The sequence below is a fragment of the Photorhabdus australis DSM 17609 genome (assembly GCF_000711895.1).
Classification (GTDB): Bacteria; Pseudomonadota; Gammaproteobacteria; order Enterobacterales; family Enterobacteriaceae; genus Photorhabdus; species Photorhabdus australis.
On sequence record NZ_KL543985.1, the window covers coordinates 26341 to 141683 of the forward strand.

The following is a 115343-nucleotide window of genomic DNA, read 5'->3' on the forward strand; positions in this document are numbered from 1 at the left end:
TCTTGACGTCCTTCTTGACGTGCTTTATGTTCCAATCTTTGTGCTATTGTCATCAGTACCTCCTCATACCTCGGGGACTGTTCTGCCAGTCGCCGAATAAAACCCTCTGGATCGGCGGTATCTCCCACCTGTAATAAGTAGTTTAGCACGCTTTTTAGCTGTTCATCCGTATAGTAATCATACGTCAGCAGTATAACCAACTCTTGCAGCAGCTCTGCCATATCTCGCTGCCGGATATGCTTTTGCACCATTTCCAGTAGCGCGACCCGTTTGTGCGTCAAGATTTCATCATCCGGGATTACCGTCACATCTACCAGCGGGAATTTATTGGAATAGATTTCCTCCGCCAGAGCCGGATCATCGAAACAGTCGAGCCAATTGGTACTCCAGGGATACGGCTGTATTTTACCGTGATAGAACAACACCGGAATGACCAGCGGCAATTTTTCATGTCCCTGCTCTAGATGCCGTTGCATGGCTGAAATACCGTAGCGCATTAATCGAAATGCCATCATTTTGTCCGGGGAACTTTGGTGCTCGATCACACAATACACATAACCGTCACCCTGAGCCGTTTTCAATGAATACAAAATGTCGGAATAATGCGCCCGCAGATTGTCTTCAATAAACGACCCTGATTCCAACCGCAGTGTATCCAGATCACAAACTGCCCGTAATGTCGCAGGCAAATGTATCTCCAAAAAGTCTCTGGCAGTATCAATATGACTTAAAAACTGTTTAAAAACAGCGTCATGTGGCGTTGGTGTATTTTTTCTCTTCATCGGTGAATGGTAGCATACTTTCTTTTATATTGAAGGAATATTAAGCAAGAAACCAAGCGGACTGAGATGTCTTGAATTTTCTTTGACAAAAACTTTGATCGTATCTCAGATACTTTAATTTCCTTCTTAAGCGAAGTTCAGGTTAGTTACCTTTCCTGCAAATTTCCGCTATTTACCTGCTCCAATGATTTAAGTAAATGTTTTGCATTAGCGGATGAACGTAGTAAATAAGCAGTTTCTTCAAGGCTTGCATATTCTGCACTTGAAATAATAACGCAATCGCCACCGTTTTGTCTGGTGATCAATATTGGTGCACAATCCTGAATATATTGCGCCCTCCGTGGCGCAATCTCTTTATTTTCCCTACTTACAATTACCGTAAACCATCCGTCTGATTAAGCAGTAGCATCTGAAATCAATTGAGTCGCCGGAGTATCCTGACCAAATCCTCGCAGTCCTACCACATGCACATGTTCGTGGTTTTTAAATACTTTACGAACCAGTTTATAAGTGGTCCCTTTTTCAGGGCTGATATTTTCCGGGGCGGCAATAATCAACTGCATTTGCAGGCGTTCACATAATTCAAACAAAGTAGCGATAGATTTAGCATCCAAACGCGCCGCTTCATCAAGGAATAGCAATCGGCAAGGGGAAATATCTTTACCACGCAAACGGCGGGATTCTTCTTCCCAACTCTGTACTACCATCACCAAAATCGACATGCCGGTACCAATCGCTTCACCGGTAGACAACGCCCCACTCTCCGCTTTCAGCCAGCCATCAGACCCACGGTTAACCTCAACATCCAGCTCCAGATAATTGCGATAATCCAGCAGCTCTTCACCCACGGTTTGCGGCAATCGTTGACCGATATCCACTTGAGGATTCAAACGCTGATAAAGTTTTGCCATTGCTTCCGAGAAGGTTAATCGCTGACTGTTAAATAGATCCTGATGCTGTTCTTGCTGTTCAGAAAGCACATCCAGCAATAGCGCATGGCTTTCACGCACGTTCACATTCAACCGCACACCACGAACTTGTCCGAAGGAGACGGCTTGTAATCCTTGGTTCAGCATGCGGATTCGGTTCTGCTCACGCTGAATGGTTTTGCGAATAATATTTGCCACGCTCTTCGAACTAATAGCTAATTTTTGCTCTCTGGCTGTCAGCTCTTCCGTCAAACGAGCCAGCTCAATTTCCATCTGTTCAATGGCATCAACTGGATCGTCCGTGCGGATAATATCCTGGCGAATACGTTCACGCAGATGCTGATAAACCGCAATGAAGAATTGAATCTTACGTTCAGGACGTTTTGGATCTTCGGATAAACGCAGCGCATCACGTAGATGCTCGTTATCAGCCACCGCCAGACGCAATGCCCCCAACGCCTTATCCGACATGGAACGTAACGCCCCCCCCTCCATATACGCCAGTTCACGACGATGTAGGCGACGTTCAACGCCATTGTCTTTCACCATGCGCATCACTGCGCACCAACCCGCTTTAGCCGTAACCACATGCTCGCGAATTTGATGGTAATCGCGTTCCAGTTTCCGCAGCTTTTTCTGCAAGCTTTCCATCTCTGCTTCACAAAAAGCAATCTGCTTCTCAAGCTGATTGACTCTGGAACGGTTAGTGCTGAGCGCTTCATGAAGTCGATCACGGCGCTCACGGGCACGAATTTCAGCATTGGCATCCGCCTGAACACCAATATCTTTCATCTCCTGCTCCAGCTCTTTCAACATATCTTGTTTGGTTTCATAAGAGCTTTTCAGGGATGCCAGCACCTGGTTAAATTGGGAATACTGCGCTTGCTGTTGACGCAGTTGTTCGCGGGCGCGACTGCGATCCGATTCTGCATGTTCCAGACGCTGACGCAGTTTGTCATTCAGATCCGCATTTTCATTAAGCATACCGGCAGAATCACTGTAGCTAAAATGCGCACGACGCTGCACCACTTCCACCAGCAAAAATGCCTGTTGTTTAGCCTGATGCTGGCTCTGTTTGGCGGTTTCATAGTCCCGTTGCAATTGCTCATGCTGCTGTGGATCACTTTGCAAAACCGCAACCATCGGTTCCAGTTTTGCCAGCGCCGAACCATGTTGTTGCAGGAAACGAGCCGCTTCCTGCGCTTCGTCCAGCTCTTCGCGTATTTCTTCTACGCGATCGATCAAGGTTTCATCCAACAATAATGTGACTTGGGGGATCAGGCGATTTAATGTCGTCAGGCTTTCTTTAGCCTGAGTATATTGCTGGCGCTGCTGTTGGGTCTGTTCTTCAAACCGGGAGAGTTCACGTTCCAGTTCCGTGTGACGCTGCCGCAATTCACGGATTTCGGCTTCCGGATCGATATCAAATGCCACAGACAGATGTTTGCCCACAAACTGGCTAAACGTCTGATGAGCACGCTGAATTTTCTGTACATCAAAAGAGAGCGTGGCATAACGCTCCGCCAAGGTATCGCGCTCCAGATTCAAAACTTCTAAACGATTTTCTCTGGCAGCACGGCCAAACAGCGGCAATTCAGGGTAACGAGAATAACGCCATTGGCGGTCAGAAGATTTAACCAATACCGCATTTGTCTGCTCTTCGGCATTAAATACACTGTCATCAAAGGATTGTGGATCACCTTCAATGAGATAGAGATCTTCTGGGCAATCTTCCAGCGTTTCAAGCTGTGGGCGTACCAAAGAGAGATCGGGCACCACAATGCCGTGGCGCGCCGGCCCATACAGGGCCGAGAAATACGGCGCGTCATCAATGGTGATATCGTCATAAATTTCTGACAGCAAAACCCCGCCGAAACGTTCCGCTAAGGCAATCATCCGGCTGTCTTCTGCACCACTCGGCTGGCTGAGGCGCTCGATCTGCTTTTCCAATTCACGTTTCTGGGCAGCAATTTCATCACGCTCTACCGTTGCCTCACGTTCGCGTTCAAGCAATTGCTGCATGTATTCCGTCACGTCATTACTGCTCGCCAGCGTTTCACCACTCTGTTCACACAGTTGGTTCAGGGTATCTTGCGCTGCCAGCCAGACCGGCGCACGAGCAGTCAGTGACTGAATTTTCTGTTTCAGTTGTTCAAGCGCCTGTCGCATCTCCATACGACGCTCACCGCTTTCATTAACGCTTAAACTTAATGCTTCCTGCCGGGCTTCAAGCTCATTTTGTAATCCTTCCAGATCTTCAGCCTGATATTGCTGTCCCTGACGTTTACAAAATTCGCTTAATAAACCTTCTGCATTTTGTTGGCTGTTCAGACGCTGCTCTAGTTCAGCCAACCGCATCCGCAATGGCTGAACGCGATCCGCCAAATGCTGCTGGGATGGCCAATCACGCAACAATTCACGAGCACTCTGCCAGGCTTCACTGCGACCGATTTCGCCAACCATACTTTTAACCAGTTGATATGCCTGTTCAAACCGGTTATGAGCCGCATCGGCAACACTTAATTTCTGTTCCAACATCAACAGAGCTTCTGTCGCCTGCTGCTCTTTAGCCTGAAAAGTTTCCAGCCATGTTTCTGCATTATCGGCGACAAGATCCGGTAGCTGGCAAAGTTCACGGGCACGTTCCAGCGCTTGTAACGCCTGTTGATACTGAATGGAGCGAGTTTGCTGAACATCCAGTGCCTGCTGATAATCCGCCAACTGGCTTTTCAGCTCATCAACTTCCTGCTCTGCCGCTTCCGTTCTGGCTTCATATTCAGCCTGAAGCTCCCCGGCTTCTTCAACAACTTCTGTTTGTTCTTCCAAACGATAGGAAAGTTCTTCCAGATCCACCTGATAACGATCAATCTTTTCCTGTTGGCGCATGGCTGTCTGCACCAGATTCAGATGATCACTGGCAGCCTGATAATCCGTTTCTAAATCAGAGGAGGCACTATTTTGCTCAGCCAACTCCCGCGCCATTTCGACATGACGATACCGCTCAGTTGCCAGTTGTCTGTGGCTGCCAAACAGTTCACCACGTAATGCCAGTGCTTGATCCAGATGAGTGCGGCGCTCATTAGCATGGCGCATATAGTCAGCTGACACGTAAGCAGTGGCTTCTGTGATCAAGTGCTTGAACAGATCGCGATCAGATTGCGTGACTCGAATAGCTTCCAGCGTTATACGGTTTTCACGTAATGCCGCTTCCATATCCTGAAATGCCTTCCGAACACCGCCGTTTTCCGGCAACAGGTAATCACGCAGTGAGCGGGTAATAGCACTGGAAATCCCCCCGTACAGAGAAGCTTCGATCAGGCGATAAAACTTACTGCGATCACCCGCTGAACGCAGGCGTTTGGGGATTACGCCCAAATCAAACATCAATGCGTGATAATCGGTGATGGAGTTGAATTGCTTGAACTGCACGCCTTCCATCTCATCAAGGCGATCTTTTAGTTCGTTCAGTGGCAACACGCGCGCCTGTCTTTCACCCACATTTTCAGTCAGTAACTGCGTAGGTTGAATAGCGGTTGGCAATCCCTGGATCATAAAAGGTTTGATATCAACTTTACGGTCACGACCTGCAACCTGTTGTAGTCTCACACCGACCACTACCCGCTGATGACGGGAGTTAATCACATCCAGCGTTGAATAACAGACCCCCGCGCGCAACTTGCCATGCAATCCCTTATCACGGGAACCAGAAGTCGCACCAGCTTCGGTCGTGTTACGGAAATGCAATAAGGTTAAATCAGGGATCAGAGCGGTGACAAAAGCCGCCATCGTGGTGGATTTACCCGCACCATTACCGCCTGATAAGGTTGTCACTAATTCATCAAGATCAAAAGTTCTGGCAAAAAAACCATTCCAGTTAACCAGCGTCAGTGAACGAAATTTACCGCGTTCAATCATGGTTGTTCATCTCCCGCGCCCTCTGCTGAGCTATCCGGTGTTTCATCATTTTCACTGTCATCAAGCGATAAGCTGCCTTCAACCGGCATTGCCTCACCATCACGAATCATCCTCAGTTGTACTTCACGAGGATCGTCGCCACTGCGTACATCTGCACCAAAACGGAATACCGCCTCAGTGATGGTAAATTTGCTATTGTCATTTGGCAGGAAATAGACCATTCCCAAACGACGCAGGCGATTAAGCGCAGTACGCACTTTTTCCTGTAATTTCTGTTTATCCAGGTCGGAACCAGAGGATCGCTGGTTGACAAACTTCATCAGTTTGCCTTCATCCGCCAGCGAGATCAGCTCTTCATACAGCTCCTGAGAAGTAAAAATCCCCTGATTAGCCAGACGTTCCGGGCTGAGGTAGAGATAACAGAGGATTTTTCCCACCATCATATCTAGCTCTGATAATACCGAGCGGGGGATCAGTGTCGTCGAACGAGGCCGCAGATAGAAGAAACCTTCTGGTGCACGTATCAACTCCACATTATAGCGGGCGTAAAACTCTTCCAATTGCTCCTGAAAATCCATCAGAAAAGCATGATTATCAAGATCATCCAGCCCAATATGACGACCCGCGCGAAGCTGGCTGTCTAATTCGGGGAAAAGTGAATTGGCTAACGCCTGTGCCAGTTTAACTGGCATAAATTGTTCAATATGTGTCGATGACATGTGCCTGTACCTTGGCTCCGTAATCATTAATCGCTAACCATTCCGCTGGCAACCCAGAGAAATCCGCCTCTGCCACACCCAACCGTACAGCCTGATCCACCAGAATACGTGCCACATCAAAGTGACGAGGAAGCGGATGCTGAGCAAGGTAATCCCTTAACACCGCACCTAAATCCAGTGGACGTTGCTCCTGCTGATATACCAACAGGACTTTTTCAATCATTTCTGCCAGTTGTTCGTTTATTTCACTGAATTCTTCATATTCCAGTTCTAACGGCAATTCGCCCGTCACTTCTTCATTACGTAACGTCAACTCTTCGTCCCGCATATCCAACAAACGCTCTGCATTAGCAACAGTGAGGGTCCATGGGTTATCAAAATAGTGCTGGACGGATTGACGTAAGCGCTGAGAGAAAATACGGTTTTTATCCATATCAATCGCAGTACGGATAAATTTATGTACGTGGCGATCATAGCCGATCCATAAATCAATCGCCTGCTGACCCCAATTGATAATACGATCCAGTTTACTTTGCAGATCAAATACCAGTTTATCAACCAGTTCTGATCCACCACTGCCCATATTCGCATCCTGAACACGCAACAAATTGGCCTGAAGTTTATCTCCAGCTGCTTCTAATGTGTCCTGAAGCTCTCGCAACGTACCTGATGTTTCCGAGAGCAGTTGTTCACAATTGGCAATCGCCGCTTGCCAATCTTGATTCAATAACGCCGCGATATCTTCTTTAACCGAGTTTTGCTGTTCGTCCATCACGCGCTGCGACATATCGATGCTATCGAAGATTTCTGCAACAGAATATTTCAGCGGTGCAAAAACATTCCGGTGCCAGTGGAATTCATCTCCCCCTTCCTCTGCCGCCTCTGCTGCCCGATGCAACTCACTTGCCACTACCGAAAGTTGCATCGAAAGACGTAAGGTGGAAAATTCCCGCTGACGGATGTAGTAGTCACTGATACCGATACCAAGCGGCGTTAAGCGATAGATTGCATTGCCATCGGCCAATTCACTGGTAAAACGATTGAGAAGTTTTTGGCGTACCATATCATTGATGGCATTGTTAGCCCGTACCGTAACCGATTCGGTGGTCTGTTCAAATCCTTTACAAACTTCACGAAAGGCATCAACCAATTCCCCTTCGCTCATCTCTCCGTCAAGGCGTTCGCTGTTTAGCACCGCAATTGCCATCAGAAAAGCTAATCTTTCCGCCGGCAATGAAATGGAAAAATCATTTTTTCTGGCCCAGGACACCAATTCCGGGACAGTCTGGGAATATTCACTCATAATTCTTCCTTTAAAGCTGGCTTGCATGCCATAACATGAATGTAGCGCCCCAAACTGATATAAGGTTCCTGTCGGCAATAACGTTGTTCTAATTCCAACAATGCCGGAAAATTCTCATTCTGTAATTGGCGACTTTGCAAATAATCGTGAAAAACCCGTACACCCGTTTTACCGATAATTGCCAAATTTAATTCAGCAAGCCATTGATATACCTGTTCAGGTGCTAATGGATTTTGCGGAGACAGTGAACGTTTTCTGCGACGTTGCATATTGGGTGTCGCCAAATGAAAATTACCTAAAATAGCATTTCGCATTACCAGACCATTAGCATTGTAAAACATTAAAGACAAAGCACCGCCAGGATTAATGATATTCGTTAACACTTCTATTACATATTTCTGTTCAGTAATCCATTCCAACACCGCATGAAATAATACCAAATCTACTGGCTGTTCTATATATTGGCTAATTTCCTGTACCGGGCTTTGTATAAATCGCATATTTTGGCTGACCCCTTTTTCTTCCGCGGCCAACCTTGCGCGCTGGATCATCTCTTCTGATAAATCACACAGTATCACTTGATGACCTAATTCAGCTAATTGGCATGCCATATTACCCTCGCCGCCACCCGCATCTAAAATACGCAGTGGACGTTGAGGTAATTGAACCAGTAATTCGCTGATATCCTGCCAGACAACGGCTTGCCTGATTTTACCTTTGGTTGTGCCGTAAATATTACGAGAGAATTTGTCTGCAATATCATCGAAATTGCGATCCCGCATGAAAAACTGCCTCACTAATAGAATAAATCTGATTTATCTGTTGAGATTTCATTATGCTAGCTGCTATTTTGGCACAGCATTCATTGACATAACCACTTTTGACTACAAACCGTGGGCCACATGGTTATAATTCAACCAAATTAAGGCAAATAAATGCTATTTTTATTCAAAAAGTACTTGGGGGCAATGTTGATGCCTCTGCCGTTAATATTACTGATTTCACTTGTTGCCTTATTACTATTGTGGTTTACCCGTTGGCAAAAAACAGGAAAAACAGTTCTCACATTTAGTTGGCTTGCGCTGTTTCTGCTAAGCCTACAACCCATTGCCGATAAGCTGCTGTTACCACTAGAATCAATTTATGCTAAAGGTTATCAATCTGATCCCAGTGACATCAATCCACCGGTTGATTATATCGTGGTTCTTGGTGGTGGCTTCACTTATAACCCAAATTGGGCACCCAGTTCAAACTTACTCAACAACAGTTTGCCTCGGGTAACAGAAGGTATCCGTTTATATCACCTCAATCCCGGTTCTAAAATGGTTTTTACCGGAGGTAAAGGAACGAATTCTAAAAGCAGCGCTGAAATCGCCACTATGGTAGCACAATCACTCGGCGTCCCCGCAGAGGATACTATCGCACTAACAGAACCCATGGATACTGAACAGGAAGCTAATGAAGTTGAAAAATTAATTGGTAAGCACTCTTTTATTCTAGTTACCTCCGCCAATCATATGAAGCGGGCAATAACATTCTTTCAACAACGAGGGCTGAATCCCATTCCTGGCCCAGCAAATCAGTTGGCGATCACTTCACCGTTACATTCCTGGGAGAAATACTTACCCTCTTCTTATTATCTGTCTCATTCAGAGCGGGCATGGTACGAAATTTTAGGCACCATTTGGCAACGTATTAAACCATCGAAAGATTTAGAATCCGTAAAAAAATCAGATAATTCTCAGCCGGTAAACCCACAGCCTGAACCGTAAATCACTTGCTGAAAAACCAAGAGAAACGAAAGCGCAATTCATGCTGCGCTTTCGTTAATCAAAGAATAAGTTCAGACAAGTAATTAAATTTCAGTAAATACCTTTCTAACTGCGGCTAAATCTTCTGGAGTATCAACCCCCGCTCCCGGCGCTTTCAGTGCAATTCCCACATGAATTTTTTCGCCGTACCAAAGCACTCGTAATTGCTCCAGCATTTCAATCTGCTCTAATGGACTCGGCTCCCATTGTACATAACGACGAATAAAACCTGCACGATAGGCATAAATACCAATATGACGCAGGAAATTATCACCAATCGTTTCCCGCGATTGAATAAAACCATCACGTTCCCAGGGGATCGTCGCCCTGGAGAAATAGAGTGCATAACCCTGTTTATCCATAACAACTTTTACAGCATTAGGATTAAAAGCTTCTTCTGCATGATGAATCTGGACGGCCAAAGTTGCCATTCCTGCTTTGCAGCCTGCTAAATTCTCTGCAACCTGTTTAATAATCTCTTCTGGAATTAATGGTTCATCCCCCTGAACGTTAACGATAATCTCATCATCGGCAAATTGATATTTGTCGATAACCTCAGCTAACCGTTCAGTACCAGAATGGTGATTTTCATTGGTCAGACAAGCCTCTCCCCCCGCAGCAACAACTGCAGCAACAACGTCGTGATTATCCGTTGCCACAATAACGCGTTTAGCCCCGGAGCGCATAGCTCGCTCCATCACACGAACAATCATTGGCTTACCGTGAATATCAGCTAATGGTTTACCGGGTAAACGGGTAGAAGCAAAGCGGGCAGGAATAATAACTGTGAACATTCCTTATTTTCCCTTATCCAATGGTAATTCGCGAGCTTCGTGATCTAACAAGACAGGAATGCCATCACGCACAGGAAATGCGAGTCGATCTAACTTACAGATAAGTTCGAAATTCTCTTTATCGTAGCTGAGCTTCCCATTACACACAGGACAAGCAATAATTTCGAGTAAACGGTGATCCATATATCCTCCAATTACGGAGCCTCAATTTGATACGGCTCAGAATAACATAAGCCCGGTATCACCGTTAACTCTTGTTATTTGATCTTTCGATCCTTTTCCCAATATCATCCACAGGAATTCAAATAAGGTAAGTTGCGGAAGGTTTGAAACTATCTTCAATAGATGCAAAGCATTGCGAGTTAATAAATCGTGAACACAGACAGCGAGAAACCGGAGAGTAAACGTAATACGTGAATAGGAATCTACTTCGCTCTCCCTCCGGATTCACCGAAAGTACCTTCAAAAAGAGCTATTGCCTTTGCCCGCAACATGGCTCAAGCTCCCTCTTTATTAACGAATAACAATAAAATAACTCCATAGGATAGAGAACTAAAATGCAATTACATCTGCTGCGGCTAAACTATAACCGTTGCGAATAATTGAAAACTCTACATTCTGTCCTTCTGTGAGTGACTTATTTTTTGTATTAGCAATCGCTTTTCTACTGACAAATATGTCTTGTCCCCCATCCTGTGGAGAAATAAAGCCATACCCTTTATTTTCATCAAACCATTTTACTTTACCCATTTGTAATTGTAATGTCATGATAATTTTCCCTTCTGTTCATCTCACAATAATTCAATCTATTGTTTTTGATGTTTGCTACTCTTTATTAAGCTTTCGAATAAAGCTCCATCTCCATTTCAATACTTAAAATATACCCCTCATCCTTCAAGTTGCCTCTTTGTTGGCTGCACTCACCCCGGTCACAGAGTTATCTATACCCTTCATCTTTCAAGCTGCTGCTTTGTTGGCTACGTTCACTTACCCCAGTCACATCGTTATCTATGCTCCTGGGGGTGCGTTCCCTTGCCGCCGCACTGCAACTTGAAATCTATTGGGTATATGCTCCCGGGGATTCGCTCCCTTACCGTCGCGATGCATCTTGAAATCTATTGGGTATATACTTAACTCGAGTAGTGCATTTGCTTGAGTAATTGGGTACAAACAAGTATCCCGCCAACATTGCGGATGCCTGAATCAATGACACAACCTAAATCAATCACACAAAACGGTTGTCCAGCTGTTCAGCCACAATGGATAATTTTAATATCATTCAACAATAGCAAAAAATCAAATAAATCTGGGAACGACGATTAAAATTGTATATATCGACAGAGAATAACTTAACAAGAAACGTTAGAAATCCTTATCAAAATGAAGTTAGCGCAAAAACCCAAGCCCCCACCAGCAATCACTGTATGTTTTTGAAATTTAATCAGGTTTTTTATTGCTGGGTAATAGCGAACAAATTTCATCCAACATGGCTCGCTCCTTTTCTTGCGGTAATTGAGCATCTACCGGTAAATACCACCAATTCGGCTGAGCAAAATGAAAACATTTCACTGCGTCTTTTTCCGTCATCAGTAAATTTTGGTTTGTATCAGCCAGATGGCTTAATTGCTCTTCGGTGTACGTTTGATGATCGGCAAATGCACACTGTTTTTGTAAGTTAGCACCTAACTGTTGCAGAGTAGCAAAAAACCGTGGTGGATGCCCAATGCCAGCCATAGCAACAACATCAGATATAAGGTTCACCATTCGCTTTTCACCACTCACCATATTCACCGCTAATCCACCAGCTAATGTCATGGACAATTCGCCTGACTGAGGCGTACCACCATTTGTAATAATGGTATTGACCGTATTCAACCGCCCTGATAACTCACGCATCGGACCAGCCGGCAGCCACCAACCATTACCAAAGCGGCGCACACCATCAATAACAACGATTTCAAAATCCCGTTGCAGAGCATAGTGCTGTAAACCATCGTCAGTCACGATGATATCCAATGGCGTACTTGCCAATAATGCTTTTACTGCGTCAACCCGTCCTGGAGCAACCGCTACCGGTGAACCGGTACGACGATGAATCAATACGGGTTCATCTCCTGCCTGAATCGTTGTGATATTTTCAGTCACCAACAAAGGATAACTTTCTGCTTTACCACCATAACCGCGAGAAACGACACCAACTCGATAGCCTTTTCTCTGTAGCTGCTCCACCAGCCAGATAACCACTGGGGTTTTACCATTGCCCCCAGCAGTCAAATTACCTACGACCACAACAGGTACAGGCGCTTTCCAGGACTTACTTAGCCCAATTTTATAACTCAATCGCCGTAAGCCACTTATCAGCCCATAAAGGACTGAAAAAGGTAATAACAGCAAATAGAGCCATGATCGGCCTGACCATATGCGTTCGATCATTGTCCAAATTGCATCCGATGTAGTTGCGAATAAACGCCATTTTGCTCCAGCAGAGAGAGATGATTACCTCGTTCAACAATATGCCCATCTTCAATAACCAGAATCTCATCCGCTTTCTCAATGGTTGACAGACGATGTGCAATCACCAGTGAAGTTCTATTCTTCTGCAATTCATCCAGCGCCGCCTGTATTGCCCGTTCGGATTCAGTATCCAGCGCTGAAGTTGCCTCATCAAGGATAAGAACCGGAGAATCACACAACAAGGCACGTGCAATAGCAATACGCTGACGCTGACCACCAGAAAGCAATACACCATTTTCACCGATCATGGTATCCAGGCCGTTATCTAACTTCCTGATAAAATCCATGGCATAAGCCATCTCAGCCGCTTTCTCAATCTCTTCACGGCTGTATTGGTTTTCACTGGCATAAGCGATATTGTTCGCTACTGTGTCATTAAATAAATGCACATTCTGCGATACCAAAGCAACCTGCCCACGTAAAGAAGCAAGTGTATATTCCCTTAAATCATGACCATCAAGCAGAATACTGCCTTCGTTGACATCATAAAAACGGGTCAGCAAATTCGCTATTGTGGATTTACCTGAGCCAGAACGCCCAACTAAAGCAACAATTTTTCCAGCAGGAATATGCATAGAAATATTCTGTAGCGCTGGTTGTTCCTTGGTTGGGTAGCTGAAAGTCACATTACGGAATTCAATATTACCGTCCGCTTTTTTAAGCTCCAATTTGCCATCATCTTTTTCCTGTTCCATATCCAGAATAGCAAACAGAGTCTGACAGGCCGCCATGCCTCGCTGGAATTGCGCGTTAACATTAGTCAAAGATTTCAGCGGACGCATCAACGCAATCATTGATGAGAATACAACGGTAATTTTACCCGCCGTCAGTGTATCCATAATCTCCGGGAAACTTGCCGCATACAAGACGAAAGCCAAAGCAAATGAAGCAATCAGTTGAATAATGGGATCAGAAATCGATGAAGCAGAAACCATCTTCATGCCTTGCTGACGCATATGGTTACTGACTTTATTAAAACGTTCGGTTTCTACTTTTTGCCCACCGAAAATCAGCACTTCCTTGTGACCTTTCAGCATCTGTTCAGCGCTGGCCGTCACTTGCCCCATGCTGTTTTGCATATTTTTACTGATATCGCGAAATCGCTTCGATACGACGCGAATAACCCATGACACTATCGGCGCAATTACAATCAAAATCAGAGATAACTGCCAGCTATAGTAGAACATCAAAATAAACAGACCGATAATTGATGCCCCTTCCCTGACCACGGTAATCAACGCACTAGAAGAGGAAGAAGCCACCTGCTCAGAATCGTAAGTAATACGAGAGAGCAAAGTACCAGTGGATTGCTGATCAAAAAATGATACCGGCATCCCCATCATATGGCTGAACAAACGACGACGCATCTGCATCACCACTTTACCGGAAACCCAGGAGATACAATAACTTGATACAAACCCGGATAACCCGCGCATAACCATCAAAGCAATCACAATCAGCGGCATCCATTTCAGTACATCATTGCTTGCTTTGCCGAACCCCTCATCAAGTAAAGGTTGAAGCAATGAAAGCATCAATGTATCACCGGCAGCATTAATGATCAGTGCAACCGCAGCAACTATCAGCCCAATCCTAAACGGAGAAATAATTGGCCATAGTCGGCGAAATGTCTGCCAGGTAGAAAGGTCTTTATCATTCATTATTGCGTTACCAACACCAAAAGAAATAGCGGGTTATTCTACTCATGATCGCCTCGAATACCAAACCACTGATGATACCAACGTGACATAATTTGTTGCCTGTATCCTGTAATCTCAACATAATCGCTATAAAAACAACCTGTTATCTGCCCGGATACTGCGGTACTACGCCATTCCACCCCAGCCTTGCGATAACGTTGCTGTACCTTAGTCGACGGAAGTCGCCACGGGCTATAACGTGCAACAGAGACAAATGCATACTGTGGAGCAACCATGTGAATAAAGGCGGTAGTAGATGAGGTATTACTACCATGATGTGGAACCTGCAATATTGTCGATCTTAAATTATCTTTTTCTATTCCCAGCAGCTTATATTCCCCCTGTTTTTCCAGATCCCCGGTCAGCAACAAACTATGTTTGCCATCTTCTACACGAATAACACAAGATTCATTATTACCGGCATGTACCACCCTCTCCGGCGGCCATAATACCCGGAAGCTCAATCCTTGCCATTGCCACTGTTCACCGCGTATGCAGGGAAGATGTTTATTATCAGTTAAAGGACTTCTGACAGAAATATCAGGATATTTCCGTTGTAAGAATTCCAATCCACCGGTATGGTCCAGATGATTATGACTAATAATAATTTGTTCCGGCATTAATCTGTGCCAGCGTAAATAAGGAATAATTACTCTCTCAGCGACACTGCCAGTTTCCCAGCGATTACCGGTATCAAAAATCAACGCCTTGCCGTCTTTCTCAATGATAACAGCAAGCCCATGCCCAACATCCAGCATAGAAAATCGCCACAGATATTCTTCATTGCGCCTCAAATAACAGAGCATGACACCTAAAAAAATGCCAATCAGCAACTTATATGATTGCCACCACGCGAATCGCCAAATAATAACGACAAACCAGCCAATAAACGTTATCAAGATGGGAAAACTGCCCGTTTCATTCCATGACTGTTGCAAAACTGGCAAAGGAATCAAAGAAAAGGTTACAGAATAATCGACTAATTGCCATAGTAAGGCGTGAATAAAAGGACAAAAAGTGCTAATTAATGCCAGCATGATCAACGGCACAGTAATAAAAGAAATGATTGGCACTGCCCAGAAATTAGCAAATAGAGCAGAAAAATTAACACCATGAAACAATAATAGTTGGAGAGGAATAAGCATCAACATCATGCCCATTTGCATATATAGCCCACGCAGCCATAACCATTTCCAACCATAACGAAATGGTTCAACCAACGGCGCCCAGAAAAACCAAAACATCAGTGCCATCACTGCAAAGAAGGAGAGCCAAAAGCTGTCAGAAAGCACAGTCAGAGGATCAAATAACAGAATAATTGCAGCGGTCCACAATGCCCACTGCCAGGGGAAACACAGAATATTTCTGTAGCGTAAATAAAGCCAAAGTGTCAAACCCAATAAGGCGCGAATAGCCGGAATCCCCCACCCCGATAACCAAACGTAAATTATTGCAACTATCCAGCCAGAGGTTAGTGGAAATCTATGCCCTATCCAATTGATAGGAAAAAAAAGCTGTAATAATCTTGCCATCCACCAACCAAACATACTGGCAACAGTAATATGCAACCCTGAAATCGCCATAAGATGAGCCGTACCCGTTTGCTGTAATAATAAATTATCCTCTTTGTTTAGCCATCGGCGTTCACCAAATGCTAATGCCATTGCAATGCCACTATGTTTTAACTCACGAATAGCAGGAGCAATATTACTGACCAATCGCTGGCGTAAATTACATTTTTCATCAATTAATTCAGCATGGATCACTTTCCCTGTCAGAGGTTGACGAATAGCTAATGCTCTACGCTGGCTATCATAGCCCCCCTGATTTAGCTGACTATGAACGGGTCGTAATTTCATATTTAACTGCCATTTTTGGCCAGCACACAAAGAATCAGGGATAAAATCCCAATAAGCAGAAACATACAGCGGCGGAAAAATAATTTTATCTTCCGTCTTAATTAAGCGAAGCAGAACTTTGTTTTTCCCCTCATCACCCAATGACAAGCTTTCAACAATAGCCTGCGATATATGCCCTTTCTCACTAAGAAAGATTATTTGTTCAAGTAGGTGATTCCCCTGCCAACATCCTACCAGAAATGCCAGCAATGAAATTGAAATCATCCGGCAAATACAAAATGGCAGAAATAAACAGAATAAAGCTAATAACAAAAATGCAATAATCTGCCATTTCTTAGGTAATTCAGGCAGAAAAAGCAGTGGTATAATACCGATAATAATCGCTATCGCAGCCTGATTAACACTAATTACCGGAATCGGCTGCTTCCAGTTTGTCTTTATCCTATTTATCAAAACTGAAAGCCACATCCTTATTTACCTCTGCTCGTTTACTTTTCCCGGCAAAGTATTTCCTATTACTTTAAAGGTCACCAGAAGCACCTAAAGAATTATCAAACACCTTCGCAGATTAATTTTAATCTGAAAATAATTTCACAAACTAATGCGAACAGCTTCGCAAATACAGAAGCTATTGTTTACTCATTACCTATCAAGCATTACCCTGGAGCTAAATGCAACATTTCGATAATAAATTTGAATAATTTATTAAGATCTTATCTATGTCCACATTATAAATGTACGTTATAATCCATCATGAACTCACAAGAGGTTATATTATCTGTCTGTTATTATCATTGAACATTAAATTAATTTTAAAAAACCATCACCTAAACATTTATATCAATAAAATAACCAATTGAATGTAAAACAATAAAAACAATTATTTAAATTGCTGAATACTAAATTAGTGAAACTACTGAAATAAATATCTACTCCTTATTTTGTGATTAAGATCGCATTGATTAAACATGAATAAGATTAAATTAATATTTACATTCTATTTTTAAATAGAAAATCATCAAAAAAATGATGTTAAATATAACAAGGTGGTTTTTATGAAAAATGAAGTCATCGTATCCAACTCATTGAAAGAAAATGAACTCGCTAAGTTATTTAATGATGAGATATTAGCAATCCATATAAAAGAATATGTAGATAGTCACATTGCAAACAAGCTCTCTGATTTCTTCCTCTCCCATAAAGATCTAGAGTGCCACCCTCATGACTTGAAAAAAGGAGATGACATTGTTTTAGTCGATTATGGTGTTGATAGAATTGGTGTCTCTTACAACACAACTTTTGGCAAATCCAAAGATAGCGATAGTTATAAAAAATACTTTGATAATGCATTACCCGCAATAAGAGACGTCAGAAATTTCTGTGCGCCAATGTTAGCCCCTTTCGACAAATTCCGTTTAGAGTTGGATGAAATATGGTCTGCGGGTGCCAGTATTGCCAATTTTGAAGGTAAAAAGATGCATGCAGGGATTGCCAGGGTTATGAGAAGGCCCGAACGTTCTTTCATGGTCGAAAAACAACCTCATTTTGATGGCCTTCAACAACAATCCATCAATTTACTGGGTCAATTCTCTGTGAATATATACATAAAAACACCGACAAATGGAGGAGAGCTAGAACTGTGGGATGTCCCTGCTATTCCTATCACCGAGTTAATTGAAGATAATCCAGAATATGATTGGCGAGGCACTCTGCCCCAATCCATTCTTATTAAACCAGAACAAGGAGATTTAATAATAATCAATACGCGGAAACCTCATGCAATTCGTAGTTTTCCTGACGGGTGCAGAATATCATTGCAAAGCTTTATCGGATTATCACTCAATAAACATCTTATGTTATGGAATTAACGATATGATCGCAGTAGTGAATACATTAGGGACATTTTTCCTTTTAGGTCTGGGAGCTGCGGCTCCCGTTGGTCCTATAAATATAGAAATTATGCGCCGGCACTTGAATATCAGTTGTCTTCACGCCGTAGTTTTTGGTTTAGGTGCTTGTTTTGCTGATATCATTTATTTATTACTTTTAGGCTTTGGTATATTACAATTATTTTCCAATACTATTTTTATGCCTATTTTGGGTTTTTTAGGTGCATTAATGGTAATTTGGTTTGGTATTATCAGCTTTATAAATAAGAAAAATAATGAAGAAAATATCAATATTATCTCTAAGCCCTATTATAGACATTTTTTTGATGGTGTATTGTTAACACTGTTAAATCCATACAATATTATCTTTTGGTTATCTGTCAGTGCACAACTCAACAACATTACATCGGACAAATACGGTTTAGCTATTGGTGCATCGGGGACAATTATTGGTGTTGTTTTTTGGGTTGTATTTATTAACACCGTTATATTTTTCTCAAAAAAAATGCTCAGTCATCGCATTATCAAGTTTATTAATTATGCCAGCGGTGTCACTTTAATTATACTTGGACTCTATTTCTTTTCATATTCACTGACATTATTTAATCTGAAATTTTCTTAGACCCAATAGATTTCGAGTTGCAGCGCGGCGGCAAGTGAACGAATCCCCGGGAGCATAGATGACTATGTGACTGGGGTGAGTGAAAGCAGCCAACAAAGCAGCAACTTAAAGGATGAAGGGTATAGATCAGGAAATGCTATGCCTGAGGGTCAAATAACATTTTTAACCAAACGAAATTCCGTGGAGATCCTTAGGCATAATTAAAGATCATCTGGATTTTCAGGTTGAAACAGGATCATAGATACCCCGCTTCTATCTCTGGCGCCAAAGTAGTCGGCAAGACGCTGCTGATCACGGCTTATACAGGCACTGCCTCGAGTCCGTGTTTTTTATAATGATTATGACACAGAAAAATCGCATGATTTTAAGCTTTCCTATAAACATTTCTTCTGTTGAAAAAAGGAAGTACGGCTATAGTACTAGAACCTGATCGATACCATAGAATACCAGAATATAATCGCGAAAATCCTTCTCCTCCGACATCGGGAACGATTCAATATCGCTACCGACTTTATCCGGGATCGGCAATACGGTTATTTGCGACGGAATAAACGGCGGTTCTTCATTCCCGGTATGGGCCGGAACTTTAAGTTCCTGTTCGTTCGGTGTCCATAAAATCGTCGGCCTGTTTTCTCCCAGCTCCCAGAACTCATAATTACCGGTGGTCCGGTTCAACCTCATCATATGAACCGACACTCTATCCAGACCACTTTCCGGGCTGACGTGATACCCCTGAACCGTTATCCTGCCGCTTTTTTCATCTCTGATCCAGCGGAAACGCACTCGAGTCGGGGCTTTACCAAATCGCTCGGCAATCTCACTAAGATGATACCGGTTTAAGTAATCATCCTCGCCTTCATTCAATCCTGGCGAATAAAATATTCCCATTAATCCAACCGTTACCGGATTCGGTGCCGCCAGCCAGCGCCCGGTACTGACCGCACTGCCACCAATGTAACGCATTACCAATGCTTCACTCGCCGCTACCGTGCTGCGGGTGGTTGCAGCCACTGCGGTAGCGGCGGCTTCCGCCTTATCTTTGCTGCTGCTAAACCACCGCTGATACCACGATACCTTTTTGTCCTGCGGTTTATCCGGTTTAGGTGGATGTTTGTTACTCTGTAGCAGCTGTTCAGGCTTTACTACCGTGACGGGCGTGGAAGATGACGAAACCTGATATATCGCCATCCTGCCAAAGTTATTTGCCGGCTCAGTCTCAGTTCCAGCATCGGTACAGCCTTTACCCCGCAAGCAGGATTTTGTAAATACCGGTATCGGCGGTGGCGCTTTCGCCACAGGAGGAACCGGAACAGACTGTACGCCCGCCGTTTTCTCCACCGGTGACGAGAAATTCTGCGCCGCCATGTTAGCAGGCGTTACGCTGTGATTAACCAGCTGAGATTGTTTCTCGTAGCTATCCATAATTGAGTTAATAAACCTAGCCTTACAGGGACAAGTACTGACACTATCCAGTGTGCCAGCCAGCTTGCGCCCCATGTCAAACATATCTGAGATACCACCAACAATCAGGTAAGTACCGGGATGTTTACCACAGGTAACCTTATCCCCTTCACGAGCAGTTGCTCGCCCATCGAACGTCATGGTGTGATCACCGGAAATAATCTGACCACCGCAGGTCGTTTTATCACCAACCAGCAGATAATATCCTATTGCCATCTATTCACTTCTCCATTGATTTACAACATGACGAGTGTATCTAACTGAAATCATCATCATGTTTTTACCATTTATGGACTAATAAGTGATCAATTATGCAATGAATTTAACTTAAGAATATATAGGAATATTCCGAAATTTATAGAAACTAGGTTGATTAATGCTTGTAATACACCACCATTTATAACAATTTGGATGCAATTTTTAACAAATGAAATCATCACAAATAAATTTGAAATTAATGATGATATTGGTTTTACATATCAAATGATTTTTTGGAAAAAACGTCAAATTGACAATATTTTAGGTAGGGTTTTTCAATATAAAAACAGCACCCAAAGGTGCCGTTTGAAATTAAAAATAAGTAATAACTCGTTATCTTCAAACTTAATCGTAGATATTTACGCGATCACGCAACTCCTTACCGGGTTTAAAATGAGGAACGTATTTACCTTCTAATTCCACTTTATCACCCGTTTTAGGGTTACGACCTACACGCGGAGCACGGTAGTGAAGAGAAAAACTGCCGAATCCGCGCACTTCTATCCGCTCACCATCTGCCAAAGTTTCAGCCATATGATCGAGCATTTCTTTCACTGCATCTTCAACGGTTTTGGCCGAAATATGAGATTGCTGGCCAGCAAGCCTTTCAATTAATTCAGACTTGGTCATTAGTACCTCCCTAAACTACCGTTTGGATAACACACTAATGTGTTATCCATCGTTATAACTTAAATTATTCGCCTTTAGCTGCTTTGAAAGCTTCAGCCATTGCATTGTTAGCAAAGTTTGCGTCTTCTTGTTTGTTCACAGAAGCGATAGCGTCTTTTTCATCAGCTTCGTCTTTAGCGCGAACAGACAGGTTGATTACGCGGTTTTTGCGATCAACACCAGTATATTTAGCTTCAACTGCATCGCCAACGTTCAAAACCAGAGTTGCATCTTCAACACGGTCACGAGAAGCTTCTGATGCACGCAGGTAACCCTCAACGCCATCAGCCAATTCTACTGTAGCACCTTTAGCATCAACTGCAGTGACTTTACCAGCAACAATAGTACCTTTCTTGTTCACAGACAGGTAGTTATTGAATGGATCTTCCGCCAGTTGTTTGATGCCCAGAGAGATACGCTCACGCTCTGCATCAACTTGCAGAACAACAGCGGCAATTTCGTCGCCTTTTTTGTATTCACGAACTGCTTCTTCACCGGTAACGTTCCAGGAGATATCAGACAAGTGAACCAAGCCGTCGATGCCGCCATCCAGACCGATAAAGATACCGAAGTCAGTGATTGACTTGATTTTGCCTTCAACACGGTCATTTTTGTTGTGAGTTTCAGCAAACAGCTGCCATGGGTTAGCTTTACACTGTTTCAGACCGAGGGAAATACGGCGACGTTCTTCGTCGATATCCAGAACCATAACTTCCACAACGTCACCAACGTTAACTACTTTGGATGGGTGGATGTTTTTGTTGGTCCAATCCATTTCTGAAACGTGTACCAGACCTTCAACGCCTTCTTCGATTTCCACGAAACAGCCGTAATCAGTCAGGTTAGTTACGCGACCAGTCAGTTTAGTACCTTCTGGATAACGCTTAGCGATAGCTACCCAAGGATCTTCGCCCAGTTGTTTCAGGCCCAGAGATACACGGGTACGCTCACGGTCGAATTTCAGTACTTTAACTGTGATTTCATCGCCCACATTGACGATTTCACTTGGGTGTTTAACACGTTTCCAAGCCATATCAGTAATGTGCAGCAAGCCATCAACGCCGCCCAGATCAACGAATGCACCGTAGTCAGTCAGGTTCTTAACGATACCTTTAACTTCCATACCTTCTTGCAGGTTTTCCAACAGTTGATCACGTTCTGCACTGTTTTCAGATTCGATAACAGCACGACGAGAAACAACTACGTTGTTGCGTTTCTGATCCAGCTTGATGACTTTAAACTCAAGCTCTTTGCCTTCCAGGTGAGTAGTATCACGAACTGGACGAACATCAACCAGAGAACCGGGCAGGAATGCACGGATACCGTTCAGTTCGACAGTAAAACCGCCTTTCACTTTGCCATTGATGATGCCCATAACTGTTTCTGCATCTTCGTAAGCTTTTTCCAGCATCAGCCATGCTTCATGGCGTTTTGCTTTCTCACGGGACAGTACAGTTTCACCAAAGCCATCTTCCACAGCATCCAGTGCAACATCAATTTCATCACCAACCTGGATTTCCAGCTCACCCTGAACATTTTTAAACTGTTCTACAGGAATAGCAGATTCTGATTTCAGACCTGCGTCAACCAGTACAACGTCTTTATCGATAGCAACAACTACGCCACGAACAATAGCGCCCGGACGAGTTTCGATAGATTGCAGGGATTCTTCAAAGAGTTGAGCAAAAGATTCTGTCATGTTAATGGTCTTCAAGAGTTTTAATTTAACGTCCATTTAGCCTCCAGCCGAATGGGGTTGTTTTACATGCCTTGCCACAATTCCCTGTTACAAGGTTGCCCGGTATGTAGAAAAATTTTATTCACCCACATACCTAATTTTTAGTACATCACCATCAATTATAAGCTAAAAACTTAAAATCGCTCAGGTAATAAAAGAATTTTTTTCGCATAATTTAGCGCTTTATCGATAACTTCTTCGATAGACATACTGGTTGAATCCAGTATTAAAGCATCTCCAGCGGGCGCTAATGGCGCAACTGCCCGATTACGGTCACGATAATCACGCTCCTGTATCTCGGACAAAAGACATTCAAAGTTAACACTAAAGCCTTTTTCCTGCAACTGTAGCATACGTCTGCGCGCGCGCTCTTCTGCACTGGCATCAAGAAATATTTTTACTGGCGCATCAGAAAACACAACCGTTCCCATATCACGACCATCAGCAATTAAACCCGGAGCGACCCGAAAAGCACGCTGACGCCGTAATAATGCTTCACGAACCCGTGGGAAAGCGGCCGCCTGCGAGGCAGTATTTCCTACTGTTTCAGTACGGATTTCATTACTGACATCTTCGCCTTCGAGTATCACACTGAGTTTCCCTTTTTCCGGGACAAAGCGTACATCAAGATTAGCAGCCAGAGGAACTAATGCATCTTCGGACCGAATATCCACCTGATGATGAATCGCTGCCAGTGCCAATACCCGATAAATCGCACCAGAATCAAGTAATTGCCAACCTAAAGCTTCTGCCAATGCTTGACATAGAGTTCCTTTACCGGCACCACTTGGCCCATCAACAGTTATTACTGGGGCTATCGCCACCATTATTATTCTCCTTTAGCATGGCAAATTCACTCTTCACCAAATGCTGAATCTTACTCAATAAAACAATCAATATCTGTAGCTCATTATACGCACTCAGAGGGTGATCGGAATAAGCACGTTCTTCATGAAATAGGCTTCGATCAAAGAAATGCACTTTAATTGAGCGATAATCCTCGCCAATTATGGTTTCTGCTGGCTCAATTTTTCCAGTTGATTGAAATAATCTGGGAAAGTTTTTGCTGTACAACCCGGATCGAGAATAGTAACCAGCGTATCAGACAGCGCTACCAGTGAAAAACACATTGCCATCCTGTGATCGTTATAAGTGCCAATTTCAGCCGGTAATATTCTTTGTGGCGGTGTGATTCGGATGTAATCTTGCCCTTCTTCTACCCCAGCTCCGACTTTACGCAATTCAGTTGCCATTGCATAAAGTCGGTCGGTCTCTTTTACCCGCCAATTGTATATATTACGAATAACGGTCTCTCCCTGCGCAAATAATGCCGTCGTTGCAATTGTCATCGCCGCATCGGGGATCTCATTCATATCCATATCAATGCCAGTCAATGTGCCACGTTCACATTCAACGAAATCATCACCCCAACGAATTTTCGCGCCCATTTTTTCCAGTACATTGGCAAATTTGGTATCCCCCTGAAGGCTATTTTTACCAATCCCGGTCACGCGCACAGTACCGCCTTTAATTGCCGCTGCTGCCAGAAAATAAGAAGCAGAAGAGGCATCACCTTCAACCAGATAATGACCCGGAGAAAGGTATTTTTGCTGACCTTTAATATGGAAAACCCGGTATTGATCATTCTCAACAGCAATACCGAAACTTTTCATCAATGCCAGAGTGATATCAATATAAGGCTTAGAAACCAATTCACCCTGAATATGAATCTCGCAATCATTTTCCGCCAATGGTGCAGTCATCAGTAATGCGGTAAGAAACTGGCTGGAAACACAACCATCTACAGTGACTTTACCGCCGATAAAACCGCCTTTAATGTGTAACGGTGGATAATTTTCTTGTTCCAGATAATCAATTTCCGCTCCGCCCTGGCGCAAAGCATCTACAAGATGCCCAATCGGACGCTCTTTCATCCGAGGTTCACCAGTAAGAATGATGTTATTTTTACCAAGGCATAATGCGGCAGCCAGTGGACGCATTGCCGTCCCAGCGTTACCAAGAAACAGCTCTACCGGCCCTTTACCGGTAATCAATCCACCCATACCGTCAACTTCACAGCGAGTACGATCATCAGACAAACGATAACTAACACCAAGTTCAGTCAATGCATTAAGCATATGGCGGATATCATCACTATCCAGCAAGTTAGTCAGACAGGTTGTACCTTCGGCAAAAGCCGCCAGTAATAATGCGCGGTTGGAAACACTTTTTGACCCTGGCAGGTTAATGGTTCCATTAATGTAGGAAATAGGTTGTAGCGTCAGGGATTGCATAAACAACAAGATCTCCGGTTGTTAATTAAATTTGTTCTAATTATAAGTGAGTCAATTTTGCGTTTGAGGAAATATTCGCTGGCACTGAATATCCGGGAACACATGTTCCCGGTTAAAGCTTAAAAATCAACCATTACGGCGTTCAAAATCAGTCATAAAATCGACCAAAGCCCGAACACCTTCTATCGGCATTGCATTATAAATAGAAGCACGCATACCACCGGAAATACGGTGTCCTTTCAGTGCCTGCAATCCTTGTGCTTCCGCTTCTGTCAGGAACTTGCTATCTAATGAAGCATCTGCCATTTGGAACGGTACATTCATCAGAGAACGATTCTCAGGGGCAATCTGGTTACGATAGAAATCACTGTTATCAATGGCATTATAAAGCAGTTCAGCTTTAGCCTGATTACGTTTTGCCATCTCTTGTAATCCACCCTGCTCTTTCAGCCACTTAAAAACCAGACCAGAGAGATACCAGGCAAAAGTTGGCGGCGTGTTGAACATAGAGTCATTCTCTGCCAGAACAGCATAATCAAGAATAGACGGAGTTTCTTGACGGGCTTTACCTAATAGATCTTCACGAATAATAACCAGAGTAAGACCCGCAGGACCAATATTTTTCTGCGCTCCCGCATAAATCATACCGTAACGGCTGACATCCAGTGGTTTAGAAAGTATTGAGGAAGAGTAATCAGCAATAACAACTTTGTTGTCATCAAAATCCGGTTCTTGATGAATTTCTATCCCATCGATGGTCTCATTTGGGCAATAATGAACATAGGCTGCATCATTACTCAATACCCATTCGTTCATTGGCTTAATACTTTTCAAGCCATTAATTTCAGTTTTAATATTAATCACATTCGGCGTGCAGTATTTTTTTGCTTCTTTGACGGCACATGCAGCCCAATAGCCACCATCAATATAATCAGCTTTAACCTTGTCCCCCAACAAATTCATTGGGATAGCGGCAAATTGCCCACGAGCGCCACCATGGCAGAATAATACTTTATAGTTTTCAGGCACTGACAATAAATTTCGCAGATCATTTTCTGCTTCTTTTGCCACCGCAATAAATTCCTTCCCGCGGTGACTAATCTCCATAATCGAAGTCCCAATACCATGCCAGTTGCACAGTTCCTGTTCTGCTCTACGCAACACTTCAACCGGCAACATAGCAGGACCCGAACTGAAATTATATACCTGATTCATTTACCTCACCTTATCTGACGAAATAACAATGATTGATAACAATTAAGAATCTGATATATCGGTTGTATCATTCCCATTTCATTGCTGCAATGGTTAATCAAGCGTTGAACAAAACTATCACGAAAATAACCAATAAACTTGGTTCATACAGCAACAAGTGGACTTCTTATTTTTTTCTCTTTTTATTTACAGTCATCAGCGGCAAGAATAATGTGAATGGCAAATCAGATAAGGCAAGAAAACCGTGATACTGGTAAAATTGCGCTGCATTATCGTCTTTTGCATCAACAAGCAGCGCATAAGACGCAATTTCCGAACGAATAGTCCTCTCAAGCACATCAGCTAACAATGCACCGCCAGGTCCCTGATTATTGCTCAGGGCGCACTGAATACGCCCTTTTGCTATCTTTAAATCAGGAATTAATATTTAACAAACATCTCGTGAATTTTTGCTGGATCATGAGTTTCAGTCAGCGCTAATTGTAAAAGCACTCTGGCTTTCTGCGGATTCAAACGTTCAGATGCCACAAAACCATATTTGCTATCATCCACTTCCGCATTCTGAGTCACATAACCTACTGGTACACGACTTGCTCTCACAACTACAACACCATCTTTAGCTGCCTGAGCCAAAGTATCGAAAATCGTTTTGTACATATTACCGTTGCCAACCCCTGCGCTGATGATCCCTTGATAACCCTCTTTCAATAGCGCTTTCGCTGGCAGATCAGAGGCGTTAGCATAGTTATAAACGATGCCGACTTTTGGCAGTTTATCCAGTTTACTGACATCAAAAATAGCCTTGTCCGCTCTCGGCTTAGCATCAGCGTAATAATTGACTTTACCGTTATGAATAAAACCTTCAGCACCAGCATTAATTGGCTGGAATGCCTGAACTTCAGTAGTGCTCATTTTCACCACGGTACGCCCACTGATAACCGCATCATTCATTGCCATCAACACACCACGTTTGGCCGATGCTTTGTCCCCTGCTACCACTACCGCGTTATACAGATTTAATGGGCCATCAGCACCCATCGCTGTCGATGGGCGCATAGCCCCAACCATGACTATCGGTTTCTGACACTGAGTCGTCAGATCGAGGAAGTAAGCGGTTTCTTCCATCGTGTCTGTGCCGTGTGTGATAACAAAACCATCGGTCTTGTCACAATCAGCATTGATTTTTTTCGCCAGAGTCAGCCACACCTGATCATTCATATCTTGTGAACCGATGCTTACCACCTGCTCACCTTTCAGGTTAGCGATTTCTTTGATCTCAGGAACAGCGTTGACTAATACATCAATACCTACTTTTCCCGCAACATAGTTGGATTCAGTTGCAGATTCCCCCCCACCTGCAATCGTTCCTCCGGTTGCCAAAAGCGTAATATTTGGCAAAGCAATAGCAGAACTACTAATTAATGCCAATAAACTGGCTAATGCTGTGTGTTTCATCTTTTTCATGCTTCTTCCTTAATAAAAAATATCCTGCCAAATTATGGATCATGATAACAATAAATCTGTGATACATACCAGACTTTAGCTACCGAAAAAAAACTCGTATGATGGGCGCCCCGTAACGAGCATTCATAAGTGAATACCATGACGCAAACCTTTATTCCCGGCAAAGATGCCGCACTGGAAGACTCAATCAATAGCTTTCAGCAAAAACTGCAACATCTTGGTTTTAATATCGAAGAAGCCTCTTGGCTGAATCCGGTTCCTAATGTCTGGTCAGTGCATATCCGCGACCGCGATTGCCCTTTATGTTTTACCAACGGTAAAGGGGCAAGTAAAAAGGCCGCTTTAGCTTCTGCTTTAGGGGAATATTTTGAACGTTTGTCAACCAACTATTTTTTCGCTGATTTCTATTTAGGACACGCCATCGCTAACAGTGATTTTGTCCACTATCCCAATGAAAAATGGTTTGCTTTACCCGAAGATGATTCGCTGCCAGCAGAGATTCTGGATGCCCGGTTACGTAAATTTTACGATCCCGAAAATGATTTATGCGCAAGTCAATTGGTCGATTTGCAATCAGGTAATGAAGAACGTGGTATCTGTTCACTGCCATTTACCCGTCAGTCTGATCATCATACCGTCTACATTCCCATGAATATTATTGGCAATCTTTATGTTTCTAATGGTATGTCAGCAGGTAACACAGTTAATGAAGCCAGAGTTCAAGGGTTATCCGAAGTTTTTGAGCGCTATGTCAAAAACCGGATTATTGCAGAAGGCATCAGCCTGCCAGAAATACCACAAGAAGTCATGAATCGTTATCCGGGTGTTGTTGCAGCGGTCAACACATTACAGGATGAAGGTTTTCCGCTCTATTGTTATGACGCCTCTCTGGGTGGGCAATTCCCGGTGATTTGCGTAGTTCTGTTTAATCCCAATAACGGAACTTGCTTCGCCTCATTTGGTGCTCACCCTGATTTTGGCGTAGCACTGGAACGTACTGTTACCGAGCTGTTGCAAGGTCGCAGTCTGAAAGATTTGGATGTATTCAATGCGCCGACTTTTGATGATGAAGAAGTTGCAGAGCATACCAATCTGGAAACGCATTTTATTGATTCGAGTGGTTTGATCAGTTGGGATTTATTCAAACAAGACGCTGATTATGAGTTTGCTGACTGGAGTTTCAGCGGCACGACAGAAGAAGAGTTTGCTACCTTAATGGCTATCTTCAACCAATTGGATGCTGAAGTTTATATTGCTGATTACGAACACCTCGGTGTTTATGCCTGCCGTATTCTGGTTCCGGGTATGTCCGATATTTATCCAGTGGAAGATTTACATATCGCCAATAACACGATGGGGACCCATCTGCGGGAAGCTTTATTAGCGCTACCAGATAGTCAATGGCAGCCTGAAGAATATCTGGCACTGCTTGAGCGATTAGATGAAGAAGGTCTGGATGATTTCACCCGTGTTCGTGAACTGCTTGGCATTGCGGTTGGTAAAGATAATGGCTGGAGCAATTTACGTATTGGTGAACTGAAATCCATGTTGGCATTAGCGGGCGGTGATCTGGAACAAGCGCTGATTTGGGTAGAATGGACTCAGGATTTTAACGCCTCCGTCTTCACAACCGAACGAGCTAATTATTATCGCTGTATGCAAACACTGCTTTTACTGACTCAAGAAGCAGACAAAGAGCCTGCACAATATTACCCGGCATTCGTAAAAATGTACGGACAGGAAACTATTGAAGCAGCTTCAGCAGCTATTTCTGGTGAAAATTGTTTTTACGGCTTGTGGTCAGTCGATGCAGATTTAAAATCACTCTCCGCTCATCAGGCTTTATTAGCCGCTTATGAGAAATTGCAAAAAGCAAAACGTAATTTCTGGAACGCAAAATAAAATTGTAGAAAAGACAATTTATCATTAAAGGTAAAATTCAGGTTAAATTCCCATTTATTTATAACAACAAATAAATAACAATTTAACCTGTAATTTTACTTATCAAACTTGCTATCCGTGGTCAAATAAAAAAATACAATAATTTTTAAAATTTTTTTATTTTATAAAAATCAATAAATTAACGATAATTTTAACCATTTCACTCCCTAAAACCACGTTTACTTTCTGAGAATCATGATCTATATCAAATTTACACCACTAAGCCTTTGTTACTATCGTTACGTACCATGACTAATTAATCATAAAGAGAAGTTAGTATGAAAGCTGACACCCCTTTTAATTTATTATCGCCTGCAGTGATAGCAAAATTTGCTGATGATGCTGGTGTTTATAAAACCACTAAACATCCTGCAACCACCTATATATCAGCAATAACCGCCGGCTTTTTTATTTCTATTGCCTTTGTTTTTTACATCACCGCGACCACAGGCACTGAATCTGTCCCTTATGGCTTAGCTAAATTAGTCGGCGGAATCTGTTTCTCACTTGGATTAATGTTAGTTGTGGTTTGTGGCGCAGATCTATTTACTTCCACTGTGCTGACGATTATTTCTAAAGCTACCGGGCGTATAACCTGGCGTCAGATGTTTAAAAACTGGCTTAACGTTTATTTCGGTAATTTAATTGGCGCATTATTTTTCGTCACTATTATTTGGTTTGCTGGTCAATATCGTGTCGCTAATGGATTATGGGGTCTGAACGTACTGCAAACCGCTGACCATAAAGTGCACCACACTTTTATTGAAGCCGTATTCTTAGGCATGCTTGCCAACTTGATGGTTTGTCTCGCCGTTTGGATGAGTTATGCCGGACGCAGTTTAATAGACAAAATATTTGCCATGATTTTACCCGTAGGCATGTTCGTTGCCAGCGGTTTTGAGCACAGTATTGCTAACATGTTTTTAATTCCGCTTGGCATTGTTATTAAGAATTTCGCGCCCACTGAATTCTGGATCAATGTGGGAGCAACACCTGACCAATTCTCTCAGCTCACTGTTTCACACTTCATTATTGACAATTTAATTCCCGTCACCATTGGTAACATTATCGGTGGCGCAGTTTTAGTGGGTTTGACTTACTGGTTAATTTATCTGCGTAGCGAGCAAAAACATTAATTAGCTCCCTCGCCTGATTTTTCAAAAGTTCGATTATTAAATTAAGGTAGACGTATCATGACTGAGTTAAATGAAAAATTCTCTGTAGCATGGCAAGGTTTTAATCAGGGTGACTGGCAAAACGAAGTCAATATCCGTGATTTCATCCAGCAAAATTATACGCCATATGAGGGTGATGAATCTTTCCTCGCAAGCTCTACCAAAGCAACCGATGCTTTGTGGGAAAAAGTCATGGAAGGTATCAAAATCGAAAACCGTACTCATGCACCGGTTGATTTTGACACTGATGTCGCTGCTACCATTACTTCCCATGATGCGGGTTACATTGAAAAAGATCTGGAAACCATCGTTGGCCTGCAAACGGAAGCGCCACTAAAACGTGCCCTGATCCCCTTTGGCGGTATAAAAATGGTAGAAGGATCATGTAAAGTTTATGGCCGTGAACTCGATCCTAACTTAAAACAAATTTTCACTGAATACCGCAAAACGCATAACCAAGGTGTTTTTGATGTTTACACACCCGATATTCTGAAATGCCGCAAATCTGGCGTTTTAACAGGTCTGCCTGATGCCTATGGCCGCGGTCGCATTATTGGTGATTACCGCCGTGTTGCAGTCTACGGTATCGATTTCTTACGTAACGATAAATTAGCCCAATTCAATTCATTGCAGGAAAAACTGGAAAATGGTGAAGATCTGGCGATGACCATTCAGTTGCGTGAAGAGATTGCTGAGCAGCATCGTGCCCTGGGCCAAATTAAAGAGATGGCAGCTAAATACGGCTATGATATTTCTGGCCCTGCCACGAATGCCCAGGAAGCAATACAGTGGACTTATTTCGCTTATCTGGCGGCGGTTAAATCTCAAAATGGCGCTGCGATGTCTTTCGGTCGCGTTTCCAGTTTCCTGGATATCTACATCGAACGTGATCTGCAAGCAGGTAAATTGACCGAAGTTGAAGCGCAGGAATTGATCGACCATCTGGTCATGAAGTTACGTATGGTGCGTTTCCTGCGTACACCTGAATATGACGAACTGTTCTCCGGTGATCCAATCTGGGCAACAGAATCCCTGGCGGGTATGGGACTGGATGGCCGCACGCTGGTCACTAAAAACAGCTTCCGCTTCCTGAACACCCTGTACACCATGGGTCCGTCACCAGAACCCAATATGACTATCTTGTGGTCTGAAAAACTGCCGGTAAATTTCAAAAAATTCGCGGCAAAAGTTTCCATCGACACCTCATCTTTGCAATATGAGAACGATGATTTGATGCGCCCTGACTTCAACAACGATGATTACGCTATTGCTTGCTGTGTCAGCCCGATGATTGTGGGTAAACAAATGCAATTCTTCGGCGCTCGCGCAAACCTGGCTAAGACCATGCTGTACGCAATCAACGGCGGCGTGGACGAAAAACTGAAAATGCAGGTTGGCCCGAAAGAAGAACCAATGAAAGATGAAGTACTGGACTATGACAAAGTTATGGCCCGTATGGACCATTTCATGGACTGGTTGGCAAAACAGTATGTCACAGCATTAAATATCATCCACTATATGCATGACAAATACAGCTACGAAGCCGCACTGATGGCCCTGCATGACCGTGACGTTCATCGTACTATGGCATGTGGCATTGCCGGTCTGTCTGTCGCCGCTGACTCTCTGTCTGCTATTAAATATGCCAAAGTCACACCGATCCGTGACGAAGATGGTTTAGCTATTGATTTCAACATTGAAGGTGAATACCCACAATTTGGTAACAACGATTCACGCGTCGATGATATCGCCTGTGATCTGGTTGAGCGCTTCATGAAGAAAATCCAGCAACTGAATACTTATCGTAACTCAGTTCCTACTCAGTCCGTCCTGACTATCACCTCTAACGTGGTCTATGGTAAGAAAACCGGTAACACGCCTGATGGACGTCGCGCTGGTGCGCCATTTGGACCTGGCGCAAACCCAATGCACGGTCGTGATCAAAAAGGCGCCGTCGCTTCTCTGACCTCTGTGGCTAAACTGCCATTCGCCTATGCGAAAGACGGTATTTCTTATACTTTCTCTATCGTACCGAACGCATTAGGCAAAGATGATGAAACACGTAAAACTAACCTGGCTGGTTTATTGGATGGCTATTTCCACCACGAAACCGATATTGAAGGTGGTCAGCATCTCAACGTTAACGTAATGAACCGTGACATGTTGCTCGAAGCCATGGAAGATCCTGAGAAATATCCTCAGCTTACCATCCGGGTATCTGGTTATGCAGTGCGTTTCAATTCATTAACTAAAGAACAACAACAAGATGTGATCACCCGCACTTTTACTCAATCTATGTAATAATCTGTCATCAAAATAAAAGGTCCTAATCCCTAATTAGGGCCTTTCAATCAGTTTTGGAGCCATCCTGTTATGTCCGTACCTGGCCGTATCCACTCTTTTGAATCCTGTGGCACCGTTGATGGTCCAGGTATCCGGTTTATCGTCTTCTTTCAAGGCTGCCTGATGCGCTGTCTTTATTGCCATAACCGCGATACATGGGATACCCACGGCGGCAAAGACGTTACTGTCGAAGAGCTCATAAAAGAAGCGACAACCTATCGTCATTTTATGAATGCATCAGGGGGTGGCGTTACTGCATCGGGTGGTGAAGCCATTCTTCAAGCTGAATTTGTACGTGATTGGTTCAGAGCCTGTCGTGCCGAAGATATTCATACCTGTCTTGATACCAATGGATTTGTGCGTCGCTATGATCCAGTTATTGACGAGCTGATGGATGTGACTGATCTTGTCATGCTTGATTTAAAACAGATTAATGATGAAATTCACCAAAAATTAGTGGGTGTTTCAAATCATCGCACTTTGGAATTTGCCCGCTATCTGGCTAAACGTAATCAAAAAACCTGGATTCGTTATGTTGTAGTACCAGGCTGGTCTGATGATGATGAATCCGCTCATAGGCTAGGCGAATTTACCCGAAATATGAAAAATATTGAAAAAATCGAGCTTCTGCCTTACCACGAACTGGGTAAACATAAATGGATTACCATGGGTGAGGAATATAAGCTGGAAGGTGTGAAACCGCCAGCAAAAGAGACAATGGACAGAGTTAAAGGTATTTTGGAAAGTTATGGGCATAAGGTTGTGTATTGAATTTCTTAACCCCCACTCCTGAAATGAAATGTGAAGTACAGTAAAACTGAAAATCGGATTAGTCCGGTTTTCAAAATTAAAATAAAAAAGAGAACATCTATCAATTCAAGCCTAATTTCTCCGAAAGACAAAAATGCATTCAGGAAATAACCGAAGAACTGGTATTTATATTTCCAGGCTAACTGCTCCTGCGTCTAAAACACACTTAAGAAAATATCCTTATTAGGCAAAAATAAATATTGACTTATGATTTACATTGTATATTTTTAATACATTGCACTATATTAAGTTAAGCTTCAAAGAAACAGGTTGTCTGTTATGGATACTTTAGATGAATTCTACGAAAGAAACCCTTGGGCCAGAGGGTACTTTGATAATAGTACCAATGAAGCAAGGAAACTTCTGAAAATTCAGATGGATAAACAAAACGAGTTGATGGTGCTCATGGATAGAGTTGCCAACAAATATATGAAATGGAGCCTGGCTAAAGACTATTTTATCCATGAAGTTATTTCTTATTCTGAAGATATCACCGCAAAGATAAATACTGGGGAGCTTTCAATCTCTGAAGCAATAGCTTCATTGGATGAAGAAATGCGATCGTTAGAAAAACAGGATGCCATGCTTTCTCAAAAGAGAGTAAGGCAAGCCATCGTTGTAAAGAAAAAAACTATCGATGAAAATGTTAAAAACAGGAATGATAAAACAGTCAATCTGATCATCTCATGGATTGGATTTGTATCTGGAAGTATGCAATTCATTGGTGGTTTTTTGCTTACTGATACAGGCATTGGAGCCGCACCTGGAGCGCTATTAATGGCACATGGCTTTAATAACGTTGTTGAAAGTGAGCATTATATTCTTTATCGTGAAAGTTATACTGGGCCGGTTAAATTTATCTACGAAGGGGTTGGAGAAAAAGTTTTTGGGATGGATAAGAGCAATGCTGATGTGATATATACATCGGTTGATGTTGGTATGTCCCTGAATGGATTACTTGGCTATAAACTCGAGCCAGATAGTCAAAGATTATATCGGTATATAAATGCTGATCTGCTTTGGGGATTAAAACACCAAGGAATTAAGATGATGAGTACAGAAGATATAATTTTAGAAATTGCTGGTGATTTAAATACTATATATGGTCAAGCGAGGAACTACAGATGAATTCGGTTTATGTTTCACTGTCTTTAATTCTACTATTCCCTGTTTATTTTTGTATAAAAAGATTGTTAATGTCACCTGATTTTTATCCTCATCTTTACGCAATAATATTACCATTGATTTTCTCAGCATTTCATTTCTATGTTTTTAATTTTGATTCAATACCTTTTTTGAATATAAATACCATTGATAACGATTTTTTACATTATTACTCTTTAGCTTTAGGTTATTTAAGTTGTGTTCCTTATATAATAGCAAGAAAAGTTATTATTAAATAAATGTAATAGACAATATAGATCATATTGAGGACAGAATAGAATGGTTGACTATTTATATATTATTTTTTCTTTACTTTCACTTTATCCTCTATATATTGCTTTTAAAAAACTTTTAACCCCCTATGATGTTTATATTAACTACTCATCTGTACTACTTATGATGGCGTCTAACATTTTTCATTTACATGTTTTTCATACTGGCCAGATTCCATTTTTGGGTGTATCCGTATCAGATAATGACTTTATGCTATACACTTCTTTTGCTCTATCTTTTTCGTGCACTATTACATTTATGATTGCACACAGCAGACATTATAGAAAAAACAAATGGTAATTTTGCCGGTAAAACAAAACTATTTTACCGGCAAATAAATTAATAAATGCGCTCATCCCAAATACTATAAGCACTAGTCCCTGCTATATGATGAGTCCATGTGATGCTCTTATAACGTAAAGAGATCGTTTCTTGCGGCTGAGAACCAGCATGTGTTATCGAATGAGGATGATAAATAGCTAAATCAACGATCGTCGCCCCAATCACTTTTATGGTGTAATACAATTCCAGAATCCCGGCTTGATTCGTTCTATAACCATCAAAGATAGCATCCAATACTTCATTCTCTGAAATCGCTACCCCCAAAAGCGGTGACGACTTATCAATAGGCTTCTTAAATGTTATAGGATGATGATTGACATTCAGCTCTCTGGTTAGAGAGTGAGAAAGACTATATACCAGTATCTGGTCTATATGCTCCAACTGACCTTTGTTTCCAATTGAATCTATAGACGAACAACCTGCCGATATTAACCCCTGTTTATGGCCCTTTAAAGTTAAATAAATTAAGTCTGACATATACACTCCTTCTTAGTGTTAAAATACCAACGACTAATTATTGACGGGAATTTCCATTCTACATAAAAAAATATTCAATGGAATTAAAATCATTCCAACAATATGGATTTAGGTTAATTAAATTCATCCAAAGATAATATTGAAACACTTTGTTACAGTTATTTTCAATTTAATACAATTAAAAACATTTAGAAACACATTGCATAAAAACAATCAATTATTCTGGCTTATTTACCTTACTTAATGTTTGATGATTAATGAGATTAATATAATATACTTACCAGATCTCTCAAGCTGATTGCACCTGCTGAGATGCAATCAAAAAAGTGATTTAAGGTATTATGAATCAACCAATAAATTGGAAAAATATATGGATAATCAAAACCAAAATTTTAACTCCAACGTTATACCCGACAATCAAGAACTATTTATTCCTGATGGCCAGTCCCTCAGTAGCGTAGAAAGTGTGAAATGGATTAGTGAAGCATGGAAACTTGCCAAAAATAATTGGGGGATGTGGATATTATTCTGCATTATCTATCTCATATTTGTAGCTGGTTTCCAGTTTATTCCTTTTCTTGGCGTATTTGTTGGGATTTTTAACTCAGTATTTATCGGTGGTATTATTGCCGCGTGTGAACAACAGAGAACTACCGGAAAGTTCGAACTTGGACTATTATTCAGCGGATTTCAGAAGAATTTTGCGTCACTACTTGGCGTTGGTGCTTTATCGTTTGGAATTACACTCCTTGGAATTATTGCAATGTTCATTATCGACGGAGCAGAAATAACTGAGATTCTATTTGCCATACTGTCCAATAGGGATGTTCCATTCACAATAATTGAATACAGCTCACCTACACTATTTTCTAGTGTCTTTGTTTTAATAATTTCTTACATTATTGCTACCACTTTAACATGGTTTGCACCCGCACTGATCGTTATCCATAATTTAAAATCGGGAGCTGCCATATCGATGAGCCTGAAAGCAGTAAAAAAGAATTTATTGCCCGGCCTATTATTCTTTATCATCTCGACGGTCATGATCATAATCTCGGTACTAACTTTCGGTTTAGGTTTACTAATCTCTGTGCCAATACTTCTAATTAGCTATTATTCATCTTACCGTAGTATTTTCATCAGTAAGGAGAAATCATCCTCTTTAACTGCCTAAAAGATACACCTACTACTTGCTGAAAATAGCCACCTTATTTTCAGAAAACTAATAACAGTTCCTATGGTCATTAAATAAGGCAAGGAAGCCTCATATTAAAAATCGGCATTGAAATATAAATGTTAATTAATTTATATGAGATAAACTACAATATAATTATGCAAATAGCTTAGTTATTCATGTAATCATGCATCGCTTTGATAAGGTTAACAACACAAGTAACTCGCTGTTTGATAATTCATCAACAATTTCTCCTTCTTATGTCTATTTAATACTTGTCGATTAATAAAATTAATATAATATATTCGCCGGCGTTTTATGAGATGTAGCCAAAAGAAAGCTATCTAATAGATTAAAAATCAACAATTAAATTGGAACAATACATGGATAATCAAAACCTCAATTTTAATTCCAACTCTATATCTAACAATAACGAGGTATTTATTCCAGGTGGTCAGTCCCTCCGTGGCGGAGAAGGTACGAAATGGATTGGTCAATCATGGGAACTTGTTAAGAATAAATGGGGTATGTGGATACTCCTTACCATTATCTATTTTGCAGTTATATCTGGTTTACAGTTTATTCCTTTCCTTGGGCTATTTTCGGGGATCTTAGGTCCGGTATTTATTGGTGGAATTATGGCTCTATGTGAAAAACAGAGAACTACTGGAGAATTCGAATTAGGACTGTTATTTAGCGGATTTCAGAAAAATTTTGCGTCGCTAATTGGCGTTGGGGCTTTATCATTTGGTATCATGATCCTTGGATTTATCGCAACTTTTATCATCAGCGGTAGTATATTAACCAATATATTGCTATCCAGCCAATATGGTGAACCTTCTATTGATATTTACCAAAATGACCTGTCGCCATTACTTCTTGGCCTCTTTATTTTGTTTGTTTTCGGCCTCGTTGCCAGCGCTTTAGCCTGGTTTGCGCCAGCGCTCATCGTTATCCATAATTTTAAATTTGGTGCCGCCGTATCAATGAGCCTGGAAGCCGTGAAAAAGAACTTATTACCCGGTTTCTTATTCTTTATTACCATCGGGGTAATGTTCATAATCTCCATAATTCCTTTCGGCTTAGGGCTTTTAATTTCTATGCCTATAATTTTAGCTAGTTATTATTCATCTTACCGTAGCATTTTTATCGGTAAGGAGAAACCATCGGCTTTAGTTAGCTAAAAAATACATTTAGTATTTACTGAATCTAATCATTTTATTCTTCGTGAAGTTGTAATTAAATAAAATAGACAGCAAAAAGCGCCAATTCGGCGCTTTTCATTAATACAATAATCAACCAATATATTCCAAACCACCCATATACGGACGCAACACTTCTGGAATTTCAATACGACCATCGGCTTGCTGATAGTTTTCCATAATAGCAACTAAAGTACGGCCAACAGCCAAACCAGAACCATTGAGGGTATGAAGTAATTGCGTCTTTTTATCTTCTTTACCGCGGAAACGCGCTTGCATACGGCGAGCCTGGAAATCCCACATGTTAGAGCAGGAAGAGATTTCACGATAAGCATTTTGAGCCGGTAACCATACTTCGAGATCATAAGTTTTACATGCACCGAAACCCATATCGCCAGTACATAGTAAAACTTTACGATATGGCAGATTCAGTAATTGCAATACCTTCTCTGCATGACCAGTCAGTTCTTCAAGGGCATTCATTGATTCTTCAGGATGCACAATCTGAACCAACTCAACTTTATCAAACTGATGCATACGAATAAGACCACGAGTATCACGACCATAAGAACCCGCTTCTGACCGGAAACAAGGGGTATGAGCCGTCATTTTCAGTGGTAATTCGCTTTCATCCAGAATTTCACCACGGACCAAGTTTGTTACCGGAACTTCAGCAGTTGGAATTAGCGCGTAATGACTTTCTGTTTCTTCTTCCAGAGGCTTAGTATGGAAAAGATCTTCACCAAATTTTGGCAACTGACCCGTACCGTATAAGGTGTCATGGTTTACCAGATAAGGAACGTAAGTTTCCAAATAACCGTGCTGTTCTGTGTGAAGGTTCAGCATAAATTGAGCCAAGGCACGATGCAGACGAGCAATCTGCCCTTTCATCACCACAAAACGCGAGCCGGTCAGTTTAACCGCAGCAGCAAAATCCAACCCATGTGCCAATTCACCTAATGAAACATGATCTTTGATTTCAAAATCATATTTGCGCGGCTTACCCCAGCGGCTCACTTCCAGATTATCATTCTCATCTTTACCTACTGGTACAGAGTCATCTGGAATGTTAGGGATATTTAAAGCCAGATCGCGGATTTCAGTCTGAAGTTTTTCCAGTTCGGATTTCGCTGTATCCAACTTCTCACCTAACTGGTTCACTTCCTGACGTAATGGATCGATATCTTCACCACGGGCTTTCGCTGCACCAATAGCTTTCGATCGAGAATTACGTTCTGCTTGCAGGGTTTCAGTTTCAACTTGTAAAACTTTGCGGCGCTCTTCTTGTTTGCGCAGCGTATCCACGTCAAGGGTATAGCCCCTGCGAGCCAGTTTTTCGGCGACTGCGTCTAGCTCATTACGCAGTATGTTTGGATCGAGCATGCTAGTCCTGTGCTTGTCGTTATTAAGATAGATGATATGAACAGGCCCACAAGTTAATGGACCATAAGATATTTTTACCTGTCAACCTTACCGCAACAATAACGTTAGCGATAGCGTTTTATCGGGCTATTTTGATCCTGCTCTGCAAGCCAGGCCAGTTTTTCACCTATTTTTCCCTCTAAGCCCCTATTTGACGGATGATAATAGCGGGTTTCCTGCATTTCAGAGGGAAAATAAACTTCACCAGCCGCATAAGCATTAGGCTCGTTATGCGCATAGCGATATTCCGCGCCTAGCCCCATCTCTTGCATCAGTTTTGTCGGCGCATTACGCAGATGTGCAGGCACATCATAATCAGGTTTTTCCCGTGCATCGGCCATCGCTGCTTTAAATGCGGTATAGACCGCATTACTTTTCGGTGCACAGGCAAGATAAACAATCGCTTGAGCAATTGCCCTTTCACCTTCTGCTGACCCAACACGAGTAAAACAATCCCATGCAGCAATAGCAACTTGCATTGCTCTGGGATCAGCATTGCCAACGTCTTCAGAAGCAATCGCCAATAAACGACGTGCCACATACAACGGATCACCTCCGGCGGTAATAATCCGGGCATACCAGTAAAGCGCAGCATCAGGTGCAGAACCACGCACAGATTTATGCAGTGCTGAAATCAAATCGTAATAACGATCGCCTTTATTATCAAAACGGGCGCTGCGTTCTCCGCTGACTTCATTCAATAGTTCAGGTGTCAAAATCCTTTGCCCCTGAGTATTGGTTTCTGCCATATCCGCCATCATTTCCAGAAAGTTCAGTGAACGACGGGCATCACCAGTAACTAGTTCCGCAATCATGCGGCGGGTATTTTCAGGCAAAATGATATTCTGGCCATGATAACCGTTATTTTTATCATTCATGGCCTGATTAAGAACCTGTTCAACTTCTTCCACGGTCAATGATTTAAGCAAATAAACACGCGCCCGTGAGAGTAATGCAGAATTCAGCTCAAAAGAGGGATTTTCTGTCGTAGCACCGATAAAGGTAATCGTACCGTTTTCAATATGGGGTAAAAAAGCATCCTGTTGGCTTTTATTAAAACGATGTACTTCATCAACAAACAGAATAGTTCTCCGCCCTGCATTACGATTTTGACGTGCTTTTTCAATCGACTCACGTATTTCTTTAATACCAGAAGTAACCGCAGATATCCGTTCAATATCAGCCTGAGCATAATGTCCAATAATTTCAGCTAATGTGGTTTTCCCAGTTCCTGGTGGCCCCCATAAAATCATGGAGTGTAATTGTCCCGCCCGGATAGCTCTTGGCAGTGGCTTCCCCTCAGCCAGCAAATGCTGCTGACCGATATATTGCTCTAATGTGACTGGCCGCATACGCGCGGCCAATGGCTGGAATTCATTTTGTGAAAAATCGAGGGACAGATTGCTCACTTAAACCTCACTGGCGCTGATCATCCAACGTGACGCCTTTCGGTAGAGTAAAACGGAATTTTGCCTCATCCACATAAGTGTTTTGCTGCCCTTTTAATTGATAAGTGCTTTTTTGTCCGTCCTGCTCAACAGCCGAAAATTTCTGGATAGTGCCGTCAGTCATTACCGTAATAAAAAAGCGTTTCAGGTTGCCATTTGCATTATTCGGTGTCAGTTTAAAATCGTTCCCTTTCTGAATGATTTTATATTGAGACCACTCTTTAGCATCATTACGGGTAATCAGCATAAATGGGGTGTTTCCTGTTGCATCTTTTAACCAGGTGGCCGTTACCTGTTCAACAAATGGATTATAGAACCACAACGTTTTACCATCCGATACCAAAATGCTTTCATCAGGTGATGTCATATGCCAGTTAAACAAGTTTGGACGTTTAACCCATAATTGCCCATCACCTTCCTGAATGATTGCCCCATCATTACTGGTTACTGTCTGAGTAAAACTGGCATGAAAACTACTTACTTTGTCCAAACGTTCCTGTAAATTCCGACTCGCATTTGCCCATACAGAAGTGACACTCATGCTAGCCATCAAACAACCTATCAATATCAGCTTTTTCATGTAAGAGATACCTTTACTCAGCGTTATTACCCGGTGTATTTATTATCGGAGCTTTCTATACCTGTTATCTTTCAAGTTGCCTCTTTGTTGGCTGCACTCACTCACCCCGGTCACATAGTTATCTATGCTCCCGGGGATTCGCTCCTTTGCCGTCGCGAAGCATCTTGAAATCTATTAGGTATACATTCAAAATTAACAATCAACACTCATGCGGTGGCGGCGCCAATACTTCACGATTACCATTATGACCCGGAGAACTGACAATCTGCTGTGCCTCCATCTGTTCGACAATCCGCGCTGCACGGTTATAACCGATACGGAACTGACGCTGTACACCAGAAATCGAAACCCGCCGTTTTTCAATAACGAATTCAACTGCCTGATCAAACAGTGCATCTAATTCTTCACCATTATCCAAACCCAGACTACCTTCAGCATCGTCACCACCACTGAGAATACTGTCAACATACTCTGGACGACCACGAGCTTTCCAATCATTAACTACTTCATGAACTTCCTGATCCCGCACAAATGCGCCGTGAACACGCACCGGAATAGAAGAGTTTGGCGCCAAATAAAGCATGTCCCCCATGCCTAACAGCGATTCTGCTCCCCCTTGATCAAGGATAGTGCGAGAATCTATCTTGCTGGATACCGTAAAGGCAATACGGGTTGGAATATTCGCTTTAATCAGACCGGTAATAATATCGACAGATGGACGTTGCGTTGCCAGAACCAAGTGGATACCCGCAGCACGTGCTTTCTGCGCCAAACGTGCAATAAGTTCTTCCACTTTTTTGCCAACAGTCATCATCAAGTCAGCAAATTCATCTACCATGACAACGATGTACGGCTCTTTTTTTAGCACAGGATGAGTGACATCCATGCTGTCTCCTGGTTTCCAGAATGGATGAGGTATTGGGCGTGCCATCTCTTCAGCCTGTTTAACCTTTTCGTTATAACCCGCCAGATTACGTACACCTAATGCGGACATCAGTTTATAACGGCGTTCCATCTCGTTTACACACCAACGTAGTGCATTAGCTGCATCTTTCATGTCGGTAACAACTTCAGTCAGCAGATGTGGGATGCCTTCATAAACCGACAACTCCAGCATTTTCGGGTCAATCATGATAAAGCGAACATCTTCCGGTTTTGCTTTATAGAGGATGCTGAGGATCATGGCGTTAACACCAACAGATTTACCCGAACCGGTTGTACCCGCCACCAGCAAATGCGGCATTTTACCTAAATCAGCAACAACCGGCTGACCACTAATATCTTTACCTAACACAATTGTTAGTGGCGATGGATTATCACGGAATTTTTCGCAATCCAATACTTCACGCAAATAGACCGTCTGGCGTTTTTTATTCGGCAATTCCAAACCAACATAAGGTTTACCCGGAATCACTTCAACAATACGTACCGCTACTGCCGACAAAGAACGCGCAAGATCTCTCGATAAATTGGAAATGCGTGACGCTTTAACACCAGGAGCCAGATCCAATTCAAATCGAGTGATCACCGGGCCTGGCGAAAAACCAACCACATCGGCTTTAACCCGATAATCACTCAGACGCGCCTCAATCAAACGCGCGGTTTGCTCTAAAGCAAACATATCGACCGGTTCCTGTTCCTCCAGAGGGCTGGCTAACAGATCGAGCGAAGGCATTGGCGTCGTCGGTTTTGGTAATGGTTGATCATTACGAACCAAAAATGGATGGAACAAGCTATCTTGCTGCGGTTGCTGCGGTTGCTGCGGTTGCTGCGGTTGCTGCGGTTGCTGCGCAGCAGTGTGCGCTGGCATAAAAGCAATTTCTGTAGGCAATTCTGCGTTATTTTCTAGCCGTGATTGAACAGAAGGCATAAACAACAGCTCTGCCGGTTCTTCTTTCACTAAATCTTCAACGGGTGAGAAATGATCAAGGATAGATAAACTTTCCAGAGCAATATTCTCTTTTTCCCCTTGGTAGTTCTGTTCTTGATAATGCTCACGCTGCTGCGGTTCAACCGCCTGTTTAACAATTTCTGTCTGAACTTTCTCTTCCACTACAGGCTGATGTTTTAGTTCAAACAGGCTCGGTATTACTTGAAGCTCAATTGGAGCATCTTCTTCCCCTGTACCCGTAGTCAGGTAACGTTCGCGTTGCTGTTCAAGAAACTGTTGACGCAATAACTCTTCTTGCTGCTTATCAGACTCAGCATCATCCCATTCATCTGCTTGCTGTCTAAGTTCTTCTTCACGTTGCTTCTGTTCTGCAAGACGCTGTGAAGGCACTTTGATGCCATATAATTCACGACGGGTTGGAATACGAACAGGATTAGGCCGGGGTAATTCTGGCCCAACTCCTTGTTTAACTTGAGTGTTGCCTGTAATGACCGCTGCCGATGTTGCTGCTACTGCAACCTCTTTTGGCTCGGTTTCAGGCATAAAAGTGAAGGTGTCATGATTGTTTTGTCTGGTTTCAACCGGTTCAAATGTCGGAACCACGTCAATAGCCTGTTCAGATACAGGTTGAAAATTATGCTCTGCAGGAATTTCAAATGTGTAACGAATCGGTTCGTCATTATTTTCTTCATATTCTTCTGCTAATGACCGAGACTCTACGGCGACATCGGATGTATTGACCTGAATTTCAGGTTCTGCATCAGTCGTATTAATATTAATGGCCGGAATAGCAAATTGCTGCTCTTCTTCAATTTCTACTTTCTCCAATTCCGGTTCATTTAACTCAGCTTTTGCTAATTCCGTAACTGAAGGTGTTGTAAACAGCACATCATTATGGTCAATATCAACCTCTTTGAATTCTGGTTCTGTTTTACTATTACTGCGGGCAAAATCATCTTGTTCGATAGCCATTTCATCATATGGCTTATATTCATCTTCATTACGGCTACGATTAGTAATAAATCCTATCACTCCCAGAATAACTGCACCGGTTTTTTCAGCAATGGTCAACCAAGACCAACCAGTAAATAGCGTAAATCCAATTGCCCAAACACACAGTAATACCAACGTTGCGCCTAGTTCATTAAACCAAGGCAATATAGCGCTACTAAACAAGCTGCCAATAATGCCGCCAGAGGCAAAATAATGAAGATCATCTACATTCAATGCTGCTAATCCACATGAAGTTAGAATGATTGCCAATGCCCCAATTACACGTAACGCCAGCACAAAGAAATCGACATATTCTCGGTCATCATGTTGTATGAAAGCAGTCCAACAACCCAATATCATCAATGGAGGAATGGTGTAAGCCAGAATACCAAATGCAGAAAACAGCGTATCAGCCAACCATGCACCAATCCCCCCCCCCAAATTATAAACTGGTTCATGCCATGCAGTCTGAGACCAACTGGGATCAGAAGGGTTAAAACTGATAAGTGCGACCATCAGATAAGCCGCAAGGATAACAATGACAAGCAACACAGCTTCTAACAGCCTGCGCCCGCTACTCAGTCTCTTTAACTTAATATTTTTATCTTCTGTATATTCCTGGCTCAAGAAAGGCTCTCCAGGTTTCCTGTTGATTTAACGGAACAACGCCGAGATAGCTCAGCGTTGAAACTGTATGCATAAACAGTAGTGTACCTAAGTTCTTCCTGTTTTGCACCTGTACATTTAGCAAGATTTCAGCGAGTCTTAATGACCAGACGGTTACTCTGCTTCACTTCTTCCATCACAACGTATGTGCGGGTGTCATTAACACCTGGCAAACGTAGCAAAGTTTCGCCCAGTAACTTACGATACGCTGACATGTCCGGTACACGAGTTTTCAATAGATAGTCAAAATCACCAGAGACCAAATGACATTCTTGAATTTCTTCCAATTTCTGCACAGCAGCATTGAATTGTTCAAAAACATCTGGGGCACCACGGTTCAGGGTAATTTCAACAAATACCAATAATGATGCATCCAAATAATGAGGATTCAACAGTGCGGTATAACCCGTAATAAATCCCTGACGTTCCAAACGACGCACACGCTCCAAACAAGGCGTTGGTGACAATCCGACCCGTTTAGACAGCTCTACATTGGAAATTCGGCCATCTTTTTGCAACTCATTGAGGATATTACGATCTATACGATCAAGATCTTTTCCCGGACGCTTCTTATTATCTATCATCTTAATGATCTCTCTTTATTTTCCTACACCCATAACATTTTCCCCTATCTCTCTTGAGCTTGAGTTGGAAAAGATGTCCTAAATTAAAGCCCAGCCCTATCAGAGTGAAGTAGCTCACAGGCTATTTTCTTAAATACTATACAGAGAGGATTATCCGCATATCGATTTGTCGATTTTTATGGAAACGAATTTAGCGAGGTGGATAATTATCTCTTACAGTGATGTTTTCGCAAATGCACAGCCGATTGTCAAAGTAAATGAACAAAAATCAGGACAACCTGTGGAACAAATTTTCAGTTAATCGTTTCGATAGCCTACCATTGATTAAAAAGAAGCAAATGAAATTCAAACAACATTAAAAGAACACTTTTCTCAGGTTAAAGTCATTGTTAGGTAATATCTATCGGTAAAATCGTTAGTAACATGAGTATTTTAGCTTTTTTTACCCTCCTATTTCTCCTACAATCGCCCGATATATGATATGCGATAAATGGAAATGAGGTATTCATGAGCACCGCCCACCACAAACTCATTATTCTTGGCTCCGGTCCAGCAGGCTATACCGCCGCAGTTTATGCTGCCCGAGCAAACTTAAACCCAGCTCTTATTACCGGAGTTGAAAAAGGCGGTCAGTTGACTACAACCACTGAAGTCGAAAACTGGCCTGGTGATCCTGAAGGTCTGACCGGTCCAGGGTTAATGGATCGTATGCACCAGCATGCTGAAAAATTCCAGACCGAAATCATTTTTGACCACATTCAAAAAGTTGATCTGCAAAACCGCCCTTTCCGACTTTATGGTGATGAACAAGAATATACCTGTGACGCATTGATTATCGCAACCGGCGCTTCTGCACGTTATCTTGGTTTGCCTTCTGAAGACGCATTCAAAGGTCGCGGTATTTCAGCCTGTGCAACCTGCGATGGTTTCTTTTATCGTAACCAGAAAGTTGCCGTTGTCGGCGGCGGTAATACCGCTGTAGAAGAAGCTTTATACTTGGCTAATATCGCCTCAGAAGTTCATCTAATTCATCGCCGGGATACTTTCCGCTCAGAAAAGATCCTGATTAGTCGTCTGATGGATAAAGTAAAAAATGGCAATATCGTTCTGCACACTAATCGTACTTTGGATGAAGTTCTTGGTGATGATATGGGCGTTACCGGTGTTCGCCTGCGCGATACCAAAAGCGATACAACAGAAGAATTAACCGTTACCGGTACATTCATCGCTATCGGCCATACTCCCAACACCGCTATCTTTGCAGACCAATTAGAACTGGATAATGGTTATATTAAAGTCCAATCCGGTTTACAAGGTAATGCAACCCAAACTTCAATTCCTGGGGTATTTGCCGCAGGTGACGTAATGGACCACACCTACCGCCAGGCAATTACGTCCGCCGGTACAGGCTGTATGGCAGCCCTTGATGCAGAGCGTTTCCTGGATAAGCTGGCGGCTGAATCTAAATAAATTCTTTTTCTTTCAAGGCGCTATTTCGGTAGCGCCTTTTAACATGTAACATATCAGCAGGATGCTGACACCAGTACAGCCTCTTTAATACATCGTTATCATCACCCGCTAAATCAGAAGTTTTTCCTATGGACAAAACAAGACAGTATGAATTGATCCGCTGGCTAAAGCAGCAAAGTGCTCCAGCCCAGCGCTGGCTCCGCCTGTCCATGTTATTTGGCTTAATCAGTGGATTGTTGATTATCACCCAAGCTTGGTTAATGGCCTCAATCCTGCAAGCTTTAATCATGGATAATATTCCCCGCGAACACATCACAGATAAGTTCCTGATGCTAACAGCAACCTTTGCCTTACGGGCAATGACCAGTGCGATCCGGGAGCGAATCGGCTTTATTTGTGGCAAAGTCGTGCGCCAGAAAATCCGCGCTATGGTATTAGATAAGCTTGAACAACTTGGCCCGGTATGGGTTAAAGGCAAGCCAGCAGGTAGCTGGGCAACGATGATTCTTGAGCAGATTGAAGATATGCAAGATTATTACTCCCGCTATCTGCCACAGATGTATCTCGCCGTGATGATCCCTATTCTCATCCTGATTATCTTATTGCCGATTAATTGGGCTGCCGGGTTGATTCTGTTCGCGACCGCCCCACTTATTCCCCTGTTTATGGCATTAGTGGGTTTAGGCGCAGCGGATGCTAACCGACGTAATTTCGTCGCCTTAGGACGGTTAAGCGGTAATTTCCTTGATCGTCTGCGCGGATTGGAAACACTGCGCCTGTTTTATCGTGGTCAAGCAGAAATACAACAAATCAGTGAATCCACCGATAACTTCCGCCGCAGGACGATGGAAGTTCTGCGGATGGCATTTCTCTCTTCTGCTGTGCTGGAATTCTTTGCGGCTATTTCCATTGCCGTTGTCGCCGTCTATTTTGGTTTCTCCTATCTCGGTGAACTTAATTTTGGCAGTTACGGTATGGGAGTTACCCTATTTGCTGGTTTTTTAGTGCTGATCCTTGCGCCGGAATTTTTCCAACCATTACGTGATCTTGGTACTTATTATCACGCTAAGGCACAAGCCATTGGTGCAGCTGAGTCATTAGTGACGCTGTTAAGCAGTGATGGCGAGCAAGCTCCCTCCGATGGCGACAAAACACTAAATACCCAAGATTCAGTGACGATAATTGCTAATAATCTGGAGATTCTGGCTCATAATGGCAGTCTGCTCGCTGGCCCGTTGAATTTTACTGTAGAGAAAAATCAACGAGTTGCACTAGTTGGCCAAAGCGGTGCGGGCAAAAGCTCCCTTTTGAATTTACTATTAGGTTTTTTACCTTATCGTGGCTCAATTCAAATCAACGGCACCGAGTTGCGAGAGTTAGATCCACAGAAATGGCGAGATCAACTGAGTTGGGTTGGACAAAACCCCCATCTACCTGAACAGACTCTGCTTGATAATATTCGTCTTAACCAGCCTGATGCCAACCAACAGCAAATCGATCAGGTTATGAAACGGGCCTACGTCACCGAATTTGTTAATCATCTGCCTAATGGACTGAATACTATCATCGGTGATAATGCAGCACGGTTGTCCGTTGGTCAGGCCCAGCGTATCGCTGTTGCCCGTGCCTTACTGAAACCTTGCCAGTTATTATTACTGGATGAGCCTGCCGCAAGCCTGGATGCTCGTAGTGAACAACAAGTTATGGAAACACTAAATCAAGCATCTCATCATCAAACTACCCTATTAGTGACTCACCAGTTGGAAGAAACACTGGGATATGATCAGATCTGGGTCATGGAAAAGGGCTTAATTATTGAACGGGGAAATTATCAGACATTAAGTCAGTCTGAGGGAATATTCGCCCGTTTGTTATCCCATCGGAATAAGGAGCTTTAATATGCGGGTATTGCTTCCGTTTCTGGCGCTCTATCGCCGCCATTGGTTCCTTATCAGTCTGGGAATGGTATTAGCTATTATCACTATGCTCGCCAGCATAGGCTTGCTGACGCTCTCTGGTTGGTTTCTTGCAGGTACAGCATTGGCAGGTTTTACCGGAATCTACACGTTCAACTATATGCTACCGGCTGCGGGTGTCCGTGGTTCTGCTATTCTTCGTACTGCCGGACGTTATGCTGAACGGCTGGTTAGCCATGATGCGACTTTCCGGGTACTGGCACATTTGCGGGCATTCACATTTCAGAAAATTTTACCCCTTTCACCCGGAGGTATTGCCCGTTTTCGCCAGGGGGAATTACTAAACCGACTGGTTGCTGATGTTGAAACGCTGGATCATCTCTATTTACGGGTAATTTCACCGATATTTGTAGCTTTCGTCACTATCATCATATTGACTTTCGGCCTTGGTTTTCTAGATCTGACACTGGCCTACACTCTCGGCAGTATTATGCTAGCTCTGCTATTCCTGCTGCCATTCATATTCTATAACGCAGGTAAACCCATTGGCCGCAATTTAACTATTCTGCGTGGTCAATACCGTACTCAACTTACAACGGCATTACAGGGACAAGCTGAATTGATGGTATTCGGTGCTCTTGGCCATTTTCGCAAGTCGATGGCGGATATTGAATCCCGTTGGTTAACGTGTCAGCAACAGCAAGCTAATCTAACAGGCTTATCGCAGGCAATTATGATTTTTGCCGCAGGGATAACTGTTACCTTGATTCTATGGCTGGCTGCTAATGGTGTAGGTGATAACCACCCACCAGGTGCATTGATCGCACTGTTTGTTTTTTGCGCTCTTGCGGCTTTTGAAACTCTGGGTCCTGTCACAGTCGCATTCCAGCACCTGGGACAAGTTATCACCTCTGCAACCCGCGTTTCCCAATTGATGCAACAACAACCGGAAGTTGTTTTCCCTGCATCAGGACCAAAAATCGCAGAACAAGTCAGTATCGACATTGAGAATCTCAGTTTCACTTATCCCGATCAATCATTACCGGTCTTGAAAAATATTTCTCTCTCTTTGCAAGCAGGAGAACATATCGCTCTGTTAGGAAAGACCGGTTGTGGTAAATCTACTTTGCTACAGCTGCTGACACGCGCATGGGATAGTGATGCAGGCACTATCTGCCTGAATCAGCATCCTATTTCTATTTATGACGAACCCACTCTGCGCAGTATGATGTCTGTCGTTTCACAACGTGTTCATGTATTCAGCCATACTTTGCGTGAAAATTTATTACTGGCAAAACCCATTGCAACCGATAATGAACTGGAAACTGTGCTGAAGCAGGTTGGTTTAAGCAATTTGCTGGAAACGGATGAGAAACTAAATTGCTGGATGGGTGAAGGTGGTCGCCAGTTATCAGGCGGTGAACAACGCCGCCTGGGAATAGCCAGAGCATTACTGCACTCAGCGCCACTAATGATATTAGATGAACCCACTGAAGGGCTTGATGCAGACACTGAACAGCAAATTTTGTCCCTACTACACCAACATTGTCAGCATAAAACATTAATTGTCGTTACCCACCGTCTGTACAGGCTTAACCATATGAATCGTATTTATGTTATGGATGGAGGCGAAATTGTTGAACAAGGACAACACGATGAGTTACTGGCTCAACAAGGCTACTATTATCAACTTTACCAGCAGCAACATCGTATTGGTTCTAAGTCAGAGCTGTAATACACAATGCCAATAATTCAACTGGACGATTCATATGATTTTCCTCTACCGGAAGAGGCATTGACGGAACCCAATGGCCTGCTGGCAGTAGGTGGTGATTTATCTGCTGGGCGGTTGAGCGCGGCCTATAATGAAGGAATTTTTCCCTGGTTTTTGCCAAGTGAAGCACCACTTTGGTGGTCTCCTGATCCACGTGCGGTCATTATCCCCGGTGAATTACATATTGGCCGGACATTACGCCGGTTTCTGCGACATCACCCGTACCGTATTACGGTAAATCATGCTTTTGAGCAGGTAGTCTATTCCTGCGCTCAACGGCAGGAAGGAACCTGGATAGGGGGAGATGTTAAGCAGGGTTATCAAGAATTACATCAGACAGGACGGGCACACTCCGTAGAAGTCTGGCATGGTGAAAAGCTTGTTGGTGGTCTGTACGGCGTCAGCGTTGGTACGCTATTTTGTGGTGAGTCTATGTTTAGTAGAATGGAGAATGCATCCAAATGCGCGCTTATTGCTTTCTATCACCATTTTCTACGACATGATGGTAAATTGATTGATAGCCAAGTGCTAAATCACCACACAGCTTCTCTGGGAGCAAAAGAAATCCCCAGGGAAACATTCATTCAGTATCTTTATCAATTCAGAAACCAATCATTAAGAACTGATTGCTGGTTACAACAAGTGCTGGATTTATAATCAACATTTTAGCCACTCATGTTGATTATGGCGGGAATAACGTGATGAACCATTCGTAAAATAGCGGTTTAAAATACAACATTCCTTTACATAATGAGGGTTTTTCGGCATTATCTTGCCCGTTAAAAACGATGGTTGTTAAACTTAGAGGATTAGATGGCCAAAGAAGACAATATTGAAATGCAAGGTACCGTGCTAGACACGCTGCCAAATACTATGTTCCGCGTTGAATTAGAAAACGGGCACGTAGTCACTGCTCACATTTCAGGTAAAATGCGTAAAAATTACATTCGCATCCTGACAGGCGACAAGGTTACAGTTGAGCTGACCCCATATGACCTGAGCAAAGGCCGTATCGTCTTCCGTAGCCGCTGATTCATTACCATTTTAGGCATTACACCACAGGCAATAGCAACGTTATGCTCGCCTGTGGTGCGATCCTATCAGTGCACTACATCTTCTGGTTTCTGCTTATAAGCACTGCTGAAATCGTAAGTCAGCACCTGTTTTGTCTTATCTAAGCCAATGCTAACTGAACCGCCGTGAACTAATGAGCCAAACAGCAACTCATTTGCTAGCGGTTTCTTCAGGCTATCCTGAATAACCCTAGCCATTGGACGAGCGCCCATCGCTTTATCATATCCTTTATCACATAGCCATTGACGAGCATCTACACTGACCTCCAGTGAAACGCCTTTTTCATCCAATTGTGCTTGCAGTGCGACAATGAATTTATCTACAACCTGCTGAATCACCTCAATAGAAAGTGAATTAAACCAGATGATACCATCAAGGCGGTTACGGAATTCTGGCGTAAATACCTTCTTGATCTCTTCCATCGCATCAGAGCTATTATCCTGCTGCTTAAATCCAATGGATGTGCGCTGAGTTTCACGTACACCAGCGTTCGTTGTCATGACTAAAATAACATTGCGGAAATCCGCTTTACGCCCGTTGTTATCGGTTAGGGTACCGTTATCCATTACCTGTAATAACAGATTGAATACATCAGGATGCGCTTTTTCAATCTCATCAAGCAACAATACTGAATGAGGGTGTTTAATCACTGCATCTGTAAGTAATCCCCCCTGATCAAAACCAACATATCCCGGTGGTGCACCAATTAGACGGCTTACGGTATGACGTTCCATATATTCCGACATATCAAAACGCAATAATTTAATGTTCAGCACTCTGGCAAGTTGTACGGTGACTTCCGTTTTACCAACCCCTGTTGGGCCTGCAAGCAGGAAAGAACCTACTGGTTTATTATCCTGCCCTAATCCTGCACGACTCATTTTGATGGCTTCAGTCAATGCCGCAATCGCTGTATCCTGACCAAACACCAACATTTTCAACCGATCATCCAACGTTTTCAGGACATCCTTATCACTGGCAGAAACAGTTTTCTCAGGAATACGAGCAATACGCGCGACAACAGATTCAATATCCGACACATTGATCGTTTTCTTACGACGGCTGACCGGCACCAAACGAGTACGCGCGCCTGCTTCATCAATAACATCTATGGCTTTATCTGGTAAATGACGATCAGTAATGTATTTCACTGATAAATCAACCGCAGCGCGAATAGCTTTTGTGGTATAACGCACATCATGGTGCGACTCATATTTGGTCCGCAACCCTTTAATAATCTGCACTGTCTCTTCCGGTGAAGGCTCAACAATATCAATCTTCTGAAAACGACGAGCCAGCGCCCGATCTTTTTCAAAAATATTACTGAACTCATGATAGGTCGTGGAACCAATCACCCTGATTCGACCACTGGATAATAGTGGCTTAATCAGATTCGCTGCATCTACCTGTCCTCCTGATGCCGCACCCGCACCGATAATGGTATGGATTTCATCTATGAATAGAATACTTTTTCTATCCTGCTCAAGCGTTTTTAACAGGGATTTGAAGCGCTTCTCAAAATCACCACGATATTTAGTACCTGCCAACAATGAACCAATATCCAGTGAATAAATCGTACAACCTGCCATCACTTCCGGTACATCTTTTTGTACAATCCGCCATGCCAAACCTTCTGCAATAGCCGTCTTACCTACTCCAGATTCACCCACCAACAATGGGTTGTTTTTCCGGCGACGACACAATACCTGAATCGTTCTTTCTAGCTCGTCTTGACGACCAATCAGTGGATCAATCTGCCCTTTCTGAGCGAGTTGATTAAGATTAGTGGTAAAATTCTCCAAACGTTCTTCACCTGCCGGATGTTCTTCCGCAGATTGAGTGCTTCCCTGATGATCCGATTCAGTGTCTTCTTTCTGGGTCCCATGAGAAATGAAATTAACCACATCCAAACGACTGACATCATGTTTACGCAGCAAATAAGCTGCCTGAGACTCCTGTTCACTGAAGATAGCTACCAACACATTAGCCCCGGAAACTTCAGAACGCCCAGAAGATTGAACATGAAACACCGCACGCTGAAGAACACGCTGGAAACTCAATGTTGGCTGAGTCTCCCGTTCATCATTTTCAGACAACAACGGTGTAGTATGTGAAATAAAATTCTCCAGTTCCTGGCGCAATTGAGCCAGATCAACCTTGCAAGCCTCCAATGCTTCACGCGCTGATGAATTGCTTAACAACGCCAGCAACAGGTGCTCCACGGTCATAAACTCATGTCTGTTATCCCGCGCTTTAGCAAAAGCAATATTAAGACTAAGTTCAAGCTCTTGGTTGAGCATAAGCACCTCCCCCTAAAATCAGTATGACTGGTCAGATTTTTTCCAGCGTACAAAGTAATGGATGCTGGTGCTCCCTGGCATACATATTTACTTGAGCCGCTTTCGTTTCTGCCACCTCAGCAGTATAAACCCCACAAACAGCCTTCCCCTGATAATGGACATCCAACATTAATTGCGTTGCCCGTTCAACATCATAAGAAAAGAACTTTCGTAATACGTCAACTACAAACTCCATCGGAGTGTAATCATCATTGTTAAGAATGACCTGATACATTGACGGCGGCAGCAGCTTTTGCTGTCGTTCATCCTTAACTGATTCCTTATTTTTCAAATTGTTATGATACTCGCTCATTATCTTTCCAACAGAATTAATCTCAAACTACCAGCCACTGCCAGCAAATAAATTATATTCCAATTTATCTTATCATTATCTGGGTAACTCCGTTTACCACAGACTATTCCCCTGTAAAAACTTGGTATAAAAGTGGATGAACGAAACTCATATCGTTATCTATATCAAATTTTAGCTATTCAAAACAACCAGACATTTGTTCTGAGCTTGACGAGAAATTGGTTTTTACTACAGTATGTTTTGTGAACAAACACAGATGATGTAACTGCTTACATGTGATTGTTTACAACTGTTATTATTAATGACTCATCTCAACCGAAATTATTAAACGAGGGATGTAGAGGTATGGAGACAGGTACTGTTAAGTGGTTCAATAATGCTAAGGGCTTTGGGTTTATTTGCCCGGCAAGCGGCGGAGAAGATATCTTCGCCCATTACTCAACCATTCAGATGGACGGTTACCGGACGCTGAAAGCGGGCCAAAAGGTGCATTTCAGCGTTCACCAAGGCCCAAAGGGAAATCATGCCAGCATTATTGTTCCTCTTGAAAACGACCCCAAGGGCTAAATAATTTGGCCTATCAGTTATAACCAGGTATGACCTTACACGCCGCTGGCAATCGTCTGCGGCGTAACATTATTCTCTTGCCAGGGCTTCTATTGGATCAAGGCGAGCAGCATTACGAGCAGGTAGATAACCAAATATCACACCAATTGCAGTAGAACAGGCAAAAGCACTGAGTAAAGCAACAGGTTGGAAAACGAAATGCCAGCCAGGGAGCGCTAATTGAGCAATAAATGCAATCATATAAGACAGTGCAATTCCCAAAACACCGCCGACCAGACAAACCAAAATAGCTTCTATTAGAAATTGCTGCATAACATCACCGGTCCTGGCTCCTACTGCCATACGGATACCAATCTCTCTTGTTCGTTCTGTCACCGAAACCAACATAATATTCATAACACCAATACCACCAACGATCAGTGAAATTACCGCTACCATCGTCAAAAATAGTTGTAAGGTACGAGTGGTTTTCTCCACTGTTTTTATCAGCATATCCGTGTTATAGGTGAAAATGTCCTTTTTTCCATGGCGTAAGGTCAGCAATTTAACAATCTTCTGTTCTGCATCTTTGGAATTATGGCCATCATTTATTCTTACGGTAATAGAATCCAGGTAATTGCGGTTCATCAGACGACTGGCCATCGTACTGTAAGGCAACCAAACATGTAATGAGCTATCACTACCGAATGCAGATTTTCTTTCAGCTATCACCCCTACAATAGTAGCGGGCATATTACCCATCAGGATCACTTCCCCAATTACGTTTTTTTGATATGGAAATAACTTACGCTGGGTATTTTTATCAATAACCACAACTTGTCCCTGACGGCGTACCATATCCGATGTGAAACTCATCCCCTGGGCAAAGCGCTGGGCATAAACCTGAAAATATTCATCACCAATACCCGATACTCTCGCCGCAACATCAATGTTTCCTTTACGAAGGCGCATACCTCCCTCAAGAACAGGTGAAACCGCCAGAATATAGGGCTGCGCTTTAATAGCATCTACATCTGATATTTTCAGCGCCTGCTTACTGACTGGATCATCACTACCAAAATCTTCTCCCGGATAAACACTAATGGTATTCGTTGCAATCTCTTTAATATCGGATAACACCAACGCCTTAGCTGCATCACCGATAACCAAAATAGTCACTACGGATGCAATACCAATAATAATTCCCAACATGGTCAGCAAAGTTCGCATCTTATTAGCAACCATCGCTCTCCATGCCATCAATAAAGCTTCATTAAATCGGCCAAGGATTTGGCGTATTGATGATATTTTTGATGTCGCTGACCGGGCTTTAAGCACGTCTTTATGCAATTGTGAACCAGAATCATTCATAATGTGACCATCTTTTATCTCAACAATCCGCTGTGCCTGAGCCGCAATTTTAGGATCATGAGTGACAATAATGACAGTATGCCCCTGTTCACATAGTTGCTTGAGAATTGCCATCACCTCTTCACCGGAATGGCTATCCAACGCCCCTGTTGGCTCATCAGCTAAGATAACCTGACCACCATTCATCAACGCTCTGGCGATACTGACTCTCTGCTGCTGTCCCCCAGAGAGTTGTCCTGGCCGATAGTTGATTCTCTCTTCAAGCCCTAAACGACCAAGCAAAGCTATCGCTCTCTGCCTGCGCTCTGTTTTAGCGGCACCTGCATAAACAGCTGGAATCTCTACGTTCTGTTCAGCAGTTAAGTGGGTCAGCAAATGATAGCGCTGGAAAATGAATCCAAAATGCTCCCGTCTCAATGCAGCCAATTCATCATTATTCAGTTCAGCAATATTCTGTCCCGCAACCCGGTATTCACCATTACTGGGTTTATCAAGACAACCAAGAATATTCATCAGTGTCGATTTACCCGATCCTGAAGCGCCGATAATCGCTACCATTTCCCCGGCATAAATAGACAAAGTGACATTATCCAGTACTTTTACCCGTTCATCGCCAGCAGAATAACTGCGTTCTATGCCTTTTAGTTCAAGTAACGCATTCATTACTCATCCCCTGCTTCACCGCGGCTGGTAATCACCTGCTCATGTTCTTTCAGGCCAGATAAAATCTGTACATCTACATCATTGCGTATGCCAATGTTCACCTCCTTCTTCTCTTCTTTACCACCATTCAAAATATCTACTTCATAGCGGGTTGAGGTGATTTGTTTACCCAGAGCTGAAAGAGGGATCATTAAAATGTCGTGATAGGAATCTAGTTGAATTTTGATTTGAGCGGTCATTTGTAAACGCAAAAGTTGTTGAGGATTAGGCACCTCAAAGCGGGCATAGAAAAAAATTGCATCATTAATCTTTTCTGGCGTTGGCAAGATATCTTTCAACACCCCCGTGAAGTTTTTATCAGGCGCGCCTAATACAGTAAAAGAGGCTTTCAGACCTGGTTTCAGGTAAATAACATCCGCTTCCGAAACTTCTGCTTTTACTAACATCGTGCCAAGATCAGCCAATGTCAGAATGGTCGGGGCTTCCTGTGCCGCAATTACCGTTTGTCCCTGAAGTGTTTTGATATTGACAACAATACCATCCATCGGGGCAGTAATACGGGTGTACTGTAAATTAGTTTGGGCAGTATCAAGGCTGGCCTTATTTTTGCTAATTTGCGCCAGTAACGTTTCTACCCTCGCTCTTTTTACTTCAACATCTGTTTTAACCTGATCCAATTCCTGATGAGATACCGCCTGCACTTTTGCCAGATCGTTTTGACGTTGCAATGTCAGCTGTGCCAGTTTCAACTGCGCCCTAGCTTCCATCAAATTAGCATTTAATTCTTTGATCGTCGCTTCAACTTCTTTCACTTGATTTTGGGCAGGTTTGGGATCGATCAATGCCAATAACTGGCCCTTTCTCACCTTATCCCCCACTTCAACATACAAGTTTTGCAACTGCCCGCTAACTTGCGCCCCAACATCCACTTTTCTGACCGCATCCAGCTTACCTGTTGCCAGTACATTTTTTTGCAAATCGCCTTTAATGACGGATACAGTCTGATATTTAACCGTTTCTGGCTTACGCAGAAAATATGCCAAAACCGATGCGATAACAGCCATAATAACTAAAAACACTATCCATCGATGTTTCGAACTAATAAAATTCATTTAAATATCATTACCTTAATCACTTGATCAAAGGAACGGCAAAAACAATGTTTCTTGCAATGCCACGAAAAAAGGAAATTTCCCTCATTCCAGATAGATGCAACTCCGTTTGAGTTTTATACTCACTGAAAGTTATTAATAACACACCAACATATAAGAATAAAAAAATTCTTTGAATAGCAGCATACTTCTCCCTAATCTTGACTGTTCTCTTGGTGCAAAAAAATTGTTATATTCACTTTTGTGGTCTTAGCAGTCAATTTTTGCACTAAATTTAGATAAAAAGACGTTAACTGTTTTAAAAAAGGATGTTAATTATGTATTCTGGGCTGTTGATCATTCTTTTGCCGTTAACGCTTGGTTATTTCGTCCATTTGAGTAGTAAAACTCTGCTAAGTGCTGTTCATCGCCTCCTCAATGCGATGGTATATGTGATTCTGTTTGTCATGGGGGTAAGTCTTGCTTTACAGGAAGACTTAGGCCGTAACCTCTTCTCTATTTTTCAGTATGCAACCGTATTTTTCTTATGTATTTTTGCCGCCAATATTCTGGCTTTATTCCTTCTTGAAAAACGTGATCCATGGATTACCGGTCCACATAAACAGGAAAAACCCCCTTCCCGTTTACATATGGTTTTTGAATCACTGAAATTATGTGGCGTTCTGATTTTAGGTTTCCTACTCGGACTAACCGGCTGGTCATGGCTACATTTCTCCAATAGTGCCAGTAAAATCGCTCTGGTTATTTTACTGTTACTAGTCGGTATTCAATTACGTAACAGTGGTATGAACCTGAAACAAATATTGCTGAACCGCCGAGGTATGATTATTGCGATTATTGTCGCAATCAGTGCGCTTGTTGGTGGTGCAGTCGCAGCATTGATCCTTGGACTGCCAATGAAAACAGGCTTAGCACTCGCTTCCGGTTATGGCTGGTATTCCCTCTCTGGTATCTTGCTTTCTGATGCTTACGGGCCAGTAATCGGCAGTGCCGCGTTCTTTAATGACTTGGCGCGTGAACTGGCAGCAATTATGTTAATTCCGGCTTTGATTAATCGATATCGCTCAAGTGCAATTGGGTTAAGTGGTGCGACTTCTATGGATTTCACCCTACCAGTATTACAACGGTGCGGTGGTGTCAGTATCGTTCCGGCAGCTATTGTTCACGGTTTTGTCTTGAGCTTATTCGCTCCTTTACTAATAGCACTCTTTACTTAATCAGAGTTTCAGCCACAATGATATTTAGTGCCATAAATTACGATTTGAGGGTTTGATCACCATCAGTAGTAAGCAATAACTATTCACCTTAAATTGCCTATCAATGGGCGTCCCCCTCAATTTTCTAAGTATAAAAATAGCATAAATAAGCTTTTGTTAAAAATTTGTATGGATAGCGAATAGAACTGGTTAATCAGATATGTAATTGAAATATCAATTAGTAATATTATCTGTATAAAATATTGCATAATTATGCCAACGGGTTTAGCATCACACTAAATCACTGACTATTCAGAAATAAAGCATGAGTATTCAATTAAAAAGCATTGATTGCTATTACGGTGTGCATCAAGCACTGTTTAACATTAATCTTGAGTGTTCTTCAGGGGAAACCGTGGTTTTGCTAGGACCGAGTGGCGCTGGTAAAAGCACTTTATTGCGGGTATTAAACTTGCTGGAAATACCACGTTCCGGCCAGTTGAATATTGCTAATCATCAATTCAATTTTAAACAAACACCTAGTCCAAAAGAGATTCGTTCTCTACGTCAGAATGTAGGTATGGTTTTTCAGCAATATAACTTGTGGCCACATCTGACGGTTATGAATAATCTAATCGAAGCGCCTTGCCGTGTACTCGGTTTACCCAAACAACAGGCTCTGGCAAAAGCGGATAAAATACTTTCCCGTTTGCGCTTAAATGATTTTGCTGGACGCTTCCCACAACATTTATCCGGAGGGCAACAACAACGGGTCGCTATTGCCCGAGCCTTGATGATGGAACCACAGGTTTTGTTATTTGATGAACCTACAGCGGCATTAGACCCAGAAATTACCGCGCAGGTTGTGAATATTATTCGTGAATTATCCGAAACGGGTATTACACAGATTATCGTCACTCATGAAGTGGAAATTGCCCGTAAAGCCGCAAACCGTGTCGTATATATGGAAAACGGGCGCATTATAGAACAAGGTGATACCAGCCATTTTACTCAGCCACAAACCAAAGCCTTTGCTAACTATCTGTCACACTAACTATTAATAGGATATAGCGATGAAAAAATTACTTTTTGCAACCCTCTTGGGTACAGTGACTTTATCTGCAGCCGCCACGGAAAAAGAGACCATTCGTTTTGCTACGGAAGCCACTTATCCCCCGTTTGAGTTCATTGACGCAAACAATCAAATTCAAGGTTTTGACATAGATCTGGCAAATGCCCTCTGTACGAAAATTAATGCTACATGCACTTTCACTAACCAATCATTTGACAGTCTAATTCCAAGCCTGAAATTTCGTCGCTTTGATGCTTTAGCCGCTGGCATAGATATCACGCCTGAGCGTCAAAAGCAGGTTGATTTTACTGATACTTACTACGACAACTCAGCGACATTCATCGCAGTTAAAGGCAAAATTTCCAGTATCACGGACTTGAAAGGAAAACAAGTAGGTATCCAGAACGGTACAACTCACCAGAAATACTTGATGGAACAACAGAAAGAAATTAAAACCGTTCCCTATGACAGCTATCAGAATGCCATTCTGGATCTGAAAAACGGTCGCCTGGATGCTGTCTTTGGTGACACTGCCGTTGTAAACGAGTGGCTGAAAAAGAATGAAAACTTAGTTACAGTGGGCAATAAAGTTACTGACCCAAATTACTTTGGTATCGGCTTAGGTCTTGCAGTTCGTAAAGGTAACAAGGAGCTACAGGACAAACTGAATAAAGCATTAACTGACATCAAACTAGATGGTACTTACGACATCATCTATAAAAAATGGTTTAAATAAGTAACTGAATCTCAATGAATGAATTTCAATCTTTAGCAAATGCCGCCGGTATCACCGTCGGCCTTGCCATCTCTGCATTGGTGCTTGGCCTGATTCTGGCAATGATCTTCGCTGCCTGGGAATCAGCCCGCTGGAAACCCTTAGCCATGCTTGGCACCTGCTGGGTCACGCTGTTCAGAGGATTACCGGAAATTTTGGTTGTGCTGTTTGTCTACTTCGGCGCATCACAATTCCTGATGATGTTGGCTGATGGCTTTGATATTTCTCTTATTTTCTGGCATCCCAGAATTCAGATAGACATTCAAGATTTTTCTGTCAACCCATTCCTGTGTGGTGTCATTGCGCTTTCCCTACTCTATTCTGCCTATGCATCGCAGACACTGAGAGGCGCAATAAAAGCAATTCCGGCAGGCCAATGGGAAGCAGGGCTGGCATTGGGTCTTAGCCGTGCTGAAATATTTTTCCGCCTGATAATGCCCCAAATGTGGCGGCATGCTCTACCTGGGCTTAGCAATCAGTGGTTAGTTTTACTGAAAGATACCGCGCTGGTATCGCTTATCAGTGTTAATGATCTGATGTTACAAACCAAAAGTATTGCAACACGTACTCAGGAACCCTTTACCTGGTATATGATTGTGGCGTTTATCTATCTGGCTATCACCCTGATCAGTCAATTTATTCTGAAGAAAATCGAGATGCATACCACTCGCTTTGATCGGAGTGCTTCCTGATGTTTGAGTATATTCAACAAATTTTGCCGGGGCTGCAAATCAGCCTGAGTTTAACTATTACGGCTCTTTTTGTCGCTTTCACGCTATCCGTGCTGTTCACTATAATTTTGACCATGAAATTGCCAGTACTAACACAACTGGTAAAAACCTACATCACTCTATTTACCGGCACACCTTTGCTGGTGCAATTCTTTCTGGTTTATTACGGACCAGGGCAATTTCCATCCATAAAAGAATATCCGTTGTTTTGGCAGCTACTGTCTGAACCCTGGTTCTGTGCAATGGTGACGCTAGCGCTTAACAGTGCCGCCTATTCTACTCAGCTATTTTACGGTGCAGTAAAAGCAATCCCTGCCGGTCAGTGGCATTCCTGCCAAGCGTTGGGAATGTCTAAGGCACAATCTATTCAGATCCTGCTACCATATGCCTTCAAACGAGCGTTGTCTTCCTATTCCAACGAAGTCGTATTGATTTTCAAAAGTACTTCTCTTGCAAGCACAATTACTTTGCTGGAAGTGATGGGATACAGCCAACTCTTGTTTGGCCGTAATTATGATGCAATGGCTTTTGTTGCCGCAGGTGTGATTTATCTGTGTGTTAACGGTATCTTGACTTTACTGATGAGGATGATTGAACGCCGTGCGCTGACTTTTGAGCATCGCAATTAAATGTTTGGCTATCATGGGATGGAGCATTTTTCTACCGCATCATCCCCTTCTTCACAATATATACCTGTTATCTTTCAAGTTGCCTCTTGTTGGCTGCACTCACTCACCCCGGTCACATCGTTAGCTATGCTCCCGGGGATTCGCTCCCTTGCCATCGCGATCCATCTTGAAATCTATTGGGTATAAAATCAGCCACGATTTAATACCAATAATGTTAAAACTTCATAGTGCTCAGTATGAGGGAACATATCAAACAACTGTATCTTTTCTACACGATAATTAGCTAACGCAGCGATATCTTTCACCATCGTCTGAGCATTGCAGCTTGAATAAATAATATAACCAGGCGCCATTCTGCTGAGATAATCACATAATTCTTTACCAATTCCTCGACGAGGTGGATTTACCAGAACCAGTTCCGGAATCTGCGCTTTTTCTACAGCAAAATGTGTTGAATCCAAAGCCTGAAATTCGATATTTTCCAAACCCAATGTTTTGGCCGAATCACGGGCACAATCAATCGCTTCAGGACTGATTTCTATTCCAGTTAAACGGGTGTTTTTATCTGCACAATGAAGTCCAAAACCACCAACGCCACAGAACAGATCCCACATGCTATTAATTTCCAACTCACGAACCCAACGCCCTGCTGTCGCGTATAATTCAGACGCAATTTTCGGGTTAGTCTGGAAAAAGCTGTGTGGGCGAATGTAAAGAGGGATGCCATTAAATTCTTCTTTCAGTACTTGCTGCTCGGTAAAGAGGATCTCCTTTTCACCTTCCAAAATCGCCATATGGATTGGCTGAATATTGGCAGAGATAACGGTAAGTTGTGGTAATTGCGCTCTCAATTGGGGCAAAGCTCGTTCCAATTGAGCAATTTTCGTTTCAGAACGCAGTACAAAGCGCAACATCATTTCACCGCTATTACGACTTTCTGTCAGCAACAGGTATTTTAGTTCACCCCGTTTACGGGCAACGTTATACGGCGTTAACCCAGCACAAGCAATGAAAGATTTAACAATATCGAATACATGCTGAAAATGCGGTGGATAAAGGGGACAGTTAGACAAATCAACCGCGATTCCATCACGATGCAACATACCCAACAATGGACGTTCCACACTGCCACTGACAACCATTTTAGCTTTATTGCGAAAAGTACGTTGTTCACTGGCAATCGGGGACAACCATTGGCCAACAATAGTTTGAGCCAATAACTGTTTTAAATTCCGCTGCTTATCTTCTAATTGCTGGAAATAGGGTTTTTCAAGCCACTGACAGGAGTGACAATGCCCTGAGGAATACTGTGCACATTGCATTGTTGAATGACCGTGTTGGAAATATTAGTGCAAAGTAAAAGTCGGTGCTTTAGTAGAAACCTGTGACTCTTCGTCTTCTTCAATGTCACCTTCGACTTCAATATCACGGTTAATGTACAACAGGTTATTACTGTGAATTTCAAAAATTACACCTGCAATTTGCTCTTCACTTTGTTGTAAGAAATGAGAAAACTGGGAAAAGGTAAGCCCGGCAGAAACCAAAAAAGACTGACATACGACTAATTTCGGTAAGTTTTCATCCTGAATATCAAGAAAAGCCTTAATAGTCAGTGAACTTGCGTTAATCTGGCTTAGATTAGCCATTAAAGGAATAATTGCTGTTGGCTTCACCTCAGCCAAAGCAGAGAACAAGATGACGTTATCGAGCAAATCAATTTTAGCATCGAATAAGCCATCAATATTCTGCATATGAGGTAGATGCAGTGCCTGGCACGAATCACACTCAAAGTAGGAAATTTTGAGCTGATCCAACCACTCACGCAATACTGGTAAGTCAGGAATGACAAGTGAACCCATCTAACAACCCCATACACCGGAAAATGAAAAAGCGCTATAGCTTACGAAATAATTCTTTATCGCGCTATCACCAATAACTGATAAATTATTTTTCTTTACCGTTATCGATACCTTTAGACTTATTTTTACTCTCTTTTTTATGATCAATTCCCAGAAAAGAGAGACCATACACTGCACGCCAGATGATGTTGACCACAGCAGGAATCAGACAACCAATCCCTACGAAAATCATAACAATATGCGCTTCTGGAGTCATTAGTAGATCTGTTAAGATAACAATATCATTGATAGTCAAATATGCCAGGAGCAACCACCCAATGCCAATAACTTCCAGCAGGATAACCTGTTTTGGCATATCTGCCAATGAACTCATACAGCGCTGTCGATTACTCTTCATTAGTATCCTCACTTACAACCTTGGTGCAACATTATACTACCGAAAATCTATTGCCAACATCGGTATAATTAATTAAAACAAAAGGAAATTCCTGCTTTTTTTTACAAATCTATGCAGGCATAGTGACTATCAATGAACATGAGCAATACATCAATCAGGATTATACCCAATAGATTTCAAGATGCACCGCGACGGCAAGGAAGCAAATCCCCAGGAGCATAGATAACGATGTGACCGGGGTGAACGAGTGCAGCCAACAAAGAGGCAACTTGAAAGATAACAGGTATATTTTAATATAACCAAGAGGAGTTTATATGTTTACTGTGATTTTTGGCCGTCCTGGCTGCCCATATTGTGTCCGTGCGAAAGAGCTGGCTGAAAGACTGAAAGAACAACGAGATGATTTTGACTTCAACTATGTTGATATTCACGCAGAAGGTATTACTAAGGCTGATCTAGAAAAAACTGTTGGTAAACCAGTAGAAACGGTTCCACAGATTTTCGTTGATGAGAAACACATTGGTGGTTGTACAGATTTCGAAGCATATGTAAAAAAACATCATTTATTACAATAACCGAACTTCGAACCTTACTTTTTAGCTGTAAAAACAGCCATTGATTAACAACAGCTTACTCAGTTGATTTGTGCAAAAAGTGTTATTTTCATCAAACTGAAAAAGATTTGGTATTTTTTTCTTATCACGAAGAACTTTCTTGCCAAATCGTAGTCTGAGTTAATGCCACTGCTTTTCTTTGATATCCCCATATTGAGGAACCCGATAGCTCATCCATTTTGGTTCAAGGCTATCGGGTTTTTTTATCACCTGAAGAATCTGACTTTCGCACGCATATAACCCATTTTCCAGACCAAGCTGATTACGAAAATATTTCAATATATATCAACACATTAACAGTCTTGATTATCACCACTACCCAACATTTTTCTGGTGAAAATATAAACCAAAAATAAATAACATCAAATAATTATGACAATTATTCTTTACTCATTCACTCACCAACTTTAATCTCTTACGCCCAATTGTCGTTATGTACACAAGAGACTGGATGTGAGGCCCGATTTGTTAGAGCAAATAAACCATAATCTGTTTACTTTTTTCAATGCCACACCAGAATCATCACCAGTGATGGTTGTAATAGCGATTTTTGTTGCGAAATATCTGGGTCTGGTTTTTCCTTTGATATTGGCGGGCTTTTGGTTCTGGGGTTCAGAACGTGCCCTTCCCCATCACCGTGTTATCGTCAGTAAAACTACCATTGCTTTCTGTTTTGCTATGCTAACCTCATTCTGTATCGGTTTACTCTGCCCTCACGACCGCCCTTTTGCAGAAGGTTTCGGTTATAATTTTCTTCTTCACGCACCAACAACTTCCTTCCCAAGTAATCACGGAACAGCTGTCTTTACGTTCGCTTTATCTTTTCTGTTCTGGTACAGGATTTGGCCAGGTTTGTGTTTGATGGCAATCGCGTTGGCTGTCGCATGGTCCAGAGTCTATTTAGGTGTCCACTGGCCGATGGATATGGTTGGCGCATTTCTCGTCAGTCTGATGGCATGCGCTTTTACACAAATGATATGGCTCTTGTCTGGTGAAAATTTACAAAGAACATTGAATAACCTGTACCAACGCTGCTGTGCTTTTCCTATCCGTAAAGGCTGGATAAAAGATTAATGCATACTGCCAACTTGAGCTCATAAAGAAGCTAATCCTTGACACATGATTGTATTCTTAATCAGCAACACAAATGCAAATTAATTATTCCGGACTAGCAAACACTACTCCAATCAAGACCGTTTTATTAGAAGTTATTGGTTAATTTCACCCTAAAAAATGAATATTCATTAAGCAACAGAGTCATATTATGGACCATATTTAACATCTATCCATTCTTACAATTCAACTCAACTCCTTTCATCAGTCAAGAAATCTGTACTAAACCACTATGTAACTAGATATACAACGATAGGAATTATTAATATTTAATCGAAGAATTCATCGCTTATATTTCACTCGCATTATTGACGTCATCAATCAGTATTCTGACTTTATATATATTTTTCACAAAGATACAAATATGGCATATAAGATATAAATATTTTAATATCCAGTAACAAATTGATATTTATCAATTTATTAATTCTTACTTCTATTTTTCATTTCCATTCATTAAAATGTAAACAAAAGATAAAGTAATAGCAAAAACATAAGAGAATAATGAGAGTTGAGTAACAACTCAATTAAGGTTATAATTTGACCTTATTAAAACTGGTAATATTCAAGCAACAATTACACTAAATCTCGTAACATTATGACTATACGGGATTTATTCGGCGTTTGAGACTATGATCACAGTACTATTCACTAAAAATCGCTATCTTGCCATCATCAAAAGTCTGGAGTTAAAATTTTCAGACTTTCTTTCAAAAAAGAAAGTAAAGAGAAAATTTTGGCTTGCTAATTTAAAGTTTAATTTTCGACCAATATGTCAATATGGTAATAAAAACGAATAAATAAAAACCAGACATATTTAAAAAATTTATTCTTTATAAAGAAAGAGTTAAACCACATGCATTTATTGAATGCTTGTGGTATTGAAATTTTGTTTTTTAATTTACCGCGTTATTCTCGGAGATATAATTATGGATATGACTCAAACAGGTACGATCGCACCAAAAGCTGCCAGCCCAAGCGATTATAAAACCTGGCGTAAATCAGATACAGTATGGATGCTTGGTTTATATGGTACTGCGATTGGTGCCGGTGTACTGTTCTTACCAATCAATGCAGGTATTGGTGGCTTGCTGCCTCTGCTGGTGATGGCATTACTGGCTTTCCCAATGACATTCTTTGCTCACCGCGGGATGTGCCGTTTTGTACTTTCCGGTAAAAATCCAGGTGAAGATATTACTGAAGTGGTAGAAGAGCACTTCGGCAAGCTGGCAGGAAAACTCATTACCCTGCTCTACTTCTTCGCCATCTACCCAATACTACTGGTTTACAGTGTTGCTATTACCAACACCGTAGACAGCTTTATTGTTCACCAATTACATCTGCCCTCTCCGCCCCGTGCCCTATTGGCTCTGATTCTAATTGTTGGTGTAATGACCATCGTTCGTTTCGGTGAACAAGCTATTGTTAAGGCAATGAGCGTTCTGGTATTCCCATTTGTTGCCGTTCTGATGCTATTGGCGTTTTATCTGATCCCTAACTGGAATACCGCGATTTTCGAAAACATCTCTGTTTCTGCATCAGGCACTGGTCACGGGCTGCTAATTACTCTGTGGCTGGCAATTCCGGTAATGGTATTCTCCTTTAACCACTCACCAATCATCTCTGCATTCGCGGTAGCAAAGCGTGAAGAGTACGGCGAAAACGCTGAGAAAAAATGCTCCCGCATCCTGTCATATGCCCACATTATGATGGTTGTGACAGTCATGTTCTTCGTATTCAGTTGTGTACTAAGCCTATCTCCAGAAAACCTGGCAGAAGCTAAAGCACAGAACATCTCTATTCTGTCTTATTTGGCTAATCACTTTAATACCCCAGTGATTGCCTACATTGCTCCATTTATTGCATTCATAGCGATTACCAAATCTTTCCTTGGTCATTATCTGGGTGCTCGTGAGGGTTTTAACGGTATGGTGGTCAAAACTCTACGTGACCAAGGTAAAACCATTGAACCGAATAAACTGAACCGTATCACATCTACTTTCATGTTAGTAACAACCTGGATAGTTGCTACCCTGAACCCAAGCATCCTGGAAATGATCGAAAGATTGGGCGGTCCAATTATCGCAATGCTGCTGTTCATCATGCCAATGTATGCAATCCGCAAAGTTCCTGCTATGCGCAAATATAGCGGCAAACTGAGTAACATATTTATTGTATTCATGGGCTTAGTGGCTATTTCCGCTGTTCTTTACTCACTATTTGCATAATAAATTCCCGGTTGCTGTTCTCGCGGACAGCAACCGCCGTACTTAACTCTATCTACTACGCATCGAATCAAAATACTTATCGATGTATACTCAAGACACTTCAAAGTGCATGTTTGAAAAACGATTATGCTGTTGAATTTAAATATTTTTATGTCTGACGGCTCAAGCATCTTGAAGTTCATTCGGTATATACCTGTTATCTTTCAAGTTGCCTCTTTGTTGGCTGTACTCACTCACCCCGGTCACATCGTTATCTATGCTCCCGGGGATTCTCTCCCTTGCCGTCGCGATGCATCTTGAAATCTATTGGGTATATGACTATTGAAATATTAAATAAATATTTATATTGTTAATAACATTAATTGATATCAGAATTTATTGATATATCCGATCCTTATATTAAGACAACCAATGATAACTCTATTTATTCTCTAATAAACTTTTTTAAGAACAGACAAATAATTGTCATAGAAAAGTTTTCTTATAAAAAAGACACATAACAACTCGTTCATATTGATAATTATATAAATCTTAAAAAAATAAAAATCATATTATTTTACATGGTTAAAAATGCAATTGTATTTTAATTATCACATTAATCATCCCAATATAAATATATTATCAACAATATCTTAATTCTATCTAATTATACAGAATGTAAGAAATTACAACTCTTTCACATTTACAATTTATTTTCTTTTTGGCGCAATATAATTATATTTATCAATTAATTAAATTATTTTCTTAAATTTAATTGACAACATCCAAATGGCACCTATAGTTATATGTGTCAGACAAAATGTTATATGCCAATTAAAAATGCCAACTGTCCTATATTTTTAGTGCAAAAAATATTTCTTGTGTAGATTGCTTTTTATAGTAGAAGTACCAACCACCTTATATTTCTCAAGCTAGCGGTTTTTCGTTCTTTTCTTGAGAAGATATAAGTTTCTTTATCAATAAATTACAATATATTATGGAGTTTATTATGATGATTAACGATATGCACCCTTCTTTAGTCAAAGATAAAGATATGATGGATGATATGGTCTTACGTAGCTGTAAAGTTATTAGCATGAAAGTTATGCCTGATAATGTCATGCAAGTCATGGTGACTGTATTACTCCTTGATGGCGGTTCTGAAGAGATGCTTTTAAAATGGAACCTTATGGATAATAGAGGAATGGCTATTTATAAGATTCTAATGGAAGCTCTTTGTGCTAAGAAAGATATAAAAATAGGAACAGTAGGAAAAGTAGGACCTCTCGATCGTGATTATATTAGTTACGTAGAATTATCTATGTAAAATAATCATCCTTTGTTAAATGTCTGCGCCAAATAATAGACTCCTAATAAGAACTTAATCTGATTTCAGGTAAATTGATTGGTCGTAAACAGGAATCAGGCGCAACATATCTCTGGTAGAATAAAGCTGCTTTTCATAAAGATGCTTCCTACCAGATTTAGGGCAGAACATAATCTCAACGTTCTGCCCATCATGATTGTATTCAATGTTATTTTAAATTATGAATTTATAGAAATAACAAAAGACAATTCATAAGTTAATTTACTTAACTATATATTTCGTCAATACAATACTCGCTATAATGTACCAACAATTAAATTTAAAAAAATAAGATAATCTCCATCTTTTACACATCATTAATATCTTATAATAAAAAAATAACTTCAATAATATATTAACATTATTAATAAAATTATTTTATTTGATATTATTATCCATGAAACATACCACAACTATTAATCACCAAATTTATAATTATATAAATACCTAAAACATAGATAACTCACTAACATTTGAACAAAATACACTCTAAAAAATACAGATTAAGCAGATAAATAAAATAATTTATCATGTACTACGTGCGCCCATCAGCTTCTACACAACGTTTCGATCTACGAATTATTTAACAGTAATGTCCCGCAATAATAACGCCAATGGGAATAGATTATTAACTCTTTCTTTCAAATAACCAGCAATAAATATCAATATTATTTTTTGATTATCACCATGTATTTGATTATTACATATCTAACTCCTTAGGGTAAATATATTATTGGCCACATTTTAATAGCATCAATAATTATATAACACAGATAAACTTTTAATATGGATTACAATTACCAATTATCTTATATTTCTTCGGCGGACAATTTATTACTTCGCATCTTTAGGTAATAAGAATTTATTTTTTAACTACATTAAATTATAGGATTAATACAATGAACTATGCACATCCTTCTTCAAACAGTGAAGTGGCAACTGAAACTAAAACCGAAACCACTCAGGCTCCTAATTATTATTTCGCAGTCGGTACAGTAAGCTCAGTCCAAGCTGCACCTGATCAAAACCAATTGCAGATTACTGTTACTATGCAATTCCCTAACGGTAAATTTAACTATCTCTTATGGTGGAATGCTCAGGACTACAGAGGAGCAGCTCTGTATCATCTTCTTCTGAACGCTTGCAGTAATAACAAACGTGTAAATATAACTTCTTCATCAGCAGTTTCTCCTGGTGGATACAATTATATCTACAACGCAACTCTGCTGGCTTCTTAAGATAAATTTATAAGCAGCCAAATATCTATGCCGAATACAATATTGTTACAATATAAATTTGGCATAGTATTTTCTTGGTAGAATAAGGCTGATGTTTATTCTTGGCCAAAAGATAATTTCTATCGAACGCTACCCTTTCCAGGCAGAACTGTAATATCAGAGTTCTGCCTGTTTTGACAAAATTTTTCCAAATCTAATACCATCAACAACATCTTTGATGTTCAATAATAACAATCTTGATTTCATAAACTCACGTTTAATTAAATAAATATTCCTTTAAATAAAAACACCAAAAACAATAGAAAAACCAATTATAATAGATTTATCTAAGCACACTTAATAACCTAAAAACAATATAATAAAACAATTAAATAAGCTATATTTACAACCATTAGCCATTAATTACTTATATACCCGTCATCTTTCAAGTTGCCTCTTTGTTAGCTGCACTCACTCACCCCGGTCACATCGTTATCTATGCTCCCGGGGATTCGCTCCCTTGCCGTCGCGATACATCTTGAAATCCATAGGGTATAGACCCACAGAAAAATTCAATATCATTATTACTCCCCTTGGGGCCGGAAAACTTATCGTATTTGGTAAAACTGAAACAGGTAAAAATGCCATTGTTAAGGCGAGCGCGGCAAAAATGCCGCGCACCAGACCAGAAACCTTACCTTTCCACATAAGATTACGTTAAATCAACCAAAAATTGCATTAAACCAACTACTAACTTTCATGACAATAAAATCCCAAATACGGCTGAAAAAACCACCTTCTTCAACAGTTTCTTTAACAACTAAAGGACGCTGTTCAATAACTTTATCCCCCAATTGAAAATTAATCACACCCACAACCTGATTTTTTGCCAAAGGTGCTTCTAATGGTGTCTGATTCAGCGTGTAACTGGCTTTCAGGTTTTTCAGTTGACCTCGGGGAATGGTGATTGCTGCATTTTTTTCCACCCCAAGAACAACATCTGAACGATCACCATACCAAACTTTTTCTGAAACAAATGATTCACTGGCTTTAATTGGTGTTACCGTTTCATAAAAACGGAAGCCCCACGAAAGTAATTTTTCGCTCTCTGTGAAACGAACCCGATCACTTGGCGCACCCAACACAACAGAAATAAGTCTCATTGGTCCCTCTGTCGCTGAAGCAACCAAATTATAACCAGCACCACTGGTATATCCTGTTTTCACACCATCCACATTCATATCTTTATTCCATAATAATCGATTACGATTGGGCTGTTGGATTTTATTGAAAGTGAACGTTTTCTCTTTATGAAGAACATATTCATCAGGAACATCACGGATCATCGCCTGGCTTAATACCGCCATATCACGGGCAGTACTGAATTGCCCTTCAGAATCCAGTCCATGGACCGTTTGAAAATGGGTGTTAGTTAACCCGAGTAATTTTACATAATTATTCATCAGACTAACAAACGCATCCTGACTACCTGCCACATAATCAGCTAAAGCAATGCTAGCATCATTGCCAGACTGAATAACAATGCCTCGATTCAGATCAATCACTTTTACCTGGTCACCCGGCTTAAGAAACATCAGAGAAGAACCTTTCAATACCGGATTACCCGTTGCCCAGGCATCCTTTCCCACAGTAACCACATCTTCTGGCGTGATTTTTCCTGTTTTTATCGCCTGACCAATCACATAGCTGGTCATAATTTTTGTCAGGCTTGCTGGATCAAGCCGTTCATCAGGATTATTCGAGGCCAGAATTTTACCGCTGTCATAATCCATCAACACATAAGCTTTAGCATCCACCGAAGGAACAATCGGTTCATTCGATGCATAAACGTGAGTACTTGCTACTAATATCACCGTCAGCGCCGCAGTAACACATTTCATTGTCATAGCCAGATTTTTCTTCATTAACGTTCCTCCCTTTTGGTTGCAAGAACAATGTCAAATTTCTATTAATATATGATGTTGTACGATAAGAAACCAATTTAACAGTGTAAAGGTTGTTCTTATCACTAGTTTTAATTTAAGCTGATGAGAAATAGTGGATAGCAATAAATAACTTCCTAATATCCCAATTCAAGGAGAAACCAATGCTGACCGTTTGGGGCCGTAAAAACTCTTCTAATGTAAAAAAGTACTTTGGTGCCTGAAAGAACTTAATGTGCCGTATAACCAGATAGATATTGGCGGTAAATTTGGCAAACTGGATGATCCACAATATCTAAAATTGAATCCAAATAAACAAATTCCCTGTTTGCAAGAAGGTGATTTTATCTTGTGGGAATCTAACGCGATTGTCCGTTATCTTGCAGCAAAATTTGGTGAAAATGTTCTCTATCCGCAAAACTTACAAGAGAGAGCAAATACGGAAAAATGGATGGATTGGGTCGGCTCACATTTATTTCCTCATATCAGACAGCTCATGATAGGTATTATTCGCACACCTGAAGCAGAACGGGATCAAAAGCAAATAGAACAAACACTGATTGAAATTGAAAAACTGATGGAAATCGCAGATAACGCCTTAACAGAACAAGAATACTTTTCCGGCGATAAATTTGGTATGGCAGATATTGCATTAGGCCCCATGATCTACCCTTAGCTCAATGTCCGTATCGAACGTCCATCTTTGCCAAATATTGAACGCTGGTATCACTTGATGACAGAAAGACCAGCGTTCAGAGAAATTGTCATGATCGAGTTAACTTAATAAAAATCAATTCATTGGCATCCAGCCTGGGTCTGGATATTGATATTCAAACCCTAACTCCTTACAAATACGGCTACCATCAACAATCTTACTTTCCACCTGAGTTTGTTCCCTGGCAAATTCAGGTGGAATCAAATTAAGCTGACCACTGACCTTAGGATAAAATTCCGCTTTGGTTGGATGAATAGGCGCACATAAATTATAAATATGTCCGCCTTTTGGCCTTTGAAGCAACAAATTAATCGCTGAAATAACATCATCCTGATGAACCAAATTTACTGGCTGATCACCACCTTTAACTTCTTTCTTCCCTGCCAAAAAACGCCCAGCATGACGACCACTTCCCACCAACCCCGCCAAACGCAGAATATCAACGGAAATATTTGGTAATTTATGCAACCAGTTTTCCAATTCAACCAATGCCTGAGCGGATAGTGTTTCAGGGCAAAAAGGAGCATCTTCATTGAGTTTACCGGCAACAATCCCATAAACAGAAGTGGAACTGGTGAAAATAATCCTCGGCACAGAGTATGACAGGGCAGTATCAACAACTAACTGAACCGCTTTGACATAGTTATAACTGCCACCAGCAGTACGACTTGCCGGTAAAGTGATAATCAGCACATCAGCTGTCATCAGTTGTTCTAAATCATCAGAAGCACAATTAATCTGAGGCTCCAGTTGTAACAGATAACATTCAATACCGCACATACGTGCTGCTTCTACGCCATCTGGCGTTGTTTTACTACCAACAACCTGCATACCGTTATAACTCAACGACTTAGCTAATGGCATCCCCAACCAACCCAGACCGATAATGGAAATTTTTTTCATCACCACTCCTTCATATGCCTGATATTGCATTGATTATGCTAATAATATAAACATTAAGCTACTGTTATTATTGACCTTGTATTTTTCTCATGGGAAACAATATCTCAAGTAAAAACAAGATATTATTAAAATATAAATTTCTTTTAAAGAAATAGGTTGCTTTTAACCTGCTAAATCGTATAGGTTGAATAGCAAGCAAAAAATTTAACCACTGCTGGTCAACCACAAAACAACCGGCAGCAAGCAGTAACTAGCAAAAATATATAGTTAGTAAAATTACATAGTTAACAAAATTAATAGAAAAAAAGAGAAGCCATTATGATCCGCATTCAGTTCAACCATCATCACCATCATCCTGATTAGTCTTTCAGGCTGTTGTGTACTGGAAGACGTTTAGCAGGTCTTCCGGTGGCATGAATGCGATAAAAACCCTCGGAAGAATTCTTCCGAGGGTTTTTTTATGATTCCAATTATCAAGGGGAATAAAAATGTTAGATAAATCACGTTTACGTATAGCCATGCAAAAATCTGGTCGGTTGAGCGAAGATTCCCGTGAGTTGTTATCTCGCTGTGGTATTAAAATCAATCTGCAACAACAGTGCCTGATTGCATTCTCAGAAAATATGCCCATCGATATCCTACGAGTACGTGATGATGATATTCCAGGGCTGGTTATGGACGGCGTCGTTGATCTGGGCATTATTGGTGAAAACGTACTGGAAGAAGAGTTATTAAATCGTCGTGCTCAGGGAGAAGATCCACAATATTTCACTTTACGTCGTCTTGATTTCGGCACTTGTCGTCTCTCACTGGCTACCCCACTGGATTACAACTATACCGGTGTCGAATGTCTGCAAAACACCCGTATCGCCACCTCTTATCCTCACCTGTTAAAACGTTACCTCGACCAGAAAAAAATCCGCTTTAAATCCTGTCTGCTAAACGGCTCAGTAGAAGTAGCACCTCGTGCCGGATTAGCAGATGCCATCTGTGATCTGGTTTCAACGGGTGCAACACTGGAAGCAAATGGTCTGAAGGAAGTAGAAGTTATCTACCGTTCAAAAGCTTGTCTTATTCAACGTGATGGCGAAATGCCCGCCGAGAAACAGCAATTGATTGATAAATTGATGACCCGCATTCAAGGGGTCATTCAGGCTCGTGAATCCAAATACATTATGTTGCATGCCCCCAGTGAAAAACTCGAAGAAGTCATTTCTCTGCTACCCGGAGCAGAACATCCAACTATTCTACCGCTGGCTGGTGATCAGAACCGCATTGCCATGCACATGGTGAGCAGTGAAACACTGTTCTGGGAAACTATGGAGAAACTTAAATCCCTTGGCGCAAGTTCCATTTTGGTGCTGCCAATTGAAAAAATGATGGAGTAAACAAAGATGATTACTCGTTTCAAGACCCCAATTCGTTGGCAAGAATATAATGGTAAACAGCAACAAACTTTACTAGCACGCCCTGCTGTTGTCGCTTCTGAAGAAATTTCCCACACAGTGGAACAGATTCTAGACGCGGTAAAAGAACGTGGCGATCACACCCTGCGAGAACTTAGCCTACGTTTCGACAAAACCATTATTGAAAATATCCGTATTTCACCAGAAGAAATAGCTGCCGCAGACAACCGCCTTAATAACGACATTAAACAGGCGATGCAGCAAGCAATGAATAATATCTGCACTTTCCACGAAGCTCAGAAACCGGTAAAGATTGAAGTAGAAACTCAACCAGGGGTTCATTGTCAGCAAGTAACGCGACCCATCGATTCTGTCGGATTGTATATCCCCGGAGGTTCAGCACCATTACCTTCTACAGTTTTAATGCTTGGAACACCTGCCAAAATAGCAGGTTGCCGTAAAATTGTGCTTTGTTCTCCGCCCCCTATTGCAGATGAAATTCTCTATGCTGCCAAATTATGCGGAATTACAGAAATATTCCAGATTGGCGGTGCTCAGGCCATTGCAGCTATGGCGTTCGGAACAGAATCTGTACCAAAAACAGATAAAGTTTTCGGCCCAGGTAACGCTTATGTTACTGAAGCTAAAAGACAAATTAGCCAACGAATAGATGGTGCCGCTATTGATATGCCCGCTGGCCCGTCAGAAGTACTTATTATTGCCGATGGGGATGCAAACCCAGTATTCGCTGCCGCCGATTTACTTTCACAAGCAGAACATGGCCCAGACTCACAAGTCATATTGGTAACGCCTGATGAAAAGTTAGCCAACGAAGTTATAAAGGAAATCGAAAAACAACTATCCCAGCTTCCGCGCAATCTGATAGCGGTTAAGGCGCTAGACCATAGCCGTATTATCGTGACAGAAAGCCTGCAACAATGTGTGGAAATCAGTAACTTCTATAGCCCTGAGCACCTGATTATTCAGACTCGCCAGCCAGAACAACTGGTTGAGAAAATCACCAGTGCAGGTTCTATTTTCCTCGGTGACTGGTCGCCGGAATCTGCGGGAGATTATGCCTCAGGAACCAACCACGTCTTGCCAACCTATGGCTACACTTCAACTTATTCCAGCCTTGGTCTGGCTGATTTTCTGAAACGTATGACTATTCAGCAACTAACCCCGCAAGGGCTATTAAATCTATCTCAGACCATAGAAACACTGGCTCAGGCAGAACAACTCACCGCGCACAAAAACGCAGTGACTTTACGTGTGGCTGCACTGAATATTGCAGATAAGGAATGAACATGGATAATATTTTTGATGTCAATCTGTTAGCACGGGAAAATATCCGCAAATTAATACCTTATATGTCTGCCCGTCGCCTTGGAGGTAATGGCGATGTTTGGTTGAATGCCAACGAATACCCGCTGGCACCTAATTTCCAATTCACCGAGCAAACACTAAATCGCTATCCTGATTGCCAGCCGGCATCCGTCATCCATCGTTATGCTGCCTATGCTGGTTTACAACCTGAGCAAGTACTTGCCTGTCGTGGTGCTGATGAATCCATTGAACTCCTGATCCGCGTATTTTGTGAACCTGGACAAGATGCTGTTTTGTTCTGCCCTCCGACTTATGGTATGTACAGTGTCAGCGCTGAAGCTTTTGGTGTCGAACAAAAGAAAATTGCCACTCAGGAAAATTGGCAACTGGATATCAAAGAAATTGAAAATAACCTCGACCGAGTAAAACTGATCTACATTTGTAGCCCTAATAACCCGACAGGGAACCCCATTAACCCAGCTTCACTGTGCAAAATTCTGGAACTGACTACTAACCGCGCAATCGTCGCGATTGATGAAGCATATATTGAATTCTGCCCGGAAAATAGTATCGCAAGCTGGCTAAAAAACTATCCGAATTTAGTTATTTTGCGAACCCTCTCGAAAGCTTTTGCTTTGGCTGGTTTGCGCTGTGGATTTACTCTCGCTTCTGTGGATATCATCGCCCTGTTGTTAAAAGTCATTGCGCCTTATCCACTTTCTACTCCTGTTACACATATTGCAGCACAAGCACTGACAGCAGAAGGTATCGCAGTTATGCAAAAACGGGTTATTGAAATTAGGGAGAACCGCGACTACTTGCAACAGGCCCTGAATAAATTAGCACTCGTTGAAAAAATATTTCCCAGTGAAACCAACTACATACTCGTGAAATTCTATGATGCTGAGACCGTTTTCAGAACATTATGGCATAAGGGGATTATCCTGCGTGACCAACGCAAACAGCCTGGTTTGGATGGTTGCCTGCGGATCACTATAGGCACTCGTAACGAGTGTGAACAGGTGGTTGAAGCCATTAGTGCCCTTTCCACTAAAAACAAATAACCAAAGGAAATAGAAAGCTAATGAATCAGAAACTACTTTTTATTGACCGAGATGGCACACTGATTACTGAACCACCAGCAGACTTTCAAGTTGATCGTCTGGACAAACTAGCACTGGAAACCAACGTTATTCCCGCATTGCTTGCGCTGCAAAAATCAGGTTTCAAACTGGTTATGATCACCAATCAGGATGGCCTTGGTACAGAAAGTTTTCCATTGGCGGAGTTTGAACCACCGCACAACCTTATGATGCAAATTTTTAACTCTCAGGGGATCAATTTCGATGAAGTTTTAATCTGCCCTCACAAACCCGCAGATAGCTGCAATTGTCGTAAGCCAAAAACAAAACTGGTAGAAAAATATCTGGCAGAAGGTTTGATGGATACGGCCAACAGTTATGTTATTGGTGATCGGGAAACCGATCTGCAACTGGCCGAAAATATGGGCATTCAGGGATTGCGCTATCATCCGGAAAATCTCAGTTGGTCAGCTATAAGCGAACAACTGACCTGTCAAGATCGCCATGCTCACATTCAACGTGTCACCAAAGAAACATCCATCGACATTGAAGTTTGGTTAGATCGTGAAGGTGGCAGCAAAATCAATACGGGTATTGGTTTTTTTGATCATATGCTGGATCAGATTGCAACTCATGGCGGTTTCCGTATGGATGTTCAGGTTAAAGGCGATCTCTGTATTGATGATCATCACACCGTTGAGGACACCGGACTAGCTCTCGGCGAAGCATTAAAACTGGCTCTGGGAAATAAACGAGGCATCTCCCGTTTTGGTTTTGTCTTACCAATGGATGAATGCCTTGCTCGCTGTGCTCTCGATATCTCCGGTCGCCCACATCTTGAATATAAAGCTGAATTCAAATATCAGCGAGTCGGTGATCTGAGTACCGAAATGATCGAGCATTTCTTCCGCTCACTCTCTTATACAATGGCCTGCACACTGCACCTGAAAACAAAAGGCAATAATGATCACCACAGAGCAGAAAGCCTGTTTAAAGTCTTTGGCCGGACATTACGTCAGGCTATTCGGATAGAAGGCGATACACTGCCAAGTTCCAAAGGAGTTTTGTGATGAAAGTCGTCATTCTTGATACTGGCTGCGCCAACTTATCATCTGTGGCGTATGCCATCCGCAGATTAGGTTATGAACCCAAAATCAGCCGAGAAACAGCAACGATCCTGGCAGCAGATAAATTACTTTTACCCGGCGTTGGTACTGCCAGTGCAGCAATGGATCAACTAAAGCAACGGGAACTTATACCGTTGATTAAAGTACTGAACCAACCTGTGTTAGGTATTTGCCTTGGCATGCAGTTATTCGCTACCACTAGTGAAGAAAGCAATAACAATGCAACGATGCTTGAGCTTATTGATTCACCTGTCAAAAAAATGGCAACTAATCGGCTTCCGTTACCACATATGGGCTGGAATCAGGTACTGCCAAAAGCAGAGCATCCACTATTTCGAGGGGTTGGAGACTATGCCTATTTTTACTTTGTCCATAGTTACGCGATTCCAGTAAATACATACACCATTGCTCAAACTGAATACGGCGATACTTTCAGCAGCGCAATCGCTAAAGACAATTTCTTTGGTGTGCAATTTCACCCTGAACGTTCCGGCATCGCTGGAGCCAAGCTATTAAAGAACTTTTTGGAGATGTAAGCGCAATGATTATACCGGCATTAGATTTGATTGATGGCAAAGTGGTCCGGTTGCATCAGGGAGATTATGGTCAACAGCGAGATTATGGGCATGATCCTTTGTCCTATTTTCAACAATATGAACAACAGGGAGCAAAATTACTCCATCTGGTCGATCTGACAGGCGCTAAAGAACCATCAGCTCGTCAAATTCCTTTACTCAGTAAGTTACTTTCAGCTGTTTCCATCCCTGTTCAAGTCGGTGGCGGCATCCGTACAGAAGAAGATATAAAAACGCTACTTGATGCCGGCGCTAAACGGGTTGTTATCGGCTCCACCGCTATAAAACAGCCCGCATTAGTTACCCAGTGGCTTCAACATTATGGTTCAGAAGCCATTGTACTCGCGCTGGATGTTCGCATCGATAATACAGGTGCAAAACAAATCGCTATTAATGGCTGGCAAGAAAATTCAGCCGCCACTCTGGAACAAGTTATTGAACAATATCTCCCTTTTGGACTGAAACATGTGCTCTGCACTGATATTTCCCGCGATGGCACGCTAAATGGCCCAAACATTGAATTATATCGGGAAATTTACCAATGCTATCCACACATTGCGTTTCAGGCGTCCGGTGGCATTGGAACATTAAACGATGTCGCATCCCTGCCTACCAGCGGTGTAGCCGGAGTTATTATTGGTCGTGCATTACTTGATGGAAAATTTACCCTGGCGGAGGTAATCCAATGTTGGCAAAACGCATAATTCCTTGTCTCGACGTCCGTGATGGATACGTAGTTAAAGGTGTTCAATTCCGTAACCACGAAATCATTGGTGATATTGTTCCACTCGCTCAGCGCTATGCAAAAGAAGGCGCAGATGAATTGGTTTTCTACGATATCACCGCCTCATCTGATGGACGAGTGGTAGACAAAAGTTGGGTATCCAGAGTTGCGGAAGTGATTGATATTCCTTTCTGCGTTGCGGGAGGTATTAAGACTGTCGAAGATGCGGGACAAATCCTCTCATTTGGTGCAGATAAAATCTCCATCAATTCCCCTGCACTTACTGATCCAACCTTGATTACACGCTTAGCAGAGCGCTACGGCGTTCAATGCATAGTCGTCGGGGTTGATACTTGGTTTGATGAAACCGCTGGCTGCTATCAGGTGTATCAATTCACTGGCGATGAGAAACGTACAACTGCCACCCAATGGCAAACTCTTGATTGGGTAAAAGAAGCACAACGCTGTGGTGCAGGTGAAATCGTGTTAAATATGATGAATCAAGATGGTGTACGCAATGGCTACGATCTGGCTCAGCTAAAACGAGTACGCGACATTTGCCATGTTCCTCTCATCGCCTCTGGTGGTGCAGGAGCGCCAGAACACTTCCTTGACGCCTTTAAACAAGTAAATGTTGATGGTGCACTAGCCGCATCGGTATTCCACAAAAACATTATTAATATTAATGAATTAAAACTGTACCTTTCACAACAAGGCGTGGAGATAAGAACTTGCTAACCACACAACAAATCGAAAAGCTGGATTGGGAAAAAGTCTCCTACATGATGCCGGTTATCGTGCAACATGCTGTATCCGGGGATGTCCTCATGATGGGATATATGAATAGAGAAGCGCTTAATATCACTATTAGCTCGGGCAAAATCACTTTCTTTTCCCGTAGTAAACAGCGCCTATGGACCAAAGGTGAAAACTCAGGGCATTTTCTTAACTTAGTTAAGATTTATCCGGATTGTGACAATGATACCCTACTGGCCCTCGCTGATCCGATCGGACCTACCTGCCATTCTGGGACAAACAGTTGCTTCGCTCCGGCACAAACCGAATCAGGTTTTCTCTTTCAACTTGAGAAATTGCTCGCTAGCCGTAAAACAGCTGACCCAAACAGCTCATACACGGCAAAGTTATATGCCAGCGGCACTAAACGAATCGCTCAAAAAGTCGGTGAAGAAGGTGTAGAAACTGCTCTAGCCGCTACAGTTAATAACAGAGAAGAACTTACGAATGAAGCGGCTGACCTGATGTACCACTTGATGGTTCTGTTGCAAGATCAAGATCTGGATCTCAGTTGTATCATTCGCCGGTTAAGGGAAAGATGAGCTAGAAGTCAGGTGACTTGCTCCCACCGCAGGACAACAGAGAAACTGACCCAGTTAACCACAAATATTCTGGGTCAGTTTGACAAATAGATAATTACTCCCTACGAAATGAGGACTTACAGATCACATGGCAGCTTTGAAAATTGCCACGATTTCTTCGTGGGTAGCCTGAGCTGGGTTAGTCAAACAACATATATCTTTCAAGGCATTAGTTGCCAACATTGGCAAATCTTCCAATTTGACATTCAACTCAGCCAAACCAGCCGGAATGCCAATATCTTTTAATAACTTACGAATTTCATCAATACACGCTGCCGCTCCTTGCTGATCATCCATGGCTCTTACATCCACTCCCATTGCCGCAGCAATATCTTTTAAGCGACCAGCAGATACTTTGGCATTAAATTCCTGAACATGTGGCAACAAAACCGCATTACATATACCGTGTGGTAAATCATAGAAACCACCCAATTGGTGAGACATAGCATGAACATACCCCAGTAATGCACTATTAAACGCCATACCCGCCAAAAATTGTGCATAGGCCATGTTTTCGCGCGCTTCGATGTTATTCCCATCAGCTACTGCCTGGCGTAAGGACTGGCTGATCATGGAGATCGCTTTTAATGCACAAGCATCCGTTATTGGGTTGGACTCTTTAGAAAGATAAGCTTCAACCGCATGGGTCATTGCATCCATTCCCGTCGCTGCTGTTAAACTTTTCGGCATTCCTACCATCAATTCTGGATCATTCACCGACAAAACAGGTGTGATATTTTTATCAGCAATAACCATTTTAATATGGTGCTCAACATCAGTAATGACAGAGAAGCGTGTCATTTCTGACGCGGTACCCGCAGTAGTATTAATGGCAATTAACGGCAAATGTGATTTAGATGAGCGATCAATACCGACATAATCCCGGATATCTCCGCCATTAGCTGCTAGCAATACAATAGCTTTTGCACAATCATGCGGTGAACCACCACCTAATGAAATAACGCAATCGCTGTTGTTCTGACGCAATATAGCCAGACCTTCAGAAACATTAACCGTCGTCGGATTCGGGTTTGTACCATCGTAAATTGCACTTTCAATACCCACAGCAGTCAGCAAAGATTGAATTTTTGCTACTATTCCAAGTTCATTTAAAATACGGTCAGTCACAATCAATGCTTGCTTATAACCATAATCTTTCATCGAATCTACTGCTTCAACCAGACAGCCCACGCCAATCATATTTACTAATGGCATAAAAAATTTAGTCGTCATCATCAGCAATTCCTTAACATTAAATAGTTCTAATATGGAAATATATAAAAACACACACAAGACTAAAAAATCGCCTCATAGGACTATAAATAGTTTTCTTGAAGCAAATGTAAATAATAGCGCTATTTAAACCATATATCTTAAGAAACTCTAAATAGATCTTTCAATAAAATCAGATGATATCCATTTGGATACATATCTTATAATCTTTTTATTTGGTAATATGCCTGGATGAAAATATAATTAATACAATAATTATGAAAACTCATAGTTCAATTAATTACATTATTACTTAGGAGTTTATTTTGTCCTCTAACGAAATATTTAGCAATCTAACTACATTACTGGATGAGAATCATGCCTGTTATAGAATCATTGAACATCCAACTGCAGGGCGCTCTGAAGAAGTTGCAAAAATCCGTGGCACACAACTTGGACAAGGCGCAAAAGGACTGGTTTGTCATGTCAAAGGAAAAGGGTTCCGTCAATATGTACTCGCTGTTCTCCCTGCGGATCAACAAGCTGACCTCACTTTACTGGCAAAACAGATTGGTGGTACTCGCGCATCATTGGCAAGCCCGAAAGAAGTTTCTGAGCTGACTCAATGTGTATTTGGTGCTATTCCACCGTTTAGTTTCCATCCGGATCTGAAACTGGTTGCTGACCCTTTATTGTTTGAACGTTTTGATGAACTGGCTTTTAATGCGGGGAGCCTTGAGTGTTCGGTGATTCTCAACACCAAAGATTATCTCAGGATTGCACAACCTGAACTGATGAATTTTCGGCAAATAGAATAAACATCATTGAAGAAAATTAAAGTAGTAATAGACAGAAAGCAAAGACATCATAAATTAACTCTCGTTCTAACTTGAAGTAAATAAATTATCATCTAATTCAATTAATCAAAAACTAATTAAATAGCCTATAAAAATAGGCTATTTGAGATATTATCTTAAGTATATTCATTTAAAATGTTAACTATCTTATTGAGCTGTAAATTTATATCATAGGGTAAAGATACCATTACAAAAACGTTATATAAACGTTAAATTCATAAATATAGTTATCAAATACTACGAATATCTGATTATTCAATATTTAGCCATACATTCAAAAACATCAATTACATTCCGGAATAATTTTCCGTCCTAAGAAAAGTGTTTTTGATAGTAATTCTCAATTGCATTAGTCTCAGAGATTTTATTTTAAATATCGGCACGAAATGATTTATCAATTATATTAATGTTATATCGCCAATAATTTAATATATCTGCTCGTTATATTTTATTAATACAAAATTCCCACAATCATTGTATTCTAAAACTGCTTTCAGAAAGAAATATGATACTTTTTTTTATAGAATTTAAGGAACAGAAAAATATGACAAATAAGCTAGTTACAGGTGCAACTTTCTTCGACAGAAAATACTTTCTGGGCGAAGCGCATCATTATCCAGAAAACGATAGTATTATTCCACTTCCCTATGATCTCAATGATAGATTTCGTTCAGTAAGAATCGGAACGCTATCAAAAGTTTACGCATGGCGTCACCTTAGTGATTGGGAACCTGGTCAACGTTATCGTGAATGGGAATTTGATCACCCAGATATTGATAGAGAAATTAGAGGATTATCTAAGTTTAAAGTGACATCAAAAGATACATGCCTGGTTGCATTAAGAGTTATTGATGATACCAATTCAGGTATAAAATTTTCCATGTACACGAATACCCATTGTGTAGGTCCTGTTGAAACGACAACTGATGATGATTATGCACTTGTTGGCATACTCCCATTTAATACAGAATTAGTCACCGCCATCGCAATAAGAAATACCAGTACTGGTGTATATATTAATAACGGATCATTCTATTTCTATCGTGATTCAAATGGCGTTGTTACTATTGATGAGAAAGCTAATTTCCCTAAAAACCTGAGAATAGTCAATGTAGGTAATAACCGTTTTGACATTCATATTATTAGTACCGATTTTTCTTACTAATTCGGGCGTAATATAACGATAATTAACCATCGTTTTCAGACAGGCTACGTTCTGAAAATTTAAGCTGCACCGTTGCGGCATAGTATCAAGAACCGCAACGGTGTATTCTATTATTCTTGGATTGTTCCGATACTAAAAAGAATTTTTCATTTATCACAATGTAAGGAAATAAAGGGTTGTGAATAATCCAAAAAAATCGAAAGACCCCACTTTTAATAATCAGTCGCCAATTGCTATTAATTACTTTTTCATAAGCTCTCATAAAAACAAAGTGGAGTACCTATTTTATATCTTCAAATAAGCAATATTAAGAATAATTATCATAGCCTATTTCCTTTCAGATAGATGTTTTTCTAACAATTAATTTCATAAATTATATAAAAACTCAACCATTTAATCACTAAATTTTTTCTCAAAGTATTTTCACAATATTATTAACAAATAACAATTTGATAATCTCTGCCAGAAATACCGAACATGAAAAACATTCATAATTGGATTATAACTTAAGCGATAAATCAAAAAATCATCAAAAATATCAAATTCTCATATTATAACCAATGTATTGTATTAGCATGATTAGAAAGACATTATTCAGTATTTTTTGACTAACTTTACTTTATACATTTTTGTGCTATTTTTAATATTACTCAATCGAATATTATTCTTTTTAAAATGGGAATTTAACATCTAAAGATGAGGAATGAATGCATTATCAGCGATAAATATCATATCAATAAACACAAATTAATTCGTATAAATAATAGAAAAAAGTAAATATTATAAATTTAACATGACCAGGTATGCTTTCAAGAAAGTATTGCAAAGTAATTTAATAATTATAATATTGTTTTTTTTGATAAATTATATATTGCTAAAATCAACTTTAAGGAGTAGATAAAATGGCAAAAGAATTAATTACAGGTGTAACCTTCTTCGAAGGAAAAAACTATCAAGGTAAATCACATGATTACCAAGAGCTAGATAAAATTATATCTCTGCCCTCCCACCTTAATGATAAATTCCTTTCAGTGAAAATTGGAAAATTATCTAAAGTTCAAGCCTGGCGCCACTATAACGATCCAGAGAATAGATATTATGAATGGGTAGTCGACACCCCAGATATTGATAAAGAAATTAGAGGATTATCTAAATTCAGAGTCATGCAGAAAGATACCCGACTGATTGCTCTAAGAATCATTGATGATACTCATTCAGATATAAAATTCTCCCTAACTACTAAAATATACAATGGAGAAGGACAAGACAAAATTGAAGTTAATACTACGACAGGTGAAGATTATATTGTCATAGATGAACTTCTCGTACAGGAAAAGTTAGTAACTTCAATTTACGTAAGAAATGTCAACACCGGAGAATATATTGGTAACGGATCATTCTATTTTTCTTATGATATACATGGTATCGCAACCGTTGATGAAGGTCTCAATTTCCCGAGAAACCTGAAACTGGTTCATGTCGGTAAAAACCGTTTTGATTTCCATATCATCAATACCTCTCCCATTGCTTAATGGGATAAGACAATGATCTACTGTCTCTTTTCGGTTGGTCATATGCAAATTTAAACCACACCGTTGCGGTAAACGTTTGCTATAACCGCAACAGTGTGTTTCTGAATTATCACAGAAGGTAACGCTACACCATCTCTAAAGGAGCACTTCAATCTCCTTGCCCATTACCTTATTTTAAATGTGATAACCGAATTCACTCCATCCATTCGGTATGAAAAATACCTTCTTTATCAGTTCGCTTGTAAGTATGAGCACCAAAGTAATCACGCTGTGCCTGAATCAGGTTTGCTGGCAATACGGCTGAACGGTAGCTATCGTAGTAAGAAATAGCGGCGGAAAAAGTAGGGGTCGGGATACCATTCTGCACTCCATAAGACACAACATCACGCAGTGCCTGTTGATATTCATCAGCAATTTTCTTGAAATAAGGTGCCAGCAACAGGTTAGCAATATCTGCATTTTCAGTATATGCATCAGTAATTTTTTGCAAAAACTGAGCACGAATAATACAACCAGCCCGGAAAATTCCAGCGATTTCACCATAATTCAATGCCCACTGATATTCCTCAGATGCAGCTTTCAACTGCTGGAAGCCCTGAGCATAAGAAACAATTTTGCCCAGATAAAGTGCACGGCGGACTTTCTCAATAAATTCGGCTTTATCACCTTTAAATGGTTGTGCAACCGGCCCGCTCAAAACTTTCGCAGCAGCAACACGCTGATCTTTCAAAGAAGAAATATAACGTGCAAATACGGATTCAGTGATCAAAGTAACTGGAATGCCTAAATCGAGAGAACTCTGACTAGTCCATTTACCTGTGCCTTTGTTTGCCGCTTCATCCAAGATCACATCAACCAGATATTGACCTTCTTCATCCTTCTTACGGAAAATGTCAGCCGTGATTTCAATCAGATAGCTGCTCAGCTCACCGTTATTCCAGTTGGTAAAAATCTCGGATAACTCTTCATTACTCAGGTTCAGAGAATATTTCAATAAAGAATAGGCTTCAGCAATGAGCTGCATATCACCATATTCAATCCCATTATGGACCATTTTCACATAATGACCGGCGCCATCCGGACCAATATATGCTACACAAGGCTCATCTTCAGCCTTAGCTGCAATCTCTTGCAAAATTGGCGCAACTAAATCATATGCCTCTTTTTGACCACCAGGCATAATAGAGGGGCCTTTCAACGCGCCCTCTTCGCCTCCGGAAACCCCAGTACCAATAAAATTAAAGCCCTGAGCAGAAAGTTCCCGGTTACGGCGGATAGTATCCTGAAAATAAGTATTACCACCATCAATTAAAATGTCACCTTTATCCAGATGTGGTGTCAGTGAAGCGATGGTTTTATCCGTTGCTTCACCAGCTTTAACCATTAGCAGAATACGACGCGGTTTTTCCAGTGAATCGACAAATTCTTCAATAGTGTAATTTGGAACTAATTTTTTCCCTGGATTTTCGGCAATGACTTCGTCAGTTTTATCACTGGAACGATTAAATATAGATACGGAATAACCACGGCTCTCAATATTCAGTGCCAGGTTACGCCCCATTACCGCCATACCAACAACACCAATCTGCTGCTTGGACATGAATAACTCCTGTCTGATGATGATACTGCCCACCAATAATAATAATTAGTGGGCAATCTGTTAATGTGATCACATGTTAACTCAGGATTAGGCTAAGTGGATAGTTGATTGGTGCAATCGATACCGTCGAACCTCATTTTCTGAAAAAAACTTCATCAGATGAAAAATCAACTATTGAAATTTTATGCGTCAATGCCCATTATTCATAGTTCGGCATAAGCCGTCATATTAAAAGGTAAAACAAACTGTATGGAATGGATCGCTGATCCAACGATATGGGCCGGACTGGCTACGCTTATCGTTCTAGAAATTGTCCTCGGAATTGACAACTTAGTCTTTATTGCCATTTTGGCAGATAAACTTCCTGAAAAAGAAAGAGATAAAGCACGTATTACAGGACTAACCTGTGCACTACTGATGCGCGTTGTGCTACTTTTTAGTCTCTCTTGGCTGATAACACTAACTAATCCATTAATTACGCTTTGGGGACACCCATTCAGTGCCCGCGACCTGATTATGTTAGTGGGTGGTCTTTTCCTGCTATTCAAAGCCACTATGGAGTTGAATGAACGGTTGGAAGGAAAAGATGCGCATTCAGGACAACAACACAAAACTTCTAAATTTTGGACGGTTGTCGTTCAAATAATTGTCCTTGATGCCGTATTCTCACTGGATTCAGTGATTACCGCGGTCGGCATGGTGAACAATATCGGTGTCATGATCGCGGCAGTAACCATTGCGATGTTCCTGATGATACTGGCAAGCAAGCCGCTAACAACCTTTGTCAATGCCCATCCGACAATCGTAATTCTCTGTCTAAGTTTCTTACTGATGATTGGTTTCAGTTTGGTAGCAGAAGGCTTTGGTTATCACATACCAAAAGGTTACTTGTATGCCGCTATCGGCTTCTCAATTATGATTGAGTCCCTAAACCAGTTCGCTCAGTTTAACCGCCGCAGATTTCTTACCGCTTCCCGCTCACTACGTGAAAGAACCGCAGAAGCCGTGTTACGTATCCTTAGCGGTAAACATGAAAATGCAGAATTGGATAACCACACATCCAATCTGATTTGTGACAATCAAGAAGTATTTGATCCACAAGAACGCCAGATGATTGCCCGAGTGCTGGGCATGGCTCAGCGTAATGTCAACAGTATCATGACCTCCCGCCACGATGTGGAGTATCTTGATATTAATTCCCCAGCAGAAAACCTGACGCAAACACTAAATAAAAGTCCTCACACACGTATTGTCGTCACAGATGAAAATACCAGTGATGAGCCATTAGGTGTTGTCCATGTTATTGATCTACTCAACCAACAACTTAACCAACAACCTTTTGATTTACAGCCGCTGATAAAACAACCGCTGATTTTCCCAGAGCATCTTTCACTGCTTCAGGCATTGGAACAATTCCGCCGGGCACAAACTCATTTTGCGTTTGTCGTTGACGAATTTGGCTCTGTGGAAGGCGTGGTTACTCTGACAGACGTTATGGAAACTATCGCGGGTAATTTGCCCGTAGATGGTGAAGAAACGGATGCCCGCCATGATATACAAACAACTGAAAATGGTTGCTGGATTGCCAATGGTTACATGCCTCTGGATGATTTGATCCTTTATGTTCCTTTGCAACTGGATGAAAAACGTGAATATCAAACCCTGGCAGGTTTATTAATGGAACATTCACAACATATTCCACAACAAGGTGAACAATTGCAGATTGGTAATTACGTGTTTGAACCACTGGAAGTTACCAGTCACCGGATCAATAAGGTAAAAATTACGCCACTTGTTTCAGAGGAAGAAAATAAAGAGTAATTCAGTGCTATTGCTCACTAAAAATATTTCCCATCACTGAGTTTTTCCTTTGAGACAAAATAAAACCCGGTCAGTTTAAACTGTACCGGGTTCTTTTTAGCTTTTATTATCAATATCATATGCAGACAAGGTTAATAATTCATCTCATAAGAACTTGCTCAAATACCTGGTATTAAGCGACCTGCAATTGTAGGCATGGAAAACACAGTCTTATAGCTTTGCAATTCAATAAACTTCATATAAACTGCCAATCGATAATATTATTAATTCAAAAGGATATTACGTGAATATAGCCCTTACAGATGTGGATAAAGACAATTATGAAGATGTCTGTGACTTAACTGTAACCAAAGACCAATCTGAATATGTTGCAGATAATACATGGTCACTGGTTGAATCAAAATTCAACCCATCATATCAAACACGCGCAATTTGCTTAAACGGCAAACCTGTTGGATTTTTTATGTGGGTACCTGAAACAGACAGAAGAATATCGATTTGGCGTTTTATGGTAGATGAACGCCATCAAAACAAAGGTATTGGACGCAAAGCAATGCAGCTGGCCCTTAACGAAATTAAACAGACAGTTGGATTGGAAGAAATCGAAATCTGTTACAACCCAAATAATCTTGTAGCGAAAAACTTTTATGCCAGTTTTGGTTTCGTTGAAATCGGCATGGATGAAAACAATGAAGAAATGCTGGCAATTATTAAAATGTAAACTGGCAACTCCCCTTTATGTTCAAATTGGCTCTTCAGGTAACTATAAGAATATTATTCAGGCGTCCAGCTAAGCTGAGCAGTTAACTGTCATATATAAACACCACTCAATACTCAGCTTAACGATACACTAAATCAAGCACGGGCTAATTATTATTACGTTCAACCCAATCGGTAATTGCCTGTTTTGCTTTATTTTCCAACTCATTACGTAGTAATTGCTCAATATCAAGATTGTATTGCAAATTATCCCAATTACCATAAATCCGTAATGGCACTTTCAGTTTCCTCAGACGGCGAACCAATTCATTATCCGCGCCCCACTCTTGGGTTATCTGTACTTTTAAGGCAACATCAACATTTTGTTTCAGCAAATTAGCTTTACCCTGACCGTTAATATTCAACAAATCAGATACAGCATAAAGCTGATTTATTTTTATATCACCCCGATTAAGTACAGCTTTAACATCAAGCTTTTTAGCGCTAGTAAAGTTACCCATATTATCCGGAATATTTACTTTATTCGTTACACGGACAACAGATTGCTGGATTAATTGTGGAATATTCAACCCATGCATTTTGGCATCAGCTAAACTGAAATTAAGATCACCCTGCCAAACATGTGAAATAGCATAATCATCGTATCCTTTACCGGAAAGATCCCCGTTTAAATTAAATCTACCACTAAATATCAGCGGTAAAGAAAATGCTTTTAGTACGGGTTCCAATTCTATATTTTGTAGTAAAGGCTTTGTGTGTAATCTAAGCTGATCACCTGTTGAATCCAGAGTAGTTGGAATAGAGAAATGACCGCCAAACAATTTTCCACTCAGGGAAGAAATCTCAGCAATACCTCTATTATTGTCTGCCTTAAATATCAGGTTATCGATTTCCATTCCCCGATAAATAAATTTATCCGCATCGATGGTAACATTGGCATTAAAATTATTTAGAAATTTAGTACCATAATCGGGCTGCTCAAGACTTGAAACTGCAATCACAGGTTTGGCTAAGCTATTTTCTACTCGATAATAGCGTTTAATTTCCGAATCATCTTTAGGAAGCCGATCCCATCCCACCAAATTATCTAAGTTCAACTTTTTGGAAGATAAATTTATCTGATAATCAGGATATGCTGCCAATATTGCCTTTATACTGCCATACAACTCACTCTCATTGGCAGTGAAATTAAGCGCCTGTAAAGAGATTGTTTGTGGCTCCCCAGTGGTTTCATTCTGATAAACTGCATTAACTTTCCCAGAACCACTGATGCCCCCCGTGGGTATACCAACCCCTTGAAGCTGATAATCAAAAGAATCGATATTACCGGCAACACTGCGAGGATAATCAGAAATATCTACGTTTGCATTAAGATTAAAAACAAGTTCTTGCTGATTTTTACTGACCTTACTGCTCAACTCCACGTTGATATGGTTTTGGTCGTCCCGCTCCATTAGCAGATTAATATCACGGACATTTAATTGAGAATGATCACTATCCTGCCAGATAAGCAAACTATCAGCGATCCTAATTCTGCCAATATCCAGCTTCCAGCGTTCACCTTTGGCTAAAGGATTGACTATTTTCCCTCTCGGTGCAACGGGCGCATTTTCTTTTTTCTGAGACTTGCTCTCCGGGGTTAATTGCAATACCGCCCCTTTCAGCATAACCTCTTTAACCGCAAGCTGATGCGAAAGAAGTGGCCACAACTCAACATCCAAACGCATATTTTCTGCCGTAACCGTTGGCTGCGTCGCATTTGGTGCAGTCAATGACATACGTCCGGTAATGATGCTAAGTTTTGGCCAGACATGCCAGCGCATACTATCTTGCATGACGAGATGATAGCCACTCTTCTTTTGCACCTGTTTAATCATATAAGCACGAAAGTCATTCGGATTTACTAACATGACTAATGCTGCCAAACCGGCAATAATCACGACAAGCAAAATAACCAGTGTCGTTAGTAATCTCTTCATGACTTCCTCAGCTGATGTCAAAGCAGTGAATGTAACTCAGTAACAGTTCCAAGTATTAATCTTCGTCAATACGGCTACCTACCGCTCCTTGCTGGTTTTTATATTTCGCATCCTGCCGACGGTTATATGGACGATCAGCCGGACCAGACAACGGTTCAAAACTCAAAGCCCCGATCACCATACCCGGACGTAATGCCAGAGGCAACTTACCAGAGTTATAGAATTCGAGTACAATCTGACCATGCCAGCCCGGATCAATCCGATGTGCTGTCACATGTACCATTAATCCAAGACGGGCAAGAGAAGAGCGCCCATCGAGCCAACCCACCAAATCATCAGGCAATGTAACGGATTCCAACGTGACAGCCAGTGCCAACTCTCCAGGATGAAGGAAAAAAACCTCATTATCAGACAAAATAATTTCATCGCTCATCACGCGATCAAGAGCAGCACTGACTTCATCTTTTGGGCCACTCAAATCAATATATGCGGCAGTATGACCCCGGAAAACACGAAACTGATTTCCAAGACGAACATCAGCAGTTGCCCCGTTAATTCGTTCAATCGGCGGACGTGGAGAAATGACCAGTTTACCTTCATCAAGCCATTTAATAATGTCGCGATCACAGAGTCGCATTATTTCCCTCTCAAATACGATGATGCTTATCAATGCCTGACAAGCAAAGTTTTATTATTCGCAGAACTGACCAATTTTGGCTTTCAGCACATCAATCGCTACTCGATTTTTACCCCCGCGCGGCACAATAATATCTGCATATTGTTTTGATGGCTCAATAAATTGCAGGAACATCGGACGCACAGTTTTATGATATTGCTCAATAACTGAATCCAAAGAACGTCCCCGTTCATGAACATCCCGTTTAATCCGACGCATAAGGCAAATATCCAACGGTGTATCAATGAAAATAGAGAAGTCCATCTCCTGGCGCAAGCGTTTATCGGTCAATAACAGAATACCTTCCAGAATAATAACTCTTTTTGGGGCAAAATGAACTGCCTCTGGTTTGCGGGTGTGAGCAACATAATCGTATTGTGGTAATTCAATCGATTTACCGGCTTTCAAAGCTTGCAGGTGAGAAAAGAGCAAATTGTGATCCATTGAGCTTGGATGGTCATAATTGGTCTTATAACGCTCTTCCATTGATAGATCGCTTTGATCTTTATAGTAGCAATCTTCTGGTATAATACCGATATTGTGATCACCTACCTGAGCGCGTAATTCACGGTAAAGTGTATTAGCTATAAGACTTTTACCTGAGGCAGATGCACCGGAAATTCCTACAATTGTGCACTGGTGTGCTTCGTCAGCCATAATAGAGATAACCTGATTCTAGAAAAAATGGGGAACAAAGCACCTATGAGTGCTGAGTCGGGCGAGATTATAGGGAGTTAATTGTATCTGTTCCAGTGTAAACAAGATTAAGTCTCATTTTTTTCGAAGCGTTTCGCATAAAAAGCATGCAACAAGTAAGATCTGAAAAGAATTCTTTCTTCATATACACAAAAAACGGGCAATGAAAAGATCAATTACCCGTTGCCATAAATCAAATTGATTCTTAAACCGCGCGGAATGAAATTTCCGTCGGTATCTTCTCTCCCTGCCAGTACATCTGTGCAGAAATATTCGCTGCAATTTCTCGGTAAATATCCGTGAATTCACTATCAGGATCACTGATAACGGTTGGCTGACCACGGTCTAGATCTTCACGTAAAGAAATATGCAAGGGAATTTGTCCCAGCAATTTGCAGTTATATTTAGCGGCTAATTTTTCCGCCCCTCCGGTACCAAAAATAGGTTCCAGGTGACCACAGTGACTACAAATATGCGCACTCATATTTTCAACAATGCCTAATACAGGAACCTTCACTTTTTGGAACATCACGATACCTTTCATCGCATCAATTAATGCAATATCTTGCGGCGTTGTTATCACTATTGCACCAGTCACCGGGATATTTTGTGACAAAGTAAGCTGAATATCACCGGTTCCAGGAGGCATATCAATAACCAGATAATCAAGATCCGGCCATAATGTATCTTGCAGCATCTGCATCAATGCCTTACTGGCCATCGGACCACGCCACACCATCGCATTGTCATCTGTCACCAAATAACCAATGGAATTAGTGGCAAGACCGTGAGTCATGATAGGCGCCATATGTTGCCCATCCGGGGAGGTTGGGCGCTCTTTAGTTGTTCCCAGCATATTTGGGACAGAAGGACCGTAGATATCTGCATCCAGAATACCCACTTTTGCACCTTCCTGAGCCAGCGCTAGTGCCAGATTTACGGCAGTACTGGATTTACCCACCCCGCCTTTACCTGAGCTGACCGCTAAAATATTGCGGACACCATTAATTCCCGGCAAATCGTTAGCACGGCGTAATGTGCTGATATCATGAAGCAATTTCCATACAACAGATTTCGCCCCAGTTGCCGCTTGCAATTTTTGAGTTGTCGTCTGTTTCAACGTTTCAAAACCACGTTGCCAAACAAACGGCATGATTAATTCAATATGTAGAACACCATCAAGCATCGTACATCGATGCAGTGCTTTTAGAGTGATCAGATCGTGTTCCAATGTCAGATGTGTAAAGGCAGCAAGTATTTTTGTTACCTGAGATTTCAGCAGGTCAGGATTGGTCTGCTCGGGGGATTGTGAGTTCATCCCGGCTCCTTTGATTATCGTTATTACCTAAAAACCATCTTTTCATCATAACAGAACCTAATGAGTTCGGATAAGATCAGGCATAAAAACTCATTTCCAGCTCACTGATTCGATTTTTATTCAATAAAATTCGCTAAGACTCAGCATGACCCTAGCGACAATTTTTTCGATAAGGTAACATCGAACTCCCTTTTCACTTACGGAAGTTAGATCCTTATTATGTCTCAAGTCGCAAAAAAACTATTGGTGACGTGTGCGTTACCATATGCTAACGGTCCAATCCATCTCGGTCACATGCTGGAACATATCCAGGCAGATATTTGGGTCCGTTTTCAGCGAATGCGCGGCAAAGAGGTTCACTTTATCTGCGCCGACGATGCCCATGGAACACCAGTCATGCTGAAAGCTCAGCAAATGGGTATTGCTCCTGAAGAGATGATCGCAGCCGTGAACCAAGAGCATCATCAGGATTTTACTGGCTTTTCAGTTAGCTATGATAACTATCACTCCACACACAGCAAAGAGAACCAAGAGTTATCAACTAAGATTTACCTGGAACTGAAAAAGAATGGCCATATTAAGAGCCGTACCATTTCTCAGTTATATGATCCTGAGAAAGGTATGTTTCTGCCAGATCGCTTTGTAAAAGGCAGCTGCCCGAAATGCAAGGCAGAGGATCAATATGGCGATAACTGCGAAGTTTGTGGCTCGACTTACAGTCCAACTGAGCTGCTTAACCCACGTTCTGCTGTCTCCGGTGCGACACCAGAAATGCGTGAAACAGAACATTTCTTCTTCGATCTACCTGCATTCAGTAACATGTTACAAGCATGGACCCGTTCCGGTGCATTGCAGGAACAAGTGGCTAACAAAATGCAGGAATGGTTTGAATCCGGCTTACAACAGTGGGACATCACCCGTGACGCGCCTTATTTCGGTTTTGAAATTCCTGATGCACCGGGCAAATATTTCTATGTCTGGCTGGATGCCCCTATCGGTTATATGGGTTCTTTCCAAAACTTGTGTGACAAACGCGAAAATCTGAGCTTCGATGATTTCTGGGCAAAAGATTCCACCGCCGAGCTTTATCACTTTATCGGTAAAGACATTGTTTACTTCCACAGCCTATTCTGGCCGGCCATGCTGGAAGGCAGCGGTTATCGTAAGCCAACAAATATTTTTGTTCACGGCTATGTGACCGTAAACGGTGCAAAGATGTCCAAATCCCGCGGTACTTTTATTAAGGCCAGCACTTACTTGGATCATCTAGATGCAGACTGTCTGCGTTATTACTATGCAGCTAAACTCTCTTCCCGTATCGATGATATCGATTTGAATCTGGAAGATTTTGTTCAGCGTGTTAACAGCGATATCGTTAACAAGGTTGTTAACCTGGCATCCCGTAATGCAGGTTTCATTAATAAACGTTTTAGTGGCAAGCTGGCGGATAAACTGGCTGATCCAGCGCTTTACCAGAAGTTTATTGATGGTGCGAAAGTTATCGAAGAGGAGTTTAATAACCGCGAATTCAGTAAAGCAATCCGTGAAATCATGATGCTGGCTGATTTGGCAAACCGTTATGTGGATGAACAAGCGCCATGGGTTGTGGCAAAAGAAGAAGGTCGTGATGCGGATCTCCAGGCTATCTGCTCAATGGGAATCAACCTGTTCCGTGTTCTAATGACGTTCCTGAAACCAGTTTTGCCAAATCTAGCAGAACGTGCCGAAGCGTTCCTGAACACAGAATTGACCTGGGATAACATCGAACAACCGCTACTGGATCATCAGGTTTCCGCCTTCAAAGCACTATTCAACCGTATTGATATGGACAAAGTAAATACTATGGTTGCTGCATCTAAAGAAAACATCAGCACCCCACAAAAAGTCAGCGGTCCATTGGCAGAGGCTCCGATTCAGGACACTATCACCTTTGATGAGTTCGACAAAGTCGATATGCGCGTTGCTCTTATCAAACAAGCTGATTTCGTCGAAGGCTCAGATAAATTGCTGAAATTGATACTGGATCTTGGTGGCGAAACCCGGCAAGTATTTTCTGGTATCCGCTCCAGTTATCCTGATCCAAAAGCGCTGGAAGGCCGTTTGACCATCATGGTTGCTAACCTGGCGCCACGTAAAATGCGCTTTGGTGTTTCTGAGGGTATGGTAATGGCAGCTGGACCTGGCGGAAAAGACATTTTCCTACTCAGCCCTGATAGTGGTGCACAACCGGGTATGCAGGTGAAATAATAGTTAATTTATTTCACTAATATTTCTACCCACGGGGATCAGCAATGATCCCCACTTTTTTAATGTGAGCTTTGACATCCTTGTATCTTGGATTTACCCAGAGCATCACTTTCAACATGCCAGCGAGCAAGCTGCCAGTAAATTAGAGTCTTCATTTCAAAATACTTACTGCTTATCAGTTGGGACTATTACTAAGGCGACTGGTATCCAGCTTGTGTCTTAAGAATCAGTTTTCTGGGCAAACTTTTTCGTTAATTGTCGAACAAGGGACGATAGAAGATAGACCAGCCTTGGTTTTGATCCTCTTTTATTGGTTAATTATATGTGACATGGAAAATTTCCATCTCCAGTATCCACTTTGGATTTTCATCAATAGAAAGTAAAGTTCAAAGTAGTTAATGAAATTATCACTAGTTATAGTCAGATAATTCAGTTAAATTATCATCGAATTTAGAATGAAATTGAAGTAAATCAATGTGTAGGAAAATTATCAGGAGGTTAGTATGGCCATACCGGCATATATATGGTTGCAAGATGATGGTGGTGCAGATATTAAAGGATCTGTCGATGTACAAAATCGCGTCGGGCATCTCCATACCTTTATAAAGCTGTTGCCACTGGACAGACGTTACAATCTGCTAATATCAAGTGGTACAAAATAAACGATGCATGTCAGGAAGAGGAATATTTCCATATCCTTATGAGCGGAGTGAAAATTATTTCAATTTCTCCAATAATGCATAATATAAGAGATCCATCTTATCAACATTTTAACCATCTAGAATCCGTTGAAATCAGATACGAGAAAATTACGTGGAAATACCTTGACGGTAATATCATTTACTCTGATTCTTGGAAAGAGCGCTAAGAAATAACGCCGGAATATCCGGCATTTTATCGAAGTCTATTAAAAATCCAACTGGCGATTTTGTGTATAGTTAGAGCCATCATTAAAAGTACAAAGATGTCTATAAAAAATTCAATCCAGCTATCTTCGCAATTTCCCCCTAACCAACCCAAATTTATACTGTTCAGGAAACGTTCTACCATGCGGTACACCTGATAAACAGCTAATCTTAACGGAGTAATTAGCCGGAACGCTAGCAGTGCGGTCAACAGGCATAACAAATAACCCAATAAGCTAAGAAACTTTACACGCACCAAAATTTGCACTCCCTGTAACATCAACTCTACCGTATGCCATCAATGAGCTGCCGGGTACTTTAAACTTACGGGTACGGAGCAGAGCGTTTCGCACGATATTAAAGTCAGAAACACGATAAAAGGTGATACATCCTCAGGACAGGTCGTTATAATTCATCCTACAAATTTGCATGGTTATCCCCATATAATATATCTGCGAGTTGTATTCCACCTGCAATTGATTAAATTACTATTTTTTCATAGCGTATTTTTCCGTATAGTTGGACTTCAACGCTATCATAAAGTTCACTTTTTTCTAGAAAACCTCATATTAAATCAAACCACATATTACCAATCTTGCTAATCATTTTATCGGGGCTGTAATCCAGAACCGCCGAAATTTCCGTCATCCTTTCGAAGGAAAAGATGGCACATTCCCAAAGTTAATTGTATGATGAATACCTCGCCAGAATTAGGAATTTTGTTATGTCGTTTCGTGAAGTACTGATTATTGGTTGGCAGTACCTGCGAGCATTTGTTCTGATTTATTTGTGTTTGCTGACAGGTAATGCCATTTCTTCCCTATTACCCATCATTATTCCCGGCAGTATTATCGGCATGTTGATATTATTCGTTTTATTAGCTTTTCAACTAATTCCTGCTCATTGGGCAAAACCCGGTTGTAGTTTGTTACTAAAAAATATGACCTTGCTGTTTCTGCCTATCGGTGTAGGCATTATGAATTATTACGATCAGATCAGCCAACAGATGCTACCGATTATCCTTTCATGCTTGATCAGCACCGTCGTTGTTATGATTATCGTTGCTTACAGTTCCCATTATATTCACCGTGAACGCCCAATTATTGGTTCCGCATCAAAAGCTAAGACTAAACAACAGAAACAAGAGAAATAAAAATGTTAAGTCATATTTGGTGGTCACTACCACTGACATTATTTGTATTCTACCTCGCAAGAAAACTTTCACTACGGTTCAAAATTCCTCTTCTCAATCCTTTATTGGTTTCCATCGCGGTACTTATTCCAATATTGTTAATAACCAATACTCCCTATGATCACTATTTCGCTGGTAGCCGAATTCTGAATGATCTGCTCCAGCCCGCCGTGGTTGCACTGGCATTTCCTTTATATGAGCAGTTGCACCAAATCCGGGCCCAATGGAAATCCATTATTAGTATCTGTTTTATCGGCAGTATCGTTGCCATGGTGACAGGTACTGCTATCGCGCTGTGGACAGGTGCCACGCCTGAAATGGCTGCTTCTATACTGCCTAAATCAGTCACGACACCTATCGCAATGGCAGTAGCAGAGGCTATCGGCGGTATTCCTGCAATTAGCGCGGCTTGTGTCATTTTTGTCGGTATTCTTGGCACTGTATTTGGTCATAACCTGTTCGATATTCTGCAGGTGAAAACCAAAGCATCCCGCGGTTTAGCCATGGGAACAGCATCGCATGCTTTAGGTACTGCCCGTTGTGCAGAAGTCAATTTTGTTGAAGGAGCATACAGCTCATTGGCACTGATGACCTGCGGTATCATTACTTCACTGACTGCCCCTTTTGTGTTCCCAGTGCTGCTATACTTATTTGGCTAGTTATAGTAAAAAAATTTGATCCGGATCTCCCATTTAGTGGGTTTAATTACAAGAATTTCATCAGCTATATGATATTGCTCACATTAAAAACCTGACCAGACAGCCTAGAATGATCTTAAATTAATCTGGAGATCATTCTATGCAAGCTCGTTTTCATTCTGTCTGGATGCAATTGCCATCTAAACTACAAGATGCACTTTTACCCCATATAGGAAATAATGATTTTCCTGCCATGCTTACCGCTGAACAAGCCAAATCAGTCAAGAAAGCTTGCGACTTTGACGATAACACATTGGCGATCGCCCTTCTGCCATTAGCCGCAGCATGCTCTCTCACGCCGATATCGCATTTTAATGTCGGCGCAATTGCCCATGGAGAAAGTGGAACCCTCTACTTTGGCGCCAATATGGAATTTACCGACGTGCCGTTACAGCAAACAATTCATGCTGAACAATGTGCTATTACTCACGCCTGGTTGCGGGGTGAGAAAAAACTGAAATCTATTACCGTGAATTATTCTCCATGCGGCCACTGCCGTCAGTTTATGAATGAACTTAATAGTGGCACACAACTAGAAGTCCATCTACCAAAGCAACCACCTTCAACATTAGGTAACTATTTACCTGCTCCATTTGGTCCAAACGATCTGGGTATTACTACTCTGTTAATGGACCCGGTTAATCATGGCTATAAATTAGAAACCACCGATAAGCTGGTCCTGGCTGCATTAGATGCAGCAAACCAGAGCCATGCTCCATATAGTCATTCATACAGTGGTATAGCACTTTTGGGAAAAGATGGAAAAATTTATCCTGGACGCTACGCAGAAAACGCTGCATTTAACCCAAGCCTGCCGCCATTACAAGCAGCCCTGATTCTGATGAATATTTCTGGTGGTGATTGTTTGGCTGTCGAAAGAGCCGTGTTGGTTGAGGGAAAAAACAACAAAGTATCCCAACGAAATGCAACTCAATCTACACTTGCTGCATTGGGTTGCAGTAAATTTGAGTGCTATACTTTTTGAATTCAGAGAATTTTTCCCTCTATTCAGATAGAGGGTTTTCCTCTATAAAAACGGTGAACGTAACATTTTATTAGCCAAATTTGGATGTTATCTCTCATTTTTACTCATAATACCTCTAATTAAGTAACATTTACTGTACATATTTTTCCTATCTCTTAGGATCTGTAGCTGACCTTATTATCCATTTAGTTCAAAGAGTAAGATTCATGGAACTGGAACACGAAAGTAAACGTCCATTATATATTCCCTATGCTGGCCCAATTCTGTTGGAATTCCCCCTGCTGAATAAAGGCAGTGCCTTTACTAAAGAAGAACGCAGCACTTTTAACCTTTATGGTTTATTACCTGAAGCCGTCGAAACTATCGAAGAACAAGCTGAACGCGCCTATAGACAGTATCTTGATTTCGAAAATGATGCCGACAAACATATTTATCTGCGCAATATTCAGGACACTAACGAAACGCTGTTCTACCGCCTGCTGGATGCACATTTGAACGAAATGATGCCAATCATCTACACCCCAACGGTAGGTGAAGCCTGTGAACACTTTTCCGATATTTATCGTCGTGCTCGAGGCTTGTTCATCTCATACCCAAATAAAGAACACATTGATGACATGCTGCAAAATGCGACCAAACAAAATGTAAAAGTTATCGTTGTCACCGATGGCGAACGCATTCTTGGCTTGGGAGATCAAGGTATCGGCGGAATGGGTATTCCTATCGGTAAGCTCTCCCTGTATACCGCTTGTGGTGGTATTAGCCCGGCCTATACGCTGCCAGTCGTACTTGATGTGGGAACTAATAACCCACAACGCCTGAATGACCCACTATATATGGGCTGGCGCCACCCTCGTATTACTGGTCAAGAATATGATGAATTCGTTGATGAATTTATTCAGGCCGTAAAACGCCGCTGGCCAAACGTATTGCTGCAATTTGAGGATTTTGCGCAAAAAAATGCCATGCCGTTACTCAACCGTTATCGCCATGAAATTTGCTGCTTTAATGATGATATTCAGGGAACAGCTGCTGTTACTCTGGGTAGCCTGATTGCAGCTAGCCGCGCTGCTGGTCGCCAATTGAAAGACCAAACGGTTACTTTCCTGGGAGCAGGTTCCGCCGGTTGTGGTATCGCTGAACAGATCGTTGCCCAGATGAAATCTGAAGGTTTAAGTGAAGAACAGGCTCGCGCCCGTATTTTTATGGTCGACCGCTTTGGTTTACTGACAGATAAGCTGCCAAATCTATTGGATTTCCAGAACAAACTGGTGCAAAAAAGTGATTCACTGGTTGAATGGAATGTAAACAGCGATTCAATCTCCCTACTCGACGTTGTTCGTAACGCTAAGCCAACTGTCTTGATTGGTGTTTCAGGTCAGTCAGGTTTGTTTACCGAAGAGATCATCCGTGAGATGCACAAACACTGCGAACGCCCAATCATAATGCCATTATCTAACCCGACTTCCCGTGTTGAAGCCCGCCCAGAAGATATTATCAGCTGGACCGATGGTGCCGCCTTGGTTGCAACAGGAAGTCCATTCCATCCAGTAAAATATAAAGGCCAGGAGTATCCAATCGCTCAATGTAACAACTCCTACATCTTCCCTGGAATTGGTCTGGGCGTTATTGCATCAGGAGCCAAGCTCGTCACTGATGGTATGTTAATGGCAGCAAGTCGAACACTGGCTGATTGTTCCCCATTAGCTCAGGAAGGTGAAGGTCCATTACTACCACTAATTGATGATATTCAGGCCGTTTCACGCAAAATTGCTAAACAAGTTGCAAAAGAAGCACAAATACAAGGTGTTGCAACTGTTACATCAGATGGTGCGCTGGATGAAGCTATTGAACGTAATTTCTGGAAACCTGAATATCGCGTGTATAAACGCACTTCATTCTGATTTTCAGTATTAAAAATACTTAAAAAGCCTGTCAATCTCACTGTCAGGCTTTTTTCTGTCGAGAAAACTTGCTTAGGTATTTCAGGTAAAGTAGCCTCTATTGAATTCAATCATTGATGTATATAAAGGCAAAAGCATGTGGAAGCGCCTGATAATTAGTCTGTTATTCATCACCGGGATGCTGATACTGACAGCCATTGTACTTGACCGCTGGATTAGTTGGAAAACGGCTCCCTATATCTTTGATGACCTCAAACAACTTCCTGAGCGTGAAGTCGGTATGGTACTTGGAACTTCTAAATATTATCTCTCTGGCGCACCCAACCAGTATTATATGTACCGTATTCAGGGAGCAGTAAATGCCTATAACAGTGACAAAATCAAATACCTGTTGCTAAGTGGTGACAATGCTCAGCAAAGTTATAACGAACCAATAACTATGCGCAGGGATTTGGTAAGAGCGGGTATTCCTGCTACAAACATCGTCTTGGATTTCGCTGGCTTCAGAACACTTGATTCAATCGTCAGAACCCGTAAGGTTTTTGATACCAATGATTTCACGATTATCACTCAACGATTCCATTGCGAACGTGCCCTATTTATCGCTATGCATATGGGAATTACCGCTCAGTGCTATGCAGTTTCTACACCTAAGAATATGATCACTGTTCGGTTACGCGAAATAATTGCTCGACTTGGTGCCTTAACTGATCTTTATATTCTAAAACGTGAACCTCGTTTCCTGGGTCCTTTGATTCCAATCCCCGCGCCACATAAAGTACCAGAAGGCATAACGGGTTATCCAGCAGTGTCCCCGGAAGAGTTCAGCGAAATGGATAAAGCCCGGCCTAATAAAACCGGGCCAACACAGCCGTAGCATCACGCCAGCACCGTTCTAACGGTCCTTGTTGGTGACGACGTAACCACCAGCATGAAAAAAGAATATTCACCGCCCAAGTGATCGGAATAAATGCAAGTAATTCCAAACGACTAAATTGACCAAATAGCTTAAAGTGATAAAACAGCACTGTGCAAATTAAGGTTTGCAACAAATAATTACTCATAGCCATTCGCCCAACCTGCCTGAGCCAATAATTAATTCGCCAACCTGAAATCACTGACCAAAAGCCATATATTAGAGCCATATAACCCAGTGCCTGGAAAGGTACTACCAACTCTGAAAGAATATAGCCGACAATACCTGACCAAAAGTAATCCCAGTCATACACATATTGAATCACCACAGAGAATATCTGAATGACTGTGCTAAGTGGTATTAGCAATAACGCTACGTTTCGATAATGGTTCACTGAAAACTCACCTTTTAGCCAACCATTACGCACTAATCCAGCCCCACATAACATAATGCCGATAAGCTGCCAACCATACTGAGCAAACATCATGATCATCATCGACATAACTTGATTGAAACGTTCTTCTATTGCCAGCCAGCCACCACTTATTTTCCAGAATGTTTCGTATAGCACATGGAATTCCGTCGGCTGCCAACTGTTATTAGATTCGCCTCTCGATAAAAGCCCAAGAATAAATAACAGCGCTAATCCAACCAAATAAAAAATAGCGCCTTTCATAAACAGCCTGTTACTGGCGTTATTTTGGCTAATCAGATAAAAACTGAAAAAACCCGTCAAACTGTAAGAAAGCAAGATATCGCCATCCCACAGCAAAATACCATGCAACACCCCGATCAAAGCAAGTACGGTCAATCGCGGATAGTTCCAAATTTTGCCCCTTGACAGTAGTAACTCCAATGTTGCACCAAATAAAAGGGCAAAAATACACAGGAATTTTCCCTGAGCAAAAACGCTGAGCACAGACCAAATAAGCAAATCAGATGAGGAAGCGGAGCCATTATATTCCGGGTTCAGATAAGCAGCTGATGGCAAAGCAAAGCCGGAGATATTAAGTAATAATATCCCCAGAACCGCCAGACCACGAATACTATCCAGTGTATCAATTCTCTGGCGAGTCATTCTGATATCCCTATGTAGAAATTACGAATGGCGAGTCGTGCGTAAAAATTCCTGACGGGTATTCTGACTGGATTTAAATAATCCCCCCAGAGATGTCGTTGTCGTGGTACTGGTTGCATCACGAATGCCTCGCGCCTTCACACAATAGTGGATCGCATCAATAGATACTGCGACATTATTGGTACCAAGCAGTGTCTGTAATGCGATCAGAATCTGTTGTGTCAGGCGTTCCTGTACCTGTGGGCGCTGCGAGAAAAACTGCACAATACGGTTAATCTTGGATAACCCAATAACTTTATCTTTTGGGATATAAGCAACGGTAGCTTTACCATCAATAGTCACAAAATGGTGCTCGCAGGTGCTGGTCAACGTGATATCACGCACTGTCACCATTTCATCTACTTTCATTTTGTTTTCTATTAGGGTGATTTTCGGGAAATTGCTGTAATCCAATCCTGAAAAAATTTCGTCAACATACATTTTCGCAATACGACCGGGGGTATCCGACAAACTGTCATCACTCAGGTCAAGATTCAACAGTTTCATAATTTCCGTCATATGCTCTTCAATACGTACTTTGCGTACTTCCGGTGCCAGTGTCTGACCACGTAAAGGAGTTTCAAGGCCACGAGCTTCCAGCGCTGAATGCACAAGCTCAGCTTCTTTACTTAGAGATGACATTATTTTCTCCAAAGATATTACTTTCCATTATCTGGCGGGCAGTAAAAGTTGATATTTGAATCATGAGTCCCACAACAAAGGTAATCATGACTCATTGGTAACTATTGCGTACACTGTAAATGAGCACGTGGTGATTATCCAGTGATTACTTTTCATTATTATATACCCTTCATCTTTCAAGCTGCTGTTTTGTTGGCTGCGTTCACTTACCCCAGTCACATAGTTATCTATGCTCCTGGGGATGCGTTCTCTTGCCGTCGCGATGCATTTTGAAATCCATAGGGTATATGAATTTTTTATACACTCCCTTCACCGGTCATTTTACTCTTTTGTTGCAAACCAATAACCCAGCAATGACCAAGGTAATTAATGCGACATACAACGCAGGCTCTAATTTTCCAGTTATCGCCGTTGAAACTGCTGACAACATTGGTCCAACAAGCTGACCGATAGCATATCCAGTAGTTAATAACCCAGCCATATAACGGCTATGCTCTGGTGCTAGTTCACGCCCATATTGAAGCGCCATTTGAACCACACACATAAAACCACCACCAATCAATAAAGATCCCAACGCCAGACCACCTATCCCCGGCATAATCTCAGACATAAGAATACCTATTGCCTGAATCCATAAAGTGATCGCCAGCCGGATTTGGGTTGTCAGCATATGACGAGTCAAAACAGCAAAACCAATGCCGATTACCGCAGCAGCACCAAATATCGGCCAGACAAACTGGGCAAACAAACTACCGGAGAAACGCTCATTTGCCATTTGCGAAAGAAAAGTGGCAGGTAAAATATAACCAAATCCCGCTAAACTGTAGCTCCATACCAATCGTTTAATTGCCGGTGTCAAAACCAGTTTTTTCACCTCTGTCTGAGAACGGTGTAGTTCACCGCGACGAGGTAAATGCCGACTAACATAAACACTAAGAATCAGCGCTAAAATGCCATACAGTATCCATGCTTCAGCAGCATACAAGTGCCATGCTTGAATGCCTACCGCAAGAATGCCACTGATAAATATCCCCACGCCAGGCCCTGCAAATACAGCGGCCCCTAACGCAGGACGGTTTAATCTGGCTAACTGCTCATTAACCCATGCCGCCGCCAGTACCAATGTCCAGCCACTTGCCCAGCCAATAAAAAAACGAGCGATACTATGTAATACCGGCCCATCTAACAGAGCAGAAAACAACGTGATAATCACCGCTCCCCATAATCCTGTCCAGAGTCGGTATTCAATAAATCGGTGCGCCCGCATTGCGTCATAGGAACCCGCTAAGTAACCCAAATAGTTAAAGGCCGCGACAATACCCGCTTCGGTCAGGCTTAATTGGGATTCAGCAATCATTAAAGGAACTTGAGGAGTGAAGGTAAAGCGCCCAATCCCCATAGCGACAATCAGTGCTAAAAATCCACTCATGGCGATATGGAAAGCCTGACGGCTATTGTCCTGCAGAGAAGAAATTGGATTACTCATAATGATGGAGACATTATTCTTAATTTATTTTCATAAGCTATAACAAAAACCAAAAGCAATAGACACCTTTAATTAACAAAATTCCCCTTAAAAAACGTAAATTATTTCTGCCTACAATTTAAAGAAAAAGTAAGCTATGAATTACAGCTCCAGAAATGACAGAGTATATTATTTCTCATGTTCTGCATCACGAATTCCCCTGATTAAATTGAGTCCACATAAAATCACATCGAGCCTTTACAACGTAATATTAATCAGACCTCCGTCCAATAGTTCCATAATGATACTGGCAAGCCTGTCTGTAGGAGAGGTATGATTTATCAAACTACGTACTAATATTATTGAGGAAATTTTTATGCATAAAGAATTCCAAGGTAAGACAGCAATTATTACTGGCGGTGGGACCGGTATCGGGCGAGCCATCAGTGTTATGTTGGCGAAACAAGGTGCGGCTGTAGCAGTGATCTATTCACAAAGTGAACGTGAGGCGTTGGAAACAACCGAATCTATTATTAGGGACGGAGGGCAAGCCATCGCAATAAAAGCAGATGTTGCCGACGAATCAGCAGTAAAAGCCATGATAAACACTGTCGTGGAAAAATTTAACGGAATTGACTATCTAGTTAATAACGCAGGGACAACAAGACAACTTCAATTTGAAGATCTTGAGGTTATATCTGATGATATTTGGGATGCCATTATCGATGTTAATGTGAAAGGCACATTTCATTGCTGCCGGTATGCGGCCCCCTATCTTAAAGCAAGGACAGGGAGTGCTATCGTCAATGTCGGGAGTATCGCTGGCGAAACTGGCCTTGGTTCTTCTATTCCCTATGCAGTTTCCAAATCAGCGGTTCACGGACTAACAAAATCCCTGGCTCGGGCACTTGCTCCATCGGTAAGAGTTAACTGCGTGGCACCTGGAGCAGTCGAAACAAGATGGTGGAAAGGAAGAGAGGCGAAAATGCAGACGCTTTGTACTCATTTGCCTTTAGAGCGAATCGCAACACCAGAAGATGTTGCTGAAGTAACTTTAATGATGTTAAAAGCAGAAGCCATGACAGGGCAGATCGTAAAGGTTGAGTGCGGCCAAACTTTATAGACCCGATCGGCTTTTTAACCTGACTATTACAACAGCAAACTTCGAGATACCAGGTTAATCGCAATATTCTATGTGCTTGTTACATATTGTTTGCGGCGTTTTGGGTAACTAATACCAATATCGCCGCGCTTATGGAGCAAATGAAACCTCACCAAAGTTAAATATCGCTAACACATACGATGATCTCTGCCATAATGACGCAATCATAAAATGCTATCTGGGAGTATCATTATGGATCACGGTCACACCTCTGAATTGATCTCTTTGCGACAAGCGTTAGAAAAACTTCTGACGCAAACAACACCACTGACAGACACCGAAACCGTCAACCTTACCCAATCAGCAGGGCGCATTACTGCTACAGATATTATTTCTCCTATTAATGTTCCACCTTTTGCTAACTCGGCAATGGATGGTTACGCAGTACGCTATGCGGATTTAAACGGTAATAAGCCACTACCTTTGGCAGGAAAAGCCTTGGCCGGCGCCCCCTTTCAAGGAGAATGGCCAGCGACAACCTGTATCCGAATTATGACTGGAGCGCCCATTCCTACAGGCGCTGATACTGTCATTATGCAGGAACACGCAGAAATTGTTGCTAATGGTATCGTTTTCACTCAACCAACCAGGCAAGGCCAGAATATCCGTTTAGCCGGCGAAGATATAACTAAAGGTGCCGCGGTACTCTCGGCGGGCAGTAAATTATCCACGGCTCAATTGCCACTGCTTGCATCTTTGGGGATCACCAAAGTTGAAGTTGTCCGCAGATTAAAAGTTGCTATTTTCTCTACCGGTGATGAATTACAGGCTATAGGTCAACCGCTTAAAGAAGGACAAATCTACGATACCAATCGTTTTGCCATTCGCTTAATGCTGGAAAAACTGGATTGCGACATCATTGATTTAGGCGTTATTGCAGATACTCCCGAAGCACTGCGCAATATTTTTGGAATAGCGGATCAAAAAGCTGATTTAGTTATCAGCAGTGGAGGTGTTTCTGTCGGTGAAGCAGACTACACCAAACAAATTCTGGATGAATTGGGAGAAATCGGCTTCTGGAAACTGGCAATAAAACCGGGTAAACCTTTTGCTTTCGGTAAACTAAAAAATTCCTGGTTCTGTGGCTTACCCGGTAATCCGGTTTCAGCCGTCCTCACCTTCTATCAATTGGTTCAACCTTTAATCGCCAACTTGTCTGGTTTTACTGCATGGCAACCACCAATGCGTATGCGTGCCAGGGTCACCACACCATTAAAAAAGACACCGGGGAGAATGGATTTTCAACGTGGTATTGCTTCGGTGAATGAACAAGGTGAACTGGAAGTTCGTACAACAGGACATCAAGGCTCTCATATATTCAGCTCATTTAGCTTGGGTAATTGCTTTATCGTTCTGGAACGCGAACGTGGCCAGGTAGAAACTGGTGAAAATGTCGAGATCGAATTGTTCAATCACTTACTGAAAAACGAATAATGACCATTGAACTGACTGACGAAGAAACCCTACGCTATAACCGTCAAATTGTCCTACGCGGATTTGATTTTGACGGCCAGGAAAAGCTGAAATCATCAAAGATACTGATAGTCGGTGCCGGTGGCTTAGGTTGCGCAGCATCGCAGTATTTAACAGCAGCAGGCGTAGGTACAATAACACTATTAGATTTTGATACTGTTTCTCTCTCGAACTTACAACGGCAGATTCTACATCGAGACGAGCGCATCGGGATGGCTAAAGTACAGTCAGCGCAAATAACTCTTCAAGCAATAAATCCACACGTCACAATCAAAACTGTTAATGCGTTACTGGAAGATCACGCGCTGGCGGAACTTATCGGCCAGAATGATGTTGTATTGGATTGCTCTGATAATGTAGCGATCCGCGAACAACTAAACCGTTTGTGTCTCGTCAAAAAAATACCGCTGATTTCCGGGGCTGCAATTCGTATGGAAGGACAGCTGACTACATTTACTTATCAACCAGATTCTCCTTGCTACCACTGCCTGAGCCGGCTGTTTGGTGAAAACAATCTAACTTGTGTAGAAACGGGCGTTATGGCACCACTAGTAGGTACCATCGGTACATTACAGGCAATGGAAACCATAAAACTCCTTACCGGATACGGCAAGATAGGCAGCGGAAAGGTTTTGCTGTTTGATGCCATGACCATGCAATTTCGCGATATTAAATTACTTAAAGATCCAAATTGCGAAGTATGTAGTTGTTGATCCATCTGTTAATGGAAATAACGAGCCCCAGTTATCTGAACCGGGGTTCGTTATTTAGCAAAGATATTACCCAATAATTCCCTGACTTCTCAGATACTCATCATAAGTACCTTTAAAATCAATGACTTTATCAGATTTGATTTCCAGAATACGGCTTGCTAATGAACTGACAAATTCCCGGTCATGAGAAACAAATATCAAAGTCCCTTTATACAATTCAAGGGCAAGGTTCAGGGATTCAATGGATTCCATATCCAGGTGGTTTGTTGGTTCATCCATTATCAGAATATTTGGTTGTTGCATCATCAACTTGCCAAATAGCATCCGGCCCTTTTCACCACCAGATAATACTTGAACTTTCTTCTTAATATCATCCTGACCGAACAATAAACGCCCCAATACACTGCGAACGGATTGTTCATCATCACCTTCTTTCTTCCATTGGCTCATCCAGTCAAAAACCGTCAGGTCACAATCAAAATCGCAAGCATGATCCTGAGCATAGTAACCAATGCTACTATTTTCAGACCATTTAACCGTGCCACTGTCTGGCTCTGTTTCACCAACCAAGTTTTTCAAGAAAGTCGTTTTACCTATGCCGTTAGCACCGATAACTGCCATTTTCTCGCCAACTTCTAACAAAAGGCTGAGATTTTTAAACAGAGGACCATTGTCATAACCTTTAGTCAAACTTTCCAGTTCGAGAGCATTACGGAATAATTTCTTATCCTGCTCAAAGCGAATATACGGATTTTGCCGACTGGAGGCTTTAACTTCTTCCAATTGGATTTTATCAATCTGACGAGCACGGGAAGTCGCTTGCTTTGATTTGGAAGCATTAGCGCTGAAACGGCTGACAAAAGACTGCAACTCTGCAATTTGTGCTTTCTTCTTCGCATTATCCGCTATCAAACGTTCACGCGCCTGAGTAGCAGCAACCATATATTCATCATAATTACCAGGGAACAGACGTAATTCACCATAATCAAGATCTGCCATATGAGTACAAACTGTATTCAGGAAATGACGATCATGGGAAATAATGATCATGGTACTGTCTCTATCATTTAGCACCTGCTCCAACCAGCGAATAGTATCAATATCCAGGTTGTTAGTCGGTTCATCCAACAATAGAACATCAGGATTAGAAAACAGTGCCTGAGCCAGCAATACACGCAATTTCCAGCCTGGGGCCACTTCACTCATCAAGCCATAATGCTGTTCTAGCGGAATACCAACACCCAGCAAAAGCTCCCCGGCACGTGCTTCGGCACTATAACCATCCATCTCACCATAGGCTACTTCCAAATCCGCAACACGATAGCCATCTTCTTCACTCATTTCTGCCATCGCATAAATACGGTCACGTTCCTGCTTCACCTGCCACAATTCCGTGTGCCCCATAATCACCGTATCCAGTACAGTGAACTCTTCAAAGGCAAATTGATCCTGACGTAGTTTACCAATACGTTCATTAGGGTCCATGCTGACATTGCCTGCGGTTGGTGTCAGATCGCCACCAAGAATTTTCATAAAGGTGGATTTACCTGAACCATTAGCGCCAATCAGACCATAACGGTTACCGTTACCAAACTTGACGGAAATGTTCTCAAACAGGGGCTTACTGCCAAATTGCATGGTGATGTTGTTTGTACTTAACACAGCATTCGCTCTTAAATTAGAAACAAAAGGGAAATCGGAAAAATCGATAGCGGCGCATTATGCCACAACAAGAATGAGAGGTCGCGGGAAGTTTTGAGCATTCTTTAAACTGATGAAAGCACAACATAAGGTTATGCTGTGAATGTAAGAAACATAATGCATATACCCTTCATCTTTCAAATTGCTGCTTTGTTGGCTGCTTTCACTTACCCCAGTCACATAGTTATCTATGCTCCTGGGGATTCGCTCCCTTGCCTTCGCGACGCATCTTGAAATCTATTGGTATATAATTTTCACTGTACTGAATAGCTGCACTAAATGTTCAATCATTTGAAGTAATTTAGGCTGTGCCCCGCAATAGATTGAAGATAGGATAATCATCTAGCTCAGACTTTCGGATAAATCATGTTATGGATCGTTATGAGATGAATGCTCATTAAATTATTCAATGAGATGTTAATTATTCATTTTGGCAAAATAATTTCGAATTCTAGGCGTTCATTTCATTATATCAGATCCACTACAAATTAATTGTACTGGATCTGAGACTAATATAATGGTCAGAACTAATTTTGGGGATTATGTATCACTTTGAAAAAACTAGAAATTGAAGAATAGGCAACTTCAAAGAAGGATTTAATTGCTTCCCACGCTTTAGTCAACCATTCAATAAATTGATTAACCGCATTAAGTATAAACTTGGAAATTTTATCACATAGATTGATGATAAAATTACTGGCTTGATCCATAAAATTATTGATTGCACTTCTAGCAGCAGGATGCTGTAGCCCTAATCTAATGGCTTCATCGAATGATTCGTCAATTACTTTGTTGGTACCATCTTTGACTTTTTGACGAGATTTGTTCATATCACTGATCCAATTTTCGTCTGCATGATTAGGATCAGATTTGATGTCGTTTTGATATTTTATTGTGTTATTAGTTACTTCTGTTTCTGAAATCTCTGCTACTGAGTTGGTTCCAGGTTCTGCGATGTCTTTCAGCTCTGCAATAACATCATTTGCTGCCTTCTGTTGAGCTAAATTCATACTGTTATATTCTTTCCTAAGCATATTTGAATATGCTTGAAGTTCAGGTGTAGATGGTACAAAGGGTTCAACTTTGGATTTATTCAAGCTATTTTTTGTATAGCTTCGCATTTCTTGCATTAAGTTGAAAAATTGGATATCAACATGATCAATATGAGACATATATTATTTCCTCGTGTTATAAGTTTATAGTCATAAAATTATTTTATGACCATAACAAGTATAGAGGCTTTTATAATAACTGAAGAGAATTCTCTAAAAATATTTATATTTTGTGATTCTATT

At 41.6% G+C, this 115343-nt stretch carries 94 protein-coding genes, 3 pseudogenes and 1 other annotated feature; of the genes and pseudogenes, 50 read left to right on the forward strand and 47 right to left on the reverse strand.

Going from position 1 to position 115343, the window contains the following annotated elements:
• The 6 genes from BO26_RS18685 to cmoM all read right to left on the reverse strand — a co-directional run.
• The coding region (locus BO26_RS18685; protein WP_036774168.1) for an Rpn family recombination-promoting nuclease/putative transposase at window positions 1–782 on the reverse strand (782 nt) is incomplete at its 3' end.
• 146 nt (window positions 783–928) lie between these two features.
• Window positions 929–1156: a type II toxin-antitoxin system prevent-host-death family antitoxin gene (locus BO26_RS18690; protein ID WP_036774170.1), complete on the reverse strand. Its 228-nt coding sequence runs from the start codon at window positions 1154–1156 to the stop codon at window positions 929–931.
• A gap of 21 nt (window positions 1157–1177) precedes the next feature.
• Window positions 1178–5626, reverse strand: coding sequence for a chromosome partition protein MukB (mukB, locus tag BO26_RS18695; protein ID WP_036774172.1), 4449 nt, complete (start codon window positions 5624–5626; stop codon window positions 1178–1180).
• Entirely contained in the window at window positions 5623–6345 is a 723-nt protein-coding gene (mukE, locus tag BO26_RS18700) for a chromosome partition protein MukE (RefSeq protein WP_036774173.1), read from the reverse strand. The genes mukB and mukE overlap by 4 nt, the downstream gene beginning before the upstream one ends.
• A complete protein-coding gene (gene mukF, locus BO26_RS18705; RefSeq protein ID WP_036774174.1) occupies window positions 6326–7648 on the reverse strand; it encodes a chromosome partition protein MukF in 1323 nt (440 codons plus the stop codon). Before mukF ends, mukE begins: the two co-directional genes overlap by 20 nt.
• Entirely contained in the window at window positions 7645–8430 is a 786-nt protein-coding gene (cmoM, locus tag BO26_RS18710) for a tRNA uridine 5-oxyacetic acid(34) methyltransferase CmoM (RefSeq protein WP_036774176.1), read from the reverse strand. The genes mukF and cmoM overlap by 4 nt, the downstream gene beginning before the upstream one ends.
• Window positions 8431–8583: 153 nt before the next feature.
• Between cmoM and elyC the strand changes: the two genes are divergently transcribed.
• The gene (gene elyC / locus BO26_RS18715; protein WP_036774178.1) at window positions 8584–9420 is read left to right on the forward strand and encodes an envelope biogenesis factor ElyC; all 837 of its coding nucleotides are present in this window, start codon (window positions 8584–8586) and stop codon (window positions 9418–9420) included.
• 83 nt (window positions 9421–9503) lie between these two features.
• Here elyC and kdsB read toward each other — a convergent pair whose 3' ends face one another.
• The 6 genes from kdsB to BO26_RS18745 form a co-directional block, all read right to left on the reverse strand.
• The gene (gene kdsB / locus BO26_RS18720; RefSeq protein WP_036774179.1) at window positions 9504–10253 is read right to left on the reverse strand and encodes a 3-deoxy-manno-octulosonate cytidylyltransferase; all 750 of its coding nucleotides are present in this window, start codon (window positions 10251–10253) and stop codon (window positions 9504–9506) included.
• Between the two features lie 3 nt (window positions 10254–10256).
• A complete protein-coding gene (locus tag BO26_RS18725; RefSeq protein WP_036774181.1) occupies window positions 10257–10436 on the reverse strand; it encodes a Trm112 family protein in 180 nt (59 codons plus the stop codon).
• Window positions 10437–10805: 369 nt separating this feature from the next.
• Window positions 10806–11021: a cold-shock protein gene (locus BO26_RS18730; RefSeq protein WP_036774183.1), complete on the reverse strand. Its 216-nt coding sequence runs from the start codon at window positions 11019–11021 to the stop codon at window positions 10806–10808.
• 669 nt (window positions 11022–11690) lie between these two features.
• Window positions 11691–12686 carry a tetraacyldisaccharide 4'-kinase gene (gene lpxK, locus BO26_RS18735; protein ID WP_036774185.1) on the reverse strand — a complete coding sequence of 332 codons (996 nt, stop codon included), beginning with the start codon at window positions 12684–12686 and terminating at the stop codon, window positions 11691–11693.
• Entirely contained in the window at window positions 12683–14431 is a 1749-nt protein-coding gene (msbA, locus tag BO26_RS18740) for a lipid A ABC transporter ATP-binding protein/permease MsbA (protein WP_036774187.1), read from the reverse strand. The genes lpxK and msbA overlap by 4 nt, the downstream gene beginning before the upstream one ends.
• Window positions 14432–14466: 35 nt before the next feature.
• Window positions 14467–16794 carry a ComEC family protein gene (locus BO26_RS18745; RefSeq protein WP_110882810.1) on the reverse strand — a complete coding sequence of 776 codons (2328 nt, stop codon included), beginning with the start codon at window positions 16792–16794 and terminating at the stop codon, window positions 14467–14469.
• Window positions 16795–17381: 587 nt separating this feature from the next.
• On the opposite strand from BO26_RS18745, the gene BO26_RS18750 reads away from it, so the two are divergent.
• The gene (locus tag BO26_RS18750; protein ID WP_036774192.1) at window positions 17382–18194 is read left to right on the forward strand and encodes a 2OG-Fe(II) oxygenase family protein; all 813 of its coding nucleotides are present in this window, start codon (window positions 17382–17384) and stop codon (window positions 18192–18194) included.
• A 4-nt stretch (window positions 18195–18198) separates the two neighbouring features.
• A complete protein-coding gene (locus BO26_RS18755) occupies window positions 18199–18837 on the forward strand; it encodes a LysE family translocator (protein WP_036774193.1) in 639 nt (212 codons plus the stop codon).
• Between the two features lie 444 nt (window positions 18838–19281).
• Here the strand turns inward: BO26_RS18755 and BO26_RS18760 are convergent.
• The 8 genes and pseudogenes from BO26_RS18760 to ansB all read right to left on the reverse strand — a co-directional run.
• Window positions 19282–20514: pseudogene (locus BO26_RS18760) on the reverse strand (S-type pyocin domain-containing protein); the annotation flags it as partial.
• A gap of 387 nt (window positions 20515–20901) precedes the next feature.
• Window positions 20902–21186 (reverse strand): integration host factor subunit beta, encoded by a 285-nt coding sequence (gene ihfB, locus BO26_RS18765; RefSeq protein WP_036774195.1) that lies wholly within the window; start codon window positions 21184–21186, stop codon window positions 20902–20904.
• A 64-nt stretch (window positions 21187–21250) separates the two neighbouring features.
• Window positions 21251–22924, reverse strand: coding sequence for a 30S ribosomal protein S1 (gene rpsA / locus BO26_RS18770; RefSeq protein WP_036774445.1), 1674 nt, complete (start codon window positions 22922–22924; stop codon window positions 21251–21253).
• Window positions 22925–23097: 173 nt separating this feature from the next.
• A complete protein-coding gene (cmk, locus tag BO26_RS18775; protein ID WP_036774197.1) occupies window positions 23098–23790 on the reverse strand; it encodes a (d)CMP kinase in 693 nt (230 codons plus the stop codon).
• 180 nt (window positions 23791–23970) lie between these two features.
• Window positions 23971–25257, reverse strand: coding sequence for a 3-phosphoshikimate 1-carboxyvinyltransferase (gene aroA, locus BO26_RS18780; RefSeq protein WP_036774200.1), 1287 nt, complete (start codon window positions 25255–25257; stop codon window positions 23971–23973).
• Window positions 25258–25383: 126 nt separating this feature from the next.
• Complete coding sequence (serC, locus tag BO26_RS18785) at window positions 25384–26472, reverse strand: 3-phosphoserine/phosphohydroxythreonine transaminase (RefSeq protein ID WP_036774203.1); 1089 nt, start codon at window positions 26470–26472, stop codon at window positions 25384–25386.
• A 166-nt stretch (window positions 26473–26638) separates the two neighbouring features.
• Entirely contained in the window at window positions 26639–26821 is a 183-nt protein-coding gene (locus BO26_RS18790) for a hypothetical protein (protein WP_051691063.1), read from the reverse strand.
• Window positions 26822–26892: 71 nt separating this feature from the next.
• The gene (gene ansB, locus BO26_RS18795) at window positions 26893–27936 is read right to left on the reverse strand and encodes an L-asparaginase 2 (protein ID WP_036774204.1); all 1044 of its coding nucleotides are present in this window, start codon (window positions 27934–27936) and stop codon (window positions 26893–26895) included.
• A gap of 138 nt (window positions 27937–28074) precedes the next feature.
• Here ansB and ycaO point away from each other — a divergent pair, with 138 nt between their 5' ends.
• The 5 genes from ycaO (at window position 28075) to BO26_RS18820 (ending at window position 35333) form a co-directional block, all read left to right on the forward strand.
• Window positions 28075–29838, forward strand: coding sequence for a 30S ribosomal protein S12 methylthiotransferase accessory factor YcaO (gene ycaO / locus BO26_RS18800; RefSeq protein ID WP_036774206.1), 1764 nt, complete (start codon window positions 28075–28077; stop codon window positions 29836–29838).
• A gap of 317 nt (window positions 29839–30155) precedes the next feature.
• Window positions 30156–31013, forward strand: a complete 858-nt coding sequence (gene focA, locus BO26_RS18805; RefSeq protein WP_036774210.1) for a formate transporter FocA — start codon at window positions 30156–30158, stop codon at window positions 31011–31013.
• A 57-nt stretch (window positions 31014–31070) separates the two neighbouring features.
• On the forward strand, window positions 31071–33353 hold the full coding sequence (gene pflB, locus BO26_RS18810; protein WP_036774213.1) for a formate C-acetyltransferase: 2283 nt from the start codon (window positions 31071–31073) through the stop codon (window positions 33351–33353).
• 72 nt (window positions 33354–33425) lie between these two features.
• Window positions 33426–34166 carry a pyruvate formate lyase 1-activating protein gene (gene pflA, locus BO26_RS18815; RefSeq protein WP_036774214.1) on the forward strand — a complete coding sequence of 247 codons (741 nt, stop codon included), beginning with the start codon at window positions 33426–33428 and terminating at the stop codon, window positions 34164–34166.
• Between the two features lie 318 nt (window positions 34167–34484).
• Window positions 34485–35333 carry a DUF4225 domain-containing protein gene (locus BO26_RS18820; RefSeq protein WP_036774217.1) on the forward strand — a complete coding sequence of 283 codons (849 nt, stop codon included), beginning with the start codon at window positions 34485–34487 and terminating at the stop codon, window positions 35331–35333.
• A 648-nt stretch (window positions 35334–35981) separates the two neighbouring features.
• Here BO26_RS18820 and BO26_RS18830 read toward each other — a convergent pair.
• A complete protein-coding gene (locus tag BO26_RS18830) occupies window positions 35982–36461 on the reverse strand; it encodes an Hcp family type VI secretion system effector (RefSeq protein WP_036774222.1) in 480 nt (159 codons plus the stop codon).
• A gap of 370 nt (window positions 36462–36831) precedes the next feature.
• On the opposite strand from BO26_RS18830, the gene BO26_RS18835 reads away from it, so the two are divergent.
• Both BO26_RS18835 and BO26_RS18840 read left to right on the forward strand, forming a co-directional pair.
• Window positions 36832–37635, forward strand: coding sequence for a BPSS1780 family membrane protein (locus BO26_RS18835; RefSeq protein WP_036774223.1), 804 nt, complete (start codon window positions 36832–36834; stop codon window positions 37633–37635).
• A gap of 383 nt (window positions 37636–38018) precedes the next feature.
• Window positions 38019–38819, forward strand: a complete 801-nt coding sequence (locus BO26_RS18840; protein WP_036774226.1) for a BPSS1780 family membrane protein — start codon at window positions 38019–38021, stop codon at window positions 38817–38819.
• A gap of 111 nt (window positions 38820–38930) precedes the next feature.
• On the opposite strand, the gene serS is transcribed toward BO26_RS18840, so the two are convergent.
• From serS to lrp, 5 genes are all read right to left on the reverse strand, one after another.
• The gene (serS, locus tag BO26_RS18845; RefSeq protein ID WP_036774228.1) at window positions 38931–40220 is read right to left on the reverse strand and encodes a serine--tRNA ligase; all 1290 of its coding nucleotides are present in this window, start codon (window positions 40218–40220) and stop codon (window positions 38931–38933) included.
• Window positions 40221–40324: 104 nt separating this feature from the next.
• A complete protein-coding gene (locus tag BO26_RS18850; protein WP_036774229.1) occupies window positions 40325–41668 on the reverse strand; it encodes a replication-associated recombination protein A in 1344 nt (447 codons plus the stop codon).
• A 7-nt stretch (window positions 41669–41675) separates the two neighbouring features.
• Window positions 41676–42287, reverse strand: a complete 612-nt coding sequence (gene lolA, locus BO26_RS18855; protein ID WP_036774232.1) for an outer membrane lipoprotein periplasmic chaperone LolA — start codon at window positions 42285–42287, stop codon at window positions 41676–41678.
• A gap of 199 nt (window positions 42288–42486) precedes the next feature.
• Window positions 42487–45798 carry a DNA translocase FtsK 4TM domain-containing protein gene (locus tag BO26_RS18860; protein WP_036774234.1) on the reverse strand — a complete coding sequence of 1104 codons (3312 nt, stop codon included), beginning with the start codon at window positions 45796–45798 and terminating at the stop codon, window positions 42487–42489.
• Window positions 45799–45926: 128 nt separating this feature from the next.
• On the reverse strand, window positions 45927–46421 hold the full coding sequence (gene lrp, locus BO26_RS18865; RefSeq protein WP_011145896.1) for a leucine-responsive transcriptional regulator Lrp: 495 nt from the start codon (window positions 46419–46421) through the stop codon (window positions 45927–45929).
• 507 nt (window positions 46422–46928) lie between these two features.
• Here lrp and trxB point away from each other — a divergent pair.
• From trxB to infA, 5 genes are all read left to right on the forward strand, one after another.
• Entirely contained in the window at window positions 46929–47891 is a 963-nt protein-coding gene (gene trxB, locus BO26_RS18870) for a thioredoxin-disulfide reductase (RefSeq protein ID WP_036774238.1), read from the forward strand.
• A 128-nt stretch (window positions 47892–48019) separates the two neighbouring features.
• Window positions 48020–49789, forward strand: coding sequence for a heme ABC transporter permease/ATP-binding protein CydD (cydD, locus tag BO26_RS18875; protein ID WP_036774241.1), 1770 nt, complete (start codon window positions 48020–48022; stop codon window positions 49787–49789).
• A 1-nt stretch (window position 49790) separates the two neighbouring features.
• A complete protein-coding gene (gene cydC, locus BO26_RS18880; RefSeq protein WP_036774242.1) occupies window positions 49791–51542 on the forward strand; it encodes a heme ABC transporter ATP-binding protein/permease CydC in 1752 nt (583 codons plus the stop codon).
• A gap of 6 nt (window positions 51543–51548) precedes the next feature.
• Window positions 51549–52238: a leucyl/phenylalanyl-tRNA--protein transferase gene (gene aat / locus BO26_RS18885; RefSeq protein WP_036774244.1), complete on the forward strand. Its 690-nt coding sequence runs from the start codon at window positions 51549–51551 to the stop codon at window positions 52236–52238.
• A gap of 156 nt (window positions 52239–52394) precedes the next feature.
• Window positions 52395–52613, forward strand: a complete 219-nt coding sequence (gene infA, locus BO26_RS18890; protein WP_002211347.1) for a translation initiation factor IF-1 — start codon at window positions 52395–52397, stop codon at window positions 52611–52613.
• A gap of 68 nt (window positions 52614–52681) precedes the next feature.
• On the opposite strand, the gene clpA is transcribed toward infA, so the two are convergent.
• Window positions 52682–54955 carry an ATP-dependent Clp protease ATP-binding subunit ClpA gene (gene clpA, locus BO26_RS18895; protein ID WP_036774246.1) on the reverse strand — a complete coding sequence of 758 codons (2274 nt, stop codon included), beginning with the start codon at window positions 54953–54955 and terminating at the stop codon, window positions 52682–52684.
• Between the two features lie 31 nt (window positions 54956–54986).
• Window positions 54987–55307 carry an ATP-dependent Clp protease adapter ClpS gene (gene clpS / locus BO26_RS18900; RefSeq protein ID WP_036774248.1) on the reverse strand — a complete coding sequence of 107 codons (321 nt, stop codon included), beginning with the start codon at window positions 55305–55307 and terminating at the stop codon, window positions 54987–54989.
• 345 nt (window positions 55308–55652) lie between these two features.
• On the opposite strand from clpS, the gene cspD reads away from it, so the two are divergent.
• Window positions 55653–55874 carry a cold shock-like protein CspD gene (gene cspD, locus BO26_RS18905; RefSeq protein ID WP_015834982.1) on the forward strand — a complete coding sequence of 74 codons (222 nt, stop codon included), beginning with the start codon at window positions 55653–55655 and terminating at the stop codon, window positions 55872–55874.
• A 69-nt stretch (window positions 55875–55943) separates the two neighbouring features.
• Here cspD and macB read toward each other — a convergent pair whose 3' ends face one another.
• Together macB and macA are read right to left on the reverse strand one after the other, a co-directional pair.
• Complete coding sequence (gene macB, locus BO26_RS18910) at window positions 55944–57887, reverse strand: macrolide ABC transporter ATP-binding protein/permease MacB (RefSeq protein WP_036774250.1); 1944 nt, start codon at window positions 57885–57887, stop codon at window positions 55944–55946.
• Window positions 57887–58999 carry a macrolide transporter subunit MacA gene (gene macA, locus BO26_RS18915; protein ID WP_036774251.1) on the reverse strand — a complete coding sequence of 371 codons (1113 nt, stop codon included), beginning with the start codon at window positions 58997–58999 and terminating at the stop codon, window positions 57887–57889. The genes macB and macA overlap by 1 nt, the downstream gene beginning before the upstream one ends.
• Before the next feature lie 317 nt (window positions 59000–59316).
• Between macA and BO26_RS18920 the strand changes: the two genes are divergently transcribed.
• The 5 genes from BO26_RS18920 to artM all read left to right on the forward strand — a co-directional run bounded on the left by BO26_RS18920 (window position 59317) and on the right by artM (window position 63402).
• Window positions 59317–60216 carry a LysO family transporter gene (locus BO26_RS18920; protein WP_036774252.1) on the forward strand — a complete coding sequence of 300 codons (900 nt, stop codon included), beginning with the start codon at window positions 59317–59319 and terminating at the stop codon, window positions 60214–60216.
• A gap of 304 nt (window positions 60217–60520) precedes the next feature.
• Window positions 60521–61249, forward strand: coding sequence for an arginine ABC transporter ATP-binding protein ArtP (artP, locus tag BO26_RS18925; RefSeq protein ID WP_036774253.1), 729 nt, complete (start codon window positions 60521–60523; stop codon window positions 61247–61249).
• A 19-nt stretch (window positions 61250–61268) separates the two neighbouring features.
• The gene (artJ, locus tag BO26_RS18930) at window positions 61269–62003 is read left to right on the forward strand and encodes an arginine ABC transporter substrate-binding protein (protein ID WP_036774254.1); all 735 of its coding nucleotides are present in this window, start codon (window positions 61269–61271) and stop codon (window positions 62001–62003) included.
• 14 nt (window positions 62004–62017) lie between these two features.
• Window positions 62018–62734 carry an arginine ABC transporter permease ArtQ gene (gene artQ, locus BO26_RS18935; protein ID WP_036774255.1) on the forward strand — a complete coding sequence of 239 codons (717 nt, stop codon included), beginning with the start codon at window positions 62018–62020 and terminating at the stop codon, window positions 62732–62734.
• Window positions 62734–63402 (forward strand): arginine ABC transporter permease ArtM, encoded by a 669-nt coding sequence (gene artM / locus BO26_RS18940; protein ID WP_036774257.1) that lies wholly within the window; start codon window positions 62734–62736, stop codon window positions 63400–63402. Before artQ ends, artM begins: the two co-directional genes overlap by 1 nt.
• 188 nt (window positions 63403–63590) lie before the next feature.
• Here artM and rlmC read toward each other — a convergent pair whose 3' ends face one another.
• The 3 genes from rlmC to BO26_RS18955 form a co-directional block, all read right to left on the reverse strand.
• A complete protein-coding gene (gene rlmC, locus BO26_RS18945) occupies window positions 63591–64724 on the reverse strand; it encodes a 23S rRNA (uracil(747)-C(5))-methyltransferase RlmC (RefSeq protein WP_036774258.1) in 1134 nt (377 codons plus the stop codon).
• 24 nt (window positions 64725–64748) lie between these two features.
• On the reverse strand, window positions 64749–65261 hold the full coding sequence (locus BO26_RS18950) for a type III secretion system chaperone family protein (protein ID WP_015834991.1): 513 nt from the start codon (window positions 65259–65261) through the stop codon (window positions 64749–64751).
• An 85-nt stretch (window positions 65262–65346) separates the two neighbouring features.
• The gene (locus tag BO26_RS18955) at window positions 65347–65658 is read right to left on the reverse strand and encodes a YbjC family protein (RefSeq protein ID WP_036774261.1); all 312 of its coding nucleotides are present in this window, start codon (window positions 65656–65658) and stop codon (window positions 65347–65349) included.
• 314 nt (window positions 65659–65972) lie between these two features.
• Here BO26_RS18955 and BO26_RS18960 point away from each other — a divergent pair, with 314 nt between their 5' ends.
• From BO26_RS18960 to BO26_RS18980, 5 genes are all read left to right on the forward strand, one after another.
• Entirely contained in the window at window positions 65973–66233 is a 261-nt protein-coding gene (locus BO26_RS18960) for a GrxA family glutaredoxin (RefSeq protein WP_036774263.1), read from the forward strand.
• A gap of 504 nt (window positions 66234–66737) precedes the next feature.
• Window positions 66738–67346, forward strand: coding sequence for an undecaprenyl-diphosphate phosphatase (gene ybjG / locus BO26_RS18965; RefSeq protein WP_036774447.1), 609 nt, complete (start codon window positions 66738–66740; stop codon window positions 67344–67346).
• A 968-nt stretch (window positions 67347–68314) separates the two neighbouring features.
• Window positions 68315–69613, forward strand: a complete 1299-nt coding sequence (locus BO26_RS18970; RefSeq protein WP_036774265.1) for an HAAAP family serine/threonine permease — start codon at window positions 68315–68317, stop codon at window positions 69611–69613.
• A gap of 988 nt (window positions 69614–70601) precedes the next feature.
• On the forward strand, window positions 70602–70919 hold the full coding sequence (locus BO26_RS18975; protein ID WP_236637628.1) for a Cro/Cl family transcriptional regulator: 318 nt from the start codon (window positions 70602–70604) through the stop codon (window positions 70917–70919).
• 938 nt (window positions 70920–71857) lie between these two features.
• Window positions 71858–72196, forward strand: a complete 339-nt coding sequence (locus BO26_RS18980) for a hypothetical protein (RefSeq protein WP_036774268.1) — start codon at window positions 71858–71860, stop codon at window positions 72194–72196.
• 701 nt (window positions 72197–72897) lie between these two features.
• Here BO26_RS18980 and BO26_RS18985 read toward each other — a convergent pair.
• A complete protein-coding gene (locus BO26_RS18985; protein WP_051691065.1) occupies window positions 72898–74100 on the reverse strand; it encodes a serine hydrolase in 1203 nt (400 codons plus the stop codon).
• Between the two features lie 182 nt (window positions 74101–74282).
• Between BO26_RS18985 and BO26_RS18990 the strand changes: the two are divergent.
• Window positions 74283–74902, forward strand: a pseudogene (locus BO26_RS18990) (glutathione S-transferase family protein).
• A gap of 6 nt (window positions 74903–74908) precedes the next feature.
• On the opposite strand, the gene BO26_RS18995 reads toward BO26_RS18990, so the two are convergent.
• Complete coding sequence (locus tag BO26_RS18995) at window positions 74909–75736, reverse strand: SDR family oxidoreductase (protein WP_036774269.1); 828 nt, start codon at window positions 75734–75736, stop codon at window positions 74909–74911.
• 338 nt (window positions 75737–76074) lie between these two features.
• Window positions 76075–76198, forward strand: a sequence feature (His leader region).
• A gap of 26 nt (window positions 76199–76224) precedes the next feature.
• On the opposite strand from BO26_RS18995, the gene hisG reads away from it, so the two are divergent.
• From hisG to hisIE, 8 genes are read left to right on the forward strand one after another with little or no spacing between them, the layout of a single operon-like run.
• On the forward strand, window positions 76225–77124 hold the full coding sequence (gene hisG, locus BO26_RS19000) for an ATP phosphoribosyltransferase (RefSeq protein ID WP_036774271.1): 900 nt from the start codon (window positions 76225–76227) through the stop codon (window positions 77122–77124).
• A gap of 6 nt (window positions 77125–77130) precedes the next feature.
• Window positions 77131–78447 carry a histidinol dehydrogenase gene (gene hisD / locus BO26_RS19005; protein ID WP_036774273.1) on the forward strand — a complete coding sequence of 439 codons (1317 nt, stop codon included), beginning with the start codon at window positions 77131–77133 and terminating at the stop codon, window positions 78445–78447.
• Window positions 78448–78449: 2 nt separating this feature from the next.
• Window positions 78450–79532, forward strand: a complete 1083-nt coding sequence (gene hisC / locus BO26_RS19010; RefSeq protein WP_036774275.1) for a histidinol-phosphate transaminase — start codon at window positions 78450–78452, stop codon at window positions 79530–79532.
• Between the two features lie 20 nt (window positions 79533–79552).
• Window positions 79553–80620 (forward strand): bifunctional histidinol-phosphatase/imidazoleglycerol-phosphate dehydratase HisB, encoded by a 1068-nt coding sequence (gene hisB, locus BO26_RS19015; protein ID WP_036774278.1) that lies wholly within the window; start codon window positions 79553–79555, stop codon window positions 80618–80620.
• Window positions 80620–81213 (forward strand): imidazole glycerol phosphate synthase subunit HisH, encoded by a 594-nt coding sequence (gene hisH, locus BO26_RS19020; RefSeq protein WP_036774279.1) that lies wholly within the window; start codon window positions 80620–80622, stop codon window positions 81211–81213. Before hisB ends, hisH begins: the two co-directional genes overlap by 1 nt.
• A gap of 5 nt (window positions 81214–81218) precedes the next feature.
• Window positions 81219–81956: a 1-(5-phosphoribosyl)-5-[(5-phosphoribosylamino)methylideneamino]imidazole-4-carboxamide isomerase gene (hisA, locus tag BO26_RS19025; protein WP_036774281.1), complete on the forward strand. Its 738-nt coding sequence runs from the start codon at window positions 81219–81221 to the stop codon at window positions 81954–81956.
• A complete protein-coding gene (gene hisF, locus BO26_RS19030) occupies window positions 81938–82714 on the forward strand; it encodes an imidazole glycerol phosphate synthase subunit HisF (RefSeq protein ID WP_036774282.1) in 777 nt (258 codons plus the stop codon). Before hisA ends, hisF begins: the two co-directional genes overlap by 19 nt.
• Complete coding sequence (hisIE, locus tag BO26_RS19035) at window positions 82708–83313, forward strand: bifunctional phosphoribosyl-AMP cyclohydrolase/phosphoribosyl-ATP diphosphatase HisIE (RefSeq protein ID WP_036774285.1); 606 nt, start codon at window positions 82708–82710, stop codon at window positions 83311–83313. The genes hisF and hisIE overlap by 7 nt, the downstream gene beginning before the upstream one ends.
• A 123-nt stretch (window positions 83314–83436) precedes the next feature.
• On the opposite strand, the gene yiaY is transcribed toward hisIE, so the two are convergent.
• Window positions 83437–84588 carry an L-threonine dehydrogenase gene (yiaY, locus tag BO26_RS19040; protein ID WP_036774286.1) on the reverse strand — a complete coding sequence of 384 codons (1152 nt, stop codon included), beginning with the start codon at window positions 84586–84588 and terminating at the stop codon, window positions 83437–83439.
• 302 nt (window positions 84589–84890) lie between these two features.
• On the opposite strand from yiaY, the gene BO26_RS19045 reads away from it, so the two are divergent.
• The 3 genes from BO26_RS19045 to BO26_RS19055 all read left to right on the forward strand — a co-directional run bounded on the left by BO26_RS19045 (window position 84891) and on the right by BO26_RS19055 (window position 88118).
• On the forward strand, window positions 84891–85382 hold the full coding sequence (locus BO26_RS19045) for a YbaK/prolyl-tRNA synthetase associated domain-containing protein (RefSeq protein WP_036774287.1): 492 nt from the start codon (window positions 84891–84893) through the stop codon (window positions 85380–85382).
• A 583-nt stretch (window positions 85383–85965) separates the two neighbouring features.
• Window positions 85966–86586 carry a beta/gamma crystallin domain-containing protein gene (locus tag BO26_RS19050; protein WP_036774288.1) on the forward strand — a complete coding sequence of 207 codons (621 nt, stop codon included), beginning with the start codon at window positions 85966–85968 and terminating at the stop codon, window positions 86584–86586.
• Window positions 86587–87488: 902 nt separating this feature from the next.
• Window positions 87489–88118 (forward strand): beta/gamma crystallin domain-containing protein, encoded by a 630-nt coding sequence (locus BO26_RS19055; protein ID WP_036774289.1) that lies wholly within the window; start codon window positions 87489–87491, stop codon window positions 88116–88118.
• 193 nt (window positions 88119–88311) lie between these two features.
• Here BO26_RS19055 and gndA read toward each other — a convergent pair whose 3' ends face one another.
• Window positions 88312–89718, reverse strand: a complete 1407-nt coding sequence (gene gndA, locus BO26_RS19060) for an NADP-dependent phosphogluconate dehydrogenase (RefSeq protein WP_036774291.1) — start codon at window positions 89716–89718, stop codon at window positions 88312–88314.
• A gap of 249 nt (window positions 89719–89967) precedes the next feature.
• Here gndA and BO26_RS19065 point away from each other — a divergent pair, with 249 nt between their 5' ends.
• Both BO26_RS19065 and BO26_RS19070 read left to right on the forward strand, forming a co-directional pair.
• Window positions 89968–91539: a TerC family protein gene (locus BO26_RS19065; protein ID WP_036774293.1), complete on the forward strand. Its 1572-nt coding sequence runs from the start codon at window positions 89968–89970 to the stop codon at window positions 91537–91539.
• Window positions 91540–91822: 283 nt separating this feature from the next.
• Window positions 91823–92260, forward strand: a complete 438-nt coding sequence (locus tag BO26_RS19070; RefSeq protein ID WP_036774294.1) for a GNAT family N-acetyltransferase — start codon at window positions 91823–91825, stop codon at window positions 92258–92260.
• 145 nt (window positions 92261–92405) lie between these two features.
• On the opposite strand, the gene asmA is transcribed toward BO26_RS19070, so the two are convergent.
• The 4 genes from asmA to apbC form a co-directional block, all read right to left on the reverse strand.
• Complete coding sequence (gene asmA / locus BO26_RS19075; RefSeq protein ID WP_036774296.1) at window positions 92406–94238, reverse strand: outer membrane assembly protein AsmA; 1833 nt, start codon at window positions 94236–94238, stop codon at window positions 92406–92408.
• Between the two features lie 55 nt (window positions 94239–94293).
• The gene (gene dcd, locus BO26_RS19080; protein WP_036774299.1) at window positions 94294–94875 is read right to left on the reverse strand and encodes a dCTP deaminase; all 582 of its coding nucleotides are present in this window, start codon (window positions 94873–94875) and stop codon (window positions 94294–94296) included.
• 54 nt (window positions 94876–94929) lie between these two features.
• Window positions 94930–95571 carry a uridine kinase gene (gene udk, locus BO26_RS19085; protein WP_036774300.1) on the reverse strand — a complete coding sequence of 214 codons (642 nt, stop codon included), beginning with the start codon at window positions 95569–95571 and terminating at the stop codon, window positions 94930–94932.
• A 244-nt stretch (window positions 95572–95815) separates the two neighbouring features.
• Window positions 95816–96928, reverse strand: coding sequence for an iron-sulfur cluster carrier protein ApbC (gene apbC, locus BO26_RS19090; RefSeq protein ID WP_036774302.1), 1113 nt, complete (start codon window positions 96926–96928; stop codon window positions 95816–95818).
• A 219-nt stretch (window positions 96929–97147) separates the two neighbouring features.
• Between apbC and metG the strand changes: the two genes are divergently transcribed.
• Window positions 97148–99175, forward strand: coding sequence for a methionine--tRNA ligase (metG, locus tag BO26_RS19095; protein WP_036774303.1), 2028 nt, complete (start codon window positions 97148–97150; stop codon window positions 99173–99175).
• Window positions 99176–99678: 503 nt separating this feature from the next.
• A pseudogene (gene tssD, locus BO26_RS19100) lies at window positions 99679–100043 on the forward strand (type VI secretion system tube protein TssD).
• 26 nt (window positions 100044–100069) lie between these two features.
• Here the strand turns inward: tssD and BO26_RS23600 are convergent.
• Window positions 100070–100336, reverse strand: a complete 267-nt coding sequence (locus tag BO26_RS23600) for a hypothetical protein (RefSeq protein WP_157835583.1) — start codon at window positions 100334–100336, stop codon at window positions 100070–100072.
• A gap of 468 nt (window positions 100337–100804) precedes the next feature.
• Here BO26_RS23600 and BO26_RS19105 point away from each other — a divergent pair, with 468 nt between their 5' ends.
• The 5 genes from BO26_RS19105 (at window position 100805) to sanA (ending at window position 105736) form a co-directional block, all read left to right on the forward strand.
• Window positions 100805–101233: a CidA/LrgA family protein gene (locus BO26_RS19105; RefSeq protein ID WP_036774305.1), complete on the forward strand. Its 429-nt coding sequence runs from the start codon at window positions 100805–100807 to the stop codon at window positions 101231–101233.
• A gap of 2 nt (window positions 101234–101235) precedes the next feature.
• A complete protein-coding gene (locus BO26_RS19110; RefSeq protein WP_036774308.1) occupies window positions 101236–101931 on the forward strand; it encodes a CidB/LrgB family autolysis modulator in 696 nt (231 codons plus the stop codon).
• 139 nt (window positions 101932–102070) lie between these two features.
• Window positions 102071–102955, forward strand: coding sequence for a cytidine deaminase (gene cdd, locus BO26_RS19115; RefSeq protein WP_036774310.1), 885 nt, complete (start codon window positions 102071–102073; stop codon window positions 102953–102955).
• A gap of 206 nt (window positions 102956–103161) precedes the next feature.
• Entirely contained in the window at window positions 103162–104859 is a 1698-nt protein-coding gene (locus BO26_RS19120) for an NAD-dependent malic enzyme (protein WP_036774312.1), read from the forward strand.
• A 136-nt stretch (window positions 104860–104995) separates the two neighbouring features.
• Window positions 104996–105736, forward strand: coding sequence for an outer membrane permeability protein SanA (sanA, locus tag BO26_RS19125; RefSeq protein ID WP_036774314.1), 741 nt, complete (start codon window positions 104996–104998; stop codon window positions 105734–105736).
• Here the strand turns inward: sanA and yeiB are convergent.
• The 3 genes from yeiB to BO26_RS19140 all read right to left on the reverse strand — a co-directional run bounded on the left by yeiB (window position 105708) and on the right by BO26_RS19140 (window position 109020).
• A complete protein-coding gene (gene yeiB, locus BO26_RS19130; protein WP_036774317.1) occupies window positions 105708–106853 on the reverse strand; it encodes a DUF418 domain-containing protein YeiB in 1146 nt (381 codons plus the stop codon). The genes sanA and yeiB overlap by 29 nt on opposite strands.
• Window positions 106854–106874: 21 nt before the next feature.
• The gene (gene folE / locus BO26_RS19135) at window positions 106875–107534 is read right to left on the reverse strand and encodes a GTP cyclohydrolase I FolE (RefSeq protein WP_036774318.1); all 660 of its coding nucleotides are present in this window, start codon (window positions 107532–107534) and stop codon (window positions 106875–106877) included.
• A 316-nt stretch (window positions 107535–107850) separates the two neighbouring features.
• Complete coding sequence (locus BO26_RS19140) at window positions 107851–109020, reverse strand: YbfB/YjiJ family MFS transporter (protein WP_036774321.1); 1170 nt, start codon at window positions 109018–109020, stop codon at window positions 107851–107853.
• Window positions 109021–109375: 355 nt separating this feature from the next.
• On the opposite strand from BO26_RS19140, the gene BO26_RS19145 reads away from it, so the two are divergent.
• The 3 genes from BO26_RS19145 (at window position 109376) to moeB (ending at window position 112347) form a co-directional block, all read left to right on the forward strand.
• Window positions 109376–110122: an SDR family NAD(P)-dependent oxidoreductase gene (locus BO26_RS19145; protein ID WP_036774323.1), complete on the forward strand. Its 747-nt coding sequence runs from the start codon at window positions 109376–109378 to the stop codon at window positions 110120–110122.
• Window positions 110123–110353: 231 nt separating this feature from the next.
• Window positions 110354–111595 carry a molybdopterin molybdotransferase MoeA gene (gene moeA, locus BO26_RS19150; protein ID WP_036774325.1) on the forward strand — a complete coding sequence of 414 codons (1242 nt, stop codon included), beginning with the start codon at window positions 110354–110356 and terminating at the stop codon, window positions 111593–111595.
• Window positions 111595–112347 carry a molybdopterin-synthase adenylyltransferase MoeB gene (moeB, locus tag BO26_RS19155; RefSeq protein ID WP_036774327.1) on the forward strand — a complete coding sequence of 251 codons (753 nt, stop codon included), beginning with the start codon at window positions 111595–111597 and terminating at the stop codon, window positions 112345–112347. The genes moeA and moeB overlap by 1 nt, the downstream gene beginning before the upstream one ends.
• 66 nt (window positions 112348–112413) lie before the next feature.
• Here the strand turns inward: moeB and BO26_RS19160 are convergent, their stop codons facing one another.
• Window positions 112414–114009 (reverse strand): ABC-F family ATPase, encoded by a 1596-nt coding sequence (locus tag BO26_RS19160; RefSeq protein WP_036774328.1) that lies wholly within the window; start codon window positions 114007–114009, stop codon window positions 112414–112416.
• A 566-nt stretch (window positions 114010–114575) separates the two neighbouring features.
• Window positions 114576–115220 carry a hypothetical protein gene (locus BO26_RS19165; protein ID WP_036774329.1) on the reverse strand — a complete coding sequence of 215 codons (645 nt, stop codon included), beginning with the start codon at window positions 115218–115220 and terminating at the stop codon, window positions 114576–114578.
• Between the last annotated feature and the right edge of the window lie 123 nt (window positions 115221–115343).

Excerpts from the sequence above, each read along its gene's own strand:
- mukB (WP_036774172.1), bottom strand. The coding sequence starts at position 5,626 with ATGATTGAACGCGGTAAATTTCGTTCACTGACGCTGGTTAACTGGAAT.
- mukE (WP_036774173.1), bottom strand. The coding sequence starts at position 6,345 with ATGTCATCGACACATATTGAACAATTTATGCCAGTTAAACTGGCACAG.
- mukF (WP_036774174.1), bottom strand. The coding sequence starts at position 7,648 with ATGAGTGAATATTCCCAGACTGTCCCGGAATTGGTGTCCTGGGCCAGA.
- cmoM (WP_036774176.1), bottom strand. The coding sequence starts at position 8,430 with ATGCGGGATCGCAATTTCGATGATATTGCAGACAAATTCTCTCGTAAT.
- elyC (WP_036774178.1), top strand. The coding sequence starts at position 8,584 with ATGCTATTTTTATTCAAAAAGTACTTGGGGGCAATGTTGATGCCTCTG.
- kdsB (WP_036774179.1), bottom strand. The coding sequence starts at position 10,253 with ATGTTCACAGTTATTATTCCTGCCCGCTTTGCTTCTACCCGTTTACCC.
- BO26_RS18725 (WP_036774181.1), bottom strand. The coding sequence starts at position 10,436 with ATGGATCACCGTTTACTCGAAATTATTGCTTGTCCTGTGTGTAATGGG.
- BO26_RS18730 (WP_036774183.1), bottom strand. The coding sequence starts at position 11,021 with ATGACATTACAATTACAAATGGGTAAAGTAAAATGGTTTGATGAAAAT.
- lpxK (WP_036774185.1), bottom strand. The coding sequence starts at position 12,686 with ATGATCGAACGCATATGGTCAGGCCGATCATGGCTCTATTTGCTGTTA.
- BO26_RS18745 (WP_110882810.1), bottom strand. The coding sequence starts at position 16,794 with ATGTGGCTTTCAGTTTTGATAAATAGGATAAAGACAAACTGGAAGCAG.
- BO26_RS18750 (WP_036774192.1), top strand. The coding sequence starts at position 17,382 with ATGAAAAATGAAGTCATCGTATCCAACTCATTGAAAGAAAATGAACTC.
- BO26_RS18755 (WP_036774193.1), top strand. The coding sequence starts at position 18,199 with ATGATCGCAGTAGTGAATACATTAGGGACATTTTTCCTTTTAGGTCTG.
- ihfB (WP_036774195.1), bottom strand. The coding sequence starts at position 21,186 with ATGACCAAGTCTGAATTAATTGAAAGGCTTGCTGGCCAGCAATCTCAT.
- rpsA (WP_036774445.1), bottom strand. The coding sequence starts at position 22,924 with ATGACAGAATCTTTTGCTCAACTCTTTGAAGAATCCCTGCAATCTATC.
- cmk (WP_036774197.1), bottom strand. The coding sequence starts at position 23,790 with ATGGTGGCGATAGCCCCAGTAATAACTGTTGATGGGCCAAGTGGTGCC.
- aroA (WP_036774200.1), bottom strand. The coding sequence starts at position 25,257 with ATGCAATCCCTGACGCTACAACCTATTTCCTACATTAATGGAACCATT.
- serC (WP_036774203.1), bottom strand. The coding sequence starts at position 26,472 with ATGAATCAGGTATATAATTTCAGTTCGGGTCCTGCTATGTTGCCGGTT.
- ansB (WP_036774204.1), bottom strand. The coding sequence starts at position 27,936 with ATGAAAAAGATGAAACACACAGCATTAGCCAGTTTATTGGCATTAATT.
- ycaO (WP_036774206.1), top strand. The coding sequence starts at position 28,075 with ATGACGCAAACCTTTATTCCCGGCAAAGATGCCGCACTGGAAGACTCA.
- focA (WP_036774210.1), top strand. The coding sequence starts at position 30,156 with ATGAAAGCTGACACCCCTTTTAATTTATTATCGCCTGCAGTGATAGCA.
- pflB (WP_036774213.1), top strand. The coding sequence starts at position 31,071 with ATGACTGAGTTAAATGAAAAATTCTCTGTAGCATGGCAAGGTTTTAAT.
- pflA (WP_036774214.1), top strand. The coding sequence starts at position 33,426 with ATGTCCGTACCTGGCCGTATCCACTCTTTTGAATCCTGTGGCACCGTT.
- BO26_RS18820 (WP_036774217.1), top strand. The coding sequence starts at position 34,485 with ATGGATACTTTAGATGAATTCTACGAAAGAAACCCTTGGGCCAGAGGG.
- BO26_RS18830 (WP_036774222.1), bottom strand. The coding sequence starts at position 36,461 with ATGTCAGACTTAATTTATTTAACTTTAAAGGGCCATAAACAGGGGTTA.
- BO26_RS18835 (WP_036774223.1), top strand. The coding sequence starts at position 36,832 with ATGGATAATCAAAACCAAAATTTTAACTCCAACGTTATACCCGACAAT.
- BO26_RS18840 (WP_036774226.1), top strand. The coding sequence starts at position 38,019 with ATGGATAATCAAAACCTCAATTTTAATTCCAACTCTATATCTAACAAT.
- serS (WP_036774228.1), bottom strand. The coding sequence starts at position 40,220 with ATGCTCGATCCAAACATACTGCGTAATGAGCTAGACGCAGTCGCCGAA.
- lolA (WP_036774232.1), bottom strand. The coding sequence starts at position 42,287 with ATGAAAAAGCTGATATTGATAGGTTGTTTGATGGCTAGCATGAGTGTC.
- lrp (WP_011145896.1), bottom strand. The coding sequence starts at position 46,421 with ATGATAGATAATAAGAAGCGTCCGGGAAAAGATCTTGATCGTATAGAT.
- trxB (WP_036774238.1), top strand. The coding sequence starts at position 46,929 with ATGAGCACCGCCCACCACAAACTCATTATTCTTGGCTCCGGTCCAGCA.
- cydD (WP_036774241.1), top strand. The coding sequence starts at position 48,020 with ATGGACAAAACAAGACAGTATGAATTGATCCGCTGGCTAAAGCAGCAA.
- cydC (WP_036774242.1), top strand. The coding sequence starts at position 49,791 with ATGCGGGTATTGCTTCCGTTTCTGGCGCTCTATCGCCGCCATTGGTTC.
- aat (WP_036774244.1), top strand. The coding sequence starts at position 51,549 with ATGCCAATAATTCAACTGGACGATTCATATGATTTTCCTCTACCGGAA.
- infA (WP_002211347.1), top strand. The coding sequence starts at position 52,395 with ATGGCCAAAGAAGACAATATTGAAATGCAAGGTACCGTGCTAGACACG.
- clpA (WP_036774246.1), bottom strand. The coding sequence starts at position 54,955 with ATGCTCAACCAAGAGCTTGAACTTAGTCTTAATATTGCTTTTGCTAAA.
- clpS (WP_036774248.1), bottom strand. The coding sequence starts at position 55,307 with ATGAGCGAGTATCATAACAATTTGAAAAATAAGGAATCAGTTAAGGAT.
- cspD (WP_015834982.1), top strand. The coding sequence starts at position 55,653 with ATGGAGACAGGTACTGTTAAGTGGTTCAATAATGCTAAGGGCTTTGGG.
- macB (WP_036774250.1), bottom strand. The coding sequence starts at position 57,887 with ATGAATGCGTTACTTGAACTAAAAGGCATAGAACGCAGTTATTCTGCT.
- macA (WP_036774251.1), bottom strand. The coding sequence starts at position 58,999 with ATGAATTTTATTAGTTCGAAACATCGATGGATAGTGTTTTTAGTTATT.
- BO26_RS18920 (WP_036774252.1), top strand. The coding sequence starts at position 59,317 with ATGTATTCTGGGCTGTTGATCATTCTTTTGCCGTTAACGCTTGGTTAT.
- artP (WP_036774253.1), top strand. The coding sequence starts at position 60,521 with ATGAGTATTCAATTAAAAAGCATTGATTGCTATTACGGTGTGCATCAA.
- artJ (WP_036774254.1), top strand. The coding sequence starts at position 61,269 with ATGAAAAAATTACTTTTTGCAACCCTCTTGGGTACAGTGACTTTATCT.
- artQ (WP_036774255.1), top strand. The coding sequence starts at position 62,018 with ATGAATGAATTTCAATCTTTAGCAAATGCCGCCGGTATCACCGTCGGC.
- artM (WP_036774257.1), top strand. The coding sequence starts at position 62,734 with ATGTTTGAGTATATTCAACAAATTTTGCCGGGGCTGCAAATCAGCCTG.
- rlmC (WP_036774258.1), bottom strand. The coding sequence starts at position 64,724 with ATGCAATGTGCACAGTATTCCTCAGGGCATTGTCACTCCTGTCAGTGG.
- BO26_RS18950 (WP_015834991.1), bottom strand. The coding sequence starts at position 65,261 with ATGGGTTCACTTGTCATTCCTGACTTACCAGTATTGCGTGAGTGGTTG.
- BO26_RS18955 (WP_036774261.1), bottom strand. The coding sequence starts at position 65,658 with ATGAAGAGTAATCGACAGCGCTGTATGAGTTCATTGGCAGATATGCCA.
- BO26_RS18960 (WP_036774263.1), top strand. The coding sequence starts at position 65,973 with ATGTTTACTGTGATTTTTGGCCGTCCTGGCTGCCCATATTGTGTCCGT.
- BO26_RS18970 (WP_036774265.1), top strand. The coding sequence starts at position 68,315 with ATGGATATGACTCAAACAGGTACGATCGCACCAAAAGCTGCCAGCCCA.
- BO26_RS18975 (WP_236637628.1), top strand. The coding sequence starts at position 70,602 with ATGATGATTAACGATATGCACCCTTCTTTAGTCAAAGATAAAGATATG.
- BO26_RS18980 (WP_036774268.1), top strand. The coding sequence starts at position 71,858 with ATGAACTATGCACATCCTTCTTCAAACAGTGAAGTGGCAACTGAAACT.
- BO26_RS18985 (WP_051691065.1), bottom strand. The coding sequence starts at position 74,100 with ATGAAGAAAAATCTGGCTATGACAATGAAATGTGTTACTGCGGCGCTG.
- BO26_RS18995 (WP_036774269.1), bottom strand. The coding sequence starts at position 75,736 with ATGAAAAAAATTTCCATTATCGGTCTGGGTTGGTTGGGGATGCCATTA.
- hisG (WP_036774271.1), top strand. The coding sequence starts at position 76,225 with ATGTTAGATAAATCACGTTTACGTATAGCCATGCAAAAATCTGGTCGG.
- hisD (WP_036774273.1), top strand. The coding sequence starts at position 77,131 with ATGATTACTCGTTTCAAGACCCCAATTCGTTGGCAAGAATATAATGGT.
- hisC (WP_036774275.1), top strand. The coding sequence starts at position 78,450 with ATGGATAATATTTTTGATGTCAATCTGTTAGCACGGGAAAATATCCGC.
- hisB (WP_036774278.1), top strand. The coding sequence starts at position 79,553 with ATGAATCAGAAACTACTTTTTATTGACCGAGATGGCACACTGATTACT.
- hisH (WP_036774279.1), top strand. The coding sequence starts at position 80,620 with ATGAAAGTCGTCATTCTTGATACTGGCTGCGCCAACTTATCATCTGTG.
- hisA (WP_036774281.1), top strand. The coding sequence starts at position 81,219 with ATGATTATACCGGCATTAGATTTGATTGATGGCAAAGTGGTCCGGTTG.
- hisF (WP_036774282.1), top strand. The coding sequence starts at position 81,938 with ATGTTGGCAAAACGCATAATTCCTTGTCTCGACGTCCGTGATGGATAC.
- yiaY (WP_036774286.1), bottom strand. The coding sequence starts at position 84,588 with ATGATGACGACTAAATTTTTTATGCCATTAGTAAATATGATTGGCGTG.
- BO26_RS19050 (WP_036774288.1), top strand. The coding sequence starts at position 85,966 with ATGACAAATAAGCTAGTTACAGGTGCAACTTTCTTCGACAGAAAATAC.
- BO26_RS19055 (WP_036774289.1), top strand. The coding sequence starts at position 87,489 with ATGGCAAAAGAATTAATTACAGGTGTAACCTTCTTCGAAGGAAAAAAC.
- gndA (WP_036774291.1), bottom strand. The coding sequence starts at position 89,718 with ATGTCCAAGCAGCAGATTGGTGTTGTTGGTATGGCGGTAATGGGGCGT.
- BO26_RS19065 (WP_036774293.1), top strand. The coding sequence starts at position 89,968 with ATGGAATGGATCGCTGATCCAACGATATGGGCCGGACTGGCTACGCTT.
- asmA (WP_036774296.1), bottom strand. The coding sequence starts at position 94,238 with ATGAAGAGATTACTAACGACACTGGTTATTTTGCTTGTCGTGATTATT.
- dcd (WP_036774299.1), bottom strand. The coding sequence starts at position 94,875 with ATGCGACTCTGTGATCGCGACATTATTAAATGGCTTGATGAAGGTAAA.
- udk (WP_036774300.1), bottom strand. The coding sequence starts at position 95,571 with ATGGCTGACGAAGCACACCAGTGCACAATTGTAGGAATTTCCGGTGCA.
- apbC (WP_036774302.1), bottom strand. The coding sequence starts at position 96,928 with ATGAACTCACAATCCCCCGAGCAGACCAATCCTGACCTGCTGAAATCT.
- metG (WP_036774303.1), top strand. The coding sequence starts at position 97,148 with ATGTCTCAAGTCGCAAAAAAACTATTGGTGACGTGTGCGTTACCATAT.
- BO26_RS19105 (WP_036774305.1), top strand. The coding sequence starts at position 100,805 with ATGTCGTTTCGTGAAGTACTGATTATTGGTTGGCAGTACCTGCGAGCA.
- BO26_RS19110 (WP_036774308.1), top strand. The coding sequence starts at position 101,236 with ATGTTAAGTCATATTTGGTGGTCACTACCACTGACATTATTTGTATTC.
- cdd (WP_036774310.1), top strand. The coding sequence starts at position 102,071 with ATGCAAGCTCGTTTTCATTCTGTCTGGATGCAATTGCCATCTAAACTA.
- BO26_RS19120 (WP_036774312.1), top strand. The coding sequence starts at position 103,162 with ATGGAACTGGAACACGAAAGTAAACGTCCATTATATATTCCCTATGCT.
- sanA (WP_036774314.1), top strand. The coding sequence starts at position 104,996 with ATGTGGAAGCGCCTGATAATTAGTCTGTTATTCATCACCGGGATGCTG.
- yeiB (WP_036774317.1), bottom strand. The coding sequence starts at position 106,853 with ATGACTCGCCAGAGAATTGATACACTGGATAGTATTCGTGGTCTGGCG.
- folE (WP_036774318.1), bottom strand. The coding sequence starts at position 107,534 with ATGTCATCTCTAAGTAAAGAAGCTGAGCTTGTGCATTCAGCGCTGGAA.
- BO26_RS19140 (WP_036774321.1), bottom strand. The coding sequence starts at position 109,020 with ATGAGTAATCCAATTTCTTCTCTGCAGGACAATAGCCGTCAGGCTTTC.
- BO26_RS19145 (WP_036774323.1), top strand. The coding sequence starts at position 109,376 with ATGCATAAAGAATTCCAAGGTAAGACAGCAATTATTACTGGCGGTGGG.
- moeA (WP_036774325.1), top strand. The coding sequence starts at position 110,354 with ATGGATCACGGTCACACCTCTGAATTGATCTCTTTGCGACAAGCGTTA.
- moeB (WP_036774327.1), top strand. The coding sequence starts at position 111,595 with ATGACCATTGAACTGACTGACGAAGAAACCCTACGCTATAACCGTCAA.
- BO26_RS19165 (WP_036774329.1), bottom strand. The coding sequence starts at position 115,220 with ATGTCTCATATTGATCATGTTGATATCCAATTTTTCAACTTAATGCAA.